Origin of the sequence: Pseudomonas sp. SBB6, from assembly GCF_024213215.1 — a bacterium.
GTDB classification, from domain to species: Bacteria; Pseudomonadota; Gammaproteobacteria; order Pseudomonadales; family Pseudomonadaceae; genus Aquipseudomonas; species Aquipseudomonas donghuensis.
The window spans coordinates 53,975-169,317 of the sequence record NZ_JANAVH010000012.1 but is presented as its reverse complement, the minus strand read 5'-3'; the positions used below and the strand labels follow the sequence as shown (position 1 = coordinate 169,317).

General features: G+C 62.6%; 102 protein-coding genes and 1 pseudogene (2 of these 103 running past the window's edge). 56 read left to right on the top strand and 47 right to left on the bottom strand.

What is annotated here, in order from left to right; all coding sequences use genetic code 11:
- The 3 genes from zapE to NLX68_RS21735 all read right to left on the bottom strand — a co-directional run.
- Positions 1-76 carry the 5' portion of a cell division protein ZapE gene (gene zapE, locus NLX68_RS21745; RefSeq protein WP_010220754.1) on the bottom strand. The gene continues 1,019 nt to the left of window position 1, outside the view, so the window shows 76 of its 1,095 coding nt (coding positions 1-76); it begins with the start codon at positions 74-76; its stop codon lies off the left edge, out of view.
- Between the two features lie 82 nt (positions 77-158).
- The gene (locus tag NLX68_RS21740; protein WP_254285750.1) at positions 159-1,508 is read right to left on the bottom strand and encodes a tryptophan--tRNA ligase; all 1,350 of its coding nucleotides are present in this window, start codon (positions 1,506-1,508) and stop codon (positions 159-161) included.
- Positions 1,509-1,532: 24 nt separating this feature from the next.
- On the bottom strand, positions 1,533-2,165 hold the full coding sequence (locus NLX68_RS21735; protein WP_254285749.1) for an alpha/beta hydrolase: 633 nt from the start codon (positions 2,163-2,165) through the stop codon (positions 1,533-1,535).
- 138 nt (positions 2,166-2,303) lie between these two features.
- Between NLX68_RS21735 and NLX68_RS21730 the strand changes: the two genes are divergently transcribed.
- A complete protein-coding gene (locus tag NLX68_RS21730; RefSeq protein ID WP_254285748.1) occupies positions 2,304-2,738 on the top strand; it encodes a DUF1043 family protein in 435 nt (144 codons plus the stop codon).
- A gap of 124 nt (positions 2,739-2,862) precedes the next feature.
- Here NLX68_RS21730 and mdeB read toward each other — a convergent pair whose 3' ends face one another.
- Together mdeB and NLX68_RS21720 are read right to left on the bottom strand one after the other, a co-directional pair.
- Complete coding sequence (gene mdeB, locus NLX68_RS21725) at positions 2,863-5,535, bottom strand: alpha-ketoglutarate dehydrogenase (protein WP_254285781.1); 2,673 nt, start codon at positions 5,533-5,535, stop codon at positions 2,863-2,865.
- Positions 5,536-5,597: 62 nt separating this feature from the next.
- Positions 5,598-6,794, bottom strand: coding sequence for a methionine gamma-lyase (locus NLX68_RS21720; protein ID WP_254285747.1), 1,197 nt, complete (start codon positions 6,792-6,794; stop codon positions 5,598-5,600).
- Positions 6,795-6,922: 128 nt separating this feature from the next.
- On the opposite strand from NLX68_RS21720, the gene NLX68_RS21715 reads away from it, so the two are divergent.
- Complete coding sequence (locus NLX68_RS21715; RefSeq protein WP_254285746.1) at positions 6,923-7,402, top strand: Lrp/AsnC family transcriptional regulator; 480 nt, start codon at positions 6,923-6,925, stop codon at positions 7,400-7,402.
- 56 nt (positions 7,403-7,458) lie between these two features.
- Here NLX68_RS21715 and cysN read toward each other — a convergent pair whose 3' ends face one another.
- The 3 genes from cysN to NLX68_RS21700 all read right to left on the bottom strand — a co-directional run bounded on the left by cysN (position 7,459) and on the right by NLX68_RS21700 (position 11,187).
- Positions 7,459-9,360 (bottom strand): sulfate adenylyltransferase subunit CysN, encoded by a 1,902-nt coding sequence (gene cysN / locus NLX68_RS21710; RefSeq protein ID WP_254285745.1) that lies wholly within the window; start codon positions 9,358-9,360, stop codon positions 7,459-7,461.
- A gap of 14 nt (positions 9,361-9,374) precedes the next feature.
- Complete coding sequence (gene cysD, locus NLX68_RS21705) at positions 9,375-10,292, bottom strand: sulfate adenylyltransferase subunit CysD (RefSeq protein WP_254285744.1); 918 nt, start codon at positions 10,290-10,292, stop codon at positions 9,375-9,377.
- A 136-nt stretch (positions 10,293-10,428) separates the two neighbouring features.
- A complete protein-coding gene (locus tag NLX68_RS21700; RefSeq protein ID WP_038998835.1) occupies positions 10,429-11,187 on the bottom strand; it encodes a Nif3-like dinuclear metal center hexameric protein in 759 nt (252 codons plus the stop codon).
- A 229-nt stretch (positions 11,188-11,416) separates the two neighbouring features.
- Here NLX68_RS21700 and algW point away from each other — a divergent pair, with 229 nt between their 5' ends.
- Positions 11,417-12,574: a Do family serine endopeptidase AlgW gene (gene algW / locus NLX68_RS21695; RefSeq protein WP_010220741.1), complete on the top strand. Its 1,158-nt coding sequence runs from the start codon at positions 11,417-11,419 to the stop codon at positions 12,572-12,574.
- A gap of 117 nt (positions 12,575-12,691) precedes the next feature.
- Here the strand turns inward: algW and NLX68_RS21690 are convergent, their stop codons facing one another.
- The 4 genes from NLX68_RS21690 to NLX68_RS21675 form a co-directional block, all read right to left on the bottom strand.
- Positions 12,692-13,456: an amino acid ABC transporter ATP-binding protein gene (locus tag NLX68_RS21690; RefSeq protein WP_010220739.1), complete on the bottom strand. Its 765-nt coding sequence runs from the start codon at positions 13,454-13,456 to the stop codon at positions 12,692-12,694.
- 10 nt (positions 13,457-13,466) lie between these two features.
- Positions 13,467-14,564, bottom strand: coding sequence for an amino acid ABC transporter permease (locus NLX68_RS21685; RefSeq protein ID WP_254285743.1), 1,098 nt, complete (start codon positions 14,562-14,564; stop codon positions 13,467-13,469).
- A 10-nt stretch (positions 14,565-14,574) separates the two neighbouring features.
- The gene (locus NLX68_RS21680) at positions 14,575-15,753 is read right to left on the bottom strand and encodes an amino acid ABC transporter permease (RefSeq protein WP_254285742.1); all 1,179 of its coding nucleotides are present in this window, start codon (positions 15,751-15,753) and stop codon (positions 14,575-14,577) included.
- Between the two features lie 67 nt (positions 15,754-15,820).
- On the bottom strand, positions 15,821-16,849 hold the full coding sequence (locus NLX68_RS21675; protein WP_010220735.1) for an amino acid ABC transporter substrate-binding protein: 1,029 nt from the start codon (positions 16,847-16,849) through the stop codon (positions 15,821-15,823).
- Positions 16,850-17,184: 335 nt separating this feature from the next.
- Here NLX68_RS21675 and NLX68_RS21670 point away from each other — a divergent pair, with 335 nt between their 5' ends.
- The 5 genes from NLX68_RS21670 (at position 17,185) to NLX68_RS21650 (ending at position 22,329) form a co-directional block, all read left to right on the top strand.
- Positions 17,185-17,841, top strand: coding sequence for an alpha/beta hydrolase (locus tag NLX68_RS21670; protein WP_254285741.1), 657 nt, complete (start codon positions 17,185-17,187; stop codon positions 17,839-17,841).
- Between the two features lie 102 nt (positions 17,842-17,943).
- A complete protein-coding gene (rhlB, locus tag NLX68_RS21665) occupies positions 17,944-19,383 on the top strand; it encodes an ATP-dependent RNA helicase RhlB (protein WP_254285740.1) in 1,440 nt (479 codons plus the stop codon).
- A 153-nt stretch (positions 19,384-19,536) separates the two neighbouring features.
- Positions 19,537-20,487, top strand: a complete 951-nt coding sequence (locus NLX68_RS21660) for an ornithine cyclodeaminase family protein (protein ID WP_254285739.1) — start codon at positions 19,537-19,539, stop codon at positions 20,485-20,487.
- A 10-nt stretch (positions 20,488-20,497) separates the two neighbouring features.
- Positions 20,498-21,628: an FAD-binding oxidoreductase gene (locus NLX68_RS21655; protein ID WP_254285738.1), complete on the top strand. Its 1,131-nt coding sequence runs from the start codon at positions 20,498-20,500 to the stop codon at positions 21,626-21,628.
- Between the two features lie 74 nt (positions 21,629-21,702).
- On the top strand, positions 21,703-22,329 hold the full coding sequence (locus tag NLX68_RS21650) for a transcriptional regulator (RefSeq protein ID WP_254285737.1): 627 nt from the start codon (positions 21,703-21,705) through the stop codon (positions 22,327-22,329).
- Positions 22,330-22,358: 29 nt separating this feature from the next.
- On the opposite strand, the gene NLX68_RS21645 is transcribed toward NLX68_RS21650, so the two are convergent.
- From NLX68_RS21645 to moaC, 4 genes are all read right to left on the bottom strand, one after another.
- Positions 22,359-23,135 carry an ABC transporter substrate-binding protein gene (locus tag NLX68_RS21645; protein ID WP_254285736.1) on the bottom strand — a complete coding sequence of 259 codons (777 nt, stop codon included), beginning with the start codon at positions 23,133-23,135 and terminating at the stop codon, positions 22,359-22,361.
- A gap of 210 nt (positions 23,136-23,345) precedes the next feature.
- Positions 23,346-23,792, bottom strand: coding sequence for a molybdopterin synthase catalytic subunit MoaE (gene moaE / locus NLX68_RS21640; RefSeq protein ID WP_254285735.1), 447 nt, complete (start codon positions 23,790-23,792; stop codon positions 23,346-23,348).
- 1 nt (position 23,793) lies between these two features.
- Entirely contained in the window at positions 23,794-24,039 is a 246-nt protein-coding gene (gene moaD, locus NLX68_RS21635; RefSeq protein ID WP_254285734.1) for a molybdopterin converting factor subunit 1, read from the bottom strand.
- Positions 24,036-24,512, bottom strand: coding sequence for a cyclic pyranopterin monophosphate synthase MoaC (gene moaC, locus NLX68_RS21630; protein WP_010220726.1), 477 nt, complete (start codon positions 24,510-24,512; stop codon positions 24,036-24,038). The genes moaD and moaC overlap by 4 nt, the downstream gene beginning before the upstream one ends.
- Before the next feature lie 735 nt (positions 24,513-25,247).
- Here moaC and NLX68_RS21625 point away from each other — a divergent pair.
- Positions 25,248-25,952, top strand: a complete 705-nt coding sequence (locus tag NLX68_RS21625; protein ID WP_254285733.1) for an MFS transporter — start codon at positions 25,248-25,250, stop codon at positions 25,950-25,952.
- Positions 25,901-26,476 (top strand): MFS transporter, encoded by a 576-nt coding sequence (locus tag NLX68_RS26540; protein ID WP_367949542.1) that lies wholly within the window; start codon positions 25,901-25,903, stop codon positions 26,474-26,476. Before NLX68_RS21625 ends, NLX68_RS26540 begins: the two co-directional genes overlap by 52 nt.
- Before the next feature lie 41 nt (positions 26,477-26,517).
- Here the strand turns inward: NLX68_RS26540 and NLX68_RS21620 are convergent, their stop codons facing one another.
- Entirely contained in the window at positions 26,518-27,912 is a 1,395-nt protein-coding gene (locus NLX68_RS21620; protein WP_254285732.1) for a PhoH family protein, read from the bottom strand.
- A 340-nt stretch (positions 27,913-28,252) separates the two neighbouring features.
- Positions 28,253-29,380: a polysaccharide deacetylase family protein gene (locus NLX68_RS21615; protein WP_254285731.1), complete on the bottom strand. Its 1,128-nt coding sequence runs from the start codon at positions 29,378-29,380 to the stop codon at positions 28,253-28,255.
- Between the two features lie 134 nt (positions 29,381-29,514).
- Between NLX68_RS21615 and yaaA the strand changes: the two genes are divergently transcribed.
- The 17 genes from yaaA to NLX68_RS21530 all read left to right on the top strand — a co-directional run bounded on the left by yaaA (position 29,515) and on the right by NLX68_RS21530 (position 50,186).
- On the top strand, positions 29,515-30,294 hold the full coding sequence (gene yaaA, locus NLX68_RS21610; RefSeq protein ID WP_254285730.1) for a peroxide stress protein YaaA: 780 nt from the start codon (positions 29,515-29,517) through the stop codon (positions 30,292-30,294).
- Between the two features lie 794 nt (positions 30,295-31,088).
- Positions 31,089-32,405: a nucleotide sugar dehydrogenase gene (locus tag NLX68_RS21605; protein ID WP_254285729.1), complete on the top strand. Its 1,317-nt coding sequence runs from the start codon at positions 31,089-31,091 to the stop codon at positions 32,403-32,405.
- A 61-nt stretch (positions 32,406-32,466) separates the two neighbouring features.
- Entirely contained in the window at positions 32,467-33,957 is a 1,491-nt protein-coding gene (gene alg8, locus NLX68_RS21600) for a mannuronan synthase (RefSeq protein ID WP_254285728.1), read from the top strand.
- 37 nt (positions 33,958-33,994) lie between these two features.
- Positions 33,995-35,161: an alginate biosynthesis protein Alg44 gene (locus NLX68_RS21595; protein ID WP_254285727.1), complete on the top strand. Its 1,167-nt coding sequence runs from the start codon at positions 33,995-33,997 to the stop codon at positions 35,159-35,161.
- 7 nt (positions 35,162-35,168) lie between these two features.
- Positions 35,169-36,683, top strand: coding sequence for an alginate biosynthesis TPR repeat lipoprotein AlgK (algK, locus tag NLX68_RS21590; protein ID WP_254285726.1), 1,515 nt, complete (start codon positions 35,169-35,171; stop codon positions 36,681-36,683).
- Positions 36,680-38,161 (top strand): alginate export family protein, encoded by a 1,482-nt coding sequence (locus NLX68_RS21585; RefSeq protein WP_254285725.1) that lies wholly within the window; start codon positions 36,680-36,682, stop codon positions 38,159-38,161. Before algK ends, NLX68_RS21585 begins: the two co-directional genes overlap by 4 nt.
- A gap of 18 nt (positions 38,162-38,179) precedes the next feature.
- On the top strand, positions 38,180-39,745 hold the full coding sequence (gene algG / locus NLX68_RS21580) for a mannuronan 5-epimerase AlgG (protein ID WP_254285724.1): 1,566 nt from the start codon (positions 38,180-38,182) through the stop codon (positions 39,743-39,745).
- A 13-nt stretch (positions 39,746-39,758) separates the two neighbouring features.
- Positions 39,759-41,168, top strand: a complete 1,410-nt coding sequence (locus NLX68_RS21575) for an alginate O-acetyltransferase (protein ID WP_254285723.1) — start codon at positions 39,759-39,761, stop codon at positions 41,166-41,168.
- Positions 41,169-41,175: 7 nt separating this feature from the next.
- Entirely contained in the window at positions 41,176-42,297 is a 1,122-nt protein-coding gene (locus NLX68_RS21570; protein WP_254285722.1) for a mannuronate-specific alginate lyase, read from the top strand.
- Positions 42,298-42,488: 191 nt separating this feature from the next.
- Positions 42,489-43,946: an MBOAT family protein gene (locus NLX68_RS21565; RefSeq protein ID WP_254285721.1), complete on the top strand. Its 1,458-nt coding sequence runs from the start codon at positions 42,489-42,491 to the stop codon at positions 43,944-43,946.
- An 11-nt stretch (positions 43,947-43,957) separates the two neighbouring features.
- Positions 43,958-45,115, top strand: coding sequence for an alginate O-acetyltransferase (locus NLX68_RS21560; RefSeq protein ID WP_254285720.1), 1,158 nt, complete (start codon positions 43,958-43,960; stop codon positions 45,113-45,115).
- Positions 45,116-45,128: 13 nt separating this feature from the next.
- Positions 45,129-45,785 carry an alginate O-acetyltransferase AlgF gene (locus NLX68_RS21555; RefSeq protein ID WP_254285719.1) on the top strand — a complete coding sequence of 219 codons (657 nt, stop codon included), beginning with the start codon at positions 45,129-45,131 and terminating at the stop codon, positions 45,783-45,785.
- Positions 45,786-45,818: 33 nt separating this feature from the next.
- Positions 45,819-47,270: a mannose-1-phosphate guanylyltransferase/mannose-6-phosphate isomerase gene (locus NLX68_RS21550; RefSeq protein WP_254285718.1), complete on the top strand. Its 1,452-nt coding sequence runs from the start codon at positions 45,819-45,821 to the stop codon at positions 47,268-47,270.
- Positions 47,271-47,420: 150 nt separating this feature from the next.
- On the top strand, positions 47,421-47,885 hold the full coding sequence (locus NLX68_RS21545) for a multidrug transporter (RefSeq protein WP_254285717.1): 465 nt from the start codon (positions 47,421-47,423) through the stop codon (positions 47,883-47,885).
- 84 nt (positions 47,886-47,969) lie between these two features.
- A complete protein-coding gene (locus tag NLX68_RS21540; RefSeq protein ID WP_254285716.1) occupies positions 47,970-48,320 on the top strand; it encodes a hypothetical protein in 351 nt (116 codons plus the stop codon).
- Positions 48,321-48,370: 50 nt separating this feature from the next.
- Positions 48,371-49,195, top strand: a complete 825-nt coding sequence (locus NLX68_RS21535; protein WP_254285715.1) for an SDR family oxidoreductase — start codon at positions 48,371-48,373, stop codon at positions 49,193-49,195.
- A 298-nt stretch (positions 49,196-49,493) separates the two neighbouring features.
- The gene (locus NLX68_RS21530; RefSeq protein ID WP_254285714.1) at positions 49,494-50,186 is read left to right on the top strand and encodes a TetR/AcrR family transcriptional regulator; all 693 of its coding nucleotides are present in this window, start codon (positions 49,494-49,496) and stop codon (positions 50,184-50,186) included.
- Here the strand turns inward: NLX68_RS21530 and NLX68_RS21525 are convergent.
- Entirely contained in the window at positions 50,166-51,080 is a 915-nt protein-coding gene (locus tag NLX68_RS21525) for a CoA ester lyase (RefSeq protein ID WP_010220695.1), read from the bottom strand. The genes NLX68_RS21530 and NLX68_RS21525 overlap by 21 nt on opposite strands.
- A gap of 41 nt (positions 51,081-51,121) precedes the next feature.
- Positions 51,122-51,862: an SDR family NAD(P)-dependent oxidoreductase gene (locus NLX68_RS21520; RefSeq protein ID WP_254285713.1), complete on the bottom strand. Its 741-nt coding sequence runs from the start codon at positions 51,860-51,862 to the stop codon at positions 51,122-51,124.
- Positions 51,863-52,358: 496 nt separating this feature from the next.
- Between NLX68_RS21520 and NLX68_RS21515 the strand changes: the two genes are divergently transcribed.
- The 4 genes from NLX68_RS21515 (at position 52,359) to NLX68_RS21500 (ending at position 57,228) form a co-directional block, all read left to right on the top strand.
- The gene (locus tag NLX68_RS21515) at positions 52,359-52,772 is read left to right on the top strand and encodes a thioesterase family protein (RefSeq protein ID WP_010220692.1); all 414 of its coding nucleotides are present in this window, start codon (positions 52,359-52,361) and stop codon (positions 52,770-52,772) included.
- A gap of 72 nt (positions 52,773-52,844) precedes the next feature.
- Positions 52,845-53,987, top strand: a complete 1,143-nt coding sequence (locus NLX68_RS21510; RefSeq protein ID WP_010220691.1) for an acyl-CoA dehydrogenase family protein — start codon at positions 52,845-52,847, stop codon at positions 53,985-53,987.
- Between the two features lie 188 nt (positions 53,988-54,175).
- On the top strand, positions 54,176-55,489 hold the full coding sequence (gene paaK, locus NLX68_RS21505; RefSeq protein ID WP_254285712.1) for a phenylacetate--CoA ligase PaaK: 1,314 nt from the start codon (positions 54,176-54,178) through the stop codon (positions 55,487-55,489).
- A gap of 47 nt (positions 55,490-55,536) precedes the next feature.
- Positions 55,537-57,228, top strand: coding sequence for an alpha-keto acid decarboxylase family protein (locus NLX68_RS21500; RefSeq protein WP_254285711.1), 1,692 nt, complete (start codon positions 55,537-55,539; stop codon positions 57,226-57,228).
- Positions 57,229-57,270: 42 nt separating this feature from the next.
- Here NLX68_RS21500 and NLX68_RS21495 read toward each other — a convergent pair whose 3' ends face one another.
- The 5 genes from NLX68_RS21495 to NLX68_RS21475 form a co-directional block, all read right to left on the bottom strand.
- Entirely contained in the window at positions 57,271-58,065 is a 795-nt protein-coding gene (locus tag NLX68_RS21495; RefSeq protein WP_010220688.1) for an SDR family NAD(P)-dependent oxidoreductase, read from the bottom strand.
- 102 nt (positions 58,066-58,167) lie between these two features.
- Positions 58,168-59,634: an efflux transporter outer membrane subunit gene (locus NLX68_RS21490; protein WP_254285710.1), complete on the bottom strand. Its 1,467-nt coding sequence runs from the start codon at positions 59,632-59,634 to the stop codon at positions 58,168-58,170.
- Positions 59,631-60,707 (bottom strand): HlyD family secretion protein, encoded by a 1,077-nt coding sequence (locus NLX68_RS21485; protein ID WP_254285709.1) that lies wholly within the window; start codon positions 60,705-60,707, stop codon positions 59,631-59,633. Before NLX68_RS21485 ends, NLX68_RS21490 begins: the two co-directional genes overlap by 4 nt.
- A gap of 26 nt (positions 60,708-60,733) precedes the next feature.
- Complete coding sequence (locus NLX68_RS21480) at positions 60,734-62,293, bottom strand: MFS transporter (RefSeq protein WP_254285708.1); 1,560 nt, start codon at positions 62,291-62,293, stop codon at positions 60,734-60,736.
- A 208-nt stretch (positions 62,294-62,501) separates the two neighbouring features.
- Positions 62,502-63,407, bottom strand: a complete 906-nt coding sequence (locus NLX68_RS21475; RefSeq protein ID WP_010220683.1) for a LysR family transcriptional regulator — start codon at positions 63,405-63,407, stop codon at positions 62,502-62,504.
- A 171-nt stretch (positions 63,408-63,578) separates the two neighbouring features.
- On the opposite strand from NLX68_RS21475, the gene NLX68_RS21470 reads away from it, so the two are divergent.
- On the top strand, positions 63,579-64,031 hold the full coding sequence (locus tag NLX68_RS21470; RefSeq protein ID WP_254285707.1) for a universal stress protein: 453 nt from the start codon (positions 63,579-63,581) through the stop codon (positions 64,029-64,031).
- Between the two features lie 27 nt (positions 64,032-64,058).
- Entirely contained in the window at positions 64,059-64,835 is a 777-nt protein-coding gene (locus tag NLX68_RS21465) for an enoyl-CoA hydratase (protein ID WP_010220681.1), read from the top strand.
- Between the two features lie 835 nt (positions 64,836-65,670).
- Here the strand turns inward: NLX68_RS21465 and NLX68_RS21460 are convergent.
- The 4 genes from NLX68_RS21460 to NLX68_RS21445 are packed head-to-tail and all read right to left on the bottom strand — an operon-like array spanning position 65,671 to position 70,448.
- Positions 65,671-66,537 carry an HlyD family secretion protein gene (locus tag NLX68_RS21460; RefSeq protein ID WP_010220680.1) on the bottom strand — a complete coding sequence of 289 codons (867 nt, stop codon included), beginning with the start codon at positions 66,535-66,537 and terminating at the stop codon, positions 65,671-65,673.
- 11 nt (positions 66,538-66,548) lie between these two features.
- On the bottom strand, positions 66,549-66,749 hold the full coding sequence (locus NLX68_RS21455; RefSeq protein ID WP_100782521.1) for a DUF1656 domain-containing protein: 201 nt from the start codon (positions 66,747-66,749) through the stop codon (positions 66,549-66,551).
- Positions 66,739-68,925 (bottom strand): FUSC family protein, encoded by a 2,187-nt coding sequence (locus tag NLX68_RS21450; protein WP_254285706.1) that lies wholly within the window; start codon positions 68,923-68,925, stop codon positions 66,739-66,741. Before NLX68_RS21450 ends, NLX68_RS21455 begins: the two co-directional genes overlap by 11 nt.
- On the bottom strand, positions 68,922-70,448 hold the full coding sequence (locus NLX68_RS21445; RefSeq protein ID WP_254285705.1) for an efflux transporter outer membrane subunit: 1,527 nt from the start codon (positions 70,446-70,448) through the stop codon (positions 68,922-68,924). The genes NLX68_RS21450 and NLX68_RS21445 overlap by 4 nt, the downstream gene beginning before the upstream one ends.
- A 186-nt stretch (positions 70,449-70,634) precedes the next feature.
- Here NLX68_RS21445 and NLX68_RS21440 point away from each other — a divergent pair, with 186 nt between their 5' ends.
- From NLX68_RS21440 to NLX68_RS21430, 3 genes are all read left to right on the top strand, one after another.
- The gene (locus NLX68_RS21440; RefSeq protein ID WP_010220676.1) at positions 70,635-71,582 is read left to right on the top strand and encodes a LysR family transcriptional regulator; all 948 of its coding nucleotides are present in this window, start codon (positions 70,635-70,637) and stop codon (positions 71,580-71,582) included.
- 73 nt (positions 71,583-71,655) lie between these two features.
- Complete coding sequence (locus NLX68_RS21435) at positions 71,656-72,627, top strand: D-glycerate dehydrogenase (RefSeq protein ID WP_100782518.1); 972 nt, start codon at positions 71,656-71,658, stop codon at positions 72,625-72,627.
- A 91-nt stretch (positions 72,628-72,718) separates the two neighbouring features.
- Positions 72,719-73,228, top strand: coding sequence for a DUF2165 family protein (locus NLX68_RS21430; protein WP_254285704.1), 510 nt, complete (start codon positions 72,719-72,721; stop codon positions 73,226-73,228).
- Between the two features lie 87 nt (positions 73,229-73,315).
- On the opposite strand, the gene NLX68_RS21425 is transcribed toward NLX68_RS21430, so the two are convergent.
- Positions 73,316-74,218, bottom strand: a complete 903-nt coding sequence (locus NLX68_RS21425) for a DMT family transporter (RefSeq protein WP_254285703.1) — start codon at positions 74,216-74,218, stop codon at positions 73,316-73,318.
- A gap of 137 nt (positions 74,219-74,355) precedes the next feature.
- Between NLX68_RS21425 and NLX68_RS21420 the strand changes: the two genes are divergently transcribed.
- Positions 74,356-75,231: an AraC family transcriptional regulator gene (locus NLX68_RS21420; RefSeq protein WP_254285702.1), complete on the top strand. Its 876-nt coding sequence runs from the start codon at positions 74,356-74,358 to the stop codon at positions 75,229-75,231.
- Here NLX68_RS21420 and NLX68_RS21415 read toward each other — a convergent pair.
- The 7 genes from NLX68_RS21415 to NLX68_RS21385 all read right to left on the bottom strand — a co-directional run bounded on the left by NLX68_RS21415 (position 75,228) and on the right by NLX68_RS21385 (position 83,547).
- On the bottom strand, positions 75,228-77,630 hold the full coding sequence (locus NLX68_RS21415; RefSeq protein WP_254285701.1) for a TonB-dependent receptor: 2,403 nt from the start codon (positions 77,628-77,630) through the stop codon (positions 75,228-75,230). The genes NLX68_RS21420 and NLX68_RS21415 overlap by 4 nt on opposite strands.
- Positions 77,631-77,735: 105 nt before the next feature.
- Entirely contained in the window at positions 77,736-78,710 is a 975-nt protein-coding gene (locus NLX68_RS21410) for a FecR domain-containing protein (RefSeq protein WP_254285700.1), read from the bottom strand.
- Positions 78,707-79,288, bottom strand: a complete 582-nt coding sequence (locus NLX68_RS21405) for an RNA polymerase sigma factor (protein WP_223253854.1) — start codon at positions 79,286-79,288, stop codon at positions 78,707-78,709. The genes NLX68_RS21410 and NLX68_RS21405 overlap by 4 nt, the downstream gene beginning before the upstream one ends.
- A 4-nt stretch (positions 79,289-79,292) precedes the next feature.
- Complete coding sequence (locus tag NLX68_RS21400) at positions 79,293-79,619, bottom strand: DUF3325 domain-containing protein (RefSeq protein ID WP_010220668.1); 327 nt, start codon at positions 79,617-79,619, stop codon at positions 79,293-79,295.
- A complete protein-coding gene (locus NLX68_RS21395) occupies positions 79,619-81,202 on the bottom strand; it encodes a PepSY domain-containing protein (protein ID WP_254285699.1) in 1,584 nt (527 codons plus the stop codon). The genes NLX68_RS21400 and NLX68_RS21395 overlap by 1 nt, the downstream gene beginning before the upstream one ends.
- Positions 81,199-81,504 (bottom strand): DUF3649 domain-containing protein, encoded by a 306-nt coding sequence (locus NLX68_RS21390; RefSeq protein WP_100782513.1) that lies wholly within the window; start codon positions 81,502-81,504, stop codon positions 81,199-81,201. The genes NLX68_RS21395 and NLX68_RS21390 overlap by 4 nt, the downstream gene beginning before the upstream one ends.
- Before the next feature lie 75 nt (positions 81,505-81,579).
- Positions 81,580-83,547: a ligand-gated channel protein gene (locus NLX68_RS21385; RefSeq protein WP_254285698.1), complete on the bottom strand. Its 1,968-nt coding sequence runs from the start codon at positions 83,545-83,547 to the stop codon at positions 81,580-81,582.
- Between the two features lie 219 nt (positions 83,548-83,766).
- Here NLX68_RS21385 and NLX68_RS21380 point away from each other — a divergent pair, with 219 nt between their 5' ends.
- The 4 genes from NLX68_RS21380 (at position 83,767) to NLX68_RS21365 (ending at position 88,207) form a co-directional block, all read left to right on the top strand.
- Positions 83,767-84,261 (top strand): sigma-70 family RNA polymerase sigma factor, encoded by a 495-nt coding sequence (locus NLX68_RS21380; protein WP_254285697.1) that lies wholly within the window; start codon positions 83,767-83,769, stop codon positions 84,259-84,261.
- Positions 84,258-85,190, top strand: coding sequence for a FecR domain-containing protein (locus NLX68_RS21375; protein WP_254285696.1), 933 nt, complete (start codon positions 84,258-84,260; stop codon positions 85,188-85,190). Before NLX68_RS21380 ends, NLX68_RS21375 begins: the two co-directional genes overlap by 4 nt.
- 91 nt (positions 85,191-85,281) lie before the next feature.
- Positions 85,282-87,621, top strand: a complete 2,340-nt coding sequence (gene fecA / locus NLX68_RS21370; RefSeq protein ID WP_254285695.1) for a TonB-dependent Fe(3+) dicitrate receptor FecA — start codon at positions 85,282-85,284, stop codon at positions 87,619-87,621.
- 178 nt (positions 87,622-87,799) lie between these two features.
- Positions 87,800-88,207, top strand: coding sequence for an HPF/RaiA family ribosome-associated protein (locus tag NLX68_RS21365; protein ID WP_254285694.1), 408 nt, complete (start codon positions 87,800-87,802; stop codon positions 88,205-88,207).
- Positions 88,208-88,326: 119 nt separating this feature from the next.
- Here NLX68_RS21365 and NLX68_RS21360 read toward each other — a convergent pair whose 3' ends face one another.
- Positions 88,327-88,794 carry a phosphate-starvation-inducible protein PsiE gene (locus tag NLX68_RS21360; RefSeq protein WP_010220656.1) on the bottom strand — a complete coding sequence of 156 codons (468 nt, stop codon included), beginning with the start codon at positions 88,792-88,794 and terminating at the stop codon, positions 88,327-88,329.
- Between the two features lie 171 nt (positions 88,795-88,965).
- On the bottom strand, positions 88,966-90,147 hold the full coding sequence (gene hmpA, locus NLX68_RS21355) for an NO-inducible flavohemoprotein (protein ID WP_254285693.1): 1,182 nt from the start codon (positions 90,145-90,147) through the stop codon (positions 88,966-88,968).
- A gap of 153 nt (positions 90,148-90,300) precedes the next feature.
- On the opposite strand from hmpA, the gene norR reads away from it, so the two are divergent.
- From norR to NLX68_RS21335, 4 genes are all read left to right on the top strand, one after another.
- On the top strand, positions 90,301-91,854 hold the full coding sequence (gene norR, locus NLX68_RS21350) for a nitric oxide reductase transcriptional regulator NorR (protein ID WP_254285692.1): 1,554 nt from the start codon (positions 90,301-90,303) through the stop codon (positions 91,852-91,854).
- Between the two features lie 80 nt (positions 91,855-91,934).
- Positions 91,935-92,834: a chemotaxis protein gene (locus NLX68_RS21345; RefSeq protein ID WP_254285691.1), complete on the top strand. Its 900-nt coding sequence runs from the start codon at positions 91,935-91,937 to the stop codon at positions 92,832-92,834.
- 81 nt (positions 92,835-92,915) lie between these two features.
- On the top strand, positions 92,916-93,227 hold the full coding sequence (locus NLX68_RS21340) for a hypothetical protein (RefSeq protein ID WP_254285690.1): 312 nt from the start codon (positions 92,916-92,918) through the stop codon (positions 93,225-93,227).
- Between the two features lie 11 nt (positions 93,228-93,238).
- Positions 93,239-93,973 carry a YkgJ family cysteine cluster protein gene (locus tag NLX68_RS21335; protein ID WP_254285780.1) on the top strand — a complete coding sequence of 245 codons (735 nt, stop codon included), beginning with the start codon at positions 93,239-93,241 and terminating at the stop codon, positions 93,971-93,973.
- A 6-nt stretch (positions 93,974-93,979) separates the two neighbouring features.
- Here the strand turns inward: NLX68_RS21335 and NLX68_RS21330 are convergent, their stop codons facing one another.
- Positions 93,980-95,563 (bottom strand): PAS domain-containing methyl-accepting chemotaxis protein, encoded by a 1,584-nt coding sequence (locus tag NLX68_RS21330; protein ID WP_254285689.1) that lies wholly within the window; start codon positions 95,561-95,563, stop codon positions 93,980-93,982.
- Positions 95,564-95,827: 264 nt separating this feature from the next.
- Between NLX68_RS21330 and NLX68_RS21325 the strand changes: the two genes are divergently transcribed.
- The 4 genes and pseudogenes from NLX68_RS21325 to NLX68_RS21310 all read left to right on the top strand — a co-directional run bounded on the left by NLX68_RS21325 (position 95,828) and on the right by NLX68_RS21310 (position 100,025).
- On the top strand, positions 95,828-96,043 hold the full coding sequence (locus NLX68_RS21325) for a hypothetical protein (protein WP_254285688.1): 216 nt from the start codon (positions 95,828-95,830) through the stop codon (positions 96,041-96,043).
- 206 nt (positions 96,044-96,249) lie between these two features.
- Positions 96,250-97,581, top strand: a complete 1,332-nt coding sequence (locus tag NLX68_RS21320; protein WP_036996865.1) for an OprD family porin — start codon at positions 96,250-96,252, stop codon at positions 97,579-97,581.
- Positions 97,582-98,028: 447 nt separating this feature from the next.
- Positions 98,029-98,267 (top strand): annotated as a pseudogene (locus NLX68_RS21315) (transposase); the annotation flags it as partial.
- Positions 98,268-98,531: 264 nt separating this feature from the next.
- Entirely contained in the window at positions 98,532-100,025 is a 1,494-nt protein-coding gene (locus NLX68_RS21310) for a diguanylate cyclase (protein ID WP_254285779.1), read from the top strand.
- Here NLX68_RS21310 and NLX68_RS21305 read toward each other — a convergent pair.
- Positions 100,022-100,498: a PA2169 family four-helix-bundle protein gene (locus tag NLX68_RS21305; protein WP_010220644.1), complete on the bottom strand. Its 477-nt coding sequence runs from the start codon at positions 100,496-100,498 to the stop codon at positions 100,022-100,024. The two genes, NLX68_RS21310 and NLX68_RS21305, sit on opposite strands and share 4 nt — an antisense overlap.
- Positions 100,499-100,702: 204 nt before the next feature.
- Between NLX68_RS21305 and NLX68_RS21300 the strand changes: the two genes are divergently transcribed.
- Positions 100,703-100,933, top strand: coding sequence for a DUF3820 family protein (locus NLX68_RS21300; RefSeq protein ID WP_130266269.1), 231 nt, complete (start codon positions 100,703-100,705; stop codon positions 100,931-100,933).
- On the opposite strand, the gene NLX68_RS21295 is transcribed toward NLX68_RS21300, so the two are convergent.
- The 3 genes from NLX68_RS21295 to ptsP are packed head-to-tail and all read right to left on the bottom strand — an operon-like array spanning position 100,934 to position 106,472.
- On the bottom strand, positions 100,934-102,670 hold the full coding sequence (locus NLX68_RS21295; RefSeq protein WP_254285687.1) for a PTS fructose-like transporter subunit IIB: 1,737 nt from the start codon (positions 102,668-102,670) through the stop codon (positions 100,934-100,936).
- Entirely contained in the window at positions 102,667-103,614 is a 948-nt protein-coding gene (gene pfkB / locus NLX68_RS21290) for a 1-phosphofructokinase (protein ID WP_254285686.1), read from the bottom strand. Before pfkB ends, NLX68_RS21295 begins: the two co-directional genes overlap by 4 nt.
- A complete protein-coding gene (gene ptsP, locus NLX68_RS21285; RefSeq protein ID WP_254285685.1) occupies positions 103,614-106,472 on the bottom strand; it encodes a phosphoenolpyruvate--protein phosphotransferase in 2,859 nt (952 codons plus the stop codon). Before ptsP ends, pfkB begins: the two co-directional genes overlap by 1 nt.
- Positions 106,473-107,433: 961 nt before the next feature.
- Between ptsP and cra the strand changes: the two genes are divergently transcribed.
- Both cra and NLX68_RS21275 read left to right on the top strand, forming a co-directional pair.
- Positions 107,434-108,429 carry a catabolite repressor/activator gene (cra, locus tag NLX68_RS21280; RefSeq protein WP_254285684.1) on the top strand — a complete coding sequence of 332 codons (996 nt, stop codon included), beginning with the start codon at positions 107,434-107,436 and terminating at the stop codon, positions 108,427-108,429.
- Positions 108,430-108,431: 2 nt separating this feature from the next.
- Positions 108,432-109,211 carry a TatD family hydrolase gene (locus tag NLX68_RS21275; protein WP_254285683.1) on the top strand — a complete coding sequence of 260 codons (780 nt, stop codon included), beginning with the start codon at positions 108,432-108,434 and terminating at the stop codon, positions 109,209-109,211.
- A 14-nt stretch (positions 109,212-109,225) separates the two neighbouring features.
- On the opposite strand, the gene NLX68_RS21270 is transcribed toward NLX68_RS21275, so the two are convergent.
- Positions 109,226-109,999 (bottom strand): helix-turn-helix domain-containing protein, encoded by a 774-nt coding sequence (locus NLX68_RS21270; protein WP_254285682.1) that lies wholly within the window; start codon positions 109,997-109,999, stop codon positions 109,226-109,228.
- Positions 110,000-110,094: 95 nt separating this feature from the next.
- Here NLX68_RS21270 and NLX68_RS21265 point away from each other — a divergent pair, with 95 nt between their 5' ends.
- The gene (locus NLX68_RS21265; protein ID WP_254285681.1) at positions 110,095-110,970 is read left to right on the top strand and encodes an EamA family transporter; all 876 of its coding nucleotides are present in this window, start codon (positions 110,095-110,097) and stop codon (positions 110,968-110,970) included.
- On the opposite strand, the gene NLX68_RS21260 is transcribed toward NLX68_RS21265, so the two are convergent.
- Positions 110,967-111,569, bottom strand: coding sequence for a hypothetical protein (locus NLX68_RS21260; RefSeq protein ID WP_254285680.1), 603 nt, complete (start codon positions 111,567-111,569; stop codon positions 110,967-110,969). The two genes, NLX68_RS21265 and NLX68_RS21260, sit on opposite strands and share 4 nt — an antisense overlap.
- A 470-nt stretch (positions 111,570-112,039) precedes the next feature.
- Here NLX68_RS21260 and NLX68_RS21255 point away from each other — a divergent pair, with 470 nt between their 5' ends.
- Positions 112,040-112,267, top strand: a complete 228-nt coding sequence (locus NLX68_RS21255) for a hypothetical protein (protein ID WP_254285679.1) — start codon at positions 112,040-112,042, stop codon at positions 112,265-112,267.
- Between the two features lie 775 nt (positions 112,268-113,042).
- Positions 113,043-113,852, top strand: coding sequence for an NYN domain-containing protein (locus NLX68_RS21250; protein WP_036996880.1), 810 nt, complete (start codon positions 113,043-113,045; stop codon positions 113,850-113,852).
- A 66-nt stretch (positions 113,853-113,918) separates the two neighbouring features.
- On the opposite strand, the gene NLX68_RS21245 is transcribed toward NLX68_RS21250, so the two are convergent.
- Positions 113,919-114,818, bottom strand: coding sequence for a LysR family transcriptional regulator (locus tag NLX68_RS21245; protein WP_254285678.1), 900 nt, complete (start codon positions 114,816-114,818; stop codon positions 113,919-113,921).
- 92 nt (positions 114,819-114,910) lie between these two features.
- On the opposite strand from NLX68_RS21245, the gene NLX68_RS21240 reads away from it, so the two are divergent.
- Positions 114,911-115,343, top strand: partial view of an aldo/keto reductase gene (locus NLX68_RS21240; protein ID WP_026001168.1) — the 5' end (the start) only. It continues 578 nt past the right edge of the window; 433 of the gene's 1,011 nt are visible here — the first part of the coding sequence; it begins with the start codon at positions 114,911-114,913; its stop codon lies off the right edge, out of view.

Here is a 115,343-nt window from a genome sequence, read left to right as displayed (position 1 = left end):
CTGCAGTTTCCTGCGCCGCATCATGGAAGAATTCGGGACGTTTCAGATCTGCTTGATATCGTTCTAGGGGCGTCATAATTCGTTAGCAAGGTAACAAAAACGGGCCGTCACTGTAGCGACGGCCCCGGATAATGGCAATCAGACTTGCGATAAGCCGTTCAGTCCTGCTGTGGCACCAGGGCCGCTCGCAGGGTTTCGACCGCCGCGTCGCGGGCAGCGGCATCGACGAACTGCGGGCCGTCGCCGACGCACTCCCCTTCCAGCCACAGGCTGAAGCCCAGGCCTTCGTGGCGCACATCGAGCTCACCGCCCTGTTGCAGTTGCTTGCTCACCGCACCTGCGGTCTTGCCGTCGGCGAAGTTGCGCGACAGCAGCAGTTGCTCGCCATCAGCGGCCAGCAGGCGGAAGCGGAAGCTGCCGTCGTCTTCACGAAAACTGACGAAACGCGCGGTCTTGGCGGCCTTTTTCTTGACCTGGGCAGTCGCCTGCTCGATGTTGCGGAACGAGCGCAGGCCCACCGCTTCGCGCAGTTGTTCGAGGAACGGCGTAGCGACCTTGCGGGCCTTTTGCGCACCGGCCTGGAGGATGTCCTCGAGGTCGGCCGGGCGACTGATCAGTTGGTGATAACGCTCGCGCGGCTCGCTCAGCTGACCATCGAGCAGCTGGAACAGACGCTGCTTGGCCTCGCCCCAACCCAAGCCCTGGAGCAGTTCGCTACGGAACTCGTCGGCTTGCGCCGGGGTGGCAAAGGCCTGGAACAGGGTGAACAGGTGCGCGTTGTCCGGGTCCTTGGCTTCGCCCGGGGCCCGGGAGTCGGTGACGATGCGCGAGATGGCATCCTTCATGTCCTTGGCGCTGGTGAACAACGGGATGGTGTTGTCGTAGCTCTTGGACATCTTGCGCCCGTCCAGGCCCGGCAGGGTGGCTACGCTTTCCTCGATCAGCGCTTCGGGCATGGCGAAGAACTCCTTGCCCTGGCCGAACAGGTGGTTGAAGCGCTGGCCGATGTCGCGGGCCATCTCCACATGCTGGATCTGGTCGCGGCCGACCGGCACCTTGTTGGCGTTGAACATCAGGATGTCGGCTGCCATCAGTACCGGGTAGCTGTACAGGCCCATGCTGATCCCGGCATCCGGGTCTTCGCCGTTCTCGACGTTCTTGTCCACCGAAGCCTTGTAGGCATGCGCACGGTTGAGCAGACCCTTGGCCGCGACGCAGGTCAGCAGCCAGGTCAGCTCGGGAATCTCGGGGATGTCGGACTGGCGATAGAAGGTCACTCGCTCAGGGTCCAGGCCACCGGCCAGCCAGGTCGCGGCGATTTCCAGGCGCGAGCGCTGGATGCGCTGCGGGTCATCGCATTTGATCAGGGCGTGGTAGTCGGCCAGAAAGTAGAACGAGTCGACACCCGGTTCACGGCTGGCGAGGATCGCCGGGCGGATGGCACCGGCGTAGTTGCCCAGGTGAGGCGTGCCCGTGGTGGTGATACCGGTAAGGATGCGCGTAGTCATGGGTAATCGCTTATCAGGCTTGTATCAGTTCGAAAGGCGCGGCAGCACCAGTTCCTTGAGGTCGGTGAGCTTGCCATGAAAAAAGTGTCCGCATTCTGCCACTTTCAGCAGCTCATGGGGGCGCGGCAGTGCGTCGGACCAATCGTAGACGATCTGCGGATCGATCACTTCGTCGGTTTCCGGCTGGATCACGCTCAGTTCGCCCTGCTGCGCCAAGGGGTTATCACCCAGGCGCATCACCGCCGGAGCGACCATGAACAGGTGCTTGAGAGCAACGCCGCGGGCTTCCAGGCGTCCGCCGAGACTGGCGGCGACGAAGCCGCCGAAGGAGAAGCCCATCAGCGTCAGTGGCAGCGCGGGGTGTTGCTCGCCCAGCCAGTCTACCGCCGCCTGGGCGTCGTCCACTTCACCGCTGCCCATGTCATGGCTGCCGGCACTCTGGCCAACGCCGCGGTAGTTGAAGCGCAGGGTGATGTAGCCGGCATCGCGGGCGGTGCGCTGGAGCATCGACACCACCTTGTTCATCATGGTGCCACCCTGCACCGGGTTGGGGTGGCACAGCAGCACAACGCCGCGGGCGTCGGCGACATCGAGGTACAAGGCTTCCAGTTGGCCGACCGGGCCATCGATGAATACAGGGGTTTCGCGGATAAGCAAGGATAAACTCCGTGACCTCGGAAAGGGTCGACTCGTCTAGCTGAATGATTCTGTCTGAGATATTTGCGATCGTTCGCGGTATACAGCGCAGGTCCGAGCCGTTAACGTAAAGCAAAGCCGTTTATAGAGGAAGGACTCGTGGAACTCTCGCTCTTAGTTTGGTTGTTGCCGACCCTGGCCCTCGTCGTGGGTGTCGTCGTTGGTTTCCTGGTCGCCCGCCTGCTGCCCAATGCTGCGCCGAGCAGCACCCAGCGTCAGCTGGATGATATCCAGGAACGTTTCGACAGCTACCAGAATGAGGTGGTTACTCACTTCAACAGTACGGCTGCGCTGGTCAAGAAACTGACCCAAAGTTACCAGGACGTCCAGGATCACCTGGCCGAAGGTGCCAACCGCCTGGCCCTGGACGAACTCACCCGCCAACGCCTGCTGGCCGCCCTGCACTCCGAAGCCACCCAGGCCCCGCGTGATCGCCTGACCCCGCCGAAGGACACCGAGGTGCCGCGCGACTACGCACCGAAAGCGCCCAACTCGCCGGGCATGCTCGATGAGCATTACGGGCTCAAGCGCTAAGCAAAATAAAAGGCCCCTGTGAGGGGCCTTTTTTATCAGCGTCGCCTGCAATGCGAGCGCCCACAGGGTCGTTTGTGGGAGCCGGCCTTGCCGGCGATGGGCTACGCAGTAGCCCCTGCCAGCATCAGCAGTACCAAGGCGCCTCCCCTTCCCGGTAACCATACTTCTCCCGCGCCTCATCCAGCACCCGCCGCTCCACCCCACCCTGGCGCACCAGGCTGTGCAAGCTGGCCAGCACGATACTGAAGCGATCGACCTCGAAGAACCGCCGCAACTGCTGGCGGGTATCGCTGCGGCCAAATCCGTCCGTCCCAAGCGTCACATAAGGTGCTTGTACATACTCGGCAATCAGCTGCGGCCAGGCCCGCACATAGTCGGTCGCGGCGATCACCGGCGCATCACCGTCCAGGCAGCGCTGCACATGGCTGATATCACCACTGCCCTGCCCCAGGCGGCTGGCGCGATCAACATCCCGTGCCTCCCGCGCCAGCTCGCTGAAACTGGTGACACTGAACACTTCACTGGCAACCTGCCAATCGCTGGCCAGCAATTCACCGGCAGCAATGACTTCACGCAGGATCGCCCCGGAACCGAGCAGGCGCACGCGACCCTGGGCATCGGCCACCTGCTGCTCGACATAACGGTACATGCCGCGCAAGACCTCTTCATGCACCTGCACTGGCAGGGACGGCTGTGGATAGTTTTCGTTCATCACCGCGACATAGTGAAATTCGTCGCATTGTTCGACCAGCATGCGCCGCGCGGCGTATTCGAGGATCACCGCCAACTCACCGGCAAAGCACGGCTCCCAGGCGCGGCAGTTGGGCACCATCGAAGCCATCACCAGGCTCGAACCGTCCTGGTGCTGCAACCCTTCCCCACCCAGTGTCGTGCGCCCGGCTGTAGCCCCCAGCAGCAGGCCCCGGGCACGCTGGTCGGCGGCGGCCCAGATCAGGTCGCCCACGCGCTGGAAGCCGAACATCGAGTAATAGATGTACACCGGCAGCATCGGCTCGCCATGCACTGCGTAGGACGTCGCCGCCGCCACCCAGGAAGAAATCGCTCCGGCCTCGGTGATGCCTTCCTCCAGCAGTTGGCCATCGCGCGCTTCCTTGTAGGACAGCAGCGACCCTGCGTCTTCCGGCTCGTAGCACTGCCCCTGGGGTGAATAGATACCAATCTGGCGGAACAGGCTGGCCATACCGAAGGTGCGCGCCTCGTCGGCCACTATCGGCACCACACGCGGCCCCAACTGCGGCGCCTTGAGCCAGGCGCTGAGCATGCGCACAGCGGCCATGGTGGTGGACATTTCTTTGCCGTCGGCCTGCAGGGCGAAGCCGCCCATGGCCTCCAGCGCCGGTACCGGCACCGGGCGCACGTCGCTGCGCCGGGCAGGCAGCGGCCCACCAAGGGCGGCGCGACGCTCACGCAGATAGCGCATCTCCGGGCTGCCCTCGGCCGGCCGATAGAATTGCAACTGCTCGACCTGCGCATCCGACAGCGGCAAATGGAAGCGGTCACGGAACGCCAGCAAGGCCTGCACATCGAGTTTCTTGGCCTGGTGCGCGGTCATCCGCGACTCGCCCGCAGCGCTCATGCCATAGCCTTTCTTGGTCTTGGCCAGGATTACCGTTGGCCGGCCCTTGCAGGCCTTGGCGGCGGCGAAAGCGGCATAGAGCTTGCGAAAATCGTGACCACCGCGCTTGAGTGCGTTGATCTCGGCCGAACTCATGTGCTCGACCAGCTTCTGCAAGGCCGGCTGCTGATTGAAAAAATGCTCGAGGTTGTAGGCCCCATCCTTGGCCCCAAGATTCTGGAACTGCCCGTCCGGTGTCGCCGCCAACTGGCGCAACAACACGTGCTCGGTGTCGCGCGCGAACAGCGGGTCCCACTCCGAGCCCCAGAGCACCTTGATCACGTTCCAGCCAGCGCCACTGAACAGTGCCTCAAGCTCCTGGATGATCTGGCCGTTGCCACGCACCGGGCCGTCGAGGCGCTGCAGGTTGCAGTTGACCACAAATGTCAGGTTATCCAGTTGCTCGCGGGCGGCCAGCGTCAAACCGGCAATGGATTCCGGCTCATCCATCTCGCCATCGCCAAACACCCCCCAGACATGCCGGGCGCTGGTGTCGAGCAACTGGCGGTTGTGCAGGTAGCGCATAAAGCGCGCCTGGTAGATGGCGTTGATCGGGCCGATGCCCATGGAGCCGGTGGGAAACTGCCAGAAGTCGGGCATCAGCCACGGATGCGGATAAGAGCACAGGCCGTTACCGGCCACTTCCTGACGGTAGCTGGCCAGTTGTTCTTCGCTCAGGCGGCCTTCAAGAAAGGCCCGGGCGTAAATGCCCGGAGCCGAATGCGGCTGGAAAAACACCAGGTCAGCCGTACGCTGCTCAGCGCCCGCCTCACCGCGAAAGAAATACTGGAAACCGACTTCGAAAATCTCCGCGGCCGACGCATAGCTGGCGATATGCCCACCCAGGTCACCATAGGCGTGGTTGGCCCGCATCACCATGGCCAGGGCATTCCAGCGCAGGATGCTGGTGATGCGTTCATCGAGTTCCAGATCGCCCGGATAGGCGCCCTGCTGTTCCACCGACAGCGTATTGCGATAAGCCGAAAACGCCTGGACGCCGCGCTCCAGCCCCAACTCACGGGCATGAGCTTGCAGCTGCTCAAGCAGAAACTGCGCACGCTCCGGGCCGCAGTGCAGCAGGGTCGAATCCAGCGCCTCCAGCCACTCGGCGGTTTCCCCCGGGTCACTGTCCAGCTGCGGATCGCCCGGACGCCGCGGCATACCTTCGCCAGGCACAAGGGTCATCATTGCCACCATTGCATTTGACCTCGTCTGTGAAGGGTTCAGGCGCAGGCCTTGAGCGCCTGTTGAATATCCGCCAATAGATCGTCGATGTCCTCAAGCCCCACCGACAGCCTTACCAGCCCTTCAGAGATGCCGTACTGGGCACGCTCCTCTGGGGTATAGCTGGAGTGGGTCATGCTTGCCGGGTGCTGAGCCAGGGATTCGGCATCACCGAGACTGACGGCACGGCTGAACAATTGCAGGGCGTTCATGAAACGCCGTCCGGCGGTAATGCCGCCCTTGAGTTCGAAGGCGATCATGCCGCCAGGCAAGCGCATCTGCCGCTGGGCCAGCTCGTACTGGGCAAAGCCGGGCAAACCGGGGTAATTGATCAGTTCAACTTCCGGCTGTTGCTGCAGGTATTCGGCGATGGTCTGGGCGTTACTGCAGTGGCGTTCCATGCGCAGGGTCAGGGTTTTCATCCCGCGCATGAGCAAGGCGGCGTCGTGCGGTGACATCACCGCACCGGTCATGTCCTTCAAGCCTTCCAGACGAATCCGATCGACCAGCGCCTTGCGCCCGACCACCAGGCCGGCAGTGATATCGCCATGGCCACTGAGGTACTTGGTCGCCGAATGCACCACCAGGTCGGCACCCAACTCCAGCGGCCGCTGCAGGTACGGGGTGCAGTAGGTATTGTCGACCACCACGCTGATATCGTGCGCGTGCGCAAGCTTGGCCACGGCGCCGATGTCAGTCATGTGCATGTTCGGGTTGGCCGGGGTTTCGAAGTAGATAACCCGGGTCTTGTCGCTGATCGCCGCAGCGACCGCGTGTAAATCGCTCATGTCGACATGCCGGACCTTGACCCCGAACTCGCCGATGCCATGGTGCAAAAAGGCGAAGGTGCAGCCGTACAGCGTACGTCCTACCAGCACCTCATCGCCGGGGCGCAGCAGCGTCCATAGCGTGGCAGTGATCGCGCCCATTCCCGAGGCCAGTGCCAGCCCCGCTTCGCCGCCCTCCAGTGAGGCCATGCGTTGCTCCAGCAGGGCCAGGGTCGGGTTGGAGATACGGCTGTAGAAGTACCCGGCTTGTTCCCCGGCGAAGCAAGCAGCGCCGTACTCGACGGTAGGAAAAGCGAAGGTAGCCGTCTGATAGACCGGTGGCACAAGGGCCCCGTTGTGTTCCAGCGGATCGTAACCGTGGTGGATGGCGCGGGTGGCAAAACCTGTTTTGTTATTGGAGCCGCTCATGGCAAACAGCCTCTAGTGGTTTGTTATAAGCTTATGCCACTGAGGTGCTGATTTTTTTCCAAATGTAGCCGTCCCTGCGGGTGGTTATTGACATAAAAACAACAAATCCAGACCACGGAGGGTAAAACATGCCTACAGCCATCGACCGCACCGACCGCGCCTTGCTCGCAGCCCTGCAAGGCAACGCCCGGCTGACGGTGTCCGAACTGGCCGACCAGGTCTCGCTGACCACCTCGCCATGCTGGCGACGAGTGAAGTTGCTGGAAGAGTCCGGCTATATCACCGGCTACCAGGCCATCCTTTCGCCCAAGGCCCTGGGTTTTGGCGTGACCGCTTTCGTCAGCATCATGATGGACTCGCACAGCAAGGAAATGGCCCGCGCCTTCGAGCAGCGGCTGATGGAAATCCCCGAAATCGTCGCCTGCCACAACATCTCCGGGCGCTATGACTTCCTCCTGGAGATCCTTGCCCGGGACCTGGAGTCATTCGGTGAGTTTGCGCGGGAAGTGCTGCAGACCTTGCCAGGGGTGAAGGAGATTTACTCGAGTTTCTCGTTCAAGGCGGTGAAGGAAAAGCGGGTGATTCCGGTGTCGGAAAAGCACATCTAAGTTTACAGCCAACAAAAAACCCCACCTGAGTGGGGTTTCCTGTTCAGCGCTAACGCTTAGATCGCGCCACGCTTGCGCAGCAGGTCCAGCACCTGCTTGACGCCGTCTTCCAGGCTGAGGTTCTGGGTGTCGATCACCAGGTCCGCATCCAGCGGTACGTCATACGGGAAGCTTTCGCCCGGAATGTTGTCGCCACCGGCGGCATACAGGCCCTGCGGGTCACGCTCACGGCAAGCCAAAGGCGATGCCTGGACGTAGACGGTGAGCAAACGCTCCTTGCCGATCAGCGCCTTGGCCTGTTCGCGGCCTTCGGCATCCGGGGCGACGAAGGCGGCCAGGGTCAGCAGGCCGGCTTCGTTGAACTGACGCGCAACATGCGCGGCACGGCGCCAGTTCTCGGTACGCCCGGCACGGTCCTGTGGCAGGCCCTTGTTCAGGTCGTGACGCAGGTTCTGGCCATCGAGCACGTACACCGCACGGCCCATGTCGAACAGCTTGCGTTCCACGGCATAGGCCAGGGTGCTCTTGCCCGCGCCCGAGAGGCCGCTGAACAGCACGGTGGCCGGCTGCTGGCCGAAGCGCAGGGCACGTTCTTCAGTGGCCACGTGGGCCAGCTTGCCGTGCTGGCCGACAGTGCCGTGGGGCACAACCGGTGGCGCGATGATCATGCCGGCGCCGACGGTGCCGTTGGTCAGGCGGTCGATGACAATAAAGGCACCGGTGGTGCGGTTGCTGTCATAGCCGTCCAGCGCGATCGGCGCGTCGAGGCTGACCTTGACCTTGCCGATCTCGTTGAGCTGCAGGGCACTGGCAGCGCCCTGCTCCAGGGTGTTCACATCGACCTTGTGGGCGATGCTGGCGATCGAGCCCGGCACATAGCTGGTGGCGCGCTTGATGTCGTATTTCTTGCCCGGCAGCATCGGCTCTTCAGCCATCCACACCAGCATGGCGTCGAACTGGTCGGTCACCGGCGGCACGTTGTCGGCATGTACCAGCAAATCGCCACGGGAGATGTCGATTTCGTCTTCCATGGTCAGGGTCACGGCTTGCCCTGGGCCGGCGTTTTCCAGCTCACCTTCGAAGGTGACGATGGACTTGACCCGGCTGCTCTTGCCCGACGGCAGCACGACGATTTCATCGCCCTTGTGCACCACGCCGCTGGCCAGGGTACCGGCAAAGCCACGGAAGTTCAGGTTCGGGCGGTTGACGTACTGCACCGGGAAGCGCAGGTCGGTGAAGTTGCGGTCGGCCGCGACTTCCACGGTTTCGAGGATTTCCATCAATGCCGGGCCCGTGTACCACGGCGAACGCTCGCTGCGGTTGACCACGTTGTCGCCCTTGAGCGCCGACATCGGCACGAAGTGCAGGCTGCTCGGGGTCATGTTGATAGCCTCGGCAAACTTCAGGTAGTCGGCCTTGATACTTTCGAACACGCCCTCGTCGAAGCCCTTGAGGTCCATCTTGTTGACCGCGACGACAATGTGCTTGATGCCCAGCAACGAGGCAATGTAGCTGTGCCGACGGGTCTGGGTCTGCACGCCGTAGCGGGCATCGACAAGGATGATCGCCAGGTCGCAGGTGGACGCACCGGTGGCCATGTTGCGGGTGTACTGCTCATGGCCCGGGGTGTCGGCGATGATGAACTTGCGCTTGGCGGTAGAGAAGTAGCGGTAGGCCACATCGATGGTGATGCCCTGCTCGCGCTCGGCCTGCAGGCCGTCGACCAGCAACGCCAGGTCGATGTCGTCACCGGTGGTGCCGACTTTCTTCGAATCGCGGGTGATGGCTTCCAGATGATCTTCGTAGATCATCTTCGAGTCGTGCAGCAGGCGCCCGATCAGGGTGCTCTTGCCGTCATCGACGTTACCGCAGGTCAAAAAGCGCAGCAGTTCTTTACGTTCGTGCTGGGCCAGGTAAGCGAGGATGTCCTCGCTGATCAGATCAGATTGGTGCGACATGAAGAGACCCTAACTTAGAAATAGCCCTGACGTTTTTTGTCTTCCATGGAGCCGGCACCATCGTGGTCGATGACGCGGCCCTGGCGCTCGGAAGTGCGCGTCAGGAGCATTTCCTGAATGATGTCGGTGAGGGTTTCGGCCTCCGACTCCACCGCGCCCGTCAACGGGTAGCAGCCAAGGGTACGGAAACGCACCTTCTTCTTGACGATACGGGCCTTTTCTTCCTCCGAGAGGTGCTCGAGGATGCGCGGGTCGTCGATCATGATCAGGGTGCCGTTCTTCTCGATCACTTCGCGTTCGGCCGCGAAGTACAGCGGCACGATCGGGATACCTTCGAGGTAGATGTACTGCCAGATGTCCAGCTCGGTCCAGTTCGACAGCGGGAACACGCGAATCGATTCGCCCTTGTTGACCTTGCCGTTGTACAGGTTCCACAGCTCGGGACGCTGGTTCTTCGGGTCCCAGCGGTGCTTGCTGTCGCGGAACGAGTAGACGCGCTCCTTGGCCCGCGACTTCTCTTCGTCGCGGCGCGCGCCACCGAAGGCGGCATCGAAGCCGTACTGGTCGAGCGCCTGTTTCAGGCCCTCGGTCTTCATGATGTCGGTGTGCTTGGCACTGCCGTGGGTGAACGGGTTGATGCCCTGGGCGATGCCGTCCGGGTTGACGTGAGTGATCAGCTCCAGGCCCATTTCCTCGACCATCTTGTCGCGGAAGCTGTACATCTCCTGGAATTTCCACTGGGTGTCGACGTGCATCACCGGAAACGGCAGCTTGCCCGGGAAGAAGGCCTTGCGCGCCAGGTGCAGCATCACGGCCGAGTCCTTGCCAATCGAGTACAGCATCACCGGGTTATCGAACTCGGCGGCCACCTCACGAATGATGTGGATGCTTTCCGCCTCCAACTGTTTCAAATGCGTCAGTTTGTCGACCATGGTTACTCACGGAAATACGATCTTATGGACGGCCAGCGGGCCGTGTTCGAGCGAGCCACTTTATCACAGCGCCCGATTCTATTTAGGCGGCCAACTAGAACGAAACAGTATAAGAATATGCCCTGCCGTTTTAGCCTCAGATCGGGTTCGGACAGTCGATGAACAGGTGCTCCAGGGCAAAGCGCCGGGCCAGGTAATCACCCAACGCCTGCACACCGTAACGCTCGGTGGCATGGTGGCCGGCGGCGATGAAACTGATGCCGTTCTCGCGGGCGCTGTGGAAGGTCTGCTCGGAGGCTTCGCCACTCAAGTACAGGTCGACACCGGCGGCAATCGCCTGGTCGATGTAGCCCTGACCGCCACCGGTGCACCAGCCGACCCGGCGAATGATTTGCTCGCCTTCGATCAACAGCGGCTCGCGCCCCATCACCTCCTGTACCTTGCGGGCAAAATCGCGTGCCGACATCGGCTCGGCCAGCGAACCGACCAGGCCGACGATCCGCGGGTTCTGCGGGTCCAGCGGGCCTTCGACGGTGATGTCGAGCTGACGCGCCAGCTGCACGTTGTTGCCGACTTCCGGGTGCAGGTCCAGCGGCAGGTGGTAGGACAACAGGCTCAGGTCGTTCTTGAGCAGGGTTTTCAGCCGGCGCTGCTTCATGCCGGTGATGCACGGGTTCTCGCCCTTCCAGAAGTAGCCGTGGTGCACCAGCACCAGGTCGGCTTCGGCTTCGACCGCAGCATCGAGCAAGGCCTGGCTTGCGGTAACGCCGCTGACGATGCGAGTCACCTGCGGGCGGCCCTCGACCTGCAGGCCGTTGGGGCAGTAGTCCTGGATTTTGGCGCTGCCGAGGTAGCGTTCGGCTTCCTCGACCAGGGTGCTCAGGGCAACAGCCATGAAAAGACTCCTCAATTTCGCAGTTCAGCGCGGCCCAAGGCCTCGTATAATGAGCGTCATTATGGGCCGTCGCCGGGTTTGGGGAAACCGACGGCAGTTGCCTGGGGGCTGGCGTTGTTGGTTTTCGTGACGATTAAACAGTTCCTGCACGCGCCCGAGCGCAGTATGATCGCGCGCGTTCACGCTTCCAGCTGTCATCGGCCCTCTGCCAACTCCCAGGATTTGTTCAATGTTCAAGGCTTTGCGTTACTTTGGCTGGCCGCTGCTGGTCGGCGTGCTGATCGCCCTGTTGGTCATCCAGCGCTTTCCGCAATGGGTCGGCCTGCCCAGCCAGGACGTCAACCTGCAACAGGCACCGCAAACCACGCGGATCATGCAGGGGCCGGTGTCCTACGCCGACGCCGTGAGCATCGCCGCCCCGGCAGTGGCCAACCTGTACACCACCAAGGTGGTCAACAAGACCGCCCACCCGCTGTTCGAAGACCCGCAGTTCCGCCGCTTCTTCGGTGACAACCTGCCCAAGCAGCGCCGCTGGGAGTCGAGCCTGGGTTCGGCGGTGATCATGAGCCCGGAAGGCTACCTGCTGACCAACAACCACGTGACCTCCGGTGCCGACCAGATCGTGGTGGCGCTCAAGGACGGCCGTGAAACCCTGGCGCGGGTGATCGGCAGCGACCCGGAAACCGACCTCGCGGTACTGAAGATCGACTTGAAGAACCTGCCATCGATCACCATCGGCCGCTCCGACAACATCCACATCGGCGACGTCGCCCTGGCCATCGGCAACCCCTTCGGCGTCGGCCAGACCGTGACCATGGGCATCATCAGCGCCACCGGGCGTAACCAGTTGGGCCTGAACAACTACGAAGACTTCATCCAGACCGACGCCGCAATCAACCCGGGCAACTCCGGCGGTGCGCTGGTCGACGCCAACGGCAACCTCACCGGCATCAACACGGCGATCTTCTCCAAGTCCGGCGGCTCGCAAGGCATCGGCTTTGCCATTCCGACCAAGCTGGCGCTGGAGGTGATGAAGTCGATCATCGAGCACGGTCAGGTAATTCGTGGCTGGCTGGGTATCGAGGTGCAGCCGCTGAGCCAGGAGCTGGCCGAGTCGTTCGGCATGCAGGGGCGCCCGGGTATCGTCGTCGCGGGGATTTTCCGTGATGGTCCGGCGCAAAAGGCCGGCCTGGAGCTGGGTGACGTGATCCTGAGCATCAATGGCGAGCCCGCCGGCGATGGCCGCCGCTCGATGAACCAGGTGGCGCGGATCAAACCCAACGACAAAGTGGCGATCCAGGTCATGCGCAATGGCAAGGAGCTCAAGCTGACCGCCGAAATCGGCTTGCGTCCACCACCGGCACCGGCAGCCAAAGAAGAAAACTGACCTTCTGCCAAGAAGCGGGGCTGTTTCACAGCCCATCGCCGGCAAGGCCGGCTCCCACCGCCGAACCTGTGGGAGCTGGCCTTGCCAGCGATGGGCTGCAAGGCAGCCCCAATGGCCTCAGTGCAGGATCTGGCTCAAGAACAGCTTGGTCCGCTCATTCTGCGGCCGGTCGAAGAAGTCGTCCGGCGCTGCCTGCTCGACAATCTCGCCCTTGTCCATGAAGATCACCCGGTTCGCCACGGTACGGGCAAAGCCCATCTCGTGGGTCACGCAGAGCATGGTCATGCCGTCTTCCGCCAGGCCAACCATGGTATCGAGCACTTCCTTGACCATCTCCGGGTCCAGCGCCGAGGTCGGTTCGTCGAACAACATGATCTTCGGCTTCATGCACAGCGCCCGGGCAATCGCTACCCGTTGCTGCTGACCACCGGACAACTGCCCCGGGAACTTGTTGGCCTGCTCCGGAATGCGCACCCGCTCAAGGTAATGCATGGCGATTTCCTCGGCCTTGCGCTTGGGCATCTTGCGTACCCACATCGGCGCTAGGGTGCAGTTCTGCAAGATGGTCAGGTGCGGGAACAGGTTGAAATGCTGGAACACCATGCCGACTTCACGACGGATCGCTTCGATCTGCTTGAGGTCGTTGGTCAGCTCCACGCCATCGACGACGATGCGCCCCTGCTGGTGCTCTTCCAGGCGGTTGAGGCAACGGATGGTGGTCGACTTGCCCGAACCCGACGGCCCGCACAGCACGATACGCTCGCCCTGGCGCACATTCAGGTTGATGTCCTTGAGCACGTGGAACTGGCCGTACCACTTGTTCACGCCCTGCATCTGAATAATGCCTTCAGGGCTCACAGGCTGTTTGATCGCTTCACTCATGGGAACACTCCTAACGCTTGTGGCCTGTGTCCAGCTTGCGCTCCAGATGCATGGAGTAGCGGGACATACCGAAACAGAAAATCCAGAAAACCAGGGCGGCGAATACGTAGCCCTCGGTCGCCATGCCCAGCCAGGTCGGGTCGGCAGCGGCCTGCTTGACGCTGTTGAGCAGGTCGAAGAGGCCGATGATGATCACCAGGCTCGTGTCCTTGAACAGGGCAATGAAGGTGTTGACGATGCCGGGGATCACCAGCTTCAGGGCTTGCGGCAGAATCACCAGGCCCATCGAACGCCAGTAACCCAGGCCCATGGCCGCGGCGGCTTCATACTGGCCCTTGGGAATGGCCTGCAGGCCACCGCGCACCACCTCGGCGATGTACGCCGACTGGAACAGGATCACGCCGATCATGGCCCGTAGCAGCTTGTCGAAGCTCATGCCTTCGGGCAGGAACAACGGCAGCATCACCGAGGACATGAACAGCACGGTGATCAGCGGCACGCCGCGCCAGAACTCGATGAAGGTCACGCAGACCACCTTCACCGCCGGCATGTTCGAACGCCGCCCCAGCGCCAGCAAGATCCCCAGCGGCAAGGCGCCGACGATACCCACGGTGGCGATCACCAGGGTCAGCATCAGCCCGCCCCACTGGCTGGTCGGTACCGTGGCCAGGCCCAGGTAGCCACCGTGCAGCAGGGTGTAGGCGATGATCGGGTACAGCACCAGGAAGCCCAGGCCGTAAACCGCCTTGCGCGGGAAGCGCGAGATGAACAGCGGCGCGGCGCCGATTACCGCCAGCCAAACAGTCAGATCGACACGCCAGCGCAGTTCACTGGGGTAGTAGCCGTACATGAACTGGCCGAAGCGCTGCTGGATGAACACCCAGCAGGCGCCCTCCTTGGTGCAGTCGGCGCGGGTGGTGCCGACCCAGTTGGCGTCGAAGATCGACCATTGCAGCAGCGGCGGCACGATCAGCCATACCAGGTACACGGCAAACAGCGTCAGCAGGGTGTTGAGCCAGCTGGAGAACAGGTTGCTGCGCATCCAGGCGACTACGCCGACGGCTTTGACCGGTGGCGGCATATCGGGTTTGAAAACATGGGTACTCATGCGCTTGTCCTCACCGCTCGATCAGCGCAATGCGCTTGTTGTACCAGTTCATCAGCAGGGAAATGCTGATGCTGATGGCCAGATAGACGCTCATGGTGATGGCGATCACCTCGATGGCCTGGCCGGTCTGGTTGAGCACGGTACCGGCGAACAGCGAGACCATTTCCGGGTAGCCGATACCGGCCGCCAGCGACGAGTTCTTCGCCAGGTTCAGGTACTGGCTGGTCAGCGGTGGGATGATCACCCGCAGCGCCTGGGGAATGATCACCTTGCGCAGCGTCGGCCCCTCGCGCAGGCCCAGGGAGCGGGCCGCTTCAGTCTGGCCGTAGCTCACCGAACGGATGCCCGAACGCACGATCTCGGCGATAAAGGCTGCGGTGTAGATGGTCAGCGCCAGGGTCAGGGCCAGCAGTTCCGGGATCAGCACCCAGCCGCCGACGAAGTTGAAGCCCTTGAGCTGCGGCATTTCCCAGTGCACCGGCGCGCCGAACAGCAGCACGCACAGCGCCGGAACACCGAAGAACAGGAACAGGCCGACCCAGAATTTGTGGAACGGCTCGCCGGTGGCCTCAAAGCGCCGGTTGGCCAGGCGCACCATCAGCACAATGGCAATGATGGCCAGCCCCACGGCGACGACGAATGGCCAGAATCCATCGGCCATGGAAGCACCGGGCATGTTCAGGCCGCGGTTGCTGATAAAGAAGGTGTCGTTGAGATTGATGCTACCCCGCGGTCCCGGCAGGGTCAGAAACACCGCGAAGTACCAGAACAGGATCTGCAACAGCGGTGGGATGTTACGGAAAGTCTCGACATACACCGTGGCCAGCTTGCTGATCATCCAGTTCGGTGACAGTCGGGCCACACCGATGATGAAGCCCAAGAGGGTCGCGAAAATGATGCCGATGAAGGTTACCAGCAGGGTGTTGAGCAGGCCGATGACGAAGACCCGCGCATAACTGTCCTGTTCGGTATAGGAGATCAGGTGCTGGGCGATGCCGAAACCGGCACTGCGTTCGAGAAAGTCGAAGCCCGAGGTGATCCCGCGGTGTTGCAGGTTGGTCTGGGTATTGTGAAACAGGTACCAGCCCAGACCGATCACCGCGACCACGGTGAGGATCTGGAACAGCCACGCACGCACACGTGGATCGCTCAGGGATAGTCCCTTGGGTGCGCCGATATTATTTTGCATGTAATGCCCCGAAAGGAAGGGAACCGAACAGCCTGCGGCGGCCGAATGCCGCCGCAGGCCGCAACCGTCAGCGCACCGGTGGCGCGTACTGGATGCCGCCGTTGTTCCACAGGGCGTTCAGACCGCGGTCGATTTGCAGTGGGGTTTCCTTGCCCAGGTTTTTCTCGAAGACTTCGCCGTAGTTGCCGACCTGCTTGACGATCTGCACTACCCAGTCCTTCGGCAGTTTCAGGTCTTTGCCGTACTCGCCATCGGCGCCGAGCATACGGGCCACGTCAGGGTTCTTGGTGGCCTTGGCTTCGGCCTCGACGTTCTTCGAGGTGATCCCCATCTCTTCGGCATTGAGCATGGCGAACAGGGTCCACTTGACGATGCTGAACCACTCTTCATCGCCTTTGCGCACTACCGGGCCCAGCGGCTCCTTGGAGATGGTCTCTGGCAGTACCACGTAATCGGCCGGGGCGGCCAGCTTGGAGCGCTGTGCGTAGAGCTGCGACTTGTCGGAGGTCAGCACGTCGCAGCGGCCGGATTCCAGCGACTTGGCGCTCTCGTCGGAAGTGTCGAAGGTGATCGGGGTGTACTTCAGGCCATTGGCGCGGAAGTAGTCGGAGACGTTGAGCTCGGTGGTGGTACCGGCCTGGATGCAGATGGTTGCACCGTCCAGTTCCTTGGCGCTGGAAACACCCAGCTTCTTGTTGACCAGGAAACCAATGCCGTCGTAGTAGGTAACACCGGCGAACACCAGGCCCATGCCGGCGTCACGGGAGCTGGTCCAGGTTGTGTTACGCGACAGCACATCGACTTCGCCGGACTGTAGCGCGGTGAAGCGTTCCTTGGCGTTGAGCTGGCTGAACTTGACCTTCTTGGCGTCACCGAACACCGCAGCGGCCACCGCGCGGCAGACGTCGGCGTCGATCCCGACGATGTTGCCCTTGGCATCCGGCACCGAGAAGCCCGGCAAACCGTCACTGACACCACATTGAACGAATCCCTTCTTCTGTACTGCGTCCAGGGTCGCACCTGCCTGTGCGAAACCGCTGATACTCAACGCGGTAGCAGCGGTAACCACTGCCAGTGTGGATTTCAACATCTTCATTCAAACCTCCAGTTTTGCTCTTGTTGTGTGAGCCGGGATTGCACCGCACCCTTATGAGGCGCATCCGACCCGTGTTGGCTTGTTTTTGGGTCAATTGGCGCAATGCGCTGTTCTGTGACAGCCTTGAGGACCGCTAACGGGTGTTACCGTCCAAAACGTGTAACCTCGCATCAGGAGTTTCATAGCAAAGCGCGTACCACACTGAGGGGCTAAAGCGTTTCAGTTCACGTCAAGAGGGAAACTTGCAGCGTTGCGACAGGTTTTTCCCGGATTTACCCGACGCGCCTTCATTTCATGCACGCAAACAAGAGCGCGCGCACACTTTCGGAGCAGTCATGACCCACCCGCTGATTCTCGAACCACAAAAAAACGCTGATGCCTGTGTGATCTGGTTGCACGGCCTGGGGGCCGATCGTTACGACTTCATGCCAGTCGCCGAAGCCCTGCAGGAAGTGCTGCTGACCACCCGCTTCGTCATGCCCCAGGCGCCCACCCGCCCTGTAACCATCAACGGTGGCTATGAAATGCCCAGTTGGTACGACATCAAGGCCATGACCCCGGCGCGGGCCATCGATGAAGAGCAACTGCAGGCGTCAGCCGACCAGGTGATCGAACTGATCAAGGCCGAACAGGCAAAGGGCGTGGATCTGGCGCGCATCATCCTCGCCGGTTTCTCCCAGGGCGGCGCGGTGGTACTGCACACTGCCTATATAAAGTGGCAGGAAGCATTGGGTGGCGTTATCGCCCTGTCGACCTATGCCCCGACCTTCGCCCAGGAACGCGAACTGAGCGCCTGCCAGCAACGGACCCCGGCCCTGTGCCTGCACGGTGTTTATGATCCTGTGGTGCTGCCGGCGATGGGCCGTACCGCCTTTGAGCACCTCCAGCATTGGGGGGTCGACGCCGAGTGGAAGGAATACCCGATGGAGCACGAAGTGCTGCCCAAGGAAATCAACGATATCGGCCAATGGCTGAGCGAACGCCTGCGCTAAAAGCAGACTTCCCTGTAGTTGTCAGTGCAATCCACTACGCCGCGCCCGAATCTTGCATTACACTGCCCGGCGTACATTCCTTAACCAATTGATGAGATGACCGTGCTCAAAGCACTCAAGAAGATGTTCGGCAAGAGCGAGGTTGAGCAACTCGCCACCGAAACCGCTGCCCCCGTGAAGCAGCCGCCCGCAGCACTCCAGGCCCCTGCCCCGTCGGCTCCGCTCAAGACCGAGGCCGCAGTCCCTGCACCGGCCCCGGCCCGCGCCGAGAAACCGGCCGAGGCCAAGCCGCGCCGTGAGCGCAAGCCAAAACCCGCAGCCTCCACCTGGAAGCTGGAAGACTTCGCCGTCGAGCCGCAGGAAGGCAAGACCCGCTTCCATGACTTCAAGCTCTCGCCCGAGCTGATGCATGCGATCCACGACCTCGGCTTCCCGTATTGCACGCCGATCCAGGCCCAGGTCCTGGGTTACACCCTGCGCGGCAAAGACGCCATCGGCCGGGCCCAGACCGGCACCGGCAAGACCGCAGCCTTCCTGATTTCGATCATTACCCAGCTGCAGCAGACCCCGCCGCCAAAAGAGCGCTACATGGGCGAGCCTCGGGCGCTGATCATTGCCCCGACCCGCGAACTGGTCGTACAGATCGCCAAGGACGCCGCGGCACTGACCAAATACACCGGTCTGAACGTCATGACCTTCGTCGGTGGCATGGACTTCGACAAGCAGCTCAAGGCCCTCGAAGCCCGCCACTGCGACATCCTGGTGGCCACCCCGGGCCGTCTGCTGGACTTCAACCAGCGCGGCGAAGCGCACCTGGACATGGTCGAAGTGCTGGTACTGGACGAAGCCGACCGCATGCTCGACATGGGCTTCATCCCCCAGGTTCGGCAGATCATCCGCCAGACCCCACCCAAGAGCGAGCGCCAGACCCTGCTGTTCTCGGCAACCTTCACCGAAGACGTGATGAACCTGGCCAAGCAGTGGACCACGGACCCGGCAATCGTCGAGATCGAACCGGAGAACGTCGCCAGCGAAACCGTCGAGCAGCACGTCTATGCCGTGGCCGGCAGTGACAAGTACAAGCTGCTGTACAACCTGGTGACCGAGAACAAGTGGGAACGGGTGATGGTCTTTGCCAACCGCAAGGACGAAGTGCGGCGCATCGAGGAGCGCCTGGTGCGCGACGGCGTCAACGCCGCCCAACTGTCGGGCGACGTGCCGCAGCACAAGCGGATCAAGACCCTGGAGAGCTTCCGCGAAGGGCGCATCACCGTGCTGGTGGCCACCGATGTGGCTGGCCGCGGTATCCACATCGACGGCATCAGCCATGTGATCAACTTCACCCTGCCGGAAGACCCGGACGACTACGTGCACCGTATCGGCCGTACCGGCCGTGCCGGCACCAGCGGCGTGTCGATCAGCTTCGCCGGTGAAGACGACTCCTACCAGCTGCCGACCATCGAAGCGCTGCTGGGACGCAAGATCAGCTGCGAAATGCCGCCAACCGAGCTGCTCAAGCCGGTACCGCGCAAGCATCACTGATAACGTTGAACCTATCGCGGGGCAAGCCCGCTCCTACACCAACCTGTAGGAGCGGGCTTGCCCCGCGATGCTTTTCGTCCATTTAATCCTACCGATATTGCCCAAATAAACAAAAAGTCCATAATAGACAAAATAGTTCATTTGGAGCTTCGCATGTCTGCGCCTCTCGTCATCGATCAACAGCTCGCTCGCCAACTGCTCGCCCAGGTGGATGTCCCGCAGATCCTGCGCAACCTGTTCCGTGACCTGGCGGCCGGGCAAGCGGTGCAACCGCCCCAGCAACTGGTGGAGTTCCCGGCAGGCAAAGGCGACTTCATCAACTATGGCGGCGTACTGGCCCAAGAGCGCGTGTACGGGGTCAAGACCTCGCCCTACATCGTCCGTGAGCAAGGCCCGCTGGTCACCGCCTGGACCCTGCTGATGTCCATGGACAGCGGCCAACCCCTGCTCCTGTGCGATGCCGGCGAGCTGACCACCGCGCGCACCGCCGCCACCACCGCCGTGGCCGTCGACGCCCTGGCGGCCACTGACGCCCGGCGCCTGACCCTGGTCGGCAGCGGCCCGATTGCCCGCGCGCACCTGCATTACGCCCGCGGCCTGCGCGACTGGCAGGATATCCGCCTGTATTCACCAAGCCTTAGCGAACAGTCGGCCGGGCAGCGCCAGGCCCTGACCGATCTTGATCCACGCCTGGTGCTCTGCGCGAGCCTGGAGCAGGCCGTGGTGGATGCCGACGTGATCCTGCTGTGCACCTCCTCGGCCAGCCCGGTACTCGACCCACGCCAGTTGAGCAAGCCCGCGTTGATCACCTCGATCAGTACCAATGCCGTCCGCGCCCATGAAGTGCCACCAGCGAGCTTGAGCGAGATGGATGTCTACTGCGATTACCGGGTGACCACCCCGGGCAGCGCCGGTGAGATGCGCATTGCCACCGAGCAACATGGCTGGCAAGCCGAAGCGATCGTCGGCGATCTGGCGCAATTGATCAGTGGTGCAGCGCAAAAACCGACCTACCAGCGCCACGCCTTCTTCCGCTCCATCGGCCTGGGCCTTGAAGACATCGCCCTGGCCAACGCCCTGTACCGCCTGCCACGCGCCGACTGAGGAAACCTCCATGCAACACGCTGATTTCATCATCATCGGCGCCGGGATTGCCGGCGCCTCCACCGGCTACTGGCTGGCCGGCCACGGCCGGGTGCTGCTGCTTGAGCGCGAGTCGCAGCCGGGCTACCACTCCACCGGCCGCTCGGCGGCGCTGTACACCGCCGCCTATGGCACGCCACAAGTGCGCGCGCTGACCCTGGCCAGCCGCGAGTTTTTCGACCACCCGCCTGCGGGCTTCGCCGAGCACCCGCTGCTCAGCCCGCGCGGGGAAATGACCGTCGACCTCAACGGCGACCCTGAAGAGCTGCAGCGCCAGTACCAGAGCGCCAAGGCCTGCGTGCCGGAAGTCGAGCTGCTCAGCGCCGAGCAGGCCTGCGCACGCCTGCCGGTGCTGCGCCGCGACAAGGTGCATGGTGCCCTGTATGACCCGAGCGCCAGCGACATCGACACCGACGCCCTGCATCAGGGCTATCTGCGCGGCATTCGCCGCCAGCAGGGCGAGGTGCACAGCGACTGCGAGGTTCAGCAACTGCGCCGCGACGCCGACGGTCTCTGGCAGGTGCAGACCAGCCGTGGCAGCTTCAGCGCCCCCGTGCTGATCAACGCCGCCGGGGCCTGGGCCGACAAGATCGCTGAACTGGCCGGCGCCCAGCCACTGGGCTTGCAGCCCAAGCGCCGCGCCGCGTTCATCTTCGCCGGCCCCGAAGGTATCGACAGCCATGCCTGGCCAATGCTGGTCAGCCTCGATGAATCGTTCTACATGAAGCCCGACGCCGGCATGCTGCTCGGCTCTCCGGCCAATGCCGACCCGGTCGAGCCCCATGATGTGCAGGCCGAAGAGCTGGACATCGCCATGGGCATCTACCAGATCGAAGAAGCCACCACCCTGAGCATTCGCCGCCCGACCCGCACCTGGGCCGGGTTGCGCAGCTTCGTTGCCGACGGCGACCTGGTAGCCGGCTTCGATCCGCAGGTACCGGGCCTGTTCTGGGTTGCGGCGCAAGGCGGCTATGGCATCCAGACCTCGCCGGCCATGGGCCAGGCCAGCGCCGCCCTGGTGCGTGGCGAGGACTTGCCCGAAGCACTCAAGGGCTTTGGCCTGAACGCTGCAATGCTGTCGCCGCGCCGCCTGCAAGGGTGACGCCCGGCCGCGATTGCGGCACACTCCCAGCGCCCTTTTGCCAAGGGCGCTGACACCGCCTGGAGCCTGCCCGAATGCCCACACCCCGCCCCGATCCCGCCCTGCACAACTACCGGGCCATCGCCGACGCCATCGCCACCCTGTTCTTCCCCCACGCCGAAGTAGTGCTGCACGATCTGCGCAGCCAGAAGATCGATTACATCGCCAACAACCTGTCCAAGCGCGAGATTGGCGATGAGGCGGCCCTGGAGGACATGCTCGAGGCAGGCACCGACGAGACCAACATCGGCCCCTATGAAAAACTCAATTGGGACGGGCAAAAGATCCGCTCGCTGAGCACCGTGCTGCGCGACCCGGCCGGCAAGCCGCTGGCGGTGCTGTGCATCAACCTGAATATCTCCCTGTTCGAGAACGCCAAGGCGGCGCTGGACCTGTTCCTCTCGCCTAGCAAGTTGATCCCGCAGCCCGATGCGCTGTTTCGCGATGACTGGCAAGAACGCATCAACACCTTCCTCAACAGCTGGCTGCGTCAACGGCAACTGAGCCTCAACCTGCTCAGCCGCGACCACAAGCGCGAGCTGGTGCTGGCCCTGCACGCCGAAGGCGCGTTCAAGGGCAAGAGTGCGGCCAACTATGTGGCCAATGTGCTGGGGATGGGACGGGCGACGGTGTACAAACACCTGAAGGAACTCAAGGCCTGACTGGCTCCAGGCCTTGAGTGAGGCGGCGATCAGTCGCCGTAGATGTCCGACTTGAAGTACTTGGCCTGGATCTTCTGGTATTCGCCGTTGGCGCGGATAGCGTCAATGGCCTGGTTGAGCTGGCTGACCAGCTCGCCATTGCCCTTGCGCACGGCAATCCCCGCGCCTTCACCGACGTATTTCGGATCTTTGAGCTCTGGGCCGGTAAAGGCGTAGTCCGCGCCGCGGGGCATGGACAGGAAGTCTTCCAGGGGAATGGTGTCGGCAAAAATCGCATCGACCCGACCGGATGCCAGGTCCATGTAGATTTCTTCGTTGTTGCCGTAGCGCTTGACCTTGATGCCCTTGGGTTCGAACACCTCGGTGGCGTAGCGATCAGTGGTGGTCGCGCGCTGCACGCCGACGGTCTTGCCCTTGAGGCTTTCGTACTGGTCATCGACCACCGCGCCTTTTTTCATCACCAGCCGCGATGAGGTGAAGTAGTACTTGTGGGTGAAGTCCACGGACTTCTTGCGCTCTTCGCTGATGGTCATCGACGACAGCGCGGCGTCGATTTTCTTCACTTTCAGCGAAGGGATCAGACCGTCGAACTCGACTTCTTTCCATTCACACTTGACCTGCATTTGCGCGCACAGGGCGTTGCCGATGTCGTAGTCGAAACCGACGATCTGGCCTTTGTCATTCTTCGAGGCAAAGGGTGGGTAGGCGGCTTCGATGCCGATGCGCAGGGTATCCCCAGCGGCGTACAGACTGCTGCTGGCCAACAGGCTCATGGCCAGACCGCTGATCAGGGTGAACTTGTTCATGACGGGTCTCTCTCGCTCGTTGTTGGAGGTGTGTTGCAAGACAGAGGGAAAGGGGGCAGGCAAGGGTCGGCCTGGAACTATTTTGTACTTATAATTCCATACTGGACTTTTTGGTATTAAAACTCAACAAGCAAAAACATCGCGGGGCAAGCCCGCTCCTACCTGGATTTCTGTGCTCCCTGTAGGAGCGGGCTTGCCCCGCGATCAGATTTACCAGCGCCCGGCAGCGTCTTCATCACTCTGCTTGCCTTCGACCCAGCGCGGGCCGTCCCCGGTCTGTTCCTTCTTCCAGAACGGCGCACGGGTCTTGAGGTAGTCCATGATGAAATTGCAGGCGTCGAACGCGGCCTGGCGATGAGCACTGGCGACGCCGACGAAGACGATCGGCTCGCCCGGTTCAAGGCCGCCGATACGGTGCAGCACCTCGACCTTGAGCAGTGGCCAGCGCTGCTCAGCTTCAACCACGATCTTGGCCAGGGCCTTTTCGGTCATGCCCGGGTAGTGCTCGAGGAACATCCCCGCCACGTCCTGGCCATCATTGAAGTCGCGCACGTAGCCGACAAAACCCACCACCGCGCCCACGCCAACATTGGCCGCGTGCATGGCGTTGACTTCGACACCCGGATCAAAGGCCTCGGCCTGGACTCGAACGCTCATCTCAGCCTCCCGTCACTGGCGGGAAGAACGCCACTTCGTCACCGTCTTCAAGCGGCTCGTCCAGCTTGCACAGCTCTTCGTTACGCGCGCACATCAGGTTCTGTTCGCTCAGCACCTCATGCTTGCCGCCCTTTGCGACCAGTGCCTTGCGTACGTCATCCAGGGTAGCGAACGAACCGTCGAGCTTCTCGACGTCGATACCCAGAACCTCCCGGTAACGGGCGAAATACATCACCTTAATGCTCATTTGACTTCATCCGCCTGGTAATGGCCGCTCTTGCCGCCCAGTTTCTCCAGCACGCGCACGCCGTCGATGATCATGCCGCGGTCGACCGCCTTGCACATGTCGTAGATGGTCAGGGCCGCGACGCTGGCAGCGGTCAGGGCTTCCATTTCCACGCCGGTCTGCCCGGCCAGCTTGCAGCGGGCGACGATGTAAACGGTGTCGTTGCCTTCAGCGCTGAGCTCGACCTTGACGCTGGTCAGCAGCAACGGGTGGCACAACGGAATCAGGTCGCTGGTTTTCTTTGCCGCCTGGATGCCAGCAATGCGCGCCACGGCAAACACGTCACCCTTGGGGTGCTCGCCTTCGACGATCATCTGCAGGGTTTGCGGGAGCATGCGCACCCGCGCTTCGGCCACGGCCTCACGCGAAGTCACGGCTTTATCGGTGACGTCGACCATATTGGCGCGACCTTGGGAATCGAGATGAGTCAGCACAGCTTTCCTCCTGTTCAGGAGCAAAGAGTGTAAACCCTGGGGTCAGGTCTTCGAAGCGAAAAATAGCCTGGGCCAGCGTCAAGGCGCTTCATTGGGGCGTACGGCTGAATATAGATCTTGCGTTGAGAGCACTAAAGGTCGCCATACCCAGAATTAATTTCAACGGATCACCCTGCACATGAAATAGAAAACCCTCTAACTTACTGATACTTAAAACACATAAAAACCACGAATAATCTTACAACCTTATAAGATTCTCCTGGCCACATCTAATATTGACATTGACCAGAGCAAAATTATCCTCACACATGAGGCCATCAAGCCTCACCAAAAATAACGAGGGATTCACATGAAAAAAATCATCATGCAGAGCCATCTTAGTTCACTGTCGAACGACGCCTACCACATCTTGGTCACAAGACTGAATGATAAGCAGGCACTTGTAAGTTAATCTTGATATTGGGCAGGCCATACCTGTCCAATCCGGAGACAATTACATGAATGAATACAACATCAATGAGAATATAATTTTCACCGTCAGCAAAGGTAGATTTGTCGCTTGGAATTTGCAAACAGGACATCAATATGATTTTTTTGATCGCCGATTCCTAGATAGATTTTACGAATTCTGGCTTTATCAATAACCGCACAGGCTTCGAAACCTTCTGCATTCACCATAAAATAACGACACGCGTGATAAATGACACCATGCACGTCAAGCCAGGAGGGTTTTGAATGCAACAGATCAGCACCAAGAACTACTTCTCTCTGTGTGGAATCCGGTTCTGCAGCTCTGTTGTACTATGGCTCGACTTCATACTCATTTTTTCGACGCTAACTTTCATTTTCGATGCCTCGGCACAAACGCTAGCATTAGCAGCTTCCTTGTATGGGATTCCGGCACTTCTCTTTGGCCCTTATCTAGGTTCATTGGCAGACCGATGCAACCCCTGCATAATAATCTCGGTCAGTTTCTGTATTCGTTTCATTGCATCTTGCGCTCTGTTTGCAGCCCCTTCCGTCGAGTTGTTTTTGGCATTTACAATGCTAAAGGGCTTATCTAACCTTGGCTCAACAGCGGCCGAAGTCGTTCTCACAAGAAACTTGCTGACCGCACCGCAGATTATCCGTAACACTTCATTAATTATGATAATAGATCAAACCGTAAAAATCGTATCCCCCCTTGCCGCTGGGATTCTCACAGGATTGAGTTTTAAGTCAGCCGGTTTTTTACTTTCCGCTTTTGTGTGTTTGTGCGGTTTACTATTCGTAACTTTACTATCTGCAAGGATCATGAGAAGCGAGGCCACATGTCCTTTAATTCCAAAAACCAGCAACCGACAAATCTATAATTTTTTCAAAAAACAATTGACCGCACGTATTTTTTTATGTGCATACTTTCCCAGTCAGCCGCCCTGGGTCTATACGACTCTCTATTGAGCTTGCTGTTGAAGGGGAATGGACAAAGTGCAACGTCTTTCGGCGTTATCGTCAGTGCAACTGCACTGGGCGGCATTTTTGCAGGCTTCTTGTTTCCACGCCTTTATCGTAGTGGTTCGCGTATCTGCTCCACAATAGCGTCGATGTGTTTTGGTCTCGCAGTACTCGCAGTCGGATCTCTCAGCTTTTTTCCTGCGTATTTCGAGCTTAATCTCTTGTCGCTACTTTTTCTTCTCGCCGGATTCGCCTATGGCCTGACAACTCAGGGCCTCACAACCACTTTGCAACTCACTTGTCCCCCTAACAAATTGGGTACGACATTTGCGACTGTGCGCACTCTATCCATCGCTCTGTTCATCAGTTTCCCCATACTGGGTGGTTGGCTAGCGGAATTGGCCAACATCGCTAGCGTTCTCTTAGCGGCAGGCATCTCCACCACCTTGATCGCTTGCACGCTACATATTACCCATCGGACGAATCATTCAGAAAGTACCAGCCCACGAGACAGTGCAACCATAGACTGAAACACTGCAAGCCTGCGAAAGCGCAGACTTGCAGTTAAAGGTTACAGATGCGATTCGGCGTATTCGGCCAGGATCGAGCGCGGCACGCCCTGCAGGGTGATGTGTACGCCGTTGGGGAAGTCCTTGAAGCGTTCGGTCAGGTAGGTAAGGCCGGAGCTGGTAGCGGACAGGTAAGGGGTGTCGATCTGCGCCAGGTTACCCAGGCAGATCACCTTGGAACCGGTGCCGGCACGGGTGATGATGGTTTTCATCTGGTGCGGGGTGAGGTTCTGGCATTCGTCGATCAGGATCAGGCTCTGCTGGAAGCTGCGGCCGCGAATGTAGTTCAGCGATTTGAACTGCAGCGGCACCCGCTCAAGGATGTACTCGACACTGCCATGGGTGTTTTCGTCATCCATGTGCAAGGCTTCGAGGTTGTCGGTGATTGCCCCGAGCCAAGGCTCCATTTTTTCTGCTTCGGTACCCGGCAGGAAGCCGATTTCCTGGTCCAGCCCCTGCACGCTGCGGGTGGCGATGATGCGCCGGTAGCGCTTGCTGACCATGGTCTGCTCGATGGCGGCAGCCAGGGCCAGGATGGTCTTGCCGGAACCGGCGGCACCGGTCAGGTTGACCAGGTGAATGTCCGGGTCAAGCAAGGCGAACAGCGCCAGGCTCTGATGAATGTCCCGGGGCTTGAGGCCCCAGGCCTCCTGGTGCAGCAGTGGCTCCTGGTGCAGGTCGAGCAGCACCAGCTCGCCATCCTTGATGCCCTTGATCCAGCCGACGAAGCCCTGTTCGTCAATGATGAACTCGTTGATATGCACGGCCGGCAGGTTATCGATCATCTGCACCCGGTGCCAGGTGCGGCCATGGTCCTGACGGGTCTCGACCTTGCTGACGCGGTCCCAGAACGAGCCGGTGACGCTGTGATAGCCCTTGGACAGCAGGGAAACGTCGTCAACCAACTGGTCGGTGCTGTAGTCCTCGGCCGCAATCCCACAGGCGCGGGCCTTGAGGCGCATGTTGATGTCTTTGGTGACCAGCACCACGTCCAGTTCCTGGCGTCGACCACGCAGCTCCAGCAACTGGTTGATGATGATGTTGTCGTTGAGGTTTTCCGGCAGCAGGCGGTTGGGCTCGTTGCGCGGGCTCATGAGAATGGACAAAAAGCCTTTGGGGCCGCTCTTGCCCCGCTGGATCGGCACGCCCTGCTCGACATCGGCCGGCGTGGCATCGCCCAGGGTCTGGTCGATCAGGCGGATGGCCTGGCGACATTCGGCGGCAATCGTCTGTTTGCCGGTCTTGAGTTTGTCGAGCTCCTCCAGCACCGTCATCGGGATGGCGACGTGGTGCTCCTCGAAGTTGAGCAATGCGTTGGGATCGTGAATCAGTACATTGGTATCGAGCACATAAAGGATTGGCTGGTTGGAGGAAGTGGTGCGTCCTTGATCATCCATACTCGGTCACCTTTGTGGGAGCCAGACGACGCAATACCTGAGCGGTGCTGCGCCGCGAAGTGGCCGCCGGTTCTCCCCGGGCCCGCGTCGTTACGGGTAGGGAGCTGCGAACAAAGAATGGGCCGTAGGACGCCACCTGTGCTGCAGGGTTCGGCGGTCTGTCTTCGTAATACCGCAAAACCCATGACCGAAAAAAGCATTTTTACGCATTTTTGAAGTTTATTTTTCTACAAGACATTTTGCCCTTGGCGCAGGGGCAAAGCACCGCTACAGTCATAAATCCAGTCATGTTAAATGACTGCGGCGTTTTATTTCCTTTCGTCACCAGATCCTTGGATTTTCACAGCTTTTCGCCGAAATTCCTGCAATCTTCCCAACCAATTCCACTCTGCGCCGTTTGCTTGAGCAACCAGGCAACCGCCTCCTGCGCCTTGGGCTGGGCATCGTGAAACTGGATCAGCCCCTTGCGCCAAAGCAGCATCAACGTCAGCACCCGTTGCGCCGACTGCTCGCTGCTGAGCGCTCCCTGATCCTGGGCATCGATATCCCACAACAGCACCTGCAGGTGCTGGCTGGTAAAGAATGCCTGGCTGTCGGCGCGCCGCTGCCCGTAAGGCGGTCTGAACAACGGTACATACTGCGCCGGCAAGTCGCTTTGCACCCGTGCCTGGCTACGCAAGACCGAGTCCTGCCAACCTTGCCATTGCCCGTGAGAGCGATACTGCCAGCCCTGCAGGCCCACGCACTGGCCTTTGTAGAGTTCGCGCAGGTCCGCCAGCGAAGTCTTGTCGCGCCGGTTCTGCAAACTGTTCCCGAGTACAAAGAAGGTAGCGCCGAGCTTTTGCCGACGCAGGAACGCGGTCAGGCCATCGGTACTGCCGCCAGCCAATGACGGGCCGCCATCGAAGGTCAGCATAAACAGCCGGTCGTTGAGTTCTTCGCCATTGCGCTCAAGGTCGGAAAAGCGCTCGATCTCGCTGGCGGTCTGCGGGAACAGCGCGGCCTTGCGCAGCAACTCGTCCAGGTAGCGCTCATGAAATGCGCGGCCGGGCTCGGCCCAACCGCCATAAAAGGAATCGGCGGCAACCTCGAAGGTCGCCGCCTGTTTGCGAAAATCCGCCAGGTCATCGATGGCATAGCAGAATGAGGCGTCCTGCTCGCAGCTCTTCTGGGCCAGGTCGTAATTGCGCCACAAGCGCTGCCAAAGGCGCTGGCGCAGGCTGTTGATCGACACCAGGTTGATCTGCCGCAGGTTCAGCCGCGCCGCCAGGGCGCCCTGATCAAGCACCTCGCTTTCACCCAGCACCCGGGCGAAGCCGAGGATCTCGGCGCGCGAGGCGACATCGAACAGCGCCGGGCTGTCGAGCGGCTCAGGCCAGTGGCTGCGGTCAAAGGTGGCGACCGGGGCAGGCGCTGCCCCAGCAGCAACGCTGAACAGTCCGGCCAGTAAGAGAAGGGCAATGCGCACGATCGGGCTCTCCGTTTTCCTCGCCGCGCACTATAGCGCCAAGTGTCGGGATGGTCTGTGGCTATTACCTTGATAGCTGGAGATCGCCGCCCCCGCCCCGTAGAATCGGCGCCACGAATAAAGGAGCCGACCTGATGCTGACGGTGATTTCCCCCGCCAAGACCCTCGACTACGACACCCCGCCGGTGACCCAACGCTACACCCAGCCGCAGTACCTGGACGACTCCCAGGAACTGATCGTGCAACTGCGTGAACTGTCGCCTGCGCAGATCAGCGAACTGATGCACCTCTCCGACAAGCTCGCGGGCCTCAATGCCGCGCGCTTCGGCAGCTGGACCCCGGCCTTCACCCCGGAAAACGCCAAGCAGGCGCTGCTGGCGTTCAAGGGTGACGTGTACACCGGCCTGGATGCCCAGACCCTCAGCGAAGACGACTTCAGCTACGCCCAGGATCACCTGCGCATGCTCTCCGGCCTGTACGGCCTGCTGCGCCCGCTGGACCTGATGCAGCCCTATCGCCTGGAAATGGGCACCAAGCTCGCCAACGCCCGTGGCAAGGACCTGTATGCCTTCTGGGGCACGCGCATCAGCGAATGGCTGAACCAGGCCCTGGCCGAGCAAGGCGACGAGCTGCTGCTGAACCTGGCCAGCAACGAGTACTTCAGCGCGGTCAAGCGCAGTGCCCTCAAGGCGCGGGTGATCAACACCGAATTTCGCGACTTCAAGAACGGCCAGTACAAGATCATCAGCTTCTACGCCAAAAAGGCCCGCGGCATGATGAGCCGTTTCGTGATCCAGGAACGCATCAACGATCCCGAGCAGCTCAAGCAGTTCGATATGCAGGGCTACTACTACAGTGCCGAGCTGTCGAAGGCCGATAACCTGGTGTTCCTGCGCGATCATCCGGACGAGTAACCCCCTGGGGCCGCTTCGCAGCCCAATCGCTGGCAAGCCAGCTCCCACAGGTTTTTGTGGGCACTGGCTTGCCAGCGATGACGCCTGAACAATCGCCACAATCCTGACGCCAAAAAAACCACCCCTCTAGTTTTATTGCAAAATGCCATAAGACCGTTCGTAATTTTTTGACGAATTTCGAAAAAAAAATTCCGGTACTGGCACAAAAACATCCCCCCTCGCGTTCGCCCTTTATATACAGGGATTAAACTGCCAAGTGCCATCAAAGTGAAAGTATGGCCATCAGATAAAATATTAAAAAATCTTTCACGGCCTCTGAACTCGCCCCGGAACTTATCCCCTCAGCCGTCGCTCATACCACCCGTAACGATTCTCGAGCGACAGGTGAGAGATGACTTACATCATTGATTGGAGCGCACAGCCATTGTGCATCCAGACAACTTTGACTTGAGTGTCGGTCGCCCGACCTACAGTTGAACCCAGGAGAAACGCGCCCCTATAAATCGTCCTTGTGGTTGATTTCAAAGGATTTTATTCACTTGAAAGAACAAGCACTGCAGTTCCGGGTAACCGATCTGCAATAAAGACGGCTGCATAACAGGGCACGCCCATAATTATTGGCCTTTGGCTGCCAAGTTTAAGTGCAAAGACTTTTGCACTTGATATTTATATGCCTGCACACGGTGAAGTGACATCTTTTTGCCACGCCGCCGTGTGCCCGATAACTGCTGGTTAATCAACCCGGTCTGGCTCTTCTTATTGAGCCGGCGTGATAAACACATGAGGTGAATGCGATGCGTATCAGCATCTTTGGTTTGGGTTATGTGGGTGCAGTCTGTGCTGGCTGCCTGTCGGCACGGGGTCATGAAGTGATTGGCGTCGATGTATCCACCACCAAGATCGACCTGATCAACCAAGGCAAATCGCCGATTGTCGAACCGGGCCTCGAAGCCCTGCTGCAACAGGGTATCGACAATGGCCGCCTGCGTGGCACCACCGATTTTGCCGCCGCCATTCGCGACAGCGACCTGTCGATGATCTGCGTCGGTACGCCAAGCAAGAAGAACGGCGACCTGGGCCTGGAATACATCGAGTCGGTGTGCCGCGAAATCGGCTTCGTGCTGCGGGAAAAATCCAGCCGCCACACCATCGTGGTGCGCAGCACCGTATTGCCGGGCACAGTGAAGAACGTGGTCATCCCGATCCTCGAAGACTGTTCGGGGAAAAAGGCCGGCGTCGACTTCGGCGTGGCGGTCAACCCGGAATTCCTGCGCGAAAGCACCGCGATCAAAGACTACGACCAACCGCCAATGACCGTCATCGGCGAGCTGGACAAAACCAGTGGCGACCTTCTGCAATCGCTGTACGAGGAACTCGACGCACCGATCATCCGCAAGGACATCGAAGTGGCCGAGATGATCAAGTACACCTGCAACGTCTGGCACGCCACCAAGGTCACCTTCGCCAACGAGATCGGCAACATCGCCAAGGCTGTCGGCGTCGATGGCCGTGAAGTGATGGACGTGGTCTGCCAGGACAAGGCCCTGAACCTGTCGCAGTACTACATGCGCCCGGGCTTTGCCTTCGGCGGCTCGTGCCTGCCCAAGGACGTGCGCGCCCTGACCTACCGCGCCGGCAGCCTGGACGTCAAAGCACCGCTGCTCAACTCGCTGATGAGCAGCAACGAATCGCAGGTGCAGAACGCCTTCGACATCATCGAGAGCCACGACAAGCGCAAGGTCGCCCTGCTCGGCCTGAGCTTCAAGGCCGGCACCGACGACCTGCGTGAAAGCCCGCTGGTGGAACTGGCCGAACGCCTGATCGGCAAGGGCTACGACCTGAACATCTACGACAGCAACGTCGAGTATGCGCGGGTCAACGGCGCCAACAAGGACTACATCGAGTCGAAGATCCCGCACGTGTCGTCGCTGCTCAATGCCGACTTCGACCAGGTGATCAAGCACGCCGACGTGATCGTCCTGGGCAACCGCGACGAGAAATTCCGTGCCCTGGCCCAACAGGCTCCGGAAGGCAAACAGGTCATCGACCTGGTCGGTTTCATGAACAAACCATCCTGCCCGGCCAGCCGTACCGAAGGTATTTGCTGGTAACCACAGGCTGCGCGGGGCTACCCGGCCCCGCGCGCCATCAACGCCCTTCCATTCGATACGGATGCAGAACATGCAAAGGCTCAAGCACGGCCTGTTACAGGTCGCCGGTTGGCTGTTCTATGTGAGCCTGCTCATGTTGATCTCCCTGGCCTTGCCCAACTCCATTTTCGACCCCGACTCGAAGGACTTCATTTTCCTGGTCGGCGCCGTCGGCATCTGGCGCTATTCCATGGGAGCCACGCACTTTGTGCGCGGCATGCTGTTCCTCTACGTGGTCTACCCCTACCTGCGGCGCAAGGTGCGCAAGCTCGGTAGCGCGGCCGACCCGTCCCACGTGTACCTGATGGTCACCAGCTTTCGCATCGATGCGCTGACCACCGCCCAGGTCTACAGCTCGGTGATCCGCGAGGCGATCGACTGCGGCTACCCGACGACGGTGGTCTGTTCACTGGTGGAAATGTCCGACGAACTGCTGGTGAAAAGCCTGTGGGAAAAATACAACCCGCCGGAGCGTGTAACCCTCGACTTCGTGCGCATTGCCGGTACCGGCAAACGCGACGGCCTGGCCTACGGCTTTCGTGCCATCTCCCGCCACCTGCCGGATGAGAACGCCGTGGTCGCGGTGATCGATGGCGACACCGTGCTCGGCGAAGGCGTGGTCCGCAAGACCGTGCCCTGGTTCAAGCTGTTCGGCAATGTCGGCGGCCTGACCACCAACGAATTCTGTGAAGTGCGTGGCGGCTACATCATGAGCGAGTGGCACAAGCTGCGCTTCGCCCAGCGCCACATCAACATGTGCTCGATGGCCCTGTCCAAGCGCGTGCTGACCATGACCGGGCGCATGTCGGTGTTCCGCGCCGCCGTGGTGACCAACCCCGAGTTCATCGCCGACGTCGAGAACGACTCGCTGCAGCACTGGCGCCTGGGCCGCTTCAAGTTTCTCACCGGTGACGACAAGTCCAGCTGGTTCAGCCTCATGCGCCTGGGCTACGACACCTTCTACGTGCCGGATGCGGCGATCAACACGGTCGAGCACCCGCCGGAAAAAAGCTTCATCAAGGCCAGCCGCAAACTGATGTACCGCTGGTACGGCAACAACCTGCGGCAGAACTCCCGGGCCCTGGGCCTGGGTATCCGTCGCCTGGGTCTGTTCACCAGTGTGGTGCTGTTCGACCAGCGCGTGTCGATGTGGACCAGCCTGCTGGGCCTGACCGTCGCGGTGATCGCCAGCCTCAAGTTCGGCCCGGCGTTCCTGCTGGTGTACCTGCTGTGGATCGGCATCACCCGGCTGATCCTGACGATCATGCTGCTGTGCTCGGGCCACAACATCGGCCCGGCCTACCCGCTGATTCTTTATTACAACCAGATCGTCGGCGCGATCATGAAGATCTACGTGTTCTTCCGCCTCGACAAGCAGTCCTGGACCCGCCAGCCCACTGCCCTCAAACGCGACCTCGCCAGCTTTCAACAATGGTTCAACACCTGGTCCTCCCGGACCATGACCTTCTCGGCGGCCAGCATCTTCATTGCTGTGCTGTTCATGGTCGTGTGAGCCGGAACCCGATTGGATTAAACAGGAACAAATCGCCATGAATACCGCCGTCAACGTCAATGTCGTGCATGAGTCCGAAGCCCAGCGTCAGCACGCGCGGGTGCGCATCCCGGCCAAGCTGCGCTACCTGGGGGGGAACCGCGAAACCCTGGAAGTGAGGGTCGACGACCTCTCCGCCGGCGGCCTGAGCTTCCACGCCAAGCACCCGTTGAAGGTTGGCGAAGTGCTGCGCGGACGCCTGCAGTTCACCGTCGACAAGCTCGGCCTGGCCATGGACATCGAGATCCAGGTGCGTTCTTTCGACCCGTCCAGCGGCCGCACCGGCGTGCAGTTCCAGAACCTCGAACCACGTGACATCGCCACTCTGCGCCACATCATCACCTCGCACCTGTCGGGTGAGCTGATCACCATGGGCGATGTACTCAGCACCCTGCAGCGCGACAACTTCACCAAGGCGCGCAAACAAAAAGACGCCAACGGCGGCATGAGCGCTTTTGGCCGCCTGCGGGCAGTGACCTTCAGCCTCGGCGTGTTCGTGGTCGGCGTGGCGGCGTTCGGTTTCATCGCCAAGTCGGTGTATGGCCTGTACTTCGTCAGCCATGCCCAGGCCGGGGTGGTCAGCGTGCCGGCCAGCAACGTCACCATGCCGCGCGACGGCACCGTGCAGGGCCTGGTGGAAAACGGCGGCCAGGTGGTCAAGGGCGCGCCGCTGGCCTCGTTCAGCACCAGCATGCTGGACATGCTCAAGGGCCACCTGGATGACCAGCAGCTGGATCCGGCCAAGGTCGAGGAGCTGTTCGGCAAGCAGATGAGCGGCACCCTGACCAGCCCCTGTGATTGCGTGGTCGCCCGCCAACTGGTGGATAACGGCCAGTACGCGAGCAAGGGTCAGGTGATTTTCCAACTGATTCCGCGCACCAGCAATCCGACCATTGAAGCGCGCTTCAGCTATCGCCAGTTCGACGACGTCAAGCCCGGCACTCGCGTCAACTTCCAGATCGCCGGTGAAGACGACTGGCGCAAGGGCGAGATCGTCAGCAGCACCAGCCTGAACAGCGAAGACCTGTCTTCGGATATTCGCGTGCAGATCAAGCCAGAGGGTGCACTGCCCAGCGAACTGGCCGGCCGCCCGGTGGCGGTGGACAGCAACCGTGGCCCGTCGCTGGACTGGCTGATCGATAAAGCCGTGGCCCGTGGGCTCTAAGGGAGACATGCCGGTGAACACCAAGATTGCCACCCTCTCCGTGGGAGCCGGCCTTGCCGGCGATGGGCTGCGCAGCAGCCCCAATGGGCAAGGCTGCGCCTTGCTTCGCCGGCAAGGCCGGCTCCCACAGGGGTCGAGCTATATCCTCAGTCTGTGCAGCCTGGCCCTGGCCATCAGCCTGGCCGGTTGCGCCGGCCTGCCCGACCAGCGCTTGGCCAACGAGGCGCTCAAGCGCGGTGACACCGCCCTGGCCGAGCAGAACTACCGCCAGCTCGCCGACCTCGGTTACAGCGAAGCGCAGGTGGGCCTGGCCGATATCCAGATCGAAACCCGCGACCCGGCCAAGCTCAAGGAGGCCGAGGCCACCTACCGCGCTGCCGCCGATATCTCGCCGCGTGCCCAGGCCCGCCTCGGTCGCCTGCTGGCGGCCAAGCCGGACGCCACCGAAGCCGAGCGCCAGGAAGCCGAAACCCTGTTGAAAAAAGCCTTCGCCAATGGCGAGGGCAATACCCTGATCCCGCTGGCGATGCTGTACCTGCAATACCCGCAGAGCTTCCCCGGCACCAACGCCCAGCAGCAGATCGATACGTGGCGTGCCGCCGGTTACCCCGAGGCCGGCCTGGCCCAGGTCCTGCTGTACCGCACCCAGAACACCTACGACCAGCACCTGGACGAGGTCGAGCGCATCTGCAAGACCGCGCTGAGCAGCACCGACATCTGCTATGTGGAACTGGCCACCGTCTACCAGAAACGCGCCCAGCCCGAGCAACAGGCGGCACTGATCGAACAGGTGAAAAGCGCCTACCAGCATGGCGCGATCCCGGCCACCCGGGTCGACAGCGTCGCCCGCGTACTGGCCGACCGCAGCCTCGGCCAGAGCGACGAGAAAACCGCCCAGGCCCTGCTCGAGCACGTGGCGCCGGTCAACCCTGGTTCCTGGGTCAGCCTGGCGCAATTGCTCTATGACTTCCCCGAGCTTGGTGACACCGACACGCTGATGGGCTACATCGACAAGGGCCGCGCCGCCGAACAACCGCGTGCCGAGTTGCTGCTGGGCCGCCTGTACTACGAAGGCAAGACTGTAGCGGCCGACGCACAGAAAGCCGAAACCCATCTGCTCAGCGCCGCCAACGCCGGCGAAGTCAGCGCCCATTACTACCTGGGCCAGCTGTACCGGCGTGGCTACCTGGGCAATGTCGACCCGCAAAAAGCCGTCGATCATTTGCTCCACGCCGCCCGCGGCGGCCAGCTCAGTGCCGACTACGCCCTGGCCCAGCTGTTCAGCGAAGGCCACGGCATCCGCCAGGACCTGGTCAACGCCTGGGTGTTCAGCCAACTGGCACAAGCCAATCCCAGCGACCAGTCACGCGAGCTGGCAGCCCAACTCGATCAGCAACTCACCCCGGCGCAGAAGGCCCAGGCTGAACGCCTGCTGCAACAAGAACGCCAGGCTCGTGGCGCCATGGGCCCCGCTGCCCTGGCCCTGCAAGCGCAACCCGAACAAGGCGAGGACTCCCTATGACACTCAATCCGTGGATGAAAGCAGGCGTAGGCCTGGGCTTTGCCCTGCTCTGGTCGTGCCCGACCCTGGCAGCGATGACTGCTGAAAAGAACTTTGGCCTGGACGTGAAGATCACCGGCCAGTCCGAAGACGACCGCGACCTGGGCACCCGTTCCGGCGGCGACGTCAACGGCCTGGGCCTGGACCTGCGCCCTTGGGTGTACGGCGAGCGCGGCAACTGGAGCGCCTTCGCCATGGGCCAGGCGGTGGCGGCCACCGACATCATCGAGACCGACACCCTGCGCCAGTCCGGCGACCAGGCCGAGGCCGACAGCGGCCGCGCCAATGGCCGTGAAGCGGACAAAAACTACCTGGCCATGCGCGAGTTCTGGGTCGGCTACAGCGGCCTGACCGCCTACCCCGGCGAGCAGCTGCGCTTCGGCCGCCAGCGCCTGCGCAACGACGACGGCATGTGGCGCGACACCAATATCGAAGCGCTGAACTGGACCTTCGACACCACCCTGCTGCGCGCCAACCTGGGCGTGGCCGAGCGCTTCAGCGAATACCGCACCGACCTCACCGAGCTGGCCCCGGAAGACAAGGACCGCCTGCACATTTACGGCGACGTCGCCACGCAGTGGACACCCGGCCACTGGGTCGGCCTGCGCGCTCACCACAGCCACGACGACGGCAAGCTGAAAAACCCGGGCGAAACCGTCGATGCCCTGGACAAGACCCGCACCGGCGACCTCACCTGGCTGGGCCTGGAAGCCAACAGCGACGCCTACAACTGGCGCAACCAGAACCGCGTCAACTACTGGGGCAGCATGACCTGGCTGACCGGCGATCGCGACAGCCTCAACACCACCACGGTCAACGGCGAGCAGGTGGCCAGCGGCAAACAGAGTGGCGACGTCAATGCCTGGGCCACCGACCTCGGTGTCCGCCTGCGCCTGGATCCCAACTGGCAGGTCGGCGCCGCCTACGCCCGCGGCAGCGGCGGCGGTGGCAGCGATGGCTCGGGCAACTACGAGCAGACCGGCCTTGAGAGCAACCGCTCCAACTTCACCGGCACCCGCTCGCGGGTCCATCGCTTTGGCGAAGCCTTCCGCGGCGAGCTGGGCAACGTGCAGGCGGCGACCCTGTTCACTTCCTGGCAATTGCGCGACGACTACGACGCCAGCCTGATCTACCACAAGTTCTGGCGCGTCGATGGCGACCAGAACATCGGCAGCAGTGGCATCAATGCCGTGGTCGAGGACAACGGCATCAACCGGCCGCTGGTCCAGGGCGAGAAAGACCTCGGCCAGGAGATGGACCTGGTGGTCACCAAGTACTTCAAGCAAGGCCTGTTACCGGCCTCGCTGAGCCAGTCGATCGACGAGCCGTCGGCGCTGGTGCGCTTTCGTGGCGGCGTGTTCAAGCCCGGTGATGCCTATGGCAAGGAAGCGGACTCCTACATGCACCGCGCTTTCGTCGACGTGATCTGGCGCTTCTGACGCCTGGGGTGCAATGAAATGAGCCTTCCTCCGAACACGCTCCATGCCCTGCTGGCCGGCACCCTGCTGCTGGCCAGCAGCATCGCCCTGGCCAACGGCCAGGCGCCGACGCCGGTGGCCAAGGAGCTGCAGCAGGCCAAGACCTATACCGTCAGCAGCGCGCCGATCGAGCCGCTGCAGATCCCGGCGCCGACCCTGCCGGACCTGTCCGGCTACACCGTTGATGCCGTGCAGAAAAAGATCGTCCGCAGCCACAAGGGCAAGGTTTCGGTGCGGCGCATGCTCCAGGAAAACAGCCTCAAGGAGTTCATCGGCGGCGACAACAAGATGGCCGAATGGGTGGCGCGCCAGCATGGCATCCCCCAGGCGATCTTCATCGACGACGGCCATGTCGACTTCACCGAGTTGAGCAAGCAGGTGCCCAGCCAGTACCTGCGCGAAACCGCACCGGGCGTTTACCTGGCGCGCCTGCCGATCGTGGTCGGGCCAAAAGGCGTGCTCGAGATCGACGCCAAGGTCAAGGAACTGCGCCTGTCCCAGGAGGGCGGCGCGTTCATCGTCAACGATGGCAAGCTGTTCGTCAGCGATACCCGGGTGACCGGCTGGCGCGAGCAGGACAACGGCCCGGCAACCTTCCGCTCGCCCAAGGAATTTCGCCCGTTCCTGCTGTCCTGGGGCGGCACCGAGACCTACATCGTCAACAGCAAGATGGCCAGCTTCGGCTACGCCAAGAGTAAGTCCTACGGCGTGAGCATCTCCCAGTACACGCCGAACATGGCCAAGCAGATGGGCCGTTCGGAACCCACCGGCTGGATCATCGGCTCCGAATTCAGCGACATGTGGTACGGCTTCTATTGCTACGAAACCAGCGACTTCGTGGTCAAGGACAGCACCTACCGCGACAACATCGTCTACGGCATCGACCCCCACGACCGCTCGCACCGCTTGATCATCACCGGCAACACCGTGTACGGGACCAAGAAAAAGCACGGCATCATCGTCTCGCGCGAGGTCAACGACAGCTGGATCATCAACAACAAGAGCTATGACAACAAGCTCTCGGGCGTGGTGATCGACCGTAACAGCGTCAACAACCTGATCGCCTACAACGAGATCTACCGCAACCACACCGACGGCATCACCCTGTACGAGAGCGGCGACAACCTGATCTGGGGCAACAAGCTGATCAACAACCGCCGCCACGGCATTCGCGTGCGCAACAGCGTGAACATCCGCCTGTACGAGAACGTCGCCATGGCCAACGGCCTGGTGGGCGTGTACGGGCACATCAAGGACCTGTCGGAAACCGACCGCGACATCGCCCTCGACCCGTTCGACACCAAGGTTTCGCTGATCGTCGTCGGCGGTGAGCTGGCGGCCAACGGCAGCGGCCCGCTGTCGATCGACTCGCCGCTGAGCGTGGAACTGTACCGGGTCTCGATGCTGGCCCCGAGCAAGGCCAGCGGCATCAGTTTCTCCGGGGTACTGGGCGAGCGCCAGGACGAGATTCTCGACCTGATGGTGCGCCAGGGCAAAGCCGTGCTGATCGATCCGGTCGAGCGCCAGACCGAAATGCTGGACTGAGGAAGCCAATCTTATGCAACCACAACTGACCAAGCTGCTGAGCCTTTCCGGCCTTGCCGCCGCCCTGTTGGCGATCAGTGCCCAGGCTTCGGCCGAGCAGGCCCAGGCACCCAGCTTTAGCGCCGAGCCGTGCTGCCAGCTGTGCCCGGAGGCCCACGACGCCAGCCGCTACACCACCCGCTACCAGCAGAACTTCACCACCCTGATACAAGCCCAGGGCGACTGGCTGTTCCGCACCCGCGAAGACCTGCGCACCGAGTTCGACACCACGCCGGCCGGCTACCGCCGCCTGCAGCAGTTGCACGATGCGTTCAAGGCCAGGGGCGTGGAGCTGGTGATCGTCTACCAGCCGACCCGTGGCCTGGTGAACCGCAACATGCTCAAGCCCGCCGACAAGGCCGCCTTCAACTACACCAAGGCGCTGCACAACTACCAGGCCATGCTCGGGCGCTTCAGCAAGATGGGCTACACCGTGCCCGACCTGTCGCCGCTGACCAACGAGCAGTTGGCCGCCGCCGACCAGGGCAAGGATTTCTATTTCCGCGGCGATCAGCACTGGACCCCCTACGGCGCCGAGCGCGCGGCGAAGATCGTCGCCGACAGCGTGCACAAGATGGCGGCCTTCGCCGAGGTGCCCAAGCGTGAGTTCGAAAGCCACAAGTCCGGGCGCATGGGCAAGACCGGCACCCTGCACAACGTCGCCGGGCAACTGTGCGGCACCAGCTACGCGGTGCAGTACATGGACCAGTTCGTCACCGAACCCAAGGGCGAGAGTGGCAGCGACGACCTGTTCGGCGATTCCGGCAACCCGCAGATCACCCTGGTTGGCACCAGCCACAGCGGCAAGAACTACAACTTCTCGGGCTTTCTCGAACAGTACATCGGCGCCGACGTGCTCAACGTCGCCTTCCCTGGCGGCGGCCTGGAAGGCTCGATGATCCAGTACCTGGGCAGCGAAGCGTTCCAGAAAAACCCGCCGAAGATCCTCGTCTGGGAGTTCTCGCCGCTGTACCGCCTGGACCAGGAAACCATCTGGCGGCAGATGCTCGCCCTGGTCGACAACGGCTGCGAAGGCAAGCCCGCGCAGATGAGCGCCAGCACCACACTCAAGCCAGGCAAGAACGAGGTAATGGTCAACGGCCGTAACGGCGTGATCAAGGACCTGACCAATGGCCGTCACCAACTGGACATCCAGTTCGAGGACACCTCGGTCAAGACCCTGCAAGCCACCCTCTGGTACATGAACGGCCGCCACGAGGACCTGAAGATCGAGAAGCCGCAGACCGCCGACACCGATGGCCGCTTTGCCTTCGAGCTGCGCGAGGACGAGGACTGGGCCGCCCAGACCCTGCTCGCCGTGGAAGTTCAAGGGCCGCAGAGCGGCAGCCAGAAAGTCGCAGCCACGCTGTGCAAACGCAAGTGAGGTGCTTATGAACACATTCAGCACATCCCCTGTAGGCGCGGGCTTCAAGGTGCTCGCGCTGGCCCTGGCCCTGTTCGGCCCGGCCGTGCAGGCCGCCGGGCTGGTCCCTCCCCAGGGTTACTACGCCGGGATCGAGAAACTCAAGAGCGGCGGCAGCGACTTCAAGTGCGAAGCCATCCCCCGCCCCTACACCGGCAAGCTGCAGTTTCGCAGCAAATACGAAGGCTCGGACAAAGCCCGCGCGACCCTGAACAAGGCCTCGGAACAAGCCTTTCGCGACTCCACCGCGAGCATCACCACCCTTGAGCGCGGGGTCAGCAAACAGGTCATGCAGTACATGCGCGATGGCCGCCCGCAGCAGCTCGACTGCACCCTGGAGTGGCTGAGCAGCTGGGCCAGCGCCAATGCGCTGATGTCCACCGACTACAACCACACCGGCAAGTCGATGCGCAAATGGGCGCTGGGCAGCCTGAGCTCAGCCTGGCTGCACCTGAAGTTCTCCAACTCCCAGCCGCTGGCTGCGCACCAGCAACAGGCCGAGCTGATCGAAAAATGGTTCGGGCGCCTGGCCGACCAGGTGGTCAAGGACTGGAGCGACCTGCCGCTGGAGAAGATCAACAACCACGCCTACTGGGCGGCCTGGTCGGTGATGGCGACCGCCGTGGCCACCGACCGCCGCGACCTGTTCGACTGGTCGCTGAAGGAATACCGGGTGGCCGCCAACCAGGTCGACGCCCAGGGCTTTTTGCCCAACGAGCTCAAGCGCAAGCAACGTGCCCTGGCTTACCACAACTATGCCCTGCCGCCGCTGGCGATGATCGCCAGCTTCGCCCAGGCCAACGGCGTCGATGTGCGCCCGGAGAACAACGGCGCCCTCAAGCGCCTGGGTGAACGGGTGCTGGCGGGGGCGAAAGACCCGAGCCCGTTCAAGGCCAAGAACGGCGAGAAGCAGGACATGGATGACCTGAAGATCGACAGCAAGTACGCCTGGCTCGAACCCTGGTGCAGCCTCTACCGCTGCAACAGCGATGTGCTCGGGCGCAAGCACGACATGCAGCCGTTCAAGAGCTTCCGTTTGGGCGGCGACCTGACCCGGGTCTATGACCCACAGGCCGAACAGAAGAAATGATTGGCTGAAACATTACCTGTGGGAGCCGGCCTTGCCGGCGATGCAAGGCACAGCCTTGCTGCTGTTGGGGCTGCTCTGCAGCCCATCGCTGGCAAAGCCAGCTCCCACATTTGAGCTGGTTTCTCCCGGGAGGTTTCACGGGGGGTTTGGGGGGCTGCTGCCCCGACTGATAACGACAAGGAGAGATCGGGATGGTGTTTTCATCCAATGTGTTCCTGTTCCTGTTCCTGCCGATCTTTCTCGGCTTGTACTACTTGAGCGGGCAACGCTACCGCAACGCCCTGTTGCTGCTGGCCAGCTACGTGTTCTATGCCTGGTGGCGGGTGGATTTCCTGGCGCTGTTCGCCGGGGTCACCCTGTGGAACTACTGGATCGGCCTGAAAGTCGGCGCCGCCGGCGTGCGCAGCAAGCCGGCACAGCGCTGGTTGCTGCTGGGCGTGGCGGTCGACCTGGGCATCCTCGGCTACTTCAAGTACGCCAACTTCGGCGTCGACAGCCTCAACGCGATCATGACCTCGTTCGGGCTTGAGCCGTTCATCCTCACCCACGTGCTGCTGCCGATCGGCATCTCGTTCTACATCTTCGAGTCGATCAGCTACATCATCGACGTGTACCGCGGCGACACCCCGGCGACCCGCAACCTGATCGACTTCGCCGCCTTCGTGGCGATCTTCCCGCACCTGATCGCCGGCCCCGTGCTGCGCTTCAAGGACCTGGCCGATCAGTTCAACCACCGCACCCACACCCTGGACAAGTTCTCCGAAGGTTGCACACGCTTCATGCAGGGCTTCATCAAGAAGGTGTTCATCGCCGACACCCTGGCGGTGGTCGCCGACCATTGCTTCGCCCTGCAGAACCCGACCACCGGCGACGCCTGGCTCGGCGCCCTGGCCTACACCGCGCAGCTGTACTTCGACTTCTCCGGCTACAGCGACATGGCCATCGGCCTGGGCCTGATGATGGGCTTTCGCTTCATGGAGAACTTCAAGCAGCCGTACATCAGCCAGTCGATCACCGAGTTCTGGCGGCGCTGGCACATCAGCCTGTCGACCTGGCTGCGCGACTACCTGTACATCACCCTGGGCGGCAACCGCGGCGGCACCTTCGCCACCTACCGCAACCTGTTCCTGACCATGCTGCTGGGCGGGCTGTGGCACGGCGCCAACTTCACCTACATCGTCTGGGGTGCCTGGCACGGCATGTGGCTGGCGATCGAGCGGGCCCTGGGCATCAACGCCGCGCCGCAACGCTTCAACCTGGTGCGCTGGGCCTTCACCTTCCTGCTGGTGGTGATGGGCTGGGTGATTTTCCGCGCTGAGAACCTGCACGTCGCCGCACGCATGTACGGCGCCATGTTCAGCTTCAGTGACTGGCAGCTATCGGAGCTCAACCGCGCCAGCCTCACCGGCCTGCAAATGGCGACCCTGGTGCTGGCCTACGCGACCCTGGCGTACTTCGGCCTGCGCGACTTCTACCGCAACGCCAAGCCCGAAGCCAAGGCCAGCCCCGTGGCGGTCCACGCTGACGGCAGCCTGAGCCTGGACTGGGGCCTGTACGCCACCCGTGCGCTGGTGCTGCTGCTGTTCGTTGCCTCGATTCTCAAGCTCTCGGCGCAAAGCTACTCGCCGTTCCTCTACTTCCAGTTCTGAGTGAGCCGACCATGACCCGATCATTACGCAAACTCTACGCCCTGCTGTTCCTCGCCCTGTTGCTGGGCCTGGGCCTGTGGTCGCTGGGCGGCCTTGGCAGCTTCCAGCGCACCGCGCAAATGACTGCCCTCGACGGCAAGCTGGCCAAGGCCGCCGAGACCCACTACGACGAGCAGTTCCCGCTCAAGCGCATCGGCACCAACCTCTGGGCGGCGCTGGATTTCAAGCTGTTCAACGAAGGCCGCCCGGGCGTGGTGCTGGGCCGCGAGCACTGGCTGTTCAGTGACGAGGAGTTCAAGCCGGTGGCCAATAGCGACCAGTTCGAACAGGAAAACCTCGCGCTGATTCGCGGTGTACGCGACACCCTGCAACAACGCGGCGTGCAGTTGGTGCTGGCGATCGTACCGGCCAAGGCGCGGCTGTATCCGGAGTACCTCGGCGAGCAGACCCCGGCCAGCCTGCACACTGACCTGTACAACGAGTTCCACGCCCAGGCCCGCCAGGCCGGTGTGTTCGCCCCCGACCTGCTGGCGCCGTTGCAGGACGCCAAGGCCCGTGGCCAGGTGTTCCTGCGCACCGACACCCACTGGACGCCGCTGGGCGCCGAAGTGGTCGCCCAGCACCTGGCCGCCGCCGTCGCGCGCCAGACCCTGCTCAACGGCGAGCCACAACAGTTCGTCACCGAACAGCGCCAGAGCGCGCCGTACAAAGGCGACCTGACCAACTTCCTGCCGCTCGATCCACTGTTCAGCAACCTGCTGCCGCCGCCGGACACCCTGCAAAAACGCAGCACCCGCCCGGCCCAGGCTGAAGGTGAAAACGGCGACGCACTGTTCGCCGACAACGAAATCCCGGTGGCACTGATCGGTACCAGCTACAGCGCCAACCCCAACTGGAACTTCCTCGGTGCCCTGCAACAGGCGCTGCGCAGCGACGTGGTCAATTACGCCGAAGACGGCCATGGCCCACTGCTGCCGATGCTCAAGTACCTGCAAACCGACGCCTTCAAGAACAGCGCGCCGCAAGTGCTGATCTGGGAGTTCCCGGAACGTTATCTGCCAATGCAAAACGACCTCAGCGCTTTCGATCCGCAGTGGATCGCGCAGCTGAAAAAAACCCGCAATGCCAATCAAGACCTGGCCCTGTCGTCCCATCGGACGGAAAACTGAAGAGGAAACGCACATGACCTTGCATACCCCAAAGCACCGCATCGCCAAAGCCTGCGCCCTGGCCGCAGGACTCAGCCTGCTGTCGCTGCAAGCCTTCGCCGGCGCCGATGCCGCGCTGTATGGCCCAACCGCACCGAAAGGCTCGACCTTCGTGCGCATCTACAACGCCAGCGCCCAGCCAGTGAGCGCCAGCGTCGGCAATACCCAGATCAACGCGGTGGCCGCCCAGGGCAGCAGTGATTTCAGCTTCATGCCCCAGGGCGATTACAGCGCCAAGGTCGGCAGTCGGAGCCTGCCGGTCAAGCTTGCCTCTGATCACTACTACACCCTGGTCAACAACGCTTCGGGCCAGCCGCAACTGGTCGAGGAGCCACCGTTCAGGAACAAGCAGAAATCCCTGGTTCGGGTACAGAACCTCAGTGAGCAGGCCCTGACCCTGAAGACCGCCGACGGCAAGACCGAAGTGGTCAAGCCGGTCGCCGCCAAGGCCCGTGGCGAGCGCGAGATCAATCCGGTCAAGGTCAGCCTGGCGCTGTATGAAGGCGACAAGAAAGTCAGCGACCTGAAGCCTGTGGCTCTGGAGCGTGGCGAAGCGGCGGTGCTGTATGTCACCGGCTCCGGCAGCAACCTGTCGCCGGTCTGGGTCAAGCGCCCGGTATCCACCCGTTAACCACCTGCCTATTTCAATTTTTGGAGAACACTCATGATTCCAGTCATTCTGTCCGGTGGTAGCGGCTCGCGTCTGTGGCCCCTGTCGCGCAAGCAATTCCCCAAGCAGTTCCTGGCCCTGACCGGTGAACACACCTTGTTCCAGCAGACGATCGAGCGCCTGGTGTTCGACGGCATGGACGCGCCCATCGTGGTCTGCAACAAGGACCACAAGTTCATCGTCAGCGAGCAACTGCAAAACCTGAAACTCGAAACCCAGGGCATCCTCATGGAGCCCTTCGGCCGCAACACCGCGCCAGCGGTAGCCCTGACCGCGATGAAGCTGGTCAACGAAGGCCGTGACGAGCTGATGCTGGTGCTTCCGGCCGACCATGTGATCGATGACCAGAAAGCCCTGCAACGCGCGCTGGCCCTGGCCACCGTGGCCGCCGAGCGCGGCGAGATGGTGCTGTTCGGAGTCCCGGCGAGCAAACCGGAAACCGGCTACGGCTACATCAAGTCGAGCCAGGACGCGCTGCTGCCCGAAGGCGTCAGCCGGGTGGCGCAGTTTGTCGAGAAGCCGGACGAAAAGCGCGCGGCCGAATTCGTCCGCGCCGGCGGTTACTTCTGGAACAGCGGCATGTTCCTGTTCCGCGCCAGCCGCTTCCTCGAAGAACTGAAAAAACACGATGCCGACATCTACGACACCTGCCTGCTGACCCTGGAGCGCAGTACGCAAGACGGCGACAACCTGAACATCGACGAAGCCACCTTCGCCTGCTGCCCGGACAACTCCATCGACTACGCAGTGATGGAGAAGACCCGGCGTGCCTGCGTGGTGCCGCTGTCGGCCGGCTGGAGCGATGTCGGCTGCTGGTCGTCGCTGTGGGATGTGCACGAAAAAGACCACAACGGCAACGTCACCAAGGGCGACGTGGTGGTCCAGGACAGCCGTAACTGCATGATCCACGGCAACGGCAAGCTGGTGTCGGTGATCGGCCTTGAGAACATCGTCGTGGTCGAGACCAAGGACGCCATGATGATTGCCCACAAGGACAAGGTTCAGGGCGTCAAGCAACTGGTCAACACCCTCAACGAGCAGGGCCGCAGTGAAACCCAGAACCACTGCGAGGTGTTCCGGCCGTGGGGCTCGTACGATTCGGTGGACATGGGCGGGCGCTTCCAGGTCAAGCACATCACCGTCAAGCCCGGCGCCAGCCTGTCGCTGCAGATGCACCACCACCGCGCCGAGCACTGGATCGTGGTGTCCGGCACCGCCGAGGTGACCTGCGACGAGAACGTGTTCCTGCTCACCGAGAACCAGTCCACCTACATCCCGATCGCTTCGGTGCACCGTCTGCGCAACCCGGGCAAGATCCCGCTGGAGATCATCGAAGTGCAGTCCGGCAGTTACCTGGGCGAGGACGATATCGAGCGCTTTGAAGATGTCTACGGACGCTCGACGCCGATCGAGCGCGGGATCTCGATCAAGACCATCGCGCAGTAACCGCGTAGCCTGCCCATCGCCGGCAAGGCCGGCTCCCACACTGGATCTGTATTCACAATTCCTGTGGGAGCCGGCCTTGCCGGCGAAGCTTTTTGAGGCCCAGCCGATTTACGGTTAGGATGAAAGCACCCCGCACACAAGGTTCACTCCATGTTCATCGGTGCCCTGCTGATCCTCACCTGGCTGGTCCTGCTGCTGCGCTACCCGGCCAAGGCCCTGCCGATTTCCCTGGCAGCATTGCTCGGCCTGGGGCTGGTGGCGTTGTGGGTGGTGTGGCTGGACAACCGCGAAGCCAACCAGTTGGCCCGCCTGGAACTGCGCCTGACCTACGCCCCCGAGCAATGCCCGGCCGATCGCCCGCTGCACGTGCACATCAACAACGGCAACTCGGTGCCTTTGCTGGAACTGCGCTGGCGGGTCGCCGCCTATGCCCCGGGCGATACCGTCAACCTTGCCGAAAACACCTATGCCGCGCCGCGCTACCGCGGCCCGGGCGAGCTGCAACCCGGCGCCAGCTGGCAGGAATGCCTGCCGTTGCCACCGCTGCGCTCCGGCTACCGGCCACAGAGCGTCGACTACCGCGCCGAGCACCTGCAAGGCAGCTTCGCCGACTGAGCACCTGGTATTTTTGCCAGGTTACGCCGGCCGGCAAAAGACGTTGAATAGTGCCCACGACACTCAGCACTGCCGAGGCACGCCATGGTCGATACATCCGATGCGGTGCAAGACGAATTTGCACAGATAGTGCAGCGTTTGAAAAGCAAGCAGCCGCTGGCCAGACCTGTGGTGATCATGGTCCATGAAGACAACTGCCCGGCTTGCGTCTGCGGCAAAGACAACCTGAAGGCCCTGGCCAGGGACGGCTATCGCCAGACCGTCGATTTCTACCTGACCACCTTCCATACCTTTCAAGACCTCTATCCAACACCGCAAGTCGAGGTGATTCCAACGCAATTGCTCTTTGACTGCCAAGGCAGCCTGCAGCTACTGGCCACCGGTGCCAGTGTCGAGCAACTGAAAAAAGCCCTGGATGAACTTCTGCATCGATGACGTATGATCCTTGGCTGTCCCCCTCCCACGCAGCTCAAGGACAGCACAGCATGCCCAATGTATTGATCACCGGTTGCTCCAGCGGTATCGGCCTGGCCCTGGCCGAAGCTTTCAACAACGCGGGCTTCGACGTCTGGGCCACGGCGCGCAAGGCCGAGGACGTCCAGCGCCTGGCTGCCAGCGGCTTCCACGCCCGCCAGCTGGACGTCAATGACCCAGCGGCATTGAGCCAACTGGCAAACGAGCTTGAGCAACGCGGCAATGGCCTCGATGTGCTGATCAACAACGCCGGCTACGGTGCCATGGGCCCACTGCTCGATGGCGGCGTCGAGGCGATGCGCCGGCAATTCGAGACCAATGTCTTCGCCCCGGTGGGCGTCACCGCTGCACTGTTTGCCTTACTGCGACGCAATCGGGGCCTGGTGGTGAACATTGGCAGCGTCTCCGGGGTTCTGGTAACCCCGTTCGCCGGCGCCTATTGCGCTTCCAAGGCCGCAGTCCACGCGCTGAGCGAAACCCTGCGCCTGGAGCTGGCACCTTTTGCTGTACGGGTCATGGAAGTGCAGCCAGGCGCAATTGCCTCGCAGTTCGCCAGTAACGCCGGGCGCGAGGCCGAGCAATTACTCGACGAAACCTCGCCCTGGTGGCCGCTGCGCGAAGGCATCCGCGCCCGCGCCCGGGCCTCCCAGGACAACCCGACACCGGCCGCCGAATTCGCCAAGGGCGTGCTCGATGCCGTGCAGAAAAGCCCGACGCCGACGCTGGTGCGCCTGGGCAATGGCAGCCGGGCATTGCCGTTACTGGCCAGCTGGCTGCCCAACGGTATGCTGCAAAAGGTCCTGAAAAAACGTTTCGGTCTGAACCGGATGCTGTGATCTTCCCGGTTTTCGGGGGTTAACGCCTGCGATAGCTGACCCTATCGCTAACTATAAATTGCACGCTAGAGCATTTTCCAAAGCCTCGCCAAGGCGAAGAATCCCTACCGTATTTGAACGGCTGGCCAGCCCTCTGTGTCCTTGCACGTCCTGGAGTTAGGGCCTGCATGCCCCATGTGCGGGCAGAGAAACACCGCCGGTTCAAAGGCATTCAGGGAAAAACCTCCAGGATCGGAGCCCCGTGGTCTGGCTGGCAGTCTTTCTCACAAATGCGATCAGGTAAATTCTGGAGTCATTCGTGAAACAAGCTCAACTTCCGCGCAAGATACCCACACAAGCCCGCTCGAGGATGATGGTCGAGACCATCCTCAAGACTACCGCCACCGTCGTGGTCAAGCACGGTTACGCCGGTACCAACACCAACCTGGTGGCGCAGCGCGCCGGGGTTAGTGTCGGCTCGGTGTACCAGTACTTCCCGAACAAGGACGCGCTGATTGCCGCCCTCTACGAACGCCACGCACAGTCGGTGAACCGGGTAATCCTCGATGTCGCCGGCCAGTACGAAGTGGCCGACCTGCAGGCGCACATCAAGCTGCTGGTGCGCGCCCTGCTGCAGTTGCACCTGCAGGAACCGGAGCTGCATCGTTTGCTCGACAAGGATTTCGCCTTCCTCAGCAACGAATCCAGCGAGCATCAGTACAAAGCGCGCATCTCCCAGTCGATCGAGTGCCTGCTGCAACGCTGGAGCCACCAGTTGGCCCACTCCAACCTGCAGTCGGCCGCCTGGCTGACGGCGCAGATGATCACCTCGATGGTCAAGGCTTACATCCTTGATGCGCCACAGATCAGCCAGGTGGAAATCGAGCAGGCCATCAGTTGCTCGGTGACCGGGCTGCTGTGCTCAAGCCCCAACCCGGCCTTCACCCGGCGCCCGTACCTGCTCGACAGCACCAACAGTGCCCTGGTCCATTCACGCATTCCCGCCGCGTGAAGCCTGTACCCGCTGCAATTGCTGGTAGCGTTCCAGCAAACGCCGTGATTGCAGGTAACTAGGCACTTCCACCACCAGGCCATCGACTTCGGCGCGCACACTGCCGGTACTGGCCGCTTGTTCGAACGCCTCGATCTGCCGCCGTGCCAGATCGGCCTCTGCCGCCGTCGGCGTCAGGTAGCGGTTGGCAACGGCCACATGGGCCGGATTGACCACGCCTTTGGCCTGGTACCCGATTGATCGGGCAAATTGCATATCTGCCTCGGCACCGGCGTCATCGGCAAAGGTGTAAGGCGAGTCGATGGCCAGCACCCCTGCGGCCGCACATTCGAGCAAAAACCGCGAACGCGGATAGTAGAGTTCGGTACCGGCACGACTGCGCCCGGCACCCAGGTCAGCAACCATGTCTTCGGTGGCGACCAGCATTGCCTTGATCCGCGGGCTGGAGTGGGCGATCTCGATAGCCCGGACCACGCCCAGGGCGGTTTCGATATTCGGCACGATCAAGGTCGATCCGGCTTCGATCGCATACTGCGCTTCCAGGCGAGTGATCTGCTTGTCCAGCTCGATCATCTGCTCGCAGGCCTCGACCTTGGACATCATGACCACTTGCGGACGCGCGGCCATGACCGCTTCAAGGTCTTCGTAGCCACAGGTTTCGAACGGGTTGATGCGCACCGAGCTGATCCGCCCGCATTCGCGCCAGTGCTGCATGATGCTCACCGACAAGGCCCGCGCTTCGGCGCGACGGGATGGCGGGGTGAAATCTTCCAGCTCCTGGACCAGCACATCGCCGCCGCCATTGAGCGCATCGAGCAGTGCCGCTTGATCGGCCCCCGGGATGAAGAAGAAAGTGCGGCAAAGCGCCAGCGGATTATCCTTGGAAACAGCCATGATGACGTCCTGTACTAAGAGAATGGAAAACAACCAAACAACTAGAGCATCGCCAGGCCGCCATCGACGGCGATGGTGGTGCCACTGACGAAAGAAGCCTTGCCCGACAGCAACCAGCAGATCACTTCGGCCGCTTCCTCGGCGCTGCCTTCGCGGCGCAGGGCCGTCATGCCATGCAGCTGTTCAAGCTTGCCGGCATCACGGGTGGTGTCGTCGAGCATCGGCGTGCGGATCACTGCCGGGGCGACGCAGTTGACGTTGATGCCGCGCGGCCCGAGCTCACGCGCCAGGCCTTTGCTGAGGGTGATGACCGCGCCCTTGCTGGTGGCATAACCCAGTGTGCCGGCCAACCCGCCACCGCGAATGCCGGCGACACTGGCCACCGTGCAAATGCGTCCGCCACGCGCCATGAGGCGAACCGACTGCTGCACCACACTGAAGGTCGCGATCAGGTTGATATCCAGCAACTGACGCAAGCGCGCAACGCTCAACTGCTCGAAAGGCGCGGTATCAACGACACCGGCGCAGGTTGCCAGTACGTCCACCCGCCCCTGCCAGTGTTCAATCTCGGTAAACGTTGCCGCCACTGCCTGCTCGTCACACAAGTCCAGGGCGAAGCTGCGATGCTGCGGGCCAAGCGCCGCCAACGTCGCCGCCAGCCCGCGCTCATCGAGGTCCAGACACGCGACCCGATAGCCCTCGTCAGCCAGTTGCCGGGCAGTTGCCGCGCCGATCCCGCTGGCCGCGCCGGTCACCACGGCTACCTTGGTTTGTTCCAACATATCAACTGCACTCCTTGAGGCAAACCGTGAACCTTTCATTACCAGTCCACGCCTGTCCGACATGCTAAAAGAATGTTGAGACAACAACTACTCGCTTACGGGGACCAGGCAATAACGGGACAAAGCCGAAGCCGTGGCAGGTTTAACTCGCATTTAACAAAATTGTTAAATATCCGACACCCAGACTCGTTATCGCCGACGAAATGCGAGCAACTTGCAAATCCATTTTATTTTCATCGCGACAAATCGACGCAGCGCCTCATAACGAACCATAGCGTTCATTTAAAATCCAGCAAGCCCGTGTATTTACTGAGCTCAACCTGAGCAATCACGCAGCGCCGCACTCGGTTATTTGAATGCGAGTAGCCATAGCCTGGCAACTTGCCTAGGATAAGAAACAAATTGAAACGTTGTTAAAAGTGACAACTACCCGCTCAACGATGTTTCAACTTTATTGCAATCTTCAGCCCCACAAATCAATAAAAGGACGTTCACGATGAGCAACAAGGGTTTTGACACCGTCATTGAAATCAAATACCGCGACACCGACTCGATGGGTCATGTCAGCAGCCCGATTTATTATGACTACATGCAGCACGCCTACCTCTGCTACATGCACGATCTGCTGAAACTGCCAAAGAGCGAAAAGCTGCCGCACATCATGGTTCGCAGTGAATGCGACTACATCAAGCAAGCCATGTATGGCGAAACCCTGGTGGTCACCAGCGAAGTCGTGAAGTTCGGCACCAAGAGCTTTGAAATCGAGCACACCATGCGCCGTCAGGACGACAGCAAGGAAGTGGTCGCCAAGGCCAAGTCCTACCACGTCATGTTCGACTACGACAAACAGTCCACCATCCCTGTACCGCAAGCATTCAAGGACCAGGTCCTGGCGTTCCAGGAAGGCTGAGCAACTGCTCAAGGATGACGGTTTCGCCGGGCGCCTTGCGGCCGGCGAACAGACTGCAAAGGTAACCTAGCAATGAAACTCTCCTGGACTCCGCAGCAACATGAGTTGCTGGTGAAATATCGGGAAATCGGTGCCGAGCTGGCCACCGCCCGCAAAACCGCAGCGCCCGGTTTCGATCATTACGGTTGGCAACGCCTGTGCGACGCCGGCCTGTGGCAATTGGTGATTCCGGCCAGCCATGGCGGCCTGGGCGAGGACTGGTGGGGCTTTACCGCCGCCCTCGAAGGCCTGGCCTCTTCGATCCGCACGCCGGAGCTGTTGCTCTCGGTGATCGCTCAGGCCGGCATGGTTCGCGCGCTGATGCTGTACGGCAGCGACGAGCAGAAAGACCGCTACCTGACCGCGATCCTCAACGGTGCGCTGAGTGCCACCGGCATTGCCGAACCCGGTACCGGTACCGATGTGCGCAGCATCCACAGCCTGCTGACGCCGGTCGCCGACGGTTATCGCCTGAACGGCAGCAAGTTCAATATCGCCCACGCACCAGTGGCCGATTTCATGCTGATCGTGACCAAGCTGGACACTGACGCCAAAGCCAACATTGCCCTGGTCATGATCGACAAGGACACCCCGGGCCTGACCCGCGGCGAGCCTGACGACAAGCTGGGCAACAAGCACCTGCCCACCGGCCCGCTGTATTTCGACAACCTGGCCATCCCGGCGTCCCAGGTGCTCGGTCAGCCTGGTCGCGGGCTGCAGCAGCTGATCAAGATCATTTCCCTGGGGCGCTTGTACTACGGCCTGGTGGCCGCCAACCTGCCGACCCCGTTCCTGACCGAGGCCATGCAGTACGCGGCGCAGCGCGAAAGCTTCAACAGCGCTATCGACAACCACCAGTACGTGCAAAAGCGCCTGGTGGACCTGGCCATGGGCATGGAGCGCAACCGCTGGATGGTTTATGCCGCGCTGGATCAGTTGCTCAACGACCATCCACAGGCGTTGATGAGCTGCTCGATCGCCAAGCTCGGCGCGGCCCAGGACTTCATCAACAGCGCCATCAGCCTGCTCAAGCTGTATGGCAGCCTGGGTTACCACGAAGGCGACATCGCCAACCTGGTCAAGGATGCGTTGGGGTTCGCCAGCGTCGGCGGTACCGAAGAAATGCACCAGAAAAACATCTTCAACCAGCTGCTACGCCTGACACAGGCCGCCTGAAGCGGTCGAGCCAGCAGCCCGCAAGCCTTTTTCGCAACCCCTGCCACCACGCCGGCCAGGCCCGTACGGTCCTGCCAGGCGTGGCACGGCGGCGGGATTCTGCCTGCCTTTTATTCCGTCCATCCATGAAGAGAGCAGATCGGATGCCAACCAAATCGATACCCCTGCACAGAACCCCCGTCGCCCAGATGCCTGCTGCCTTTGCCCAGCCCGTCGACGACCGCTTCGAACATGCCAGCCTCGATGAACTGCGCGCGCATCAGTTGCTGCGCCTGCGTCAGAGCCTGGCGCACGCTTACAACAACGTGCCCTGGTACCGCGAGCAGTTCCATGCCCGGGACGTGCACCCCTATGACCTGGAGAGCCTGGAAGACCTGGCCCGCTTCCCACTGACCAGCAAGGCCGAACTGCGCGAGCATTACCCCTTCGGCCTGTTCGCCGTGCCCATGGACCAGGTGTCACGCTTGCATGCCTCCAGCGGCACCACCGGCAAACCGACCGTGGTCGGCTACACCCGCAACGACATCGACGTCTGGTCCGCGTTGGTGGCCCGTTCGATCCGTGCCGCTGGCGGCAAGCGCGGCGACCGCATCCATATCGCCTATGGCTACGGCTTGTTCACCGGAGGCCTGGGGGCCCACTACGGCGCTGAAAAACTCGGCTGCACGGTGATCCCGATGTCAGGCGGCCAGACCGCACGCCAGGTGCAACTGCTCAAGGACTTCCAGCCAGACATCATCATGGTCACCCCCTCCTACATGCTCAACATCGCCGAGGAAATCGAGCGCCAGGGCATCAACCCTCATGAGCTGTCGCTGCGGGTCGGGATCTTCGGCGCCGAGCCCTGGGGCCAGCAGATGCGCACCGAGCTGGAGCAACGCCTGGGGATCCAGGCCCTGGACATCTACGGCCTGTCGGAAGTCATGGGCCCGGGCGTGGCCATGGAACACCTGGACACCAAGGATGGGCCGACCCTCTGGGAAGACCATTTCTACCCGGAAATCATCGACCCGCAAACCGGCGAAGTGCTGCCCGACGGCCAGTTCGGCGAGCTGGTACTGACCACCCTGAGCAAGGAAGCCCTGCCGATGGTGCGCTACCGCACCCGTGACCTCACCCGCCTGCTGCCAGGGAATGGCCGGGCCATGCGCCGGCTGGACAAGATCACCGGCCGCAGCGACGACATGCTGATCATTCGCGGGGTCAATGTGTTCCCCAGCCAGATCGAGGAACAGCTGCTGAACCTGTTCATCTTCAGCCCCGTGCATGAGTTGCACGTCAGCCGCGAGGGCAACCTCGACTCGTTGACCGTCCAGGTCGAAATGCGCCCTGAGCACAGCCGTCTGAGCACCGAGGAACAGCTTGCCGCCTGCCAGCACCTCAGCCACCAGATCAAGGTGCATGTGGGCATCAGCACGCGCATCGTCCTGCAGCCGTGCAACACCCTCAAGCGCTCTGAAGGCAAGGCCGGAAAAGTCATCGATCTGCGCGGCAAACGCTAAAAGCCTGTTGCCCGCCCCCTCAAAGGACTCACGAGGTTGAACCCATCATGGATATGACCATTGGCGATTTTCTCCTGCGTCGCCTGCAGGAATTCGGCATCCGCCATCTGTTCGGCGTGCCCGGCGACTACAACCTGACCCTGCTCGAACAGGTCGAAGCCCTGCCGCAACTGCGCTTCATCGGTAACTGCAACGAACTCAACGCCGCCTATGCCGCCGACGGCTACGCCCGCACCCAGGGCTTTGGCGCGGTACTGACGACCTACGGGGTGGGCGACCTGAGCGCCCTCAACGGCATTGCCGGCGCCTATGCCGAGCGGGTCCCGGTCATCATGATTTCCGGCATGCCGCCCTTGCACGCGATTATCGACCGCGCCCTGATGCACCACACCCTGTGCGACGGCAACTACGACAACATCATGGTCACCCTGCGCCAGTTTACCGTGGCCCAGGCACGCATCACCGTGGAAAACGCCGCCCAGGAAATCGACCGGGTGCTGCAGACCTGTTTCCGCGAGCGCCGGCCGGTCTACCTGCAACTGCCGTCGGACCTGGCCTGCCTGCACATCGAAGTACCCCAAACGCCGCTGCAGTTGAGCGAAACCCGCAGCGAGCCGGGCCAGTTGCTCAACGTGGTCACGCAACTGCAGCAGCGTCTGGCCAGCGCCAGCAACCCGGTGTTGCTGGTGGACATCGACGTTGAACGTTTTGGCCTGACCGCGCAGGTACTCGAGCTGATCGAGCGTCTTGAGCTGCCCTTTGCCAACCTGCCGCCGGCCAAGGCCATGCTGCCGGAATCGCACCCGCTGTTTCTCGGTACCTATGCCGGTGCAGGCTCGGCGCCAAGCGTGCGTGAAGCCATCGAGCAGGCGGACTGCGTGATCAGTATCGGCGCCCGCTTCACCGACACCAGCACCGCGCTGTTCTCGCAGAAGTTCAAGGATGGCGCCCTGATCCAGTTGCAGCCTTACGCCGCCTCGCTGGGCAAAGTGCACTACAACGCGGTGAGCATGCGCCAGGTGCTGGAAAAGCTCGTTCAGCAACCGCCAACGCTACGGGCCACGCCGCGGCAGATCCCACCGTTCAGCGCACCGCCAGCGGTGCGCGCCTTGCCCGAGCAACCGCTCAGCCAGTTGCGTTTCTGGCAGCGCATCGCCCACCTGATCAAGGGCGACGAACTGATCATTGCCGAAAGCGGCACGTCATCGGCGGGGCTCAACGGCCTGCGCATGCCCAGCGGCGTGACCTACATCACCCAGCCGATCTGGGGCTCGATCGGCTACACCCTGCCGGCCCTGCTCGGCAGCCTGCTGGCACAGCCCGAGCGGCGGCAAATGCTGTTCATTGGCGACGGTTCGTTGCAGATGACCGTGCAGGAGTTGTCGACCATCCTCGCCCACCAACTCAAGCCGGTGATCTTCCTGATCAACAACGATGGCTACACCATCGAGCGGCTGATCCTCGGCGAGAATTCCAGCTACAACGACATCAACCCGTGGCGCTATGCGCAACTGCCACAGGTGCTCGATACCCGCGATCGCTCACGGCATTTCACCGTGCACACCGAAGATCAGCTGGAGGCCGCGCTGGTCGAGGCCGAAGGCGCTGACACCCTGGTGTTCATTGAAGTGGTGATGGAACGCATGGACGCGCCGGAGTCGCTCAAGCGCTTTGCCCGTCTGTTTGCCGAGTTCGACTACGGCCTGCAACCGCTCAGCCAGCCTGCAATCGCCAGCTGAAACCCGGGCCTGGGCGACCACCGTCGCCCAGGCCGCAGGTGATCAGGCAATCGAGCGTACCACCCCGCCATCCACACGCATTGCCGCACCCGTCGTGGCGCTGGCCTGACGCGACGCCAGGTAGACCACCAGGCTGGCAACCTCCTCGACCGTCGCCAGGCGTTTGATGATCGAACTGGAACGATGCTCGGCGATGAAGCTGGCTTCCAGCTCCTCGGCGGGCACACCCTGCTCTTCGGCCATCTGGCTGAAGAAACCACCGACGCCTTCGGAGCGAGTCGGCCCCGGCAGTACCGCGTTGACGGTTACGCCGGTCCCGGCCAGGGTTTCCGCCAGGCCGCGGGATATCGCCAGCAAGGCCGTCTTGGTGGTGCCGTAGTGAACCATCTCGGTCGGGATCTGCAACGCCGATTCGCTCGACAGGAACAACACCCGCCCCCACTCACGCTCGGCCATGGCCGGGGCGTAGTGACGCGACAGGCGCACCGCGCTCATCACGTTGACTTCAAAGAAGCGCCGCCAGTCGTCGTCAGTGATGTCAAAGAAGCCCTTGGGTTCGAAGATTCCCAGGTTGTTCACCAGAATGTCGGTATCCGGTACTTTGGCAAATAGCGTCTCGGCCCCTTCGGCAGTCCCCAGGTCAGCCGTCACGCCGGTTACCCGCGCGCCCGGCAGCTTGCGCTGGATCTGTTCGATGGCGCGGGTCACCCGTGCCTTGCTGCGCCCGTTGATCACTACTTCAGCGCCTGCCTCTGCCAGCCCGAAGGCAATGGCAAAGCCGATACCGGCCGTGGAGCCGCTGACGATCGCACGTTTGCCGTGCAAGGAAATATTCATACCTGCGTCCTTATATGGATGAAATGAGAGCCCACAAACAGCACGCCGCCAACAGCGTTGAAGGCTGTTGGCTGCGGCTTCATGGCTGTTTGACCGCTGCCATCAGTCGAGTTCGGCAGCGGCCTGGAGCGAAGGCGCAAAAGATTGCCAGCCACCGCCCAGGGATTTGTACAACCCGACCATCGCCAGCGAGGTCGCGGCACTGCTTTCGACCCACTGCTCCTGGTTGGCCAGCAGCGTGCCCTGCACGGTCAAGACGTTGAGAAAGTCCACCGCGCCCTCCACGTACTGGCGCTGCGCGGTTTCCAGGGCCACCCGGCTCTGGCGCACCGCTTCATCGAGCAGGTCGCGACGCAATTGACTGGCGTTGTACAAGCGAAGCACATCGTCGATCTCGTGCCAGGCACGCAACACCACCTGCTGGTACTGCAACGCCGCTTCCTGCTGTTGCGCCTCGCGCAGCTTGAGCACGCCCTTGAGGCGCCCGCCTTCAAAAATCGGCAGGCTCAACTGCGGGCCGATCGCAAAGCGGCGGGAACTCCAGTTACCGAAGTCCGAGAGCTGCAGCGACTGAAAGCCGGCGCTGCCGGACAAGCGAATGCTCGGGTAGAAGTTGGCCTTGGCCACGCCGATGCTGGCCGTGGTGGCGTGCAACTGCGCCTGGGCCTGGCGGATGTCCGGCCGGCGCTCGGCCAGTTCGGACGGCAAGCCCATGGCGAAGCGTTGTACTGTGCGCGGCAACTCGACCGGCGTGAGCAGTTCGTTCTGCAGGCTGCGCGGCGGTTCGGCAACCAGCAGGCTCAGGGCGTTGATCAGCTGCGCCTGACGCTCTTCCAGGGTCGGCAGCCGCGCCTCGATCGAGGCCACCTGGGCGGCGGCCTGGGCGACATCGAGGTTGGTCGCCACGCCATCGCTCAAACGCATCTGCGACAGGCGCAGGCTATGCCGGGAGACATCCAGGTTCTCGCGCACCACCGCCAGGGTGTTCTGCACTGCGCGCAACTGGATGTAGTCACGGGCGGTTTCGGCCAGCAACGACAAGAGCACACCCTGGCGATCGTTTTCGGCCACTTCGACGCTGGCGTCCGCGGCTTCCACCTCGCGGCGCACGCGGCCCCACAGGTCCAGTTCCCAGGACGCGGTGAAATCCCCCTGCCAGAGATTGAAGGCTGACTTGCCGCCCTTGCCGGACGGGTCAGCGAGGCCTTCGGCACTGTTGCGAGTGCGGCTGTAGCCGCCATCGAGGTCCACCGCCGGATACTTGTCGGACGCGATGCTCATGCGCACCGCACGGCTTTGCATCAGCCGCGAGGTGGCGATCTGCAGATCGAGGTTGCGCTCCACCGCGCGCTGGATCAACGCCGACAGCTGGCGGTCGTTGAAGGTTTCCCACCAGCGCGCCTCCAAGGGCGCACTCTGCGGCTGGCTGGGAGCCGGTTTTTCCTGCAGCGCAGGCCATGCCGAGGGCGCGGTGCTTTTCGGCACCTCGAAGTCCGGGCCGACGGTGCAGGCGCTCAAGGTCAGCGTAGCGCCAAGCACGAGGGGCGAAGCCGTGTATGCAAGTCTCATCGAACACTGACCTCGTTACCCGCCTCGGCCTTGGCCTTGCTCTGGGTGTCGATCCTGGCCACGACCGACATGCCGACGCGCAAACGCTCCAGCAGCGGCTGGTCGGCATCGAAGACGATCTTCACCGGAATACGCTGCACCACCTTGGTGAAGTTACCGGTGGCGTTGTCCGGCTTGACCGCCGCGAAGGTCAGGCCGGTGGCCGGGGCGACACTTTGCACGCGACCGCGCAAGCGTTCACCAGCAAAGGTATCAACGCTCACCTCGACGATTTGCCCGGGCAGCACGTGGGTCAATTGGGTTTCCTGGAAGTTGCCGATCACATAGGCACGCTCCAGCGGCACCACCGAGAGCATCCGCGCCCCCGGGTTGACGTAAGCCCCCACGCGCACCGCACGCTCGCCGACCATGCCGTCGATGGGCGCGACGATCGTGGTGTAGGACAGGTCCAGGCGGGCGCGCTCCAGCGCCGCTTCGGCATGCTTGAGGCCACCCTGGGCGGCATCGACCTGGGCAGTGAGGATATCGATCTGCTTGCGCGCCGCCGCCAGCGCCGCGCTGGAGTTGGCCTGGCGCGCCCGCGCCTGGTCGACCCGGCTGCGCGCCTGCTGGGCGTTCTGCACGGTGCCCGCGCCCTGCTCGGCCAGGCGGCTGTGGCGGGTCAGTTCATGGTTGGCGAAGGCAAGCTCCGCTTCGTCGGCTGCCACCGTTGCCTGCGCCTGGGAGATCAGCGACGCCTGGCGTTCCAGGGTCGCCCTGGCGTTCTGCGCCTGGGCCTTGGACATCAGCAACTGCGCTTCGGCCGCCGCCAGGGCAGCCTGAAAATCGCGGTCATCGATCAGTGCCAGGGTCTGCCCGGCCTTGACCCGCTGGTTGTCCTCGACCAGCACCTGGGTGATAAAACCCGAGACTTTCGGTGCGACCACGGTGTAGTCGGCCGAGACATAGGCATCGTTGGTCGATTGCACGCCGCCCGAACCGAAGATCGAGGGCAAGGCAGTAAAGGCTATGCCGCCGACGATGAGCACCGCCGCTGCAATCAAGGCCAATTTGTGGTTTTTACTTAGGGTCATTACGACTATCTCTCTCAGCAGGAACGCTATGCCACCGCACGGGGTGGATAGATCCGGGTGGGCACAAAAGGAATCAGCAGGATCAACGCCAGCGCCAGCAGCGCCATGCACAGGTAGAGGTCGGCCGAGGTCAGCACCACGGCCTGTTCATGGATACGCTTGGCCAGGCCCGGTGCGCTGGCATCGGCCAGGGGTGAATTGCCCAGGTTGTCCACCAGCATGTTCGAGTGAAAATGCCGGCGTACCGTGGTCAGCGCCTCCAGCACCCCGGCGGCGACCACCGAGGCCAGGCCCTTGACGGTGTTGAACCAGGCCGAAGCGAACGGGCCGTCTTGCGGGGTCATGCCGCCAGTGGCGAGCATCAGCAGCGGGATCACCGCCATCGGCTGACCAAAGATCTGGAACAGTTGCAGCACGTAGAAGTTGTCGCGAATCCACTGCGAGGTAATCATCGTGCCGCCAAAGCACGACACCGCCAGCATGCCCAGGCCAATGGCCAGAACCCAGCGGCAGTCCACCGCGCGGATGTTGCACAGCGCTGCGGTCAGCGGCAGGGCCAGCAACTGCGGCAACGCCACCAGCAACATCACCGGGCCCGTCTGCACCGGCCGGTAGCCCTGGATCTGGGCGAGGAAGCTGGACGGAATGATGATCACCGCCGAAAGCACTACCAGCACCCCGCCGAGGGTGACCAGGGCATGGGTGAGGTTGCGGTTGCTGAGCATCTGCAACTTGAAGAACGGCAGCGGGTGCGACCATTCGTTGATCATGAACAGCACCAGCAGCGCCAGGCCACCGCCCAGCAACCAGCAGATCAACGGCGAGTTGAACCAGCCCATGCGATCGCCCTGGCTCAGGCCGATGACAATCGAGCAAATGGCCGGCAGGCCCAGCAACAACCCGCGCCAGTCAAACTGCTTGAAGCGTTCCAGGCGCAGCGGGTCCTGCGGCAACCCCCAGGCCACGCAAGCCATGGCCAGCAACGACGGCAGGATGATCTGCCAGAACGCCCACTGCCAACCGACGTACTCGGTCCACAAGCCCGCCAGCGGCAGCCCCAGGCTCGGCCCGAAGGTGGCCGTCAAGGCGTAGCCGGCCAAGCCATAGAGCTTGATGCCAGGGGGCAGGAAACGCAGCGCCACACTCATCAGCATCGGCGGCAAGGCCCCGCCGGCAAAGCCCTGCAGGGTGCGCAGCAGCATCAGGGTTTCCTGGTTGGGCGCGAACGGGCAGAGCAAACCGAGCAGGGCGAAGGCGCCAATCGCGCAGAGGGTGAAGCGCCGCAGGGAGAAGGTCACCGAGCACCAGGGCGCGAAAGCCATGGCCGAGACCGAGGTCGCCGAGTACAGGGCGACCAGCCATGAACCTTCGTCAGACCCGATGTGCATGCCACCACGAATATCGGCCAGGGCCATTTTCGTGACCATTTCGTTGAGGCCGGCGCAGAGTACCGCCAGCAGCACACCGAGCAGGCCGATGACGATGCGCGGGCCGAATGCCGCCGGTGCCGCAGGCTTGGCCGGGGCAGGTGCCGGTGCGGCGGCGACGGCCGTACCCGGGGTGGCCAGGGCCTCCAGCGAACTCATGGCCTGCCCCCGGGAACGGGCGCAGGGGCACGGTAAAACAGGTACAGGCACATGGCTTCAGAACTCCGGGTAATTGAGGTACCCGGCAAGTCTATGGAGGCCGATTACTGACGAAAACTGACATATTCGCAGCTTTATGCTGCATGAGACGCAACTATACGATCAGGTATATATATGCGCTCAAAAGCGTCAATCTTGACGTTAACACTCAGGCTTTACTGCAACACTCCTTGAGCGTCTGGCGCAGCCAGCGATGGGCAGGATCGTTGTCATAGCGCGGGTGCCAGGCCTGCATGATGGTCACCGATTCCAGCGCCATGGGGATGCGAAACGAACGTAGCGGCAGGCCCAGACGGGCAACACTGAGCAGCACGTGCTGGGGCAGGGGCAGCAGCAGGTCGGACTCGGGCAGGGAGAACATCGCCGAGTGAAAACTCGGGGTAATCAACGCCACCCGCCGGCTCAGGCCCATCCCCGCCAGCGCTGAGTCGATCGGCCCGGTGGCGCGACCGCGGCGCGAGACGCTGATCTGTTCGAAGGCGGCGAAGCGCTCCGGGGTGATCTCATCGTTGAAGATTGGATGGTCGACCCGCGCCAGGCCCACGAAGGTGGTGGCAAACAGGCTTTGCACCTTGATTTCCGGGCCGAGGTTGCGCGTGGCGCTGATGTACAGGTCCAGGCGCCCATCGCGCAGGCTGTCGTCCTCGTCACCGCCCTCGCCTTCCGGGACAAAACGCAGCACGGTACGCGGCGCCTGCTGGCGCATGGTTTCCAGCAAGGGCGCCGCGAACGGCGCGATAAACACATCGTTAGCGCGCAGGTTGAACGAGCGCTCCAGGGTCAGCAGGTCAACCTCGTCACTGGAGCTGAACACCTGCCCGGCCTGTTCGACCACGCTGCGCACCTGAGTGCGCAGGGCCATGGCCTTGGGGGTCGGTACCAGGCCACGGCCGGCGCGGACCAGAATCGGGTCGCCGACGGCATGGCGAATTCGCGTCAGGGTGCGGCTCATGGCCGCCGGGCTGAGGTTCATGCGACGAGCCGCACCGACCACACTGCCTTCATCGAGCAGCGCATCCAGCGCAACCAGCAAGTTCATATCCGGAAAGTGCATGGTAAGCATCCATTCATGTATTTCAGTGAATCCGCTGCAATCTTACCAGTTTCTGCAGGTTTTCCAGCCCTTGCATTCTGCGCAACTAGTCATTGCACCGCGCACCATTTACCCGGCCGCACGCTTTTTCAAGAATGCCTGCTCTTTGTATTCAGAATGGGTCCCGTCACCATGTACAGCTCGGTACTGATCGCCATTGATGGCTCTGCGCGCAGCCGCGGCATCCTCGAAACCGTCAGCCGCTTTTGCGAACCCGCGCGCCATCAGCTGCATGTGCTGCTGGCGGTCGACATGGCCTATGCCCTGGCCGAGGAGAACAGACGCATCAGCGCCTTCGACCAAAGCGAATACCCGGCCGCCAGCCATGAACAGCAAATGGCCGACATGACCATGCAGCAAGCCGTGGACTACTTGCGCGCTCGCGGCTTCCAGACCGAAGGCAACCTGGTCAACGGTGACCCGGTATCGACCATCGTCGCCGAGGCCAAGCGCCTGGAAAGCGACCTGATCGTCATGGGCCATCGCCACCTGTCGCGCCTGGACCGCATGCTCGACCCTTCGATCAGCAGCAAGGTCATCGACAAGGCCGGCTGCCCGGTGCTGGTCGATGCCCGCCACGTCTGACCCTTACCCTTTACCGAGATCGCACGGATGAAACTCGACTACCTGCAACTGGAACAGATCGGCGCTGTTGCCCTGATCCGCCTCAACCGTCCCGAGGTGCTCAACTCGTTGTGCTGCGAACTGGCCGCGGAGCTGGCCGGGGTGCTTGACCACCTTGAGCAGGACCGTAGCGTCCGCGCCCTGGTACTGACCGGTGGCGACACCGTGTTTGCCGCCGGCGCTGACATCAAGGCGATGCGTGATCGCAGCTACATGGATGTCTACACCAGCGATTTCGTGACCGTGGACTGGGAACGCCTGGCGAGCTTTCGCAAGCCCAGCATCGCCGCAGTGGCCGGTTACGCACTGGGTGGTGGCTGCGAACTGGCGCTGATGTGCGACATGATCATCGCCGCCGACAGCGCCCGCTTCGGTCAGCCGGAAATCAAGATCGGCACCATCCCCGGCGCCGGCGGCAGCCAACGCCTGGCACGCTCGATCGGCAAGGCCAAGACCATGGACATGGTCCTCACCGGCCGCACCATGGATGCCGAAGAAGCCGAGCGCTGCGGGCTGGTCAGCCGCCGGGTCAGCGATCAGGCCCTGCTCGACGAAGCCCTGCAGGCTGCGGCGCGGATTGCCAGCTACTCCGGCCCGGTCAGCATGATGGCCAAGGAAGCGGTCAACCGCGCCTTCGAGACCACCCTGAGCGAAGGCGTGCGCCAGGAGCGGCGTTTGTTCCACTCCACCTTCGCCATCGAGGACCAGAAGGAAGGCATGGCGGCGTTTGCCGAGAAACGCGCGCCGCAGTTCATGCATCGCTAAAAAATTGGTTCTTCGCGGAATCCTGGGGGGCTAGGGATCCTTGGGTTGTTCTGGCTGCGAGCTTATCCATTCGCTGTGGCGCCGCGGCCGGCCCCTTCCGCCCTTACGGCGGCCTACTTTTCTCTTGGGAAAAGTAGGCAAAACCGCTTGCTCCTGCATACGGCCCTACGCTGCGCTTCGGGTCCCTTCGCTACGGCGCCCTCCGGGGCATCGCGGCCTACGACTTGCTACGCCAAGTCTACGTCTCGCGTCTTCGGCTAACGCCGAAGGTGCTGCGCACTGCCCCTACAGGCACCTTCGCTCAGCCTCCTGAAGTCGCTTTTGGCGGCGCCTGGAATTACGTGCATGAAGATCAAGATCAAGATCAGCATCAAGATGAAGCAGGTCGGTCCTCGCTTCGGGGTCAGTTTGGCTACGCCATAATCCGCTTTCGCAGATACGCCCGTGCAGGCGCTGCCCGTAACTTCGCGACTTCAGGAGGCTGAGCGTAGGTGTCTGGAGGGGGCTGGTGCGTAGCACCCTTCGGCCCAAGCCGAAGTCGCGAGACGTAGACTTGGCGTAGCAAGTCGTAGGCCGCGATGCCCCTGGAAGGCACCGAAGCGAAGGAACCCGAAGCGCAGCGTAGGGCCGTATGCGGGAGCGAGCGGTTTTGCCTACTTTTCCCAAGAGAAAAGTAGGACGCCGTAAAGGCGGAAGGGGCCAGCCGCAGCGCCACAACGATTGGATAAGCTCGCACCCCCCCACCCCAAGGCTCATAGTCCCCGAAATGTCGCAAAGAACCAAAAAATTGGCCCACCCCTAGATCCTGTAGGAGCGGGCTTGCCCCGCGATCAACTCAACCCTGCGCCTTGCCGGGCTTGACCACCACCGTACAGGTGGTACCCGCCGCCAGCAAAAAGCCCTCGGGCACTTCATCGATATGAATCCGCACCGGCACCCGCTGGGCCAGACGCACCCAGTTGAAGGTCGGGTTGACGTCGGCGATCAGCTCGCGGCTTTCCGGGTTGTCACGGTCATAGATACCGCGCGAAATACTCTCCACATGCCCTTTGAGCCGCTCGCCGCTCATCATCTGCAGCTCGGCCTGGTCGCCCACCCGCACGTGCGGCAGCTTGGTCTCTTCGAAGAAGCCATAAACCCAGAACGAATCCTTGTCGACCACCGCCATCTTCGGCTCGCCGGTGCGCGCGTAGTCACCGCGATGGACGTTGAGGTTGGTGACATAGCCATCGACCGTGGCGAGGATCTTGGTCCGCTTGAGGTCCAGCTCGGCCGCCGCCAATTGCGCCTGGGCCTGCTGGTAATCGGCCAGCGCCGAGTTGGCGATGTTGCTGGCGTCGTCACGGTTCTCCCGCGAGATCACCAGGTTGTCCATGTCGGCGCGGCGATGGGCGTTGACCTTGCGCATTTCCCAGGTGGCCTTGCGCGAGGCCACCAGCGCCTGGGCCTGCCTGACCGCCACTTGGTAATGCTCGGGGTCGATCTGCAGCAGCACATCGCCCTTCTTCACCAACTGGTTGTCGCGCACCGGCACATCGACCACATAGCCCGGCACGTCGGCAGCGACGTTGATGATGTCGGCGCGCACGCGCCCGTCGCGGGTCCAGGGCGTGTTCATGTAATGCACCCAGAGCTGGCGACCGATCACCACGGCAGCGGCCAGCACGAGCAAGGTGGCGATCAGGCTGAAAAACTTTTTCATCAACAGGGGTCTCAACGGTAGAGAGTCAGGGCGATGGATCCGAACAGGCAGATAAACAGGCACAGGCGCAACAGCGCCGGGTGCCAGAAGAAGCGGTAGCCGTCAACGCTTGCAATGAACCGGTCCAGGCCCCAGGCAAGGCCGGCGGCGAACAGGAACATCAAGGTCATGGTCGGCATGTAGACGCCATGGAAGGCGATTTCACGAGGCATGGGGCAGTCCTTTGGCCGGGGCCAGTTCGGCCAGCGGCGACTGAGGGTCGAGCAATGAAGTACGGATGAAATGCAGGTAGCTCTGCACCCGGCGCAGGGCCGAAGTGTCGAAGTGACGGGCGAACGGCTCGTCGGTGGCCTGTACCCGGCTGATGGCATGGTCCACCGCCACTAGCGCACGCTCGTGGTTGCTCGCGCTCGGCTGCATGAACAGGCGCGCCAGCGCGCGGCCCATGACCCGGATGGCCTGGCGCCAGGGCTGCGATTCGGCGTAGCACGGGTGCACCGGCAAGATCGCCTGCTCCTTGCGCAGCTCGATGATTGCGTGGCCCACCTCAAGCACCACGAACATCCAACGCAGCAGCGTGCTCTGCACCAACGGCTGGCCGACCGCCAGGCCATAGGCCTGGTGCAGCAGGTCGCGGGTGCGGCTTTCGAAGCTTGAACCCAGGCCGCGCAGGCGACCGGTGATCGCATACAGGACCTGGGCGCGCAGGTCCTGCTCCAGGCGGCTCCACAACCAGCGGCTGTTGGGTGGCAGGATAATCGCCCCGGCAGCGGCGCAGACCAGCATGCCGATGACCATGGCGATGTAGTCGTTGATGAAGTTGTAGGGGTTGTAGATGGTCAGGTTGTCGGGCACGGAACCGGTGGCAAAAAAGATCAGCAGGCCCAGCCCGTAACCGGCATAGGCCGGCCGCGAGGCCAGGAACGCGCCAAACACGAACACCGGCGCCAGCACCAGGCACAGCAGCGGGAAGCCGTCGATCCAGGGGAACACGAAGAAGGTTTCGAAGAAGCCGACAAAGGCGCCGAACAGGGTGCCGCAAGCCATCTGGAACGACATGCGCTTGGGGTTTGGCGTAGCCGCCGAGAGGCCGACGGTGGCTGCGGCGATCAGGGTCATCATCGCCCCGCTCGGCCAGGCGGTCATGATCCAGAAACTGCCCAGCACCAGCAGGATGAACGCGGCGCGCACGCCGGCCGCCAGCGAGGCCATCCAGTTGGTCTGCGCCACATAGGGCTCATCCCACTGTTCGCGAGCATGGTTGTGCTCGGTCAGCGAGGCATGGGTCTGAGCGTAGTTGTGCATGTCGTCGACGAAGCGGTAGAGCAACTCGTAGGCGGTGTGAAAGTCCAGCAGGTCGGCATCGCTCGGGCCACTCTCGACATAAGCCGCACGCAGGCTGCGCACGCGCTCCGGCAAGCCTTCCTTGTAGGCCGCCAGCTGTTCGGCCAGGCGCGCCGCATCAGCCTCGGTCAGGCCGCGGCCGGCATAACCGTCGAGCAGTTCGGCCAGGGCGCTAAGCCCGGGTTCAATGGCGGTGACGATCTGCAGCGGCCCACGCAAACGCAAGCGTTCAAGCAACTGGTGCAAGGCGTTGAAGCGCGTGGTAATGGCCATGAACTCGCTGTTCAGTCGCCCCAGGCGACCATTGCGCCGGCGCATGTGCGGGTCTTCGAAGGCGGTGACGCTGCGCAGGCTTTCCAGGCCTACGGCCTCGGCGATAAAGCGCACGTTGCTGCTTTCAAAGCGGTCGCGCTGGCTGTCGCCGTGCAGGCCCTCGGCAACGAAGCCGGCGAACACGCCAAAGCGCTGGTACAGGGCGTTGCGCATCGAGGCACTGGCCGACTGCGGCAGAATCGCGGCGCTGACCAGGGTCGAGACAAGGATCCCCAGGGAGATTTCCAGCACCCGCCACACCGCAGCCATGAACGCGCCGTCAGGGTGCTGCAGGGCCGGCAGGCCGACCATCGCTGCGGTGTAACCGGCGAGCACGAAGCCATAGGCGCGGAAAGTGCGGTAGCGCATGGCGCCGGCCGAACACAGGCCGACCCAGATCGCCAGGCTCGGCAGGAACAGCTCGGTGTTCTGCGGGAACAAGGCGATCAGCGCGACCATCATCGACGAACCGGCCAGGGTGCCCAGCAGCCGGTAGAAGCTCTTGGCGAACACATGGCCGCTCTGCGGCTGCATGACGATGAACACGGTGATCATCGCCGTGCGCGGCTGCGGCAGTTCCAGGCGCATAGCCAGCCACAGGGTCAGGAAGGCGGCGCTGAGGACCTTGAAGATGTACACCCAGGTGACCCCGTCGGTGCGCACCCACTCAAAGAACCCGCGACGCCACTCCAGGGTGGCCAGCCAGCGAAACGGCAGGGTCAGTGCGCTCATTCGGCATGGCCCGGCTTGTCGAAGACTGCCAGGGTTACCGGGGTTTTCGGCGCCTGCTGACGGTCTTCGCCGGGCACATCGTTGCCCGCGCCCAGGCCGCCGCCCAGGGCCGTGACCAGTTCGGCATGGGCACTCAGGCGTGCGGCCTGGACCTGCTGCTGGATCTGCTGCTGGCGGAACAACTGGGTTTGCGCGTTGAGCACATTGAGGTAATCGGTCAGGCCGCGCTGAAAGGCGATCATGGCGATGTCGTAGGTCTTCTGCGCCGAGGCCACCGATTCGGCGGCAAAGTGTTGCTGCTCGTTCATCGACTCACGGCGAATCAACTGATCGGAAACACCCTTGAGCGCCTCGACCACGGTCTGGTTGTAGCGCGCCACGGCGATGTCATAACCGGCCGCGGCAACCCCCAGTTGCGAACGCAGGCGACCGCCATCGAACACCGGCAGGCTGATCGCCGGGCCGACGTTGTAGTTGAACTTGCGCCCGGTCAGAAACTCCAGCGGCCCGCCACCGGTGGCCATGAAACCGAGGCCACCGACCAGGTCGACGTTGGGGAAGAAGCCGGCATGGGCGACATCGATACCACGGGCCTGGGCCGCGACCTGCCAGCGGCTGGCGACCACGTCCGGGCGCTGGCCGACCAGTTCGGCAGGCAAGGCCGAGGGCAATTTCAGCGCAGTGCCAAGCACCAGTCGTGGACGCTGCAACTGCGCGCCCTCGCCTGGGCCTTTACCGGCCAGGGCTGCCAGCTGGTTACGGGCCAGGGCGATTTCTTCATTGAGGGCATCGAGCTGGCGGTGGGTTTCCGGCAGTGGCGTCTGCGCCTGGCTGACTTCAAAGTGCGTGCCGATGCCACCGGCCAGGCGCCGCTCGGCCAGGGCCAGGATCTGCTCCTGCTGCTCAAGCTCGGCCTTGACGATATCGCGCTGGGCAAAGTGCAGCGACAGCTGGATGTAGGCCTTGACGATGTTGTTCTGCAGCTCGAGCTGGGCCTGACGCGCCTGGGCCACGCTCATGTGGGCCATGTCCACGGCCTGCTCGCTGGCATTGCGCTCGCGGCCCCAGAGGTCCAGGGCGTAGCTCAAGCCAAGCGATGCATTGTTGTCCCAGGTGTTGGCCCCGGACAACGCGCCGGGGCCATAGAACTGGTCTTGCGGCCAGTTGTGGCGCTTGAGCGTCGACTGGCCGTTGACCTGCAGCTTCTCGGCCGACTCGACCACCCCGGCCATGGCCTTGGCTTCACGCACACGGGCGACGGCCATGGCCAGGGTCGGGCTGTCTTGCACGGCCAGGGCGATCCAGCGATCGAGTTGCGGGTCGCCGTAGGCCCGCCACCATTGCTGGTCGGGCCAATGGGCGTCGAGGGCGGCGTCACGGATCGCCGCGTCGGTGGTCAGGGTATTGGCTTGCAGCGTCTTGCTTTGCGGGGCAATGCCCCAGGTTCCGATACAGCCGCTCAAGGTCAAGCTAAAGGCACAGGCACTGAGCGCATTGAGCGCTCTGATGATGCGACGCGGCACAGCTGCGAATTCCCGACATAGAAGGTGGATGACGCTTGGAGACGCAATTCTAGGGGGCCGCCGCACTGGCGATAAGCGTGCATTACTGCGAATCTTTGTTACGAAAACAGTGATAATCCGGCTTTAGTCTGAAGACCGCCTCGGTTACTTCATGTCACAATTTGTCGTCTACTTTGAGAGCGACCCATGGACACCCTGCAAAACATGCGTGCTTTTAGTTGCGTCGCGCAAGTCGGCAGCTTCACCGCCGCGGCCGTGCAACTGGATACGACCACCGCCAACGTGTCGCGGGCGGTCTCCAATCTTGAAGCCCATCTGCAAACCCGCCTGCTCAACCGCACCACCCGGCGCATCGCCCTGACCGAAGCCGGCAAGCGTTACCTGATGCGCTGCGAACAGATCCTCACCTACGTCGAAGAAGCCGAAGCCGAGGCCAGCGACGCCCATGCGCGCCCGGCCGGGCAACTGAAGGTGCATTCGATGACCGGGGTCGGCCAGCATTTCGTCATCGATGCCATCGCCCGCTACCGTGAAACCCACCCGGACGTGACCTTCGACCTGACCATGGCCAACCGCGTGCCGGACCTGCTCGACGAAGGCTACGACGTGTCCATCGTGCTGGCCAGCGAGCTGCCGGACTCGGGCTTTGTCTCCCAGCGCCTGGGCATCACCTACAGCATCGTCTGCGCCTCGCCCGACTACGTGAAACGCCACGGCATCGCCCACAAGCCCAGCGACCTGCTCAACCACGCCTGCCTGCGCATGGTCAGCCCGGTGATCCCGCTGGAGAAATGGCTGTTCGACGGCCCCGAAGGCCAGGAAGTGGTCAACATCACCCAGGCGCCGTTCCAGGTGAACTCCGCCGACGCGATGAAAACCGCGATCCGCAGTGGCATGGGTGTTGGTGTGTTGCCGATCTATTCGGCCATCGAGGGCCTGCGCGATGGCTCGCTGGTGCGGGTGATGCCCGAGTACCGCCTGCAGGAGCTCAATCTGTACGCGATCTACCCGTCGCGCCAGTACCTGGATGCCAAGATCAAGACCTGGGTCGAGTACCTGCGCAACTCGCTGCCGGAAATTCTCGCCGCCCACGAAGCGGACCTGAAAACCCACGAACTGCGCATCGCCACCTGAAATCTTGCTGCACAGGGGCGGCGGAGAATGATAGCGTGCTACCCATTCTTCACCGCCCGCAGAGATTTCGCCGATGAAAAAGACCGTCCTTGCCTTCAGCCGCATCACCCCGGCGATGGTCGAACGCCTGCAGCAAGACTTCAACGTAATCGTGCCCAACCCCAAGCTCGGCGACATCAGTGCCCAGTTCAACGACGCCTTGCCCGAGGCGCATGGCCTGATCGGCGTCGGCCGCAAGCTCGGCCAGGCGCAACTGGCAAACGCCAGCAAGCTGGAAGTGGTCGCCAGCGTCTCGGTGGGCTACGACAACTATGACCTGGCCTACTTCAACCAGCGCGGCATCGCCCTGACCAACACCCCTGACGTGCTCACCGAGAGCACCGCCGACCTCGGCTTTGCCCTGCTGATCGGCGCGGCGCGGCGGGTGGCCGAACTGGATGCCTGGACCAAGGCCGGGCAATGGCAGGCCACTGTGGGGCCTGCGCAGTTTGGCAGCGATGTGCATGGCAAGACCCTGGGTATCGTCGGCCTCGGCAATATCGGCGCGGCCATCGCCCGGCGTGGCCGCTTCGGTTTCAACATGCCGATCCTCTACAGCGGCAACAGCCGCAAGCCGGCCCTGGAACAGGAGCTCGGCGCGCAGTACCGCAGCCTCGATGAGCTGCTGGCTGAAGCTGACTTCGTCTGCCTGGTGGTACCACTGGGGGCGCAGACCAAGCACCTGATCAGCACCCGTGAATTGCAGTTGATGAAGCCCAGTGCCTTCCTGATCAACGTGTCCCGTGGGCCGGTGGTGGATGAGGCGGCGCTGATCGAGGCCTTGCAGGCCGGCACCCTTCGCGGCGCCGGGCTGGATGTGTACGAGAAGGAACCGCTGGCAGCATCGCCGTTGTTCCAGCTGAGCAACGCCCTGACCTTGCCGCACGTCGGTTCAGCCACCGCTGAAACCCGCGAGGCCATGGCCAATCGCGCGATTGATAACCTGCGCAGCGCGTTGCTGGGTGAACGGCCGCGGGATCTGGTCAATCCGCAGGTGTGGAAGTAAGGCGAATCACCGGAACCACGGCTGCGTCGTTGTAACGAAACCTGAGCCCGCAGACTCCATCAGTCTGTTTGGGCCTCAGGACAACACCAGCATGGAAACCTTCTCGACTCACGGACTGATACGCCTCGGCAAGATCCTGATCACAGCGTTCATCGGGATCTTCAGTGCATTGGTGGTATTCGGTAACCTCAGCGACTACGCCAGCAACTTTCTCTTCGTCCAGCACACCTTGAGCATGGACACGACCTTCCCCGGCAATGCCCTGCTTTATCGGTCAATCACCTGGCCGCCTCTGCACCATCTGTTCTACTGGCTGATCATTGCCGCCCAGGCCCTCTGTACGATGTGCTTTCTGATCGGTGCCTATCAGTTGTTCAAACATCGATGTGCCGACGCCCGGGATTTTCACCAGGCCAAACGCTTCGCCGTTATGGGTTGCCTGCTGGGGCTGCTGATCTGGTACCTGTTCTTCCAGGTGGTGGGCGGTGAATGGTTTGCCATGTGGCAATCCACGCAGTGGAACGCCCTGGCCACTGCGGGGAGGATCGTCGACTTTCTGTTTGCCACGCTGATTTTCATCAGCCTCAAAATAGATGATTGAGGCCGGTTGCCAACAATGCTCCTGCTTGAGCCGGCCCCTGTGGGCTGGCTGTACTGGCCTCATCGCGGGGCAAGCCCGCTCCCACAGCTACCTCAAGGCCACAACCGGCTCGACCACCTTGGGCCGGGGCTTGCGAAACACCAGCACGTTGCCCAGCATCACCAGCACCAGGCCTGCCAACGCCGGCGCCGTCCATTGATAACCCTCGTAAAACGCCGAGACGTTCAACGCCACCAGCGGGAACAGCACCGTGCAGTACGCCGCCCGCTCCGGGCCCATGCGTCCGACCAAGGTCAGGTAGGCGGTAAAGCCGATCACCGAGCCCGGAATCACCAGGTACAACAGCGAGCCGATGTAGCGCGTGTTCCACTCCATCGCAAACGGAATGCCACTGACCAGGCAATACACGCCGAGCATGCTCGCGCCATAGAGCATGCCCCAGGCATTGGTGGTCAGCGGCCGCAGGCCGGCCTTTTGTTGCAGGCTGGAGAGCATGTTGCCGGCCGAAAAACACAGGGTGCCCAGCAGGGCCAGGCCCAGGCCGATGATGGTTTCGCGGCTGGCGGCATGCCCGGACAGCTCCGGCCAGAACAGCAGGCCCAGCCCGGCCAGGCCGAGGGCGCCACCGGCAAGCACATTGGCGGCAACCTTCTGGCCAAAGAATACCCGCGCATTCAGCGCGTTCCACAAGGTGGCGGTGGAGAACACCACGGCGATCAGGCCACTGGGAATCCACTGGCTGGCGGTCAGAAAGCACATGAAGTTGACGCAGAACAGGCACAGGCCCTGGGCCAGGCAGATCAGGTGGCCGCGGCGGTTCATCGGTTGCAGGCGGCGGCTGAGCAGCAGGATGACAAACAGCACCAGCGCCGCCAGGGCAAAGCGGTAGACGATCGACACGGGAATGGCGACCACCCCCAGCTGCAGCTTCAAGGCAATCCAGGTGGTGCCCCAGATCAGCACAGTGAGCAGGTATAACGACAGGTTCATGGCGGCACTCCTCGATTCCAGGCCACCAGTGTGCAACTGCAACCTCAGCCGGCACTTGCACATTCTTGCGCTTTTGCACAGGCAGCAGCTGTCAGCCCCGGCCTGGCGGAGTAGGATGGCCCACAGAGGTAAGGACCATGACGCCGTTGGACCAGCTGCAAGTCTTCAAAGCCATGCACGACTCACCCCATGCCCGCCTGGAACACAGCGCGCACCTGGGGGACGGCCTGGCAGCAGCCCTGTGGAACAACCGTCACGACGCCCGCGACTACGAAGCCCCCAGCCATCACACCCTGTCGTGTTACATCGCCGACGGCACCGGCACCTTTCGCCGCGACCGCCCTGGCCACACCGGCGCGCCCGACAAGCTGTGCATCATGCCGGCAGGGTCGGCCTCGCATTGGGTGGTCAACGGCTCAATCCGCCTGGCGCACCTGTACATCAGCCAGGAGCAATTCGCCCTCGGTTGCGTCAGCCTGCTGGACCGCGAACCGCGTGAACTGCAACTGCAGGAGGCGACCTTTCTCGACGACCCCGAACAGGCCCGGCGCTTTCGCCAGCTGATCACCCTGGACTGGGACGAACCGGGCGAGCGCCTGCTGACCAGCAGCCTGGCCCATGAGATTCTCGACCACGCCCTGCTCAGCCAGGTCGGCCTGCGCCAGGGCCTGCGTCTTAAAGGCGGGCTGGCCGCGCACCAGCGCCGGCAACTGCGCGAGTATGTCGAAGGCCACCTCGATCACCCGCTGAGCCTTGGCGAGCTGGCGGCGCTGTGCAACCTCTCCGAGTACCACTTCGCGCGGATGTTTCGCGAAAGCTTCGGCCTGCCGCCGCACCAGTACCTGCTGGCCCGGCGCCTGGCCAAAGCGCGGCAACTGCTGCGCCATGGCCAACTGCCGCTGGGCGAAGTGGCCCTGCTGTGCGGCTTTGCCAGCGCCAGCCATTTCAGCAACCGCTTCCGCCAGGCCCTGGGGGCCACCCCCGGTGCTTACCGGGCCGCCTTCAGCGCTTAGAACTCGAGGGTGCTGGACAGGCTGACCTGACGCGCATCGCCCACCGAGACAAAGTAACGGTTCACCGCCGAGCTGTAATAGGTGCGGTCGAACAGGTTCTTGACGTTCAACTGCAAGCGCACCTTGTGCTCGTCCAGGCGGGTTTCGTAGCTGGCGAAGGCATCGGCGACGGTGTAGCCCGGCAGCTCGAAATCATTCTCGGCGTTGCCCGCCCGCTCACCGACATAGCGCGCACCGGCGCCCAGGCGCAGGCGGTCGCCACCGAACAGGCTGCCCGCGTCATACACCGCCGACAGCGAGCCGCTGTGACGCGCTACGTTCTGCAGGCGATTGCCTTCGAGCGTGGGGTCCTGGGTGACTTCGGCGTCGGTAAAGGCATAGTTGCCGATCAGGCTCCAGCGCTCGCTCAACTGCCCGCTCAGGTCCAGCTCGACGCCCCGTGAGCGCACCTCGCCAGCGTTGCTGTAGAGGGTGTCGCCGGTTGCCGAGTCGAAGTTGGCCACCAGCACGTTGCGCTTGCGGATGTCGAACAGCGCCAGGGTGCCGGTCAGCGCCCCCGGCACGTCGAGCTTGGCACCCAGTTCCCAGGATTTGCCCTGTTCAGGTTCCACGCCCGAGTCCAGCACCAGGCCGCCGGTCAGTGGGGCGATGCTGGAATTGGGCTTGAACGATTCGGTGTAGCTGCCATAGAACGACAGCTGTTCGTCGACCTTGTACACCAGGCCCAGCCGCGGCACCCAGGCCTGGCCATTGCTGTTGGTGTTGGCCTTGAACGGCCGCCCGCGCCCGGCGAGCTGGTCGTACATCTGGTAGCGCGCGCCGGCGACCAGGATCCAGTGCTCATCGAGGTGGATCGAATCCTGGAAGAACAGCGAGTCGCTGCGCAGCTTGTCGGTCTGCGCGCTGTCGCTGTCACGTACGCTGGTACCTTCGACTTCGCGGCCATACACCGGGTTCAGGTAACTGAAGGTGCTCAGGCTGCTCTGGCGGATCAGGTCGGCGCGGTAGACCTTGCGGTATTCGTTATCCAGGCCGAACAGCAGGTCGTGCTGCATCCCCGCCAGCTGCACCGTACCCTCAAGGCTCAAGGTGGCGAAACGGTCGCTGCTGAGTGCGCCGTGGGTGCCGTCCATGCTGCGGGTCAGGGTGCCGCGCGCGGCGTTGACGCCGGTCACCCGCACCTGGCTGGCGTCGTAGGTTTCGCGGTTGTAACTGAAGCCAAAGTGGGCTTTCCAGTCATCCGCAAGCTGATGATCGACCTCCAGCCGATAGAGGTCCGAGCGCCCTTGCATGTCATTGAACGGCTCGTCCAGGCGCCGGGTGCTGGGGATATCCAGCGGGTGGTTGGTGCGCGGGTCGATGGCGGTGCCCCGGTCGAACGGATAGAGAAACTCGCGGTGCTCGTAGGCCAGCAGCACCTGGGTGTCTTCGCCGTACCAGGCCAGCGACGGCGCCACCAGTGATTCGCGGTGGGTGCCGAAGTTGCGCCAGTAGTCTTCATCTTCATGGTCGAGCACCAGGCGGTAGGCGAAGTTGCTCGCGCCCAGCCCGCCGGTGCTGTCCAGGCCGCCGCCGCTGCCGTTCTTGCCGCTGCCATAAGTAGAGCCGCGCAGGTTCAGGGCGTTGTAGCGTTGCAGTTGCGGCCGTTTGCTGACCACGTTGATCACCCCGCCCGGGTCCTGGATACCGTACAACAATGAGGCCGGGCCCTTGAGCACTTCGACCCGTTCGGTGGTGGCATTGAGGCTGCGACCCTGCACGATGGGCATGCCATCGCGCATGATCGAGCCGTCGCGGTTGTCGCCAAAGCCGCGCTTCATCACCGTGTCCTGGGTGCCGCCGAAGTTGTTGCCCTGGGTCACGCCGCTGACATTGGCCAGGGCATCGTCGAGGTTGCGCGGGGCCTGGTCCTTGAGCACCTGGGCCGGTACCACGTTAATGGCCTGGGGCGTCTGCATGATCGATGCCTGGCTGCGCATCACCGAGCTGCTTTGCGGCGGCTGATAGCTGTAGTCGGCGTCGGCCTGCGAGTTCACCGTGGTCGCCTCGAGCTTGAGCGCAGTGCCGGCATCGAGCGGTTCAAGGGTCAGGGTGCGGGCATCGACGCGGCGAACGGCGAAGCCGGAATTGCCCAGCAGTTGCTGCAAAGCCTGCTCGGCGCTGAGGCTGGCGTTGAGGGCCGGAGCGTTGATCGATGGCAGGTCGGCGGTGTAGATCACACTTTGCCCGGTCAGCCGGCTGAAGTCATTGAGCGCCTGCACCAGCGGCTTGCTCGCTTGGGAAAAGCTGTAGACCTGCTGCGCGGCGGCGACACCCAAGGGCAATGCGCAACCCGCAGCCAGCGCCGCGACACTGAGCCAGCGTGAAAAGCGACGCGCTGGCGAGGGTGTGAACTTCATGACCGATGACCTGTGAAGGAGTGATGTTTATGCGAATGAATCGCACTTTCACTCACTACACGGTTGTCGCACGAGGTTACCTCAGCACTTTTCTGAAAATATTTTTCAGCGGATCAGCGTGACCCGCTCCAGCAGGGTATTGCGCTTGAAACCGAGCACCGCACCGAGCGAATCCAGCGCCGCCAGTGGCTGGCTGGCCGGGAAGCTGGCGCTGACCTTGCGTTTGCCCAGCTCGCTGTCGAGCAGGATGATGCGCCCCGGGTAGTAGCGGGCCAAGTCATCGATCACCGTGCTCAGCGGCACCTGATAGTAATTGAGCCAGCCCTGGCGCCAGGCCAGGCGTGATTCGCTGTCCACCGCTTCGACGGCGCTGGCGGTGCCGTCGCGATAGGCGACCTGCTGGCCGCCGCTCAGCTGTTGCTGCAAACGCCCGGGGGCCGCCGTCACCGCGACCCGGCCATCGAGCACGGTGACCCGGGCCCCGCCGCTGTGCTTGCGGACCTCGAACCGGGTACCGAGCACCTGGGTCTGGCCGTTTGCCGCATCGACCACGAAGGGCTCACCGGTATGCATGACCTGAAAGAACGCCGCGCCCCGGCGGATCGTCACCTGTCGCACCCCGTGCGTGAAATCCACCGACACTGCACTGCCGGCATCCAGGGTCATGTGCGAGTTGTCGGCCAGCACCACCTCCTCAACCTGCCCCGCGGCTGTCACGTAATCCGCCTGCAGGTCGTCCAGCCAGTACCCCGGATGCCAGCCTGCCGCCGTTCCCAGCGCCAGCACCAGGCAGGCGGCTGCAGCGCAGGTGGCAACACGGCGCCAGGTGCGCCCCGGCGCCGGTTGCTGCATGGCGCGCAGGTAACCTTGCAGGGCCTGGTCCTCTTCGGCGGCCAGCAGGCTGGCCGGTGCTTTGCTCAGGCGCCACAACGCCTGGGCCTGGGCATAGGCCCGGGCATGCGCCGGGTTGGCCAGCAACCAGCGCTTGAACTCGGCACGCTCGGCCAGTTGCGGCTGTTCGTTGATCCGGCTCAGCCAGCCCAGGGCGGCCTGTTCATGCTCGGCGGTGATCTCGGTCATGGTGCTTTCCCTGGCTTGCGCGGGCTGGCTGACGGCAGCGCAACACTTGCCTTGCACGCCTCCAGAGCGCGCATCATGTGTTTTTCCACGGCGCTCTGGGACAGGCCCATGGCCTTGGCAATCTCGGCGTACTTGCACCCGTGGATGCGGTTGAGCAGAAAGATCTGCCGGGTACGCTCGGGCAGCTCCCGCAGCGCCGCTTCAATGCGCTGCAAGTCGCTGTTTGCCTCCAGGGCCGCTTGCGGTTCACTGACATGATCGTCGGCCACTTCCAGCTGCAGGCTGTCGGTGACCCGCTCTCGCGCGCCTTCGCTGCGCAAGTGATCAATGGCGATGTTGCCAGCACAGCGCAGCAGATAGGTATCGAGTGCCTCGACCTTGACCTGCGGGCGCCGCCAGAAGCGCAAAAACAACTCCTGGATCAGGTCCGAAGCCGTGGCCCGGCAACCGATACGGCGGCTGACCAGGGCTTCCATCTGCGCCCGCTGGGCGAGGAACACCTGCACAAAGCGCGCGCGACCGCTCGCCCCGTCGGCGTCACATGCACCGTCGGCGGGCAGATCGAGCGGCTCGTTCACCACCTTACAGTGATGCCATCGCAGTCAACGGCGCCAGCACCACGCTGGCCGTTGCCAGGCCCAGCAACAGGCGCGGCTGGTAAGGCAAGAGGAACACCCAGAGGGTGACCCCGGCCATCAGCACCGCGAACAGCTCGACCAGGCCCATGGCCCAGCCGCTGTGGCGCACGGCCAGTAGCAGCGCCAGTGCCAGCAGTACCCAGCCGGCGATGCGCAGGGCCATGAGCCGCGCATGACCGGGCTTGTGCCCGAGCAGGTCCTTGTAGTGCTTTTCCATGGCCAGGCACAGGGCGGCAAAGCCGGCAAAACCAAACAGGGCAATGGCCAGCATCAGTTCACCTCGCTTTCGATCAACGTGCCGGGAGCGCTCTTGGGCTCACGCGGCGCACGCTTGGCCGCCACTACCGGCGCCCGCCACATCTTGGCGGCGGCCCAGGCCAGGAACAGCCCGCTGGCCAATGCGCTCAGGTCGAAACCGGCCATGGCCCAATCACCGACGGCGATCGAATGGTTCAGGCCCTGCCCCGTGGTCAGGCCGTTGAGCAGCGGCATAGCCGCCCACAGCACAGCCCCCAGGCCCAGTTGCTCGGCCCAGGCACGACGCCCCGGGCGCAGCATGGCGTGCAGCAACGACAGCGCCCAGAGCAGGAAGAAACTGTTGATCTCCCAGTCGGCACGGCCCTCCAGGCCAATCGGCAACAGGCGGTTGGCCCAGAAGAACGCCGCCACGCCGATCAGCAGGCCGCTCATGCTGGCGATGTTCAGCACCTCGACCAGGCGCAACTCGAACGGCTGGGTGCCGCTCTTGGCATGCTTGAGCTGGCGCTTGCCCAGCCACATCACCAGGCCGGTGCCGATCACCGCCGTGCCGGCCAGGCCGAAGAAGAAGTACAACCAACGTAACCATGGGCCGGCGAAAACACCCATGTGCAAACCGTACATGCCGCCGGAAATCAGCATCGGCGTGGCATCGATCTGGCTGCCGCCCTGCAGGGTGCCGTTGACCCCATCGAACAGCCAGCCACCGCCACGCTGGTGAGCGATGCGGTCGCCGGCATGGCGCACAAAGCGTACCCGGGCGTTCTGGTCACCAGGGTTCTGCACCTCGACCCACGACAGGTTGGCCCCCGGCGCTTGCGCCTGAACCTTGGCGTACAGCTGCGGCAACGGCAGCAGCGGCGCCGGTGTACCCGCCACTTTGACCTCGTCGGGCGCACCGGACAGGTCACTGAAAAAGCCACGGGTATTGTCGCCATAGCTGGCAATGATGCTGGCCGGCATGACCATGGCCATGAAGATCACCAGGCTGCTGTAGCTGATCATCAGATGAAACGGCAGCACCAGCACGCCAATGGCGTTATGCCCGTCGAGCCAGGAACGCTGGCCCTTGCCCGGACGGAAGGTGAAGAACTCCTTGAAGATCTTCTTGTGGGTAATGATTCCGGTCACCAGGCCCAGAAGCATGATGAACGCAGCAAAGGTCGACAGCCAGCGGCCCCAGGGGTGAGGCATCTGCAGCTGGAAGTGGAAGCGATAGAAGAACTCGCCGCCACGGGTCTCGCGCGCCTGCAGTTCGGTGCCGGTGGCAGGGTCGAGGGTTTTCGAGGTGAAATCGCGGCGCCCGCCTCCAGGCTTGGGCCAGCCCACGCTCAATGCCGGTTCGCGGGCGTTGGGCAACTGGATGAACCAGCTGCCGGCCGTCGGCGCATGCTCCTGCAGGTAGCGCTGGGCCAGGTCCAGGCTCGCCGCCGGGTCCAGCGTTCGGCTGGGTACTTCCGGCTGCGTCCAGTGACTGATTTCTTCCTTGAAATAGGACATTGTCCCGGTCAGGAAAATCGCAAACAGCAACCAGCCGAAGATCAGCCCGGTCCAGGTGTGCAACCAGGCCATGGCCTGGCGAAAGCCCTCTTTCATGCGCTTTTCATCCAATAGGCCAGGCCGCTGATCATTGCCAGCACCAGGCTTGGCACCAGGACACCCAGCCAGGCCTGCCAGGCGCTACGACAAGCGAAGCACCAGAGGAAGGCCACCAGGTAGAACAGGAAGGACAGCATCATGCCGCTGATCACCGCCTCGGCACGCGGCACCGGCAGCAACAGGGTGATGCAGACGCTGGCCATGGCCGCCAGCAGATAGCCACCGAACACGGCAGCCAGGCTGCGGGAGGTCACGGCCAGGCGGTAACTGAGGGGCAGCCCGGCGGCTTTGCTTTTCATGGCATCCATCCATTACGAGAAGCGCACAATAATAATGATTTATATTCTCATAATCAAAGCCGCCGGCCAGACGGATCAAAACGACAGATCGACGCCCACGGTGTAGCGGCGGCCATCCAGTACAGTCTGGTAGTTTTCGTAGTCCACTTCCTTGTTGAAGACGTTGTACACACCGGCCAGCAGCTTGACGTTCTTGGTCACCCGATAGGTGCCGCCGAGGTCGACGAAGGTGTAGGACGGCGTGCCGTCAGACATGCTGGAGCGGCCCAGGTAATCCGAGGTTTTGCCGCGATAGTTCAGGCGTGCCCAGGTCCCCAGCTGATCTGTAGCCTGCCAGTCGAGGGTGGCGTTGAACATGTGCCGTGGCATCTGGTTCAAGGCCTTGCCCTTCTGCGGGCCGCTCTTCTGCTCGGACGCGGTGAAGGTGTAGTTGGTGGCCAGCGACACACTCTGGGTGATGTCCCAGTCCAGGGTCGCCTCGACGCCGCGCATCTGCGCCTCATCGACGTTGACCCGGTCACTGATGAACTTGTACGAGGTACCGCCGATCTGGCACTGGCCCGAGGCATTGCCGGTGCTGTCGGTGCAGCGGCGGGTCTCGGTGATCTTGTCCTTGAAGTCGGTGTTGAACAGGGTCAGGCCGGTGGAGAACCCTTCAAGGTTGTCCCAGATGAAGCCGATTTCCTGGCTCAGGCTCTTCTCCGGCTTGAGGCTGGAGTTGCCGACGATGATTGCCGGGTCGCCACCGCCACCGGTGATCTGGCCCCAGTCATCCACGGCGGCGCGGATGTCCGGCGAGCGATAACCGCTGGATACGCCACCCTTGATGGTCCATTGCTCGGTCGGGTGATAGACCCCGTACAGGCGTGGCGACCAGTGGGTGCCGTAGTTTTCATCGCGGTCCATGCGCAGGCCGCCGGTCAGGGCGAAGGCTTCGGTCAGGCGCCATTCGTCTTCGGCAAACAGTGCCCACGACCAGCGGGTCAGTTGGTTGACGCTGGCCGCCGAGGCCAGTTGGTTGCCCTCGTCGCTGAGGTCTTCGTACTTGTACTGGCCGCCTAGGGTGGTGATGTGCGAATCGCTGAAGAACGACACCTGCGAATTGAGCACGGTGTTTTCCAGCTCCATGCGCCGGCCGGGGTTCTCGATTTTCTCGCGCTGCAGGTAGCTTTCGCTGGTGAGGCTGTCCCAGCGCCCGGAATGGGTGATGGAGAAATTGGTGCGGTCGTAGTCACTACGGCTGTCGGATCGGCTCGCCGAACGGCCTTTGTGCGCGTTGCGCTCCTGCTCGGACTTGCCCGCTTCCAGGGTGATGTCGTTGTGCTCGTCCGGGGTGAACGACAGCTTGGCCGTGGCACTGTCGGTGCTCTGCTCGTTGAAGCCGTTGACGATATGGTCTTCGTCGCGGCGCGAACGCTGGCCGTACAGTTGCAGGCCGATCAGGTTGTCAACCAAGGGCCCGGAGATAAAGGCGTTGGTGCTGTTGTAGTTGCCCGAGTCGGAACGGTCCTGGAAGGTCGCTTCAGTGCGGATGCCGCCATACCACTGCGGGGTGACCTTGCGGGTGATGATGTTGATCACCCCGCCCATGGCATCGGAGCCGTACAGCGACGACATCGGCCCGCGCACCACTTCGATACGCTCGATGGCTTCCAGCGGCGGCATCCAGCCCTGCTCGATACCGGCACCGTCACTGTTCGGGCGGGTCGCACGCGAGTCCTGGCGTTTGCCATCGACCAGCATCAGGGTGTACTTGGAGGCCATGCCGCGGATGCTGATATCGCTGGAGCTGGCGCCACCGGTGACCACCACACCCGGCACATCGCGCAGGGCATCGGTGACGTCACGGTAGGATTTGTTCTCGATCTGCTCGCGGCTAATCACCGAAATCGAAGCCGGCGCATCCTTGATCTGCTGGGAGAAACCCGATGCGGTCACCACCATGTTGTCCAGCTCCAGTGGCTGGTCCTGGGCGGCGGCGTGCGCGGTGTACAACGAGCAGAGGGTGAGCGCGAGGCAGGATTTGCTGAAAGTCGGGGACACTGGGACCTCTTCCTGAGAAACGTAAAGGATTCGTAAAGTAATCAATGGGGCGAATACTATTCATTCGCAATTGATAGTAAAGCTTATTTACGCTTTTTACATTTTCACGGGCCTGCGCCAGCCCCGTCAGTCAGGCGGCGATTGCCGAGCAGTGGTACCTTTCACTACAATGCGAACAATTCTTATTCTGTTGCGCATCCCGGCGCCGGAGTGTTCACGGTGCCCAGCGCTCCCTCTTCCTCGCTCGAAGGCCTCTACCTCGACCATCACAACTGGCTGACCGGCTGGTTGCGCCGGCGCCTGGGCTGCCCCGACAGCGCCGCAGACCTGGCCCAGGACACCTTCATGCGCCTGCTCCAGGCCCGCGAAACGCCGCTGCTCAACGAGCCGCGGGCGTTCCTCACCACCGTGGCCAAGCGCGTGCTGTGCAATCACTACCGCCGTCAGGACCTGGAGCGCGCCTACCTCCAGGCGCTGGCGCAGTTGCCCGAAGCACTGGCGCCGTCGGAAGAACACCGGGCAATTATTTTCGAGACCCTGCTGGAGCTCGACCGCCTGCTCGACGGCCTGCCGTTGGCGGTCAAGCGCGCCTTCCTGATGGCCCAGGTCGATGGCCTGGGCTACAGCGAGATCGCTGCGCAACTGGGCATCTCCCTGGCCACGGTCAAGCGCTACCTGAACAAGGCGGCCCTGCGCTGTTACTTCGCCCTGTGAACGGCCATCAGGCGTTTTCCCCGCAGGTGGCCGAACAGGCGGTGTACTGGCTGATCGAGATCCAGGGCGGTGCCCTCGACCCACGCCAGCAGCAGGCCATGCAGCAATGGCTGCAGGCCGACGACAACCACCGGCGCGCCTGGGAGCACATCTTGCGAGTCAACCAGCGCTTGCGCGGCGTGGCGTCGCCGCTGGCCCACGCCACCTTACAGGCGCCACGTTCGGCCAGCCGCCGACGGGCGCTGAAAACCCTGCTGATCCTCGGTGTCGGCAGCGCCAGTGGCCTGGCCTTGCACTCGCACAACCCGCTGCCGACGCTGCTGGCCGATTACCGCAGCCCGGTCGGCGAACGCCGGCGCCTGGCCCTGGACGACGGCAGCCTGCTGCAGCTCAACACCCGCAGCGCCGCCGATGTGCGTTTCGACGCCAGCCAGCGCCTGGTGCGCCTGTTGGAAGGTGAACTGCAACTGACGGTGGCCGGCGACAGCCGACCGTTGCAACTGCTCAGCGCGCACGGCCTGCTGAACTTGAGCAGCGGCCGCTACAACCTGCGACAGTTTGCCGGGTACAGCCAGCTGGCGGTGTTTGCAGGCAGCGCCAGCCTGGCCGGGCAGGTGTTGCCCGGCGGCCAGCAAGCGCGCTTCAACGGCCCGCAATGGCAGGCCACTCAGGCGCTGGACAGCAACGCCGGGGCCTGGGTCGACGGTATGCTGGTGGCTGCGCACATGCCCCTCGGTGCATTTCTCGACGAGCTGGGCCGCTACCGGCGCGGTCAGCTCAATTGCGCGCCAGAGGTCGCCAACCTGCTGATCTCCGGCAGTTATCCACTGGCCGACAGCGAACGCATTCTCGACATGCTGGAAGTGGCATTAGCGGTGCGCGTCAGACGCTTTACCCGCTACTGGGTGACGGTCGAAGCGCGGGCCTGAAACATTTTTTCAACGGACCTGAGCCGTTTTCAATTCTCGCGTGACAGAGAAGGCAGAACCCTTTGCTTCGACCTTCTCAAGGACCTCCTGCATGCCCCTTCGACCGAGCCCACTTGCCCAGGCCCTGAGCACCCTGCTGCTGGGTGCCAGCCTGAGTTTCACCGCCGTTGCCGCCCAGGCAGCAGAGGCCCCGGCGCGCACCTACCAGATCGCCCCCACCAGCCTGGAGAACGCCCTGAACCAGTTTGGCCGCGAAAGCGGTGTGCTGATCTCGTTCGGCTCGCACCTTACCAGCGGCGTGCAGAGCCCCGGCCTGCAGGGCCAGTACAGCCCGCAGCAAGGCCTCGATGCGCTGCTGCAAGGCAGCGGCCTGCAAGCGCGTGCCGAGGGTGACAACGCCTTCAGCCTGCAACCGCTCGCGGCAACCCGTGCGCCGGTCGAGCTTGGCGCCTCCACCGTGGTCGGCGACTGGCTGGGCGCGGCGCAGCAGGACAACGTCTTCGAACATGCCGGCGCCCGTGATGTGATCCGCCGCGAGGACTTCGAACGCAGCGGCGCCACCACCGCGCGCGAAGTGCTCAATCGTATCCCCGGCGTCAACGCCCCGGAAAACAACGGCACCGGCAGCCACGACATGGCGCTGAACTTCGGCATTCGCGGGCTCAACCCACGCCTGGCCTCGCGCTCGACAGTGCTGATGGACGGCATCCCGGTGCCTTTCGCGCCCTACGGCCAGCCACAGCTATCGTTCGCCCCGATCAGCATGGGCAACATGGACGCGGTGGACGTGGTGCGCGGCGGCGGAGCGGTACGCTATGGCCCGCAGAACGTCGGCGGCATCGTCAACTTCGTGACCCGGGCGATCCCCGACGAGCCGACGGTGAAAGCCGGCTTCCAGACCCAGACCAGCCCGTCCTCCAGCCATGACGGTTTCAAGACCAGCGCCAACCTGCTCGCTGGCGGCACCAACGCCAACGGCCTGGGCGGCGCCCTGCTCTACTCCGGCAGCCGCGGCGGCGACTGGCGCGAGCACAGCGACACGCAGATCGACGACCTGATCCTCAAGGGCAAATACCAGCTCGATGAGGCCAACAGCCTGCACGCCATGGCCCAGTACTACGAAGGCGAAGCGCAGATGCCCGGCGGCCTGAGCGTTGCCGACTACGATGCCGACCCGTACCAGTCGACCCGCCTGCAAGACAAGTTCTGGGGCCGCCGGACGATGTTCAACTTCGGCTACGACTACAAAGAGGACGCCCGTCAGTTCAGCGTCAACAGCTTCTTCACCAAGACCCTGCGCAGCGGTTACCTGGACCAGGGCAGCTTCGTCTCGCTGTCGCCGCGCGAATACTGGGTACGCGGCATCGAAACGCGCTTCTCCCAGGGCTTTGCCCTCGGCGAGAGCTGGCACGAAGTCGGCGTTGGCTACCGCTACATCAACGAAGCCGGCCATGAGCTGCGCTACCGCGAACCGAGCACCGCCAACCAGCTGCCGACCACCGCCAGCCGCAACGACCGCGACACCCGTGGCAGCACCGAAGCTCACGCGATTTTCCTCGACGACCGCATCGACATCGGCCAGTGGACCATCACCCCGGGCATCCGCTACGAGATGATCGACTCCGAGCAGTCCAACAAGCTCAACGGCCAGCGCTACCAGGGCGACTACAACACCGCCCTGCCGGCGCTCAACGTCATGTACCACCTGACTGACAGCTGGAACCTGTACGCCAACACCGAAGGCTCGTTTGGCAGCGTGCAGTACAGCCAGATGCCCAACCGGGTCAGCAGCGGCGAAGTCAAACCGGAAAAAGCCCGCACCTGGGAACTGGGTACCCGCTACGACAACGGCAACCTGCAGGCTGAAATCGGCGCGTTCCTGATCAATTTCGACAACCAGTACGAAAGCAACCAGACCAACGATTCGGTGATCGCCCGCGGCGAAACCCGCCACCAGGGCATCGAGACCAGCGTCAAGTACGCCCTCGAAGGCCTGAACCCGGCACTGGCGGGTTTCGACGTGTACGCAACCTATGCCTTTGTCGACGCGAAAATCCGTGAAGACGGGCCGAACAAGGGCAATCGTGTGCCCTTCTCATCCCGCCACAAAGGCACCCTGGGCATCGGCTACAGCGAGGGCCAGTGGAAGCTCAACCTCGACAGCACCTACCAGAGCGACCAGTTTGCCGACAACGCCAACACCGCGGCCGAAAGCGCCGACGGCAGCACCGGGCGCATCCCCGGCTACATGCTGTTCAGCAGCCGCGCAGCCTATGATTTCGGCCCGCAACTGGCGAACCTCAACGTTGCCGTGGGGGTGAAGAACATCTTCAATCACCAGTACTACACCCGCTCGTTCGACGACAACAACAAGGGCAAGTACGTGGGTGAACCTCGTACGATATACCTGCAGACCTCCGTCGCATTCTGATCCAGCGCATGCAAAAGCCCGGCCGCCGCCGGGCTTTTTGCTACAAGATATTTTTATTTCAAAAGGGCTTGAATTGTTCGGCCAAGTGCCTGACCTTGTAGTCAAGAGGCGATGGTTCTCACAGGCCGCAAAGGCCCCATCGATTCTCTTGCGAGCTAGCTGAATAAGGGATTGAACTATGCAAATCCAAGTCAATAGCGACAACCATATTCAAGGCAACATCCGGCTGGAAGAGTGGGTCCGCAGCACGGTAGAAAGCACGCTCGAACGATTTGACGAAGACCTCACCCGCGTCGAGGTCCACCTGCGCGACGAGAACGGCGACAAGCCTGGTCCGCACGACAAACGCTGCCAGATGGAGGCACGCCCAAAAGGCCATCAACCGATTTCCGTAAGCCATAAGTCCGCCTCCCTCGACCAGGCTGTCGAAGGCGCCGCAATCAAACTGAACCACGCCCTGGAGCACTTCTACGGCAAACTGCGCAGCAAACGCGCGGTCACCCAGCAAAGCGACAGCGGTGCCCAGAATGACGGGCTGTTGCAGGAAGAGTTTCTGGAGAACGAGCAAGCTCGCAGCAACGGATAATCAGCAACGCAGACGGTAAAAAGGCGAGCCCCATGGGGCTCGCCTTTTTTTGCCTGGATTGCGAGCGCTACGCGCTCGATCGCGGGGCCAGGCCCGCTCCCACAGGGTCCAGTGCCCTGCTACTTCGCTTCCTCGATCTCCTTGCCACTGGCATCGATGGCCTTGGTCGACGGATAGCGGTACGAGGCGTAGCGCACCACCAGGATCGAGAACGCCAGCAGCAGGATGCCGCCGCACACGTACAGCAGGCCGGCGTCCGGCGCTTTGTGGTGCGACACATCGCCAATCAGCAGGCGGGTCAGTGCGGTGATCGCCACATACAGCAGGAAGCGGATCGGCATGTGGTTGGTCTTGAAGTAGATCCCCACCATGGCGCCGAGCTCGAGGTAGATGAACAACAGCAGGATGTCATCGACGCTGACGCCCTTGCCGAGCATCTCGATGAAGGTGGCCACGGCCGCGTAGGCGGTGATGCCACCGATGCCGAACAGGGCCAGGTAGTGGAACGCCTCGACGCACAGGTTACCCAGCGAGTCGGCCGAGCCATGCAGGCGCTTGCGCAGTTTGTCAGCCCAATTGATGCTCACGATACGGTTTCCTTGATACGGCTGGAAGGATGATGCGCCAGGCGCATGACGCTTGGTCTGCATGCAGTAAAAAGGCCAAGCCCCCTGCTTGAGAAGGCGACCGATTGCCGCAAGGCACAGCCATCGCTGGCTGTGCCCTTATCCTTGCAGTTCGCGGTTACCGAATCGTGTTTACTCCAGCGCCGACGCCGGGCCGAAGAATTCGTAGCGGCTCTGCTGCTCCGGCACCCCCAGGCCCTTGAGGTGGCGCTTGATGGTAGCCATGAAGGCTTTCGGGCCAAGGAAGTAGGCGTCCACGTCACGCTGTTGCGGCAACCACTGGCCGAGTTGATCGGCGCTGAGCAGGCCCACGGCGTCCGCCGGCTGGCTGACGCCATCGTCTTCGGCATAGCAGTAGAAGCGCTTGACCTGCGGGTGGCGCGCCGCCAGTTCATCGACCCAGTCGCGGAAAGCGTGCACCGCGCCGTTGCGCGCGCAGTGAATGAAGTGCACCAGGCGCCCGCTGTCCAGCGCCGCCTCGAGCATCGGCAAGGTCGGTGTGATGCCGACGCCGCCACTGATCAGCACCAGCGGTTTGTCGCTGGCACTCAAGGTGAACTCGCCCGATGGCGGGAACAGGTTGAGGGTGTCGCCCACGGCCAACTGCTCGTGCAGGTAGTTGGAGACCTTGCCGCCGGCTTCGCGCTTGACGCTGATGCGGTACTGGCCGGCAGTGCTCAGGGCCGACAGCGAGTAGTTGCGGCGCTGCTCCTGGCCGTCGATGAACAGTTGCAGGCCGATGTACTGGCCAGGCTCAGCCTGCAAAATCGCACCGCCATCGACCGGGGCGAAATAGAAGGAGACGATCTCGCTGCTCTCCTCGACCCGCTCGACCAGCTTGAACTCGCGCGCACCACGCCAGCCACCCGGGGCCGCGGCTTTTTGCGCATAGATATCGCCTTCAGCACCGATGAGGATATCGGCCAGTTGCTGATAGGCCGCGCCCCAGGCTGCAATCACTTGCGGGGTGGCGATGTCCTTGCCAAGCACTTCTTCGATGGCGCGCAGCAGGCAGCTACCGACGATCGGGTAATGTTCCGGAAGGATCTGCAAGGCCACATGCTTGTTGATGATCTGGCCGACCAGGCCGCCCAGTTGTTCGAGCTGGTCGATGTGCCGTGCGTACATCAGTACGCCGTTGGCCAGGGCCCGGGGCTGGTCGCCGCTGGCCTGGTGCGCCTGGTTGAACAGCGGACGCACCTCGGGGTACTCGCTGAGCATCAGTTTGTAGAAATGGGTGGTCAGCGCTTCACCGCCGCTTTCCAGCAGGGGTACGGTGGCTTTGACGATTGCACGATCCTGGGCATTGAGCATGGATGACTCCTGAGCCTGTGGCTTCTTGATGAATGCCTTGGTTATTACAGCTTTCGTGCCAACTATTAAATCTATATAAATCAACAACTTATAAAATAAAGAGTCATAAAGACAACGACTACGATATAGTCATATTGACCCACAGGAGTCCTTATGACCGCAAAATCCCTGCTCACCGCCTTGCTGCCGCTGGTCAGCGACCTGTCCCGCGAACTGCCCGAGCGCGAACGCTACCGGCGCCTGCTCGAAGCCATGCGCAGCCTGCTGCCCTGCGACGCTGCCGCGCTGTTGCGCCTGGACGGCGAATGGCTGGTACCGCTGGCCGTGGACGGCTTGAGCACCGATACCCTCGGGCGGCGCTTCAAGGTCGATGAGCATCCGCGCTTTGCGGCCATCCTCAGCCGCAGCGAGCCGACCCGCTTTGCCAGCGACAGCAAACTGCCCGACCCCTACGACGGCCTGGTCGAGGGCCTGCATCAGCACCTGGAGGTGCACGACTGCATGGGCTGCCCGCTGTTTGTCGATGAACGGCCCTGGGGCCTGATCACTCTCGATGCGCTGAACCCGGAGCAGTTCCAGCAGGTCGAGCTCGATGCCCTGCAGGCCTTTGCCAGCCTGGCGGCGGCCACGGTCAATGTCGCCGAACGCATCGAACACCTGGCCCTGCGCGCCGAAGACGAACACCAGCGCGCCGAGGTTTACCGCCAGGCCAGCGGCCAGCAGCACAAGGAACTGATCGGCCAGAGCAAGGCGCTCAAACGCCTGCTGGAAGAAATCCGCCTGGTCGGCAGTAGCGACCTGACGGTATTGATCACCGGCGAAACCGGGGTTGGCAAAGAGCTGGTGGCCCAGGCTATCCATCAAGCCTCAAGCCGCGCCCAGCAGCCGATGATCAGCCTCAACTGCGCGGCGCTGCCCGACACCCTGGTCGAGAGCGAGCTGTTCGGCCATGTCCGTGGCGCCTTTACCGGCGCGGTGGGCGAGCGGCGCGGCAAGTTCGAGCTGGCCAATGGCGGCACGTTGTTTCTCGATGAAGTCGGCGAATTGTCGCTGAGCGTGCAGGCCAAGCTCTTGCGCGTGCTGCAGAGTGGCCAGCTACAGCGCCTGGGTTCGGACCAGGAGCACCGCGTCGATGTGCGCCTGATCGCCGCCACCAACCGCGACCTGGCCGAAGAAGTGCGCGCCGGGCATTACCGCGCCGACTTTTACCACCGCCTGAGCGTATACCCGCTGCTGGTGCCACCGCTGCGCGAACGCGGGCGTGATGTGCTGCTGCTCAGTGGCTATTTTCTTGAGCAGAACCGCTCGCGCATGGGCCTGGGCAGCCTGCGCCTGAGCCCCGAAGCCCAAGCCGCGCTGATTGCCTACAACTGGCCGGGCAACGTGCGCGAGCTGGAACACCTGATCGGCCGTTCGGCGCTCAAGGCCTTGGGGCAGCATGCCCAGCGACCGAAAATCCTCACCCTGGATGCCGCCGACCTGGACCTGCGCCCGGTTGAATCGGCCCCTGCCCCCATCGACACCACCGCGTTGGCCGAGGCACCGCTGCCCGGCGGCGATCTGCGCCAGGCCCTGGATGACTACCAGCGCCAGCTGATCCAGGCGTGCCTGGAGCGCCACCAGCACAACTGGGCCAGCACTGCCCGCGAGCTTGGCCTGGATCGAGCCAATCTCAGTCGCCTGGCACGGCGCTTGGGTCTACGCTGATTTCACCGAGTGATTAAAGCCACGGGCCGCCGGGTCGATAACCTGGCATCTCCCCCTATTACTCTGCCCTGAAGGTGCCTATGGCGTCGCAAAATGCCCGCGCGGATTCGCTGTCGCTGCTGCTGTTTACCTTGCGCAGCGGCAAGCTGATGGCGATCAACCTGCTCAAGGTCAGTGAAATCATCCCCTGCCCGCCGCTGACCAAGCTGCCGGAGTCGCACCCGCACGTCAAAGGCGTGGCCACCTTGCGGGGCAACTCGCTGTCGGTCATCGACCTGTCCCGGGCCATCGGCGAACGGCCGCTGGAAGACCCGGACGGCGGCTGCCTGATCGTCACCGACATCAGCCGCTCCAAGCAGGGGTTGCATGTGCAGGCGGTGAGCAAGATCGTCCATTGCCTGAGCACCGACATCAAGCCGCCACCCTATGGGTCGGGCAGCAAGTCGTTCATCACCGGTGTGACCCGGGTCGACAACACCCTGGTGCAAGTGCTGGATATCGAGAAGGTCATCCACGGCATCGCCCCGCCGCCGCACGAGGTGGTGACCTCCGAGCTCAGCGCTGAAGACGCCGCGGTGCTGGCCGCCACCAACATCCTGGTGGTCGATGACAGCCAGGTGGCCCTGCAGCAGTCGGTGCATACCCTGCGCAACCTCGGCATCGAATGCCACACCGCGCGCAGCGCCAAGGACGCGATCAACACTTTGCTCGAACTGCAAGGCACCGAGCGCGAGATCAACGTGGTGGTGTCGGACATCGAGATGTCGGAGATGGACGGCTACGCCTTCACCCGCACCCTGCGCGAAACCCCGGATTTCCAGCACCTCTACGTGCTGTTGCACACCTCGCTGGACAGCGCCATGAACAGCGATAAAGCCAAGGATGCCGGGGCCAACGCGGTACTGACCAAGTTCTCCTCGCCGGACCTGACCGACTGCCTGATCGTCGCCGCCCGCACCGTGGCCTTCGAAGAGCGCTGATACATACCCGGGAAGCATTGCGCTTGAATGTGCCTGAGGCTCAGGCACAATTGTGCGCACGTTTTTGCGAGTATCCCGCCGATGAAAGCCCTTCTCTTCACCCTGCTCGGCTGCGCTGTGTTCAGCGCCGGCGCCCAGGCATCCAGCAGCCAGGCCTGGAGCGATCATCAACAGCAGGTGCTGAAAAGCTGCATCGGCGCCAGCCAGCTCAAACAGGTCAAGGCCCGGGGCAAGGCTGCCGAGTTCGACGACCGTGTGGGCTACAGCGCCCTGCTGCTCGAAGGCCGCTACCCGCAAAAGCACATGAACAACCGCAAAGGCACCGAACTGTGCCTGTTCGATAAAAAGCGCAAGGCTGCCTTCGTCACCGAATGGACACCTGGCCAACCGTGAATAGCGCGCCCATTACCGATATCCGTTTCGACTGCACCGGCTGTGGCAAGTGCTGCACCGGTCATCATGTCCCCCTGACCCTGAGCGAGGCCAGACAGTGGGCGGGCACCGGCGGCCAGGTCATCGTCCTGGCCGAAGCCTTCCTGGCCAATGGCCTGGGCCTGCCGGCAGAACAGCGCGAGCACGCCACGCGCCGCTCCTGGCCGGTGCCCTGCGGCAGCAGCGAGGCCTGGGTCACCATCACCTTTGCCGCCTTCAACCCCGGCCGCTGCCGCAACCTCGACGACGACAACCGCTGCGGCATCTACGAGATCCGCCCGCTGGTGTGCCGTATCTACCCGATGGAGATCAACCCGCACATCCCGCTGCGCCCCGAGGCCAAGGACTGTCCGAGTGAAGCCTGGCAAAGCGGCCCGGCGCTGATTCATGGTCAGCAACTGGTCGACCGGCGCCTGGCTGAACTGATCGAGCGTTCGCGCCAGGCCGATCGCGACGATATCCGCGCCAAGCTCGCCATTTGCCAGGCGCTGGGCATTGATGTCAGCGCGCTCAAGGGCAATGGTTTTACCGCTTACCTGCCCGACACCGCGGCGCTGGCCCAGGCCCTTGAGCAACCGCAGCTCGATCAGCCCGTGGCAGCATGGACGCTGCATGTGATCGATCCGGCCTTGAGTGCCGAGCTTGAGGCGTGCGGTGCGAAGACCCGCAGCGAGTCCGGCACCTACTACAGCTTCATCGGGTTCTGAACCGCCCTACTGACAACGCCGCCAGAATTCATCCGCCAGCCGGCGCAGGTCCTGCGCCAGCCCGGCCACGTCGGTGGCGCTCAGGTGGCTCTGCTGGCCGACCTGCACCGTGGCTTCGCTGGCCTGGCGGATGCTGATGATGTTGCGGTTGATGTTCTCGCTGACCTGGCTCTGCTGCTCTACCGCCGCGGCGATCTGCAGGCTCATTTCGCTGATCTGGTTGACCCGCAGGCTGATGCCGTCCAGGGCACTGGCGGCGCGCTGGGCCTGCTCGACACTGTGCCCGGCATGTTCGCTGCTCTGCTGCATGACCTGCACCGCTTCACGCGCGCCATTTTGCAAGGCGCTGATCATCCGCTGGATTTCGTGGGTCGACTGCGCGGTGCGCTGGGCCAGGCCGCGTACCTCGTCGGCGACCACGGCAAAACCGCGGCCCTGATCACCGGCCCGGGCCGCTTCGATGGCGGCATTAAGCGCCAACAGGTTGGTCTGCTCGGCGATGCCGCGAATCACCTCCAGCACCCCGGTGATCTCACTGCTGTGGCTTTCCAGATTGTGGATAACTTCAGTGGCCGAGCTCAGCGAGTTGGCCAGGTTCTGGATGGCGCTGCGGTTGAGGTCGACCAGTTGATGCCCGGCCTGGGTTTCACCCTCGGCCTGGTCGGCGGCCTGGGAGGCTTGCTGGGCACTGCTGGCGACCTGGGCGACGCTGGCGGCCATCTGGTTGATCGCGGTGGCCACCTGATCGGCTTCGCTCTGTTGTTCCAGGCTGTTGCTGTGGCTGCTTTGCAGCGATTGAGCCAGGCTACCGGTATGCCCGGCCAGGCGCCGCGAGGTGTCGCCGATACGGCCGACCACCGCGCCCAACTGGCCCTTGAGCATGCGCAGGGCAAAGTCGATCTGGCCAATGCCGTCGCGTCGGCCGGTGTACAGCTGCTGGCTCAAGGGGTTGTCGGCGATGGCCTGGGCCTGGACGCGCAAGCGCTCGAGCGGGCGCAAGGCGATGAAGATCATCAAGGCCGCCAGGCCACTGGCCAGGATCAGCTCCAGCGCACCTTGCCATGGCAGGGCTGGCAACAGCAGCCGGCTGAAAGCGAACACCGCCGCCAGCGCCAGGGTCACCCCGCCCCACAGTTGCCAGGCCAAACCAACCACCGGTAAACGCTGCCACCAGCGCAGCGGACCGCTGCGCATCCTCGCGTAACAGCGCTCGGCGGCCTCGACCTGCTCGGCACTGGGCTTGGTCCGCACCGACTGATACTCCACGGCCTGGCCATTGCTGGAGATGGGCGTGACGAAAGCGCTGACCCAATAGTGATCACCGTTCTTGCAGCGGTTCTTCACCAGCCCCATCCACGACTGGCCACTTTTCAGCGTCTGCCACATTTGCGCGAAGGCCTGGGGCGGCATGTCCGGGTGGCGGACGATATGGTGGGCGCTGCCTATCAGCTCTTCGCGGGTAAAACCACTGACCTTGATGAAGTCGTCATTGGCGTAAGTGATCTGGCTGGTCAGGTCAGTGGTGGAAAGGATATTGGCGTCACCGGGATAATCCACATTGCGACCGGTCACAGGCAAATTGCTCTTCATCGGAGGCACTCGTTATTGTCGGGAGAATCGGCAGGGCGTACGACTTTAGTGGCAATTTTTTGCCCAACCTTGATCCAGCGCAGGATATTGGCACTTGGCCACTACCGGTCGCGGGACAGGCCCGCGATTGAAACCCGCACAAATTCAATGACTATTACCTTTGACGCAATAGTGCTTATCCCAAAAGTAACTGTTTCTCTCACCCACTTCCGACTAATTTACTCAGACCTACTTCACACTTGCCAAGCAAGAAGGTTGTTGCAAATGTCCAACAGTATGGGTGTTGCCAGCGTATTCATCCTGTCCTCCCTGTTGCTGTCGCCACTGACCATGGCTGAAGAATCCCAGGCCTTTGTTGCCCGTAACGCCGAGCGTGCCACGGTTCTTCAGGAGGTCATCGCCAAGCACCAGTCCGAGCAGGCCCAGGGCCTGGAACAGACCGCTGCAAAAGCTGATGCGGATGACGCTTCCGAGAGCTGATCGGGCCCCGTTTCACCCCTTCGACTCCCTCGACGACAGCACAGGTGACTTGAGCGCCTGTACGGTTGTCTTTCAAAGCCGCTGCCGATCAGCGGCTTTTTTTTCATGTGTCGAAAAGTGCCAGCGCGCTGGCGCGTTTGTTCATGACAAGAGCGTCTTTCGTACAATAAAAACTGCCGTACATTCACCCCAAGGAGCCCACACCGGTGAACACTGCTTTACGCTTCACCCCGCTGTTCGTTGCATTGGCTGCAACGATGCCCTTCACTGCCCAGGCCGACGAGGAAAAGGCCGAAGGCTTTATCGAAGGGTCGAGCCTCAACGTGCACGCACGCAACTACTACCTGAACCGCAACCAGCTGCTGCCGGGTGTGCGTGACAACCGCGAATGGGGTCAGGGTTTTCTCGGCAAGTTCGAATCGGGCTACACCCCGGGCACGGTCGGTTTCGGCCTCGATGCCCACGCCATGCTCGGGCTGAAACTCGACGGCGGTGGCGGCACCTCCGGTTCCAGCATCCTGCCGATCAACACCAAAGGTGATGGCGAACCGGGCAAGGCCCATGATTCGTTCTCCACCGCCGGTGCTGCGCTCAAGCTCAAGGCGTTTGACACCGTGCTCAAGGCCGGCGACCTGTTCCTCACCAACCCGGTGATCGCCGGTGGCGAGTCGCGCATGCTGCCGCAGACCTTCCGCGGCGTCAGCATCACCAACAACAGCTTTGACGGGGTGATGCTCGAAGCCGGTCAAGCCAGCTTCACCAAGCCCTACAACCAGAGCGGCCATCGGCGTATCGACACCTTTTACGGCAAGCTGCAGGACGAGCGCGACAGCCGACACCTGAACTGGGCCGGCGTGGCCTGGAGCGGCGTGCCGAACCTGACCTCGAGCCTGTATGCCGCCGAGCTCAAGGACATCTGGAACCAGTACTACTTCGATGTCGACTACACCTGGCAGCTCAACGAGCTGGTCAGCCTCAACCCGGGCCTGCACTTCTATCACACCCAGGACACCGGCCAGGCGCTGCTCGGGCACATCGACAACAACACCTACAGCCTGCACTTCACCGTCAACGTCGGCTACAACAGCCTTACCGCGGTGTACCAGCGGGTCAACGGCAACACCCCGTTCGACTACATCAACCAGGGCGACAGCATCTTCCTGGACAACTCGCAGATCTACTCGGACTTCAACGGCCCCAACGAGCGTTCGTGGAAGCTCAAGTACGCCTATGACTTCGCCGGGGCCGGCATCCCGGGCCTGACCTCGATTGTGTCCTACTCGCGCGGTGAGCTGGACATGAGCAAGGTCGACCCCAACAGCGTCGGCTACGGCCACTGGTACAACGCCGATGGCGAGAACGCCCAGCACTGGGAACGTGACGTCGACCTGCAGTACGTGTTCCAGGAAGGCCAGCTCAAGGATCTCTCGGTGCTGCTGCGCTGGGCCTCGCACCGTGGCACCCAGGGCTACTCGCATATCGACAGCGATGTCGACGAGTACCGGGTGATCGTTGACTACCCGCTGAACATTTTCTGATCGACCCAACCCGGTAGTGGGAGCGGTGAATGACAAGTTGCTAATCCGAGGTGCCTAGAGCACATGTGGGAGCACAAACTGCCATTCACCGTTCCACTTTGGCGAGAGCCCGAACAGTTGGATGAGGGCCAAATCTCGAATCACAAGCGTGGGCCAAGCCAAAGTGCTCTCATTCGTTGAGGCTAAGAGGGTTTGGCCATGTCTTCCTCTGTCGGCATCGCTGTTTCCAGCACCAAGCTAGCGGTTCACATCCGTCCCGAGGGTGTGAGTTTCAATGTTTCCAATGACTTGAGCGGCTTCAAGCAGTTGGTCGAAAAAATCAGTGATGACCCGCGTTCCCAGGTTTTGCTTGAAGCCACGGGCGGCTACGAGTGCGCGGCGTTGAGCGCGCTTTACTTCGTGAGTAACTCCTGCGGCGGGACCGCTTTGTTCAGTCAGGTAGACAGCAAAAAAATCGCGGCGCTGGTGGGCGTCGCGCCCTTCAACCAGGACAGTGGCAAACACTCAGGCAAACGCACGATATGGGGTGGTCGGTCACGGGGCAGGCGAGCGCTGTACATGGCCTGCTGGATCGTTATTCGGCACAACAAGGACTTCAAGCAGTGGTTGCGTGCATGCGGGTATTGATCGTGCGATTGAATGCCATGCTCAAAAGCGGAACGCCCTGGCGAGAACAGCCGGCTTGAAGGCGGTTGAGTCCCTGTGGGAGCCAGCCTTGCTGGCGATGCCCGGCATAGCCGGGCCGGGGGTGCTACGCCCCCCATCGCCGGCAAGGCCGGCTCCCACAGTTAACCAGATGACAGACTGTTGCTCCCACCGCAAACAGTTGCATCTACTCGTCAGAAGACACGATTAAATCCTTGTCCGACAATCCCTGCCCCCCTAGAATACGGCCGCCGCGCAGTAACACCGCACTTTCTAGACGGTCTTCGGCATTAGTGACCATGACGTTGCCCACCCGATCCCAGCGATCCGCCCTGTACAAGTCTCATCCGGAGCTGATCCTCAATCTGGGCAGTTGCCTTGCAGTGCTCGCCATCGTCGCCATCGTCACCTTCCTGTTGATGCGCGAACGCAGCAGCGCCGAACAGGCCGCCGCGCGCTCGGCCAGCAATATCGTGCAACTGATCGAAAGCGACATCGTGCGCAATGTCGAACTCTATGACCTCTCCCTGCAAAGCCTGATCTGGGCCATACAGCGCCCGGAACTGCTCGCGGTGCCCACCGAGCTGCGCCAACAGATTCTGTTCAACCAAGCCGTTACCGCACCGGTGCGCGGCGATATCCTCTGGCTCGACGCCAAGGGTGATGTGGTCGCCGACTCCACCAGCGCCATCCCGCGCCAGGCTAATTTCGCCGACAGCAAGGACTTCCAGCAACACCGCGACAACCCCAACCTGGGTTTACTGATTGGCCAGCCGTTCAAAGCGCGGCTGGGCGACCTGGACTGGTGCATCAGCTTCAGCCGGCGTATTTCCGGGCCCCACGGGGAATTTCTCGGGGTCGCTGCCGGGGCCTTGCGCCTGTCGTACTTCAGCACGCTGTTCCAGCGCCTGGACATCGGCAGCGACAGCAGTATCAACCTGATGAACACCGACGGCGTGCTGTTGGTGCGTCACCCGGCTACGCCCGACGAGCCGCGCATCGGCCAGAACTACAGCGACCGGCCGAACTTTCAGCGCATGCGCGCGGATGTCAGCGGCACCTTTGCCGGGGTCTCCACGCGCACCGGCAAACAACGCCTGTTCACCTTCGCCCGGGTCGGCGACCTGCCGCTGATCATTATCGTTGCGCACTCCGCCGACGAGGTGTTCCAGTCGTGGCGGCGCACGGCGGTGCTGGTCAGCGTGGCCACCGGCGTGCTGTGCATCGGTATTCTCTGGCTGACCTTGCTGCTGGGCCGCGAACTGCGTCGCCGGCACAGCGCCGAACAAGGCCTGGCCGCCCTCGCCGCCACCGACAGCCTGACGGGCCTGGCCAACCGCCGGCGCCTGGACCAGGTGCTGCGCCAGGAATGGGCGCGCAGCCTGCGCAATGCCCGGCCGCTGGCGGTGTTGATGATCGACGTCGATCACTTCAAGGCCTTCAACGAGCGCCACGGGCACCCGGGTGGGGATGCCGCCTTGCGCCAGGTGGCCAGCGCCATCGCCAGCAGCATCCGCCGCCCGGCCGACCTGGCCGCACGCTACGGTGGGGAAGAGTTTCTGGTGGTGTTGCCGGAGACCGAGCTGCCCGGTGCCCGGCTCCTGGCTGAGCGCATTCGTGCCGCTGTCGAGGCGCTGCCGCCATTTGCCGATGACACCGCACCGGTCACCGTCAGCATTGGCATCGGTTGCCACACGCCAGGCGCCCAGCAAGAGCTTGCGACCTTGCTGGGCGATGCCGATGAGGCGCTTTACCGTGCCAAGGGCAACGGTCGCAACCGGGTCGAAGTAGCCGCTTAAGACTTGGCGCGCGCCTGGTTGCGCAGGGCCTTGACCTGGTCATGGTTGCGCTGCACGCCATGGTACTGACGTTCAACCAGGGCATAGACCTCGCTGCTTGGCAGGGTGTTGAGGCGGGCCAGTGTTTCCAGGGCGTCCTTGTAGGCTTTGAGAGCATGGTCCTCGCCGCGCTCGACTTCGTTGAGCACCGCTTCTTCATCCTTGCCGGTGAGCATCGACTTCAGGTTGACCCAGCCACGGTGCAGGTCACCGCTGACGCTGGTCGAGGTTTCCGGATCGCCACCGAGGATACGCACTTGCTGCTGCAGTTCCACAGCGGCGCTACCGCACTCACCAGAACGCTGGATGAAATAGCTTTTCAGCTCCGGATTCTTCACATCCTCGGCAGAGGTTTTGAAACCCTTTTCGCCATCCTTGCTGAATTCGATCAGTTCGTTGAGAACCGAGACGACTTCTTTGTTGGGAGTAGTCATGACATTGCTCCTTTGCATGAGGGAAGATGCAATAGATCGGAGCAGGGTTCGTGCCAGCCTGAGAACTTAGAAAATATCTTTAATTTTCAATAGCTTGAAATTAAATGAACTTATGACTTTCACGCGTTCTGCATGAACTGTCCTTTGGCCTTCATGCAGATTGCATGTATGTTGGCGCCCATCCATCCCAAGAATACCCTTGCCATGAACCCGGAAGCCCTCGTCCTGCTGGTCACCCGTGAAATGCCCTACGGCAAATACCAGGGCCGGCTGATTGCCGACCTGCCGGGACATTACCTCAACTGGTTCGCCCGCCAGGGCTTTCCCAAGGGCGAGCTGGGCGGCCTGCTGGCGCTGATGCACGAGGTCGATCATAACGGCCTGAGCGACCTGCTGGTACCCCTGCGCAAGAAGCACCCGCGCCCGCGCAGCTGATCAGGCCTTGGCCGGCTGCACCGCCAGCTCCACCCCTTCGCCGCGCTTGAGCACCGCATACACCAGCGCCGTCAGCAGGCTACCGGCGACGATCGCCAGCACATACAGCAAGGCATGGTTGATCGCATTGGGGATCAGCATGACGAACAGGCCGCCATGGGGCGCCATCAGCTTGCAGCCGAAATACATCGACAAGGCGCCGGTCAGCGCGCCGCCGACGACACTGGCCGGGATCACCCGCAGCGGGTCCTTGGCGGCAAACGGAATCGCCCCCTCGGAGATAAAGCACAAGCCCAGCACCAGCGCCGCCTTGCCGGCTTCGCGCTCGCTCTGGGCGAACTTGCGCCGGGCAATGAAGCTGGCGATGCCCAGGCCAATCGGCGGCACCATGCCGGCGGCCATGGTCGCGGCCATCGGCGCGTAACTCTGCGAGGCCAGCAGCCCGACAGAAAACGCATAGGCCGCCTTGTTGATCGGCCCGCCCAAATCGACGCACATCATCCCGCCGAGCAACACCCCGAGCAGAATCGCGTTGGTGGTGCCCATGCTGTCGAGAAAATGGGTCAGGCCTTCGAGCATGCCAGCCACGGGTTTACCGACCACGTAGATCATCACCAGGCCGGTGAACAGGCTGGCCAGCAGCGGGATGATCAGGATCGGCTTGAGTGCTTCCAGGCTGGTCGGCAAACGCGCCCAGCGGTTGATGGCCTTGGCGCTGTAACCGGCCAGGAATCCGGCGACGATACCGCCGATAAAACCCGCCCCCAGGGTGCTGGCCAACAGGCCGCCAATCATCCCCGGCGCCAGCCCCGGACGGTCGGCAATCGAATAGGCAATGTAACCGGCCAGCAACGGCACCATCAGCTTGAACGCCGCCTCGCCGCCGATCTGCATCAATGCGGCCGGCAAGGTGCCGGGCTCCTTGTAGGCCTCGATACCGAAGACGAACGACAGCGCGATCAGCAGACCACCGGCCACCACCATCGGCAGCATGAACGACACACCGGTGAGCAAGTGCTTGTACACCCCGGTTTTCTCGCTGCGGGCCGGGGCGGCGCTGGCACCTTGCGCGGCAGATTCTTCCCGGCCTTCAGCGAGGGCTTTTTTCAGCGTGGCCTGGGCCTGCTTGAGGGCCACGCCGGTGCCGCAGCGATAAATGCGCTTGCCGGCAAAACGCGCGGTGGGCACCTCGATGTCGGCAGCCAGCAGCACCACATCGGCTTCGGCAATGGCCGTTGCCGACAACGGATTGCGCGCCCCCACCGAACCCTGGGTTTCGACGCTGAGCTGGTAGCCCAGTTGCTGCGCCGCCTGCTGCAACGCTTCGGCGGCCATGAAGGTATGGGCGACGCCAGTCGGGCACGCGGTGACCGCGACGACTTTGGCGCTGCGCTCGACAGGGGCTTCCACCTGCTCAGCTTCGGGCTGATAGACCACAGCCTTGTCGGCCGCTTCACGCAAAAAGTTTTCCACATCCGCCAGCGCTTGCGCCGGGGTGCTCTGGTACAGCCGCTTGCCGGCAAAACGGCGAAGGTCCAGTGGGCCGGTGTTGATCACCAGCACCCAGTCGGCAGCGGCAATCGCGGCATCAGACAGCTGGCGCTCGGCTTGCTGCGGGTCGTGCACTTCAACGCTGGTGCTCCAGCCCTGGCGCAGCGCTGCCGCTTCCAGCAGGCGCGCACTGAGCACACTGGAGACCTGGCCATTGGGGCAGGCGGTGACGATGGCAATGTTCATCTGCAACCCTCTTGTTGTTCTGTCAGCTGCACCTGGCTTTCCAGCTGCGCCAGTTGTGCCCGGTCGTTAATACCGAAGCCGATCTGGGTCACCGCCTGGGCGGCAATCGCCGTGGCCCGGCGCAGGGTTTGCGCAGGGCTATCGGCGCTCAGCAGGCCATGGACCATGCCCGCCAGCAGCGAGTCACCCGCGCCGACGGTGCTGGCCACCGTGACCTTGGGCGGCACGGCGCCGAGGGCACTGCCCGGGTAGAACCAGTTGACCCCCTGCTCGCCCTGGGACACCACCACATGCTCGACGCCCTGGCCGATCAGGCGGGTCGCCGCTTGTTGCTGCTGGGCAAAGTCATGCACCGCACTGCCGAGCACTTCGCCCAGCTCGTCGGTGTTCGGCTTGACCAGCCACGGTGCGCAGGCAAGCCCGGCACGCAAGGCTTCGCCGCTGCTGTCCAGGGCCACTTTCAGGCCCATGGCCTTGAGCCGGGCCAGAAGCATCTGCAGCCACTGCGGGCTGATGCCACGCGGCAGGCTGCCTGCGACCACCACTGCATCGTGGCCGGGGGCGATCTGCTCAAGGCGGGTCAGCAGTTCCAGGCGCGCTTGCTCATCGACCTGCGGGCCGGGGCCGTTGATATCGGTGACCTGGCCGCTGGCTTCGACCAGTTTGATGTTGCAACGGGTCTCGCCTGCCACCCGCACGAAGCAATCGGCAAAGCCACGGCGGGCGATCAGCGCCTCGAACGGTGCCAGGTTGTCGCGGCCGAGAAAGCCGCCCACGGTCACGCTATGGCCGAGGTCGGCCAGCACCTGGGCGACGTTCAGGCCCTTGCCGGCGGCGTGGCTGTGCTGCGCCTGGCTGCGGTTGACCTGACCTGCATGCAGGCTGTCGAGGCTGACGGTAAGGTCCAGCGCCGGGTTCAGGGTCAGGGTTAGTATCTTGGCCATCAACGGGTCTCCACCAGTGCCCGCACTGCGCCGGCACTGCCCTGCAGCAACGCTTGGCGCGCGAGCTGCTGGGCATGTTCAAAATTCAGTTCACGTACTTCGGCTTTGACCTCGGCAATGCTGCGCGCCGCAACGCTCAGCTCATCGACGCCAAGGCCGAGCAACAGCGCCACCGCCTGCGGGTCGGCGGCCAGCTCGCCGCACACGCCGACCCACTTGCCATGGGCATGGGCGGCGCGCACGGTGATGTCGATCAGTTGCAGCACCGCCGGGTGCAGGCCGTCCGCTTGCGCCGAGAGGCTCGGGTGGCCGCGGTCGATGGCCAGGGTGTATTGGGTCAGGTCGTTGGTGCCGATGCTGAAGAAGTCCACTTCCTGGGCCAGTACCGGCGCCAGCAAGGCGGCCGACGGCACCTCGATCATGATCCCCAGTTGCAGGTCGCTGACAGCGATTTCCTCGCGCAGGCGCTCGACCATGGCCCGGGCCTGGCGCCACTCTTCGAGCTGGCCGACCATCGGGAACATGATCCGCAGCGGCCGGTCGCCGGCGGCCCGCAGCAAGGCGCGCAACTGGCTTTCCATCACGTGCGGGCGCTGCAGGGTCAGGCGAATGCCGCGCACGCCGAGGAAGGGGTTTTCTTCCTTGGCGATCGGCCAGTAAGGCAAGGGCTTGTCGCCGCCGACATCGAGGGTGCGCACCACCAGCGGCCGACCGTCGAGGCCATCGAGCACGCGGCGGTATTCGGCCTCTTGCACGGCTTCGTCCGGGGCCTGCTGGTGGGCCATGAAAATCAGTTCGGTGCGCAGCAGGCCGACGCCTTCGGCGCCCTGGTCGACCACCGCTTCGATCCCGGCGCTTTCACCGATATTGGCGAACACCTCGATGGCATGGCCGTCGCGGGTGATCGCCGGCTCCAGGCGCCGGGCCTTGGCGGCGTGCAGGCGTTGCTCGCGGCGGTCGCGTTCGGCCAGGGCACGTTCGAGCTCTTCAGCCGCTGGCGCCACCGCCAGGCGGCCGCGTTGGCCATCGAGCAGCAGCGGCGTGCCCGGGGCAATCAGCAGCACGGCATCGCCAGCGCCAACGACGGCAGGGATACCCAGGGCGCGGGCGACGATGGCGCTGTGGGCGGTGGCGCCGCCACGGGCGGTAAGAATCCCGGCCACCCGTTGCGGGTCGAGTCGCGCCACATCCGACGGGCCGACCTCCTCCATCACCAGCACATAAGGCTGCTCCGGCGCCGGCACGTCGGCTTCGCCACACAGTTGGGCCAATACCCGCCGACCGATATCGCGCAGGTCGGCGGCGCGCTCGGCGAGCAGCGCATCATGCAAGGCTTCCTGTTGGCGCGCGGCGGCATCGATCACCGCCATCCACGCTGCAGCGGCGCTTTCGCCCTGGCGCAGGCGCTGGTCGACTTCGTCGCTGAGGTCCGGGTCGGCGAGCATCTCCTGGTGGGTGACGAAAATCTCGCGGATGGCCTTGGCCGGGCTGCGCTGGGTCAGCGCTTCGATTTCGCGGTTAACATTGGCCAGCGCGTGTTGCAGGCGTTGCCGTTCAATCGGCAGCGACTCACCGCGCAGCGGGTAGTCGAACTCGCGCAGCACCTGGATATGCGCCGGGCCACTGGCAATGCCCGGTGCCGCGGCAACACCCTGGATCAGCGCCCCCGCTGCGGGCGCGACAAGTTCAGGCTCAGCCATCACTTCGATGACCGCCTCGACTACCGGTGCCAGCGCCTCGACCTCTTCGCCCAGGCCCGCTTCGATGGCGGCCAGCAGCGCGGGCAAGGCATCGTTGGCAATGCTCGGCTCGGCGATGATTTCCAGAATCTGCCCACGCCGCGCGCCGAGGCTGAGCAGCTTGCTCAAGCTCTTGGCCGACACCGCGGGCTGGGCGCTGTCGACCAGGCGCAGGCGAATCTCGCCTGCAAAATTTTTCGCCAGTTGCGCCAGCTCCTTGGCCGGGCGCGCATGCAGGCCGTGGGCATTGGCCAAGCCGATACGCGCGCTCGGCCAGTCGGCGGGCAACTCGCCGCCCAGCACTTCGAGCACCGTGCGGCTGTTGGTGGCGCGGCACAGCTCCTGGCCGCGGCCTTCGATCAACAGCGTGCACAGGCGCTCAAGCAAGGCCTGATGCGCAGCGCCGAGGCTGGCCAGGCAGAACAGGCCATGCACCGGCTGGCCGTTGTGGCGCAGCGGCTGTTGCGGGGTGACGAAGGCCAGGCCCGGCTGACGCACCGCCTGCTCGCTGTGCAGCCACCACAGGCCCTCGCCCAGCGGCAGCGGGTCGACCTGCTGCAACACCCCGGCAAAACCGCCGCCAACGCATTCTGCGCGGGTCAGCAAGCGCGCGGCGCGCCACACCAGCTCATCAAAATCTTCGGCGGGCACGCCCAGGCCGATCATCTGCGCATCCAGGGCCAGCTCTTGCGGCGCGCCTTGCAGCAACTTGAGCAAGGCTTCGGCGGAGCTGGCGCGGCGCAGGGCTTCGGCCAGGTCAGTCTCGCCCAGGGCGCGGGTCAGCAGTTGCAGCAGGCGCAGGTGCTCATCGGAGCGCGCGGCGATGCCGATGGCCAGGTAGACGATCTGGCCATCGCCCCAGTCCACCCCTTCGGGGAACTGCAACAGGCGCACGCCGGTAGCGTGCACCAGCTCGCGGGTTTCGGGGGTGCCATGGGGGATGGCAATACCTTGGCCGAGGAAGGTCGAGCCTTGCGCTTCACGGGCCTGCAGCCCGGCCAGATAGCCGTCGGCGACCAGGCCATCACTGACCAGGCGCTCGGCCAACAGGTGCAGTGCCGCCGACTTATCCACAGCCGACTGGCCCATGGATATCTGCTCCACGGTGAGCTCGAGCATGACCTTCTCCTTTGCAGCACCAGGTAGGTGCTGAGGTATTGTTGTGAATTGTTCAGCTGAGGGCCAGTTGCAATGACCCCGTCCAGGCGCTTGGATCGGCAGAAAATCGCCTGCTGAAACGTTTAATCTAAATTCACGAGCACGTTACTCGATAATGTGCGATCAATGAAGCCCTGCTTGTCGTATTGCTGGAGCTGCTATGCAGCTCATCGCCGGCAACGCCGGCTCCCACAGGTACTGCGCCAACTCTGTGGGAGCTGGCCTTGCCGGCGATCGAGCGCGAAGCGGTCGCAACCCAAGCGCCACCTACTTTGTTGGCTGCACTGGCCTCATCGCTGGCAAGCCAGCCCCCACAGGTACTGCGCCAACGCTGTGGGAGCTGGCCTTGCCGGCGATCGAGCGCGAAGCGGTCGCAACCCAAGCGCCACCTACTTTATTGGCTGCACTGGCCTCATCGCTGGCAAGCCAGCCCCCACAGGTACTGCGCTAACTCTGTGGGAGCTGGCCTTGCCGGCGATTGAGCGCGAAGCGGTCGCAACCCAAGCGCCACCTACTTTGTTGGCTGCACTGGCCTCATCGCTGGCAAGCCAGCCCCCACAGGTACTGCGCTAACTCTGTGGGAGCTGGCCTTGCCGGCGATCGAGCGCGAAGCGGTCGCAACCCAGGCACCGCCTACTTTGTTGGCTGCACTGGCCTCATCGCTGGCAGGCCAGCCCCCACAGGTACTGCGCCAACGCTGTGGGAGCTGGCCTTGCCGGCGATCGAGCGCGAAGCGGTCGCAACCCAGGCACCGCCTGATATGCTGGCTACCTGCCAATGACAGTTGCTCACACCGATGTGAACAACATTGCCCATATTGTCGGACAATTGCGACAATGGTCGTCTGCGCCACCCGCGTAGGATCGGCGACAATACCCGGTCAGGCTCTGCAGCCAGTCTCGGTAATAACAAGGAAAATGCGGTGAAACTCAGCGATATCGCGCGTCTGGCCGGTGTGTCCGTGACCACCGCCAGTTACGTCATCAATGGCAAGGCCGAACAGCAACGCATCAGCAACAGCACTGTCGAGCGGGTGCGGGCGGTGGTCGAAGCCCATGGCTTCACCCCCAACCCCCAGGCCGCAGGTTTGCGCAGCCGGCATACGCGCACCCTGGGGTTCATCCTCCCCGACCTGGAAAACCCCAGCTACGCGCGCATCGCCAAGCAACTGGAGCAACGCGCCCGGGCCCAGGGCTACCAACTGCTGATCGCCAGCAGCGACGACCAGCCCGAGAGCGAGCGCCAGCTCCAGCAACTGTTCCGCGCCCGCCGTTGCGACGCCCTGTTCGTCGCCAGCTGCCTGCCGCCGGAAGACGACAGCTACCGCGAACTGCAAGCCAAGGGCCTGCCGATCATCGCCATCGACCGCAGCCTGGACCCGGCGCACTTCTGCTCGATCGTCAGCGACGACCGCAACGCCAGCCAGCAACTGACCCGCAGCCTGCTGGCCACCAAACCCGCGCACATCGCCCTGATCGGCGCCCGCCCGGAGCTCAGCGTCAGCCAGGCCCGCGCCGGCGGTTTCGACCAGGCCCTGGAAGGCTTCAGCGGCAAAATCAGCCGCCTGCAAGGCGAAGCCTTCAGCCGCGAGTGCGGCCAGCGCCTGATGAACCAACTGATCGAAGAACTCGGCCGCCTGCCCGACGCCCTGGTGACCACCTCCTACGTGCTGCTGCAAGGCGTGTTCGACGTGCTGCAAGCACGCCCGGCCGACTCGCGCAGCCTGCAGTTGGGCACCTTCGGCGACAACCAGTTGCTGGACTTCTTGCCGCTGCCGGTCAACGCCATGGCCCAGCAACACGGCCTGATCGCCGAAACCGCGCTCAAACTGGCCCTCGCCGCTGTTGAACAAAAGCAATACGAACCGGGCGTGCACGCCATCGGTCGAACCTTCAAACAGCGAATCTTCACGGCCTGAACATGCGCCTGATCGACACCCACACCCATCTGGACTTTCCAGATTTCGACCCCGACCGCCCGGCCCTGCTGGCCAATGCCCGGGCCGGCGGGGTCGAGCGCATGGTGGTGCTGGGGGTGTATCAAAGCAACTGGCAGCGGGTCTGGGACCTGGTGCGCAGCGACGCGCAGCTGTACGCGGCGTTCGGCCTGCACCCGGTCTACCTCGACCAGCACCGCTCCGAACACCTGACCGCACTGGGCGACTGGCTGACCCGCCTGCAGGGCGAGCGCCAACTGTGCGCCGTCGGCGAATTCGGCCTGGATTACTACCTGCCCGAACTCGACCGCGAACGCCAGCAGGCGCTGTTCGAAGCCCAGCTGCAACTGGCCGTCGACTGCAACCTGCCTGCCCTGCTGCACGTGCGCCGCAGCCATGCCGTGGTGATCGCCACGCTCAAGCGCTACAAGCTCAAGCGTGGCGGCATCATCCACGCCTTTGCCGGCAGCGTTGAAGAGGCCCGCGAGTATCACAAGCTCGGCTTCAAGCTCGGCCTCGGTGGCGCCGCGACCTGGCCGCAGGCGCTGCGCTTGCACAAGGTGCTGCCGCAGTTGCCGCTGGACAGCGTGGTGCTGGAAACCGACGCGCCAGACATGGCGCCGGTGATGTTCCCGGGCGTGCGCAACAGCCCGGAGCATCTGCCGCAGATTGCCCAGGCGCTGGCTGGGATCATGGGGATCGAGGTTGAGCGGTTGGCTGAGGCGAGTACGGGCAATGCCTGTGAGTTGTTTGGCTGGAAATAACCCTGCCGCACGCCTCACCCTTCCTTGCTGAAATACCGACTCGGCGCCGCGCCCAAGGCTTTGCGAAAAACACTGGTAAACGCACTCGGGCTGCTGTAGCCCAGGTCCATCGCCACCCGGGTAACCGACTCGCCATTGCCCAGGCGTGCCACCGCCGCCAACAGGCATGCCTGCTGGCGCCATTCGACAAAGCTGATACCGGTCTGCTGGCGAAACAGCCTAGTGAAGGTGCGCCGGCTCCTGCCCACCTGCCGGGCCATGTCATCGATGCTCACTTCAAGCGACGGTTGCTGCAACAGCCGCTGGCAAGCCTGGGCCAAGCGCGGATCATCCGGCAGCGGCGCATTCAGCGACAGCGGCGCCATGCTGGCGATTTCGTGCAGCAGCAACGCCATCAAATGACCGTCGCGCTGTTCTTGCGCATACAGCGCCGGCACATCCGCAGCCTGGATCAGCAACTGACGCAAAAACGCCGAAACATCGAACACCTGACACAGCCCCGGCAAGCCAAGACGAGCTGCGGCCTCATTGCTGATATAGGTGTTGAGCATGGTCACCGGCCCGCTCATGACCATCTCATGGGGCACCTGCGCCGGCACCCAGATGGCCCGTTGCGGTGGCACCACCCAGTTGCCCTGGCGCGTGAACACGGTGATCACCCCACAGGCCGCATAGGCGAACTGCCCACGCTGATGGGTGTGCAGGGCGAAGTGATGACCATCGGCATAGTCAACGGCGGTTACCACCGCGTCGCGGGGAATGTGTTCAGACGGGTCAATTTCAATCATGGCCCGAATCTAACGACCTGTGACCCGATAGCGCAAGCGGGCCAGCACCTGCATTGCGCATAGTTGTGCCCTGCCCGCCTGTGGATAACAACACCATGCAACGAAAACACCTGCTGCTCGCCGTGTTGGTGACAGCCATCTGGGGCCTGAACTTCCCCATCAGCAAACTGGCCCTGGCCGAGATCGACCCGCTGTTGCTCACCGCCCTGCGCTTTAGCCTCGCCGCCCTGCCCTGGGTGTTCTTGATCAAACGCCCGCCCGTGGCCCTGGGCTGGCTGGCTGCCTACGGCTTGATCTTCGGCGTGGCGATGTGGGCGCTGATCAATTTAGGCATCAGCCTGGGCGTGCCACCGGGCACCGCTGCCCTGCTGATCCAGTTCAGTGCCTTCTTCACCTTGGGTTGGGGCGTGCTGCTGTTTCGCGAAGGCATGAGCCTTGGCCAGAGCATTGGCGTGGTACTCGCCGCCCTGGGCTTGATCTGCATTATCGCCAACAGCCCCGGCAAGGCAACGACCGCGGGGTACAGCGTATTGCTGGTCAGCGCCTTCAGCTGGAGCGTTGGCAACGTCATCATCAAACGCTCGAAAGTGCGTGAGATGTTTGCCTTTGTGGTGTGGGCCAGCCTCTTCCCGCCGATCCCCTTGCTGCTGCTCACCTGGCTCAGCCAGGGCAGCGCGCCGTTCACCGCCCTGGCCAGCCACGTTGAAGGCATCGCAGTGTTGTCACTGTTGTTCCAGGTCTACGCGGCGACGCACTTCTGTTACTGGGGCTGGAACCTGTTGCTGCGCGAGTACCCGGTTTCAACCGTCGCGCCGCTGTCGTTGCTGATTCCGATATTCGGCATCGCCGGCTCCATCGTCATGCTCGGCCACCACATCGACCGCAACGAAGGCATCGCCATTGCCCTCATTCTGGCGGCCCTTGCAGCGGGGCTGATCAAGACCCGCCCGCTGTTGCGCCGAACGGTCTAGAACCAACCGCGATCATCTTCCAGCTCCTGGCGACAGGCCTTGAGCTGGGCACCGTAGAGCCGCGACTGCGCCTCCACCTTGCGCGCCACCTGCATCAGCCACGGCTTGCTGCGATAAGTCCCACGACTAAAACCGCCGCGCCCTTCGTGATAGGCCAGGTACTGGTTGTAGGTATCCCACTTGGAAATCCCCAACTGGCGCTGGGTGCCGGCGGTGTACCAGCCAATGAACATCACCGCGTCATCGAAGTTATCGCGCGAGCCGCCATTGCCGGTACCGGACTTGTACTCACCCCAGACCGGGTCCTGGGCCTGTGCATAACCATAGGCCGAACTCACCCGCCCCCACGGGATTACCCACAGCAAGTAATCGCGGGGCGGCAGCGCATCGGAGACGAAACTGCTTTCCTGCTTCATGATCGCCATCGCCACATGTTGCGGCGTGCCAAACTGCTGCTGCATCTTCAGCGAATCTTCGTACCAGTCCGGGTACTGACGGTAGATATTGCACAGATTGTTCTGATCCCTCGGCGGCGCCGTGGCGCAGCCCGCCAAGACCACAACCGAAAGCACCAGCGCCCACCCTCGCCCTTGTTTCATCCATCGCCCCAGCAAAAAAGAGGGCTTTAGTTGCCCTTCGTATATAACGCAGCGCCTGGCCGGGCCAGGTTGCGGTGACCTCCTATGATGGCGTGGGTGATGGCAGGGTCACCAGTGTGTTGCGTGGATTTGTAACGAAGAGTCGCGAGAACGGTACTTTAGCGGCGGAAATCTTCAGAATTTCCTGATTCCCTGTAGTCCATTTCCCAATCATACTTTTGCCGCTTTCAAAGCATTGCAGTGGTCCCGGTAGGACTCTAGTCTCGGCCGGTCGTTGGCAATTCAACGACCGGTTTTGACAGGCCGATTTCTGAGTTCGGACCACATGTACGTCGCTTTATGGCGGCTGTACGTGGGGCACACTTGTGTGCGCCGAGTTCCGATATCCTCGGTCTGTCAACCCGCGTACAGCTGCCACCCATTTGTTTGACAGCAGAGACGTGGCAGCTCCACCGATGTCGGAGTTTGTCATGCTAAAAATCGTCCCAGATCCCCCGCACCACCCCAACCAAACCCTTGAAGACCTTCTTGTCCAGACTTCCGAATATCTAGTCTGCGCGCTGACTATTGCCCAACAAACGGTGCTACTGCATCCCAGACCGCCTGGGCAGGTACTGACCTTGGCCACCATGCATGAGATTGAACACGCCCGGAGCTTGATTGAAGTGGCTTTGAGCAAGGTTCAGTTGAAGCACTGAGGCCTTTTCTTTCAGACGAGCGCCAGTGTTGCTTAGGCGAGGCTGGCTGCTTGGGGCAGCGCATGCCTTGGGAGGTATGGATGAGCGAAGATCGTGCTTCAGTGCTGAAAACGATAGGTGTTGGTGGAGGATCTGGTGCAGGGGATGGTTGGATTTAACACTGAGCGTGGCACAGCTGGATTGCCCTAAGAAACGCCAAGCTTAAAGGAAGCTCAATTTTTGGTCGAAAGCCACTGATTTCTTACGGCTGCTTTCGACTGTGGATTCAACCCATTGCAGCCATTCGCAAATGCTCTGCACGCACTCCCAATCCGCAAAACGGATGACTGCCGCCCGTCATGCGCGGACCTGGTCGAATAACTGTTGCAGAAATACATCGCCTGCCACAGAGTCAGAAAGCAAGTAATGTCCAGACCAATTATCCCTGCAGCCGCAAGGTTGAACTCAGCATACTGGAAGCTTGGGTGAATTTGTTCACTCACGCCTATGACGGGTGACCCCATCCGTTTGAATCCTCGGCGTTTGATCAACTCTTCAGCAATCAATAGCCAACAAGCGTCTGACGACTCGTTAAAATCAAGCGCCAGATGACCATTAGCTGTCCACGGGCCGCTTGGGGCCGAAAGCAGTCGATTGAAAGTCATTGGCTAACCGGCTGCGATGTGCACATCACCGCAAACCCGTTGGCACAACACGCTCTCTAGTGCCAAGCAGTGGTCCCTTTGTTCATCCATAATTTAACGGCATGTTGAAGTCTTCACCTCAAGGACGTCCCATGACCATCCATACCTCCCCTCCCAAGCAAAAACACTTGGCAGTGTTAATCGACGCTGACAATGCCCCTGCGGCAATTGTCGAAGGTTTATTCGAAGAAATCGCCAAGTACGGCGTCGCCAACGTCAAGCGGATTTATGGCGATTGGACTGGCCCGCAGTTGGGTGGATGGAAAAAGGTGCTACTCGACCATTCGATTCAACCTATCCAACAGTTCGCGTACACCAAAGGTAAGAACGCAACAGACAGCACCTTGATCATCGACGCAATGGACCTGCTGTACACCCGACGCTTCGACGGTTTCTGCCTGGTTTCGAGCGACAGTGACTTCACCCGTCTCGCTTCTCGGCTACGAGAAGAAGGTTTGACCGTCTATGGGTTTGGTGAAGAAAAAACCCCCAGGCCGTTCGTGTCGGCCTGCGACAAGTTCATCTATACCGAATTGCTGCGTAGTGAAGTGCTTGTTGCGGCGAGCAATGGGCATGATCGCCCCGAACCTGAGCCACCCGCCGCAATCGAGGCCGTCAAAGTCGCCAGCATGCCCAAGGTAAAAAAGCTACCCAAGGCACCCGTAAGTTTCATTGCAAAGATCTTGGATGACATTGCCGACGAGGATGGCTGGGCTCACTTGGGAGCGCTGGGCACCAACATCAGCAAATTGAAACCTGAATTCGACCCTCGCACCCATGGTTATAAAAAGCTCAGTGAGTTGATCAAGGGGTATCCGGATACGTTTGAACTGCAAACCAGAGGCACGTCGGGCGTGGGTGGTTCGATACTCTATGCCCGGCACCGACAGCCGAACACGTAGCTGTGGTGGTCTAATGATTCCGGACACCCATTTAGGCGGCGAACACATGTACTGCCATCAATTTATTCAACGATGCTGCGTTTCACGCACAAACTCGATCAGCGCCTTTAGCGCTGGCGGTACGTGACGCCGGCTGGAGTAATAGATGAAAAACCTGCTTGGCAAGGCTTTCCAGTCTTCGAGAACTTCCTCCAGTTGCCCCCGAGCCATGTATTCCCTTGCCATCTCCTCATACACGTACGCGATCCCGGCGCCGTCCTTCGCCGCTTGAATCATCATGGTGTCATCTTCCAGTATCAACGGCCCTGCCACGGCCAGGCGCATGGGCTGCCCCTCAGCAAGATATTCCCACTTGTACAGTTTGCCGCTGGGAAAGCGTCGGCCAATGCAGGCGTGCTCAAGTAGCCTTTGCGGTGTGTCCGGTGTCCCGTGTCTGCTGAGGTAACTGGGGGCAGCAACGGTGACAAATCCCTGGGGTGGGCCCACCGGGACGGCGATCATGTCACCAGCCAGGCTCTCGCCGAAGCGCACTCCGGCATCGAACCCTTTGTCGACGATGTCGCTCAACCCATCATCGGTCACCAGCTCCACATTGATACGTGGGTAGGCTGCTGTGAATGGCGCCAGCAGTGGCGCAACGACGAGACGGGCAGCGGGCCGCGATACGTTCAATCGCAGCGTGCCGGTGGGAATTTCCTGTTTGAAGGTCAGTTCATGCAGCGCTTTGGCGACCTGTGCCAACGCCGGAACCAACGTGGCCAGAAGTTGATTACCTGCTTCGGTAGGCGTGACGCTGCGAGTGGTGCGATTGAGGAGTCTGACCCCCAGCTTGCCTTCCAAGGCACGCATGGCGTGGCTGAGGGCTGACGCAGATACCCCTCGCTCGTCGGCGGCTTTACGAAAGCTGTGATGGCGAGCCACTGCGGCGAAGGCGTCGAGTTCGGAAAGGTCGCAAGGGGATTTCATGAATTCAGCTCAGCAGTTCAAACACGATTAGCTATCTTATCGTCGGTAACCTCTCAATGAATACTCTGCGCCTCAATCGACGAGAGGTTTGCATGCAAAAGAATCGGCTAGGTACATCCGAGTTGTTGATTTCGCCAATTGGAATGGGCACTTGGGCCATTGCCGGGCAAGGATGGGAGTTCAGCTGGGGGGCGCAAGATGATGGCGATAGCCTGGCAGCATTGGAGTACGCGGTAGAACGCGGCGTGAACTGGATCGACACAGCAGCCGTATATGGACTCGGCCATGCCGAGATATTGACTGGGCAATTGCTGCGTCAGGTGCCGGCTTCGCGTCGCCCGCTGGTATTCACCAAAGGTAGCCTGGTGTGGGATCCCGAAACCCGTGAGATCTCTCATTCGCTCGCCCCCCAGTCATTGATGAAAGAAATCGAGGATAGCCTGCGTCGCTTGCAGGTGAATGTCATCGATCTCTATCAGATTCACTGGCCAGCGTTCCCGGCCGATGGAAACAGCGAAGGCATCG

Excerpts from the sequence above, each read along its gene's own strand:
- NLX68_RS21740 (WP_254285750.1), bottom strand. The coding sequence starts at position 1,508 with ATGACTACGCGCATCCTTACCGGTATCACCACCACGGGCACGCCTCAC.
- mdeB (WP_254285781.1), bottom strand. The coding sequence starts at position 5,535 with ATGCCGCGGCGTCCGGGCGATCCGCAGCTGGACAGTGACCCGGGGGAA.
- NLX68_RS21720 (WP_254285747.1), bottom strand. The coding sequence starts at position 6,794 with ATGAGCGGCTCCAATAACAAAACAGGTTTTGCCACCCGCGCCATCCAC.
- NLX68_RS21715 (WP_254285746.1), top strand. The coding sequence starts at position 6,923 with ATGCCTACAGCCATCGACCGCACCGACCGCGCCTTGCTCGCAGCCCTG.
- cysN (WP_254285745.1), bottom strand. The coding sequence starts at position 9,360 with ATGTCGCACCAATCTGATCTGATCAGCGAGGACATCCTCGCTTACCTG.
- cysD (WP_254285744.1), bottom strand. The coding sequence starts at position 10,292 with ATGGTCGACAAACTGACGCATTTGAAACAGTTGGAGGCGGAAAGCATC.
- NLX68_RS21700 (WP_038998835.1), bottom strand. The coding sequence starts at position 11,187 with ATGGCTGTTGCCCTGAGCACCCTGGTCGAGGAAGCCGAACGCTACCTC.
- algW (WP_010220741.1), top strand. The coding sequence starts at position 11,417 with ATGTTCAAGGCTTTGCGTTACTTTGGCTGGCCGCTGCTGGTCGGCGTG.
- NLX68_RS21690 (WP_010220739.1), bottom strand. The coding sequence starts at position 13,456 with ATGAGTGAAGCGATCAAACAGCCTGTGAGCCCTGAAGGCATTATTCAG.
- NLX68_RS21685 (WP_254285743.1), bottom strand. The coding sequence starts at position 14,564 with ATGAGTACCCATGTTTTCAAACCCGATATGCCGCCACCGGTCAAAGCC.
- NLX68_RS21680 (WP_254285742.1), bottom strand. The coding sequence starts at position 15,753 with ATGCAAAATAATATCGGCGCACCCAAGGGACTATCCCTGAGCGATCCA.
- NLX68_RS21675 (WP_010220735.1), bottom strand. The coding sequence starts at position 16,849 with ATGAAGATGTTGAAATCCACACTGGCAGTGGTTACCGCTGCTACCGCG.
- NLX68_RS21670 (WP_254285741.1), top strand. The coding sequence starts at position 17,185 with ATGACCCACCCGCTGATTCTCGAACCACAAAAAAACGCTGATGCCTGT.
- NLX68_RS21660 (WP_254285739.1), top strand. The coding sequence starts at position 19,537 with ATGTCTGCGCCTCTCGTCATCGATCAACAGCTCGCTCGCCAACTGCTC.
- NLX68_RS21655 (WP_254285738.1), top strand. The coding sequence starts at position 20,498 with ATGCAACACGCTGATTTCATCATCATCGGCGCCGGGATTGCCGGCGCC.
- NLX68_RS21650 (WP_254285737.1), top strand. The coding sequence starts at position 21,703 with ATGCCCACACCCCGCCCCGATCCCGCCCTGCACAACTACCGGGCCATC.
- NLX68_RS21645 (WP_254285736.1), bottom strand. The coding sequence starts at position 23,135 with ATGAACAAGTTCACCCTGATCAGCGGTCTGGCCATGAGCCTGTTGGCC.
- moaE (WP_254285735.1), bottom strand. The coding sequence starts at position 23,792 with ATGAGCGTTCGAGTCCAGGCCGAGGCCTTTGATCCGGGTGTCGAAGTC.
- moaD (WP_254285734.1), bottom strand. The coding sequence starts at position 24,039 with ATGAGCATTAAGGTGATGTATTTCGCCCGTTACCGGGAGGTTCTGGGT.
- NLX68_RS21625 (WP_254285733.1), top strand. The coding sequence starts at position 25,248 with ATGCAACAGATCAGCACCAAGAACTACTTCTCTCTGTGTGGAATCCGG.
- NLX68_RS26540 (WP_367949542.1), top strand. The coding sequence starts at position 25,901 with ATGTGCATACTTTCCCAGTCAGCCGCCCTGGGTCTATACGACTCTCTA.
- NLX68_RS21620 (WP_254285732.1), bottom strand. The coding sequence starts at position 27,912 with ATGGATGATCAAGGACGCACCACTTCCTCCAACCAGCCAATCCTTTAT.
- yaaA (WP_254285730.1), top strand. The coding sequence starts at position 29,515 with ATGCTGACGGTGATTTCCCCCGCCAAGACCCTCGACTACGACACCCCG.
- NLX68_RS21605 (WP_254285729.1), top strand. The coding sequence starts at position 31,089 with ATGCGTATCAGCATCTTTGGTTTGGGTTATGTGGGTGCAGTCTGTGCT.
- alg8 (WP_254285728.1), top strand. The coding sequence starts at position 32,467 with ATGCAGAACATGCAAAGGCTCAAGCACGGCCTGTTACAGGTCGCCGGT.
- NLX68_RS21595 (WP_254285727.1), top strand. The coding sequence starts at position 33,995 with ATGAATACCGCCGTCAACGTCAATGTCGTGCATGAGTCCGAAGCCCAG.
- algK (WP_254285726.1), top strand. The coding sequence starts at position 35,169 with ATGCCGGTGAACACCAAGATTGCCACCCTCTCCGTGGGAGCCGGCCTT.
- NLX68_RS21585 (WP_254285725.1), top strand. The coding sequence starts at position 36,680 with ATGACACTCAATCCGTGGATGAAAGCAGGCGTAGGCCTGGGCTTTGCC.
- algG (WP_254285724.1), top strand. The coding sequence starts at position 38,180 with ATGAGCCTTCCTCCGAACACGCTCCATGCCCTGCTGGCCGGCACCCTG.
- NLX68_RS21575 (WP_254285723.1), top strand. The coding sequence starts at position 39,759 with ATGCAACCACAACTGACCAAGCTGCTGAGCCTTTCCGGCCTTGCCGCC.
- NLX68_RS21570 (WP_254285722.1), top strand. The coding sequence starts at position 41,176 with ATGAACACATTCAGCACATCCCCTGTAGGCGCGGGCTTCAAGGTGCTC.
- NLX68_RS21565 (WP_254285721.1), top strand. The coding sequence starts at position 42,489 with ATGGTGTTTTCATCCAATGTGTTCCTGTTCCTGTTCCTGCCGATCTTT.
- NLX68_RS21560 (WP_254285720.1), top strand. The coding sequence starts at position 43,958 with ATGACCCGATCATTACGCAAACTCTACGCCCTGCTGTTCCTCGCCCTG.
- NLX68_RS21555 (WP_254285719.1), top strand. The coding sequence starts at position 45,129 with ATGACCTTGCATACCCCAAAGCACCGCATCGCCAAAGCCTGCGCCCTG.
- NLX68_RS21550 (WP_254285718.1), top strand. The coding sequence starts at position 45,819 with ATGATTCCAGTCATTCTGTCCGGTGGTAGCGGCTCGCGTCTGTGGCCC.
- NLX68_RS21545 (WP_254285717.1), top strand. The coding sequence starts at position 47,421 with ATGTTCATCGGTGCCCTGCTGATCCTCACCTGGCTGGTCCTGCTGCTG.
- NLX68_RS21540 (WP_254285716.1), top strand. The coding sequence starts at position 47,970 with ATGGTCGATACATCCGATGCGGTGCAAGACGAATTTGCACAGATAGTG.
- NLX68_RS21535 (WP_254285715.1), top strand. The coding sequence starts at position 48,371 with ATGCCCAATGTATTGATCACCGGTTGCTCCAGCGGTATCGGCCTGGCC.
- NLX68_RS21525 (WP_010220695.1), bottom strand. The coding sequence starts at position 51,080 with ATGGCTGTTTCCAAGGATAATCCGCTGGCGCTTTGCCGCACTTTCTTC.
- NLX68_RS21520 (WP_254285713.1), bottom strand. The coding sequence starts at position 51,862 with ATGTTGGAACAAACCAAGGTAGCCGTGGTGACCGGCGCGGCCAGCGGG.
- NLX68_RS21515 (WP_010220692.1), top strand. The coding sequence starts at position 52,359 with ATGAGCAACAAGGGTTTTGACACCGTCATTGAAATCAAATACCGCGAC.
- NLX68_RS21510 (WP_010220691.1), top strand. The coding sequence starts at position 52,845 with ATGAAACTCTCCTGGACTCCGCAGCAACATGAGTTGCTGGTGAAATAT.
- paaK (WP_254285712.1), top strand. The coding sequence starts at position 54,176 with ATGCCTGCTGCCTTTGCCCAGCCCGTCGACGACCGCTTCGAACATGCC.
- NLX68_RS21500 (WP_254285711.1), top strand. The coding sequence starts at position 55,537 with ATGGATATGACCATTGGCGATTTTCTCCTGCGTCGCCTGCAGGAATTC.
- NLX68_RS21495 (WP_010220688.1), bottom strand. The coding sequence starts at position 58,065 with ATGAATATTTCCTTGCACGGCAAACGTGCGATCGTCAGCGGCTCCACG.
- NLX68_RS21490 (WP_254285710.1), bottom strand. The coding sequence starts at position 59,634 with ATGAGACTTGCATACACGGCTTCGCCCCTCGTGCTTGGCGCTACGCTG.
- NLX68_RS21485 (WP_254285709.1), bottom strand. The coding sequence starts at position 60,707 with ATGACCCTAAGTAAAAACCACAAATTGGCCTTGATTGCAGCGGCGGTG.
- NLX68_RS21480 (WP_254285708.1), bottom strand. The coding sequence starts at position 62,293 with ATGAGTTCGCTGGAGGCCCTGGCCACCCCGGGTACGGCCGTCGCCGCC.
- NLX68_RS21475 (WP_010220683.1), bottom strand. The coding sequence starts at position 63,407 with ATGCACTTTCCGGATATGAACTTGCTGGTTGCGCTGGATGCGCTGCTC.
- NLX68_RS21470 (WP_254285707.1), top strand. The coding sequence starts at position 63,579 with ATGTACAGCTCGGTACTGATCGCCATTGATGGCTCTGCGCGCAGCCGC.
- NLX68_RS21465 (WP_010220681.1), top strand. The coding sequence starts at position 64,059 with ATGAAACTCGACTACCTGCAACTGGAACAGATCGGCGCTGTTGCCCTG.
- NLX68_RS21460 (WP_010220680.1), bottom strand. The coding sequence starts at position 66,537 with ATGAAAAAGTTTTTCAGCCTGATCGCCACCTTGCTCGTGCTGGCCGCT.
- NLX68_RS21455 (WP_100782521.1), bottom strand. The coding sequence starts at position 66,749 with ATGCCTCGTGAAATCGCCTTCCATGGCGTCTACATGCCGACCATGACC.
- NLX68_RS21450 (WP_254285706.1), bottom strand. The coding sequence starts at position 68,925 with ATGAGCGCACTGACCCTGCCGTTTCGCTGGCTGGCCACCCTGGAGTGG.
- NLX68_RS21440 (WP_010220676.1), top strand. The coding sequence starts at position 70,635 with ATGGACACCCTGCAAAACATGCGTGCTTTTAGTTGCGTCGCGCAAGTC.
- NLX68_RS21435 (WP_100782518.1), top strand. The coding sequence starts at position 71,656 with ATGAAAAAGACCGTCCTTGCCTTCAGCCGCATCACCCCGGCGATGGTC.
- NLX68_RS21430 (WP_254285704.1), top strand. The coding sequence starts at position 72,719 with ATGGAAACCTTCTCGACTCACGGACTGATACGCCTCGGCAAGATCCTG.
- NLX68_RS21425 (WP_254285703.1), bottom strand. The coding sequence starts at position 74,218 with ATGAACCTGTCGTTATACCTGCTCACTGTGCTGATCTGGGGCACCACC.
- NLX68_RS21420 (WP_254285702.1), top strand. The coding sequence starts at position 74,356 with ATGACGCCGTTGGACCAGCTGCAAGTCTTCAAAGCCATGCACGACTCA.
- NLX68_RS21415 (WP_254285701.1), bottom strand. The coding sequence starts at position 77,630 with ATGAAGTTCACACCCTCGCCAGCGCGTCGCTTTTCACGCTGGCTCAGT.
- NLX68_RS21410 (WP_254285700.1), bottom strand. The coding sequence starts at position 78,710 with ATGACCGAGATCACCGCCGAGCATGAACAGGCCGCCCTGGGCTGGCTG.
- NLX68_RS21400 (WP_010220668.1), bottom strand. The coding sequence starts at position 79,619 with ATGCTGGCCATTGCCCTGTTTGGTTTTGCCGGCTTTGCCGCCCTGTGC.
- NLX68_RS21395 (WP_254285699.1), bottom strand. The coding sequence starts at position 81,202 with ATGAAAGAGGGCTTTCGCCAGGCCATGGCCTGGTTGCACACCTGGACC.
- NLX68_RS21390 (WP_100782513.1), bottom strand. The coding sequence starts at position 81,504 with ATGAAAAGCAAAGCCGCCGGGCTGCCCCTCAGTTACCGCCTGGCCGTG.
- fecA (WP_254285695.1), top strand. The coding sequence starts at position 85,282 with ATGCCCCTTCGACCGAGCCCACTTGCCCAGGCCCTGAGCACCCTGCTG.
- NLX68_RS21365 (WP_254285694.1), top strand. The coding sequence starts at position 87,800 with ATGCAAATCCAAGTCAATAGCGACAACCATATTCAAGGCAACATCCGG.
- hmpA (WP_254285693.1), bottom strand. The coding sequence starts at position 90,147 with ATGCTCAATGCCCAGGATCGTGCAATCGTCAAAGCCACCGTACCCCTG.
- norR (WP_254285692.1), top strand. The coding sequence starts at position 90,301 with ATGACCGCAAAATCCCTGCTCACCGCCTTGCTGCCGCTGGTCAGCGAC.
- NLX68_RS21345 (WP_254285691.1), top strand. The coding sequence starts at position 91,935 with ATGGCGTCGCAAAATGCCCGCGCGGATTCGCTGTCGCTGCTGCTGTTT.
- NLX68_RS21340 (WP_254285690.1), top strand. The coding sequence starts at position 92,916 with ATGAAAGCCCTTCTCTTCACCCTGCTCGGCTGCGCTGTGTTCAGCGCC.
- NLX68_RS21330 (WP_254285689.1), bottom strand. The coding sequence starts at position 95,563 with ATGAAGAGCAATTTGCCTGTGACCGGTCGCAATGTGGATTATCCCGGT.
- NLX68_RS21325 (WP_254285688.1), top strand. The coding sequence starts at position 95,828 with ATGTCCAACAGTATGGGTGTTGCCAGCGTATTCATCCTGTCCTCCCTG.
- NLX68_RS21305 (WP_010220644.1), bottom strand. The coding sequence starts at position 100,498 with ATGACTACTCCCAACAAAGAAGTCGTCTCGGTTCTCAACGAACTGATC.
- NLX68_RS21300 (WP_130266269.1), top strand. The coding sequence starts at position 100,703 with ATGAACCCGGAAGCCCTCGTCCTGCTGGTCACCCGTGAAATGCCCTAC.
- NLX68_RS21295 (WP_254285687.1), bottom strand. The coding sequence starts at position 102,670 with ATGAACATTGCCATCGTCACCGCCTGCCCCAATGGCCAGGTCTCCAGT.
- pfkB (WP_254285686.1), bottom strand. The coding sequence starts at position 103,614 with ATGGCCAAGATACTAACCCTGACCCTGAACCCGGCGCTGGACCTTACC.
- ptsP (WP_254285685.1), bottom strand. The coding sequence starts at position 106,472 with ATGCTCGAGCTCACCGTGGAGCAGATATCCATGGGCCAGTCGGCTGTG.
- NLX68_RS21275 (WP_254285683.1), top strand. The coding sequence starts at position 108,432 with ATGCGCCTGATCGACACCCACACCCATCTGGACTTTCCAGATTTCGAC.
- NLX68_RS21270 (WP_254285682.1), bottom strand. The coding sequence starts at position 109,999 with ATGATTGAAATTGACCCGTCTGAACACATTCCCCGCGACGCGGTGGTA.
- NLX68_RS21265 (WP_254285681.1), top strand. The coding sequence starts at position 110,095 with ATGCAACGAAAACACCTGCTGCTCGCCGTGTTGGTGACAGCCATCTGG.
- NLX68_RS21260 (WP_254285680.1), bottom strand. The coding sequence starts at position 111,569 with ATGAAACAAGGGCGAGGGTGGGCGCTGGTGCTTTCGGTTGTGGTCTTG.
- NLX68_RS21255 (WP_254285679.1), top strand. The coding sequence starts at position 112,040 with ATGCTAAAAATCGTCCCAGATCCCCCGCACCACCCCAACCAAACCCTT.
- NLX68_RS21250 (WP_036996880.1), top strand. The coding sequence starts at position 113,043 with ATGACCATCCATACCTCCCCTCCCAAGCAAAAACACTTGGCAGTGTTA.
- NLX68_RS21245 (WP_254285678.1), bottom strand. The coding sequence starts at position 114,818 with ATGAAATCCCCTTGCGACCTTTCCGAACTCGACGCCTTCGCCGCAGTG.